This is a genomic window from Pseudomonas sp. HP_12 (assembly GCF_055283955.1).
The window spans coordinates 111,436-226,120 of record NZ_JBTOQG010000023.1; the positions used below are offsets into that span (position 1 = coordinate 111,436).

At 60.3% G+C, this 114,685-nt stretch carries 106 protein-coding genes and 1 pseudogene (1 of these 107 cut by a window edge); 50 read left to right on the plus strand and 57 right to left on the minus strand.

What is annotated here, in order from left to right:
* Positions 1-31 precede the first annotated feature (31 nt).
* A complete protein-coding gene (locus ACYASU_RS15810; RefSeq protein WP_463583345.1) occupies positions 32-1,006 on the minus strand; it encodes a 2-hydroxyacid dehydrogenase in 975 nt (324 codons plus the stop codon).
* 99 nt (positions 1,007-1,105) lie between these two features.
* Positions 1,106-2,053: a LysR family transcriptional regulator gene (locus ACYASU_RS15815; protein ID WP_133772022.1), complete on the minus strand. Its 948-nt coding sequence runs from the start codon at positions 2,051-2,053 to the stop codon at positions 1,106-1,108.
* 181 nt (positions 2,054-2,234) lie between these two features.
* On the opposite strand from ACYASU_RS15815, the gene ACYASU_RS15820 reads away from it, so the two are divergent.
* Genes ACYASU_RS15820 through ACYASU_RS15835 form a run of 4 tightly spaced genes read left to right on the plus strand, consistent with a single transcriptional unit; the run spans position 2,235 to position 7,036 of the window.
* On the plus strand, positions 2,235-3,746 hold the full coding sequence (locus tag ACYASU_RS15820) for an efflux transporter outer membrane subunit (protein WP_463583346.1): 1,512 nt from the start codon (positions 2,235-2,237) through the stop codon (positions 3,744-3,746).
* A gap of 22 nt (positions 3,747-3,768) precedes the next feature.
* Positions 3,769-5,967, plus strand: coding sequence for an FUSC family protein (locus ACYASU_RS15825; protein ID WP_463583347.1), 2,199 nt, complete (start codon positions 3,769-3,771; stop codon positions 5,965-5,967).
* The gene (locus ACYASU_RS15830; protein ID WP_065991906.1) at positions 5,957-6,157 is read left to right on the plus strand and encodes a DUF1656 domain-containing protein; all 201 of its coding nucleotides are present in this window, start codon (positions 5,957-5,959) and stop codon (positions 6,155-6,157) included. The genes ACYASU_RS15825 and ACYASU_RS15830 overlap by 11 nt, the downstream gene beginning before the upstream one ends.
* A gap of 15 nt (positions 6,158-6,172) precedes the next feature.
* Complete coding sequence (locus ACYASU_RS15835) at positions 6,173-7,036, plus strand: efflux RND transporter periplasmic adaptor subunit (protein ID WP_463583348.1); 864 nt, start codon at positions 6,173-6,175, stop codon at positions 7,034-7,036.
* A gap of 173 nt (positions 7,037-7,209) precedes the next feature.
* Here the strand turns inward: ACYASU_RS15835 and ACYASU_RS15840 are convergent, their stop codons facing one another.
* From ACYASU_RS15840 to yaaA, 15 genes are all read right to left on the minus strand, one after another.
* Complete coding sequence (locus ACYASU_RS15840; protein ID WP_463583349.1) at positions 7,210-8,034, minus strand: SDR family oxidoreductase; 825 nt, start codon at positions 8,032-8,034, stop codon at positions 7,210-7,212.
* A 33-nt stretch (positions 8,035-8,067) separates the two neighbouring features.
* Positions 8,068-8,532, minus strand: a complete 465-nt coding sequence (locus ACYASU_RS15845; RefSeq protein ID WP_192171842.1) for a multidrug transporter — start codon at positions 8,530-8,532, stop codon at positions 8,068-8,070.
* A 185-nt stretch (positions 8,533-8,717) separates the two neighbouring features.
* Complete coding sequence (locus ACYASU_RS15850; protein WP_192171841.1) at positions 8,718-10,172, minus strand: mannose-1-phosphate guanylyltransferase/mannose-6-phosphate isomerase; 1,455 nt, start codon at positions 10,170-10,172, stop codon at positions 8,718-8,720.
* Between the two features lie 203 nt (positions 10,173-10,375).
* A complete protein-coding gene (locus ACYASU_RS15855) occupies positions 10,376-11,032 on the minus strand; it encodes an alginate O-acetyltransferase AlgF (RefSeq protein WP_205487279.1) in 657 nt (218 codons plus the stop codon).
* A 33-nt stretch (positions 11,033-11,065) separates the two neighbouring features.
* A complete protein-coding gene (locus ACYASU_RS15860) occupies positions 11,066-12,241 on the minus strand; it encodes an alginate O-acetyltransferase (protein ID WP_463583350.1) in 1,176 nt (391 codons plus the stop codon).
* A 10-nt stretch (positions 12,242-12,251) separates the two neighbouring features.
* The gene (locus tag ACYASU_RS15865; protein WP_192171839.1) at positions 12,252-13,814 is read right to left on the minus strand and encodes an MBOAT family O-acyltransferase; all 1,563 of its coding nucleotides are present in this window, start codon (positions 13,812-13,814) and stop codon (positions 12,252-12,254) included.
* A 189-nt stretch (positions 13,815-14,003) separates the two neighbouring features.
* Complete coding sequence (locus tag ACYASU_RS15870; RefSeq protein WP_463583351.1) at positions 14,004-15,140, minus strand: mannuronate-specific alginate lyase; 1,137 nt, start codon at positions 15,138-15,140, stop codon at positions 14,004-14,006.
* A gap of 7 nt (positions 15,141-15,147) precedes the next feature.
* Complete coding sequence (locus tag ACYASU_RS15875; RefSeq protein ID WP_065991928.1) at positions 15,148-16,587, minus strand: alginate O-acetyltransferase; 1,440 nt, start codon at positions 16,585-16,587, stop codon at positions 15,148-15,150.
* A gap of 13 nt (positions 16,588-16,600) precedes the next feature.
* Positions 16,601-18,235 carry a mannuronan 5-epimerase AlgG gene (algG, locus tag ACYASU_RS15880; RefSeq protein WP_463583352.1) on the minus strand — a complete coding sequence of 545 codons (1,635 nt, stop codon included), beginning with the start codon at positions 18,233-18,235 and terminating at the stop codon, positions 16,601-16,603.
* 27 nt (positions 18,236-18,262) lie between these two features.
* Positions 18,263-19,768, minus strand: coding sequence for an alginate export family protein (locus tag ACYASU_RS15885; RefSeq protein ID WP_346627007.1), 1,506 nt, complete (start codon positions 19,766-19,768; stop codon positions 18,263-18,265).
* Complete coding sequence (gene algK, locus ACYASU_RS15890; RefSeq protein WP_463583353.1) at positions 19,765-21,177, minus strand: alginate biosynthesis TPR repeat lipoprotein AlgK; 1,413 nt, start codon at positions 21,175-21,177, stop codon at positions 19,765-19,767. The genes ACYASU_RS15885 and algK overlap by 4 nt, the downstream gene beginning before the upstream one ends.
* Positions 21,178-21,179: 2 nt before the next feature.
* On the minus strand, positions 21,180-22,352 hold the full coding sequence (locus ACYASU_RS15895) for a PilZ domain-containing protein (protein WP_192171834.1): 1,173 nt from the start codon (positions 22,350-22,352) through the stop codon (positions 21,180-21,182).
* Between the two features lie 53 nt (positions 22,353-22,405).
* Entirely contained in the window at positions 22,406-23,887 is a 1,482-nt protein-coding gene (gene alg8 / locus ACYASU_RS15900) for a mannuronan synthase (protein ID WP_192171833.1), read from the minus strand.
* 129 nt (positions 23,888-24,016) lie between these two features.
* Positions 24,017-25,333: a nucleotide sugar dehydrogenase gene (locus ACYASU_RS15905; RefSeq protein ID WP_192171832.1), complete on the minus strand. Its 1,317-nt coding sequence runs from the start codon at positions 25,331-25,333 to the stop codon at positions 24,017-24,019.
* Between the two features lie 997 nt (positions 25,334-26,330).
* Positions 26,331-27,110 (minus strand): peroxide stress protein YaaA, encoded by a 780-nt coding sequence (yaaA, locus tag ACYASU_RS15910; RefSeq protein WP_282369550.1) that lies wholly within the window; start codon positions 27,108-27,110, stop codon positions 26,331-26,333.
* Positions 27,111-27,293: 183 nt separating this feature from the next.
* Here yaaA and ACYASU_RS15915 point away from each other — a divergent pair.
* The 5 genes and pseudogenes from ACYASU_RS15915 to moaE all read left to right on the plus strand — a co-directional run.
* Positions 27,294-28,484: pseudogene (locus ACYASU_RS15915) on the plus strand (polysaccharide deacetylase family protein); the annotation flags it as partial.
* Between the two features lie 377 nt (positions 28,485-28,861).
* The gene (locus ACYASU_RS15920) at positions 28,862-30,256 is read left to right on the plus strand and encodes a PhoH family protein (protein WP_463583354.1); all 1,395 of its coding nucleotides are present in this window, start codon (positions 28,862-28,864) and stop codon (positions 30,254-30,256) included.
* Positions 30,257-30,383: 127 nt separating this feature from the next.
* Positions 30,384-30,869 carry a cyclic pyranopterin monophosphate synthase MoaC gene (gene moaC / locus ACYASU_RS15925; protein WP_463583355.1) on the plus strand — a complete coding sequence of 162 codons (486 nt, stop codon included), beginning with the start codon at positions 30,384-30,386 and terminating at the stop codon, positions 30,867-30,869.
* Between the two features lie 2 nt (positions 30,870-30,871).
* A complete protein-coding gene (locus tag ACYASU_RS15930; RefSeq protein WP_192171893.1) occupies positions 30,872-31,117 on the plus strand; it encodes a MoaD/ThiS family protein in 246 nt (81 codons plus the stop codon).
* Position 31,118: 1 nt separating this feature from the next.
* A complete protein-coding gene (gene moaE / locus ACYASU_RS15935) occupies positions 31,119-31,568 on the plus strand; it encodes a molybdopterin synthase catalytic subunit MoaE (protein WP_346630851.1) in 450 nt (149 codons plus the stop codon).
* 32 nt (positions 31,569-31,600) lie between these two features.
* Here the strand turns inward: moaE and rhlB are convergent, their stop codons facing one another.
* A complete protein-coding gene (gene rhlB, locus ACYASU_RS15940) occupies positions 31,601-33,067 on the minus strand; it encodes an ATP-dependent RNA helicase RhlB (RefSeq protein WP_282369560.1) in 1,467 nt (488 codons plus the stop codon).
* 114 nt (positions 33,068-33,181) lie between these two features.
* Complete coding sequence (locus tag ACYASU_RS15945) at positions 33,182-33,838, minus strand: alpha/beta hydrolase (protein ID WP_463583356.1); 657 nt, start codon at positions 33,836-33,838, stop codon at positions 33,182-33,184.
* A 490-nt stretch (positions 33,839-34,328) separates the two neighbouring features.
* Here ACYASU_RS15945 and ACYASU_RS15950 point away from each other — a divergent pair, with 490 nt between their 5' ends.
* From ACYASU_RS15950 to ACYASU_RS15990, 9 genes are all read left to right on the plus strand, one after another.
* Positions 34,329-35,360, plus strand: a complete 1,032-nt coding sequence (locus tag ACYASU_RS15950; RefSeq protein ID WP_122535855.1) for an amino acid ABC transporter substrate-binding protein — start codon at positions 34,329-34,331, stop codon at positions 35,358-35,360.
* Between the two features lie 65 nt (positions 35,361-35,425).
* The gene (locus ACYASU_RS15955) at positions 35,426-36,607 is read left to right on the plus strand and encodes an amino acid ABC transporter permease (RefSeq protein ID WP_463583357.1); all 1,182 of its coding nucleotides are present in this window, start codon (positions 35,426-35,428) and stop codon (positions 36,605-36,607) included.
* Between the two features lie 10 nt (positions 36,608-36,617).
* Positions 36,618-37,715, plus strand: coding sequence for an amino acid ABC transporter permease (locus ACYASU_RS15960; protein ID WP_192171824.1), 1,098 nt, complete (start codon positions 36,618-36,620; stop codon positions 37,713-37,715).
* A 10-nt stretch (positions 37,716-37,725) separates the two neighbouring features.
* Positions 37,726-38,490: an amino acid ABC transporter ATP-binding protein gene (locus ACYASU_RS15965; RefSeq protein ID WP_037014923.1), complete on the plus strand. Its 765-nt coding sequence runs from the start codon at positions 37,726-37,728 to the stop codon at positions 38,488-38,490.
* Between the two features lie 223 nt (positions 38,491-38,713).
* Positions 38,714-40,021, plus strand: coding sequence for a CynX/NimT family MFS transporter (locus ACYASU_RS15970; protein ID WP_463583358.1), 1,308 nt, complete (start codon positions 38,714-38,716; stop codon positions 40,019-40,021).
* A gap of 88 nt (positions 40,022-40,109) precedes the next feature.
* Complete coding sequence (locus ACYASU_RS15975) at positions 40,110-40,595, plus strand: nuclear transport factor 2 family protein (RefSeq protein ID WP_463583359.1); 486 nt, start codon at positions 40,110-40,112, stop codon at positions 40,593-40,595.
* Positions 40,596-40,640: 45 nt separating this feature from the next.
* On the plus strand, positions 40,641-40,967 hold the full coding sequence (locus tag ACYASU_RS15980) for a GIY-YIG nuclease family protein (protein WP_192171821.1): 327 nt from the start codon (positions 40,641-40,643) through the stop codon (positions 40,965-40,967).
* A 64-nt stretch (positions 40,968-41,031) separates the two neighbouring features.
* Positions 41,032-41,964, plus strand: coding sequence for a glutathione S-transferase family protein (locus tag ACYASU_RS15985; protein ID WP_463583360.1), 933 nt, complete (start codon positions 41,032-41,034; stop codon positions 41,962-41,964).
* A gap of 278 nt (positions 41,965-42,242) precedes the next feature.
* On the plus strand, positions 42,243-43,457 hold the full coding sequence (locus ACYASU_RS15990) for a DUF2599 domain-containing protein (RefSeq protein WP_463583361.1): 1,215 nt from the start codon (positions 42,243-42,245) through the stop codon (positions 43,455-43,457).
* Positions 43,458-43,481: 24 nt separating this feature from the next.
* Here ACYASU_RS15990 and ACYASU_RS15995 read toward each other — a convergent pair whose 3' ends face one another.
* Both ACYASU_RS15995 and yejK read right to left on the minus strand, forming a co-directional pair.
* Complete coding sequence (locus ACYASU_RS15995) at positions 43,482-43,832, minus strand: glutaredoxin family protein (protein ID WP_463583362.1); 351 nt, start codon at positions 43,830-43,832, stop codon at positions 43,482-43,484.
* Between the two features lie 25 nt (positions 43,833-43,857).
* Positions 43,858-44,859, minus strand: a complete 1,002-nt coding sequence (gene yejK / locus ACYASU_RS16000; RefSeq protein ID WP_074884246.1) for a nucleoid-associated protein YejK — start codon at positions 44,857-44,859, stop codon at positions 43,858-43,860.
* Between the two features lie 354 nt (positions 44,860-45,213).
* On the opposite strand from yejK, the gene ACYASU_RS16005 reads away from it, so the two are divergent.
* Entirely contained in the window at positions 45,214-45,495 is a 282-nt protein-coding gene (locus tag ACYASU_RS16005) for an HU family DNA-binding protein (protein ID WP_037014905.1), read from the plus strand.
* A gap of 67 nt (positions 45,496-45,562) precedes the next feature.
* On the opposite strand, the gene ACYASU_RS16010 is transcribed toward ACYASU_RS16005, so the two are convergent.
* The 6 genes from ACYASU_RS16010 to ACYASU_RS16035 form a co-directional block, all read right to left on the minus strand.
* Positions 45,563-46,897 (minus strand): DUF2599 domain-containing protein, encoded by a 1,335-nt coding sequence (locus tag ACYASU_RS16010; RefSeq protein ID WP_463583363.1) that lies wholly within the window; start codon positions 46,895-46,897, stop codon positions 45,563-45,565.
* 95 nt (positions 46,898-46,992) lie between these two features.
* The gene (gene rlmF, locus ACYASU_RS16015) at positions 46,993-48,033 is read right to left on the minus strand and encodes a 23S rRNA (adenine(1618)-N(6))-methyltransferase RlmF (protein WP_463583364.1); all 1,041 of its coding nucleotides are present in this window, start codon (positions 48,031-48,033) and stop codon (positions 46,993-46,995) included.
* A gap of 173 nt (positions 48,034-48,206) precedes the next feature.
* Positions 48,207-51,053 (minus strand): valine--tRNA ligase, encoded by a 2,847-nt coding sequence (locus tag ACYASU_RS16020; RefSeq protein WP_463583365.1) that lies wholly within the window; start codon positions 51,051-51,053, stop codon positions 48,207-48,209.
* Between the two features lie 175 nt (positions 51,054-51,228).
* Complete coding sequence (locus ACYASU_RS16025) at positions 51,229-51,675, minus strand: DNA polymerase III subunit chi (protein ID WP_463583366.1); 447 nt, start codon at positions 51,673-51,675, stop codon at positions 51,229-51,231.
* A 7-nt stretch (positions 51,676-51,682) separates the two neighbouring features.
* Entirely contained in the window at positions 51,683-52,111 is a 429-nt protein-coding gene (locus ACYASU_RS16030; protein ID WP_074884259.1) for a DNA polymerase III subunit chi, read from the minus strand.
* Positions 52,112-52,168: 57 nt separating this feature from the next.
* On the minus strand, positions 52,169-53,659 hold the full coding sequence (locus ACYASU_RS16035; RefSeq protein ID WP_282369593.1) for a leucyl aminopeptidase: 1,491 nt from the start codon (positions 53,657-53,659) through the stop codon (positions 52,169-52,171).
* A 305-nt stretch (positions 53,660-53,964) separates the two neighbouring features.
* Between ACYASU_RS16035 and lptF the strand changes: the two genes are divergently transcribed.
* On the plus strand, positions 53,965-55,083 hold the full coding sequence (gene lptF / locus ACYASU_RS16040) for an LPS export ABC transporter permease LptF (RefSeq protein WP_192171813.1): 1,119 nt from the start codon (positions 53,965-53,967) through the stop codon (positions 55,081-55,083).
* Entirely contained in the window at positions 55,076-56,137 is a 1,062-nt protein-coding gene (lptG, locus tag ACYASU_RS16045) for an LPS export ABC transporter permease LptG (protein ID WP_192171812.1), read from the plus strand. The genes lptF and lptG overlap by 8 nt, the downstream gene beginning before the upstream one ends.
* A gap of 64 nt (positions 56,138-56,201) precedes the next feature.
* Here the strand turns inward: lptG and ACYASU_RS16050 are convergent, their stop codons facing one another.
* From ACYASU_RS16050 to gap, 14 genes are all read right to left on the minus strand, one after another.
* Complete coding sequence (locus tag ACYASU_RS16050; protein WP_463583367.1) at positions 56,202-56,705, minus strand: RDD family protein; 504 nt, start codon at positions 56,703-56,705, stop codon at positions 56,202-56,204.
* Positions 56,706-56,800: 95 nt separating this feature from the next.
* Positions 56,801-57,013, minus strand: a complete 213-nt coding sequence (locus tag ACYASU_RS16055; RefSeq protein WP_003227496.1) for a cold-shock protein — start codon at positions 57,011-57,013, stop codon at positions 56,801-56,803.
* A 395-nt stretch (positions 57,014-57,408) separates the two neighbouring features.
* Positions 57,409-58,530: a glycine cleavage system aminomethyltransferase GcvT gene (gene gcvT / locus ACYASU_RS16060; RefSeq protein WP_463583368.1), complete on the minus strand. Its 1,122-nt coding sequence runs from the start codon at positions 58,528-58,530 to the stop codon at positions 57,409-57,411.
* A gap of 69 nt (positions 58,531-58,599) precedes the next feature.
* Positions 58,600-59,976 (minus strand): L-serine ammonia-lyase, encoded by a 1,377-nt coding sequence (locus tag ACYASU_RS16065; protein WP_192171809.1) that lies wholly within the window; start codon positions 59,974-59,976, stop codon positions 58,600-58,602.
* Positions 59,977-60,081: 105 nt separating this feature from the next.
* Positions 60,082-62,940, minus strand: coding sequence for an aminomethyl-transferring glycine dehydrogenase (gene gcvP, locus ACYASU_RS16070; protein WP_463583369.1), 2,859 nt, complete (start codon positions 62,938-62,940; stop codon positions 60,082-60,084).
* A 10-nt stretch (positions 62,941-62,950) separates the two neighbouring features.
* The gene (gene gcvH, locus ACYASU_RS16075) at positions 62,951-63,334 is read right to left on the minus strand and encodes a glycine cleavage system protein GcvH (protein WP_192171807.1); all 384 of its coding nucleotides are present in this window, start codon (positions 63,332-63,334) and stop codon (positions 62,951-62,953) included.
* Between the two features lie 454 nt (positions 63,335-63,788).
* Positions 63,789-65,297, minus strand: a complete 1,509-nt coding sequence (locus tag ACYASU_RS16080; RefSeq protein WP_192171806.1) for a sigma-54-dependent transcriptional regulator — start codon at positions 65,295-65,297, stop codon at positions 63,789-63,791.
* 91 nt (positions 65,298-65,388) lie between these two features.
* Positions 65,389-65,739, minus strand: a complete 351-nt coding sequence (locus ACYASU_RS16085; protein ID WP_346627019.1) for a DUF5064 family protein — start codon at positions 65,737-65,739, stop codon at positions 65,389-65,391.
* A gap of 184 nt (positions 65,740-65,923) precedes the next feature.
* Positions 65,924-66,376: a YbaN family protein gene (locus ACYASU_RS16090; RefSeq protein ID WP_463583370.1), complete on the minus strand. Its 453-nt coding sequence runs from the start codon at positions 66,374-66,376 to the stop codon at positions 65,924-65,926.
* A 93-nt stretch (positions 66,377-66,469) separates the two neighbouring features.
* Positions 66,470-67,069, minus strand: a complete 600-nt coding sequence (locus tag ACYASU_RS16095) for a biliverdin-producing heme oxygenase (protein ID WP_463583371.1) — start codon at positions 67,067-67,069, stop codon at positions 66,470-66,472.
* Between the two features lie 89 nt (positions 67,070-67,158).
* On the minus strand, positions 67,159-69,516 hold the full coding sequence (locus ACYASU_RS16100) for a TonB-dependent hemoglobin/transferrin/lactoferrin family receptor (RefSeq protein ID WP_463583372.1): 2,358 nt from the start codon (positions 69,514-69,516) through the stop codon (positions 67,159-67,161).
* Positions 69,517-69,697: 181 nt separating this feature from the next.
* Positions 69,698-69,883: a FecR/PupR family sigma factor regulator gene (locus ACYASU_RS16105; RefSeq protein ID WP_463583373.1), complete on the minus strand. Its 186-nt coding sequence runs from the start codon at positions 69,881-69,883 to the stop codon at positions 69,698-69,700.
* A 141-nt stretch (positions 69,884-70,024) separates the two neighbouring features.
* A complete protein-coding gene (locus tag ACYASU_RS16110) occupies positions 70,025-70,540 on the minus strand; it encodes an RNA polymerase sigma factor (RefSeq protein ID WP_463583374.1) in 516 nt (171 codons plus the stop codon).
* Between the two features lie 224 nt (positions 70,541-70,764).
* A complete protein-coding gene (gene gap / locus ACYASU_RS16115; protein ID WP_122535884.1) occupies positions 70,765-71,766 on the minus strand; it encodes a type I glyceraldehyde-3-phosphate dehydrogenase in 1,002 nt (333 codons plus the stop codon).
* A 234-nt stretch (positions 71,767-72,000) separates the two neighbouring features.
* On the opposite strand from gap, the gene edd reads away from it, so the two are divergent.
* The 10 genes from edd to ACYASU_RS16165 all read left to right on the plus strand — a co-directional run bounded on the left by edd (position 72,001) and on the right by ACYASU_RS16165 (position 84,132).
* The gene (gene edd, locus ACYASU_RS16120; RefSeq protein ID WP_192171800.1) at positions 72,001-73,827 is read left to right on the plus strand and encodes a phosphogluconate dehydratase; all 1,827 of its coding nucleotides are present in this window, start codon (positions 72,001-72,003) and stop codon (positions 73,825-73,827) included.
* Positions 73,824-74,798, plus strand: coding sequence for a glucokinase (locus ACYASU_RS16125; RefSeq protein ID WP_282369618.1), 975 nt, complete (start codon positions 73,824-73,826; stop codon positions 74,796-74,798). The genes edd and ACYASU_RS16125 overlap by 4 nt, the downstream gene beginning before the upstream one ends.
* A gap of 101 nt (positions 74,799-74,899) precedes the next feature.
* On the plus strand, positions 74,900-75,637 hold the full coding sequence (locus tag ACYASU_RS16130) for a response regulator (protein ID WP_122535887.1): 738 nt from the start codon (positions 74,900-74,902) through the stop codon (positions 75,635-75,637).
* 6 nt (positions 75,638-75,643) lie between these two features.
* Positions 75,644-77,104 (plus strand): ATP-binding protein, encoded by a 1,461-nt coding sequence (locus tag ACYASU_RS16135; protein ID WP_282369619.1) that lies wholly within the window; start codon positions 75,644-75,646, stop codon positions 77,102-77,104.
* Positions 77,105-77,242: 138 nt separating this feature from the next.
* Positions 77,243-78,529: an ABC transporter substrate-binding protein gene (locus tag ACYASU_RS16140; RefSeq protein ID WP_463583375.1), complete on the plus strand. Its 1,287-nt coding sequence runs from the start codon at positions 77,243-77,245 to the stop codon at positions 78,527-78,529.
* Between the two features lie 156 nt (positions 78,530-78,685).
* A complete protein-coding gene (locus tag ACYASU_RS16145; protein WP_037014845.1) occupies positions 78,686-79,594 on the plus strand; it encodes a carbohydrate ABC transporter permease in 909 nt (302 codons plus the stop codon).
* Positions 79,587-80,432 (plus strand): carbohydrate ABC transporter permease, encoded by an 846-nt coding sequence (locus ACYASU_RS16150; protein ID WP_133772127.1) that lies wholly within the window; start codon positions 79,587-79,589, stop codon positions 80,430-80,432. Before ACYASU_RS16145 ends, ACYASU_RS16150 begins: the two co-directional genes overlap by 8 nt.
* Before the next feature lie 2 nt (positions 80,433-80,434).
* The gene (locus ACYASU_RS16155; protein ID WP_122535892.1) at positions 80,435-81,595 is read left to right on the plus strand and encodes an ABC transporter ATP-binding protein; all 1,161 of its coding nucleotides are present in this window, start codon (positions 80,435-80,437) and stop codon (positions 81,593-81,595) included.
* A 137-nt stretch (positions 81,596-81,732) separates the two neighbouring features.
* Positions 81,733-83,088: a carbohydrate porin gene (locus tag ACYASU_RS16160; RefSeq protein ID WP_192171796.1), complete on the plus strand. Its 1,356-nt coding sequence runs from the start codon at positions 81,733-81,735 to the stop codon at positions 83,086-83,088.
* 168 nt (positions 83,089-83,256) lie between these two features.
* Positions 83,257-84,132: an aldose epimerase family protein gene (locus ACYASU_RS16165; RefSeq protein ID WP_463583376.1), complete on the plus strand. Its 876-nt coding sequence runs from the start codon at positions 83,257-83,259 to the stop codon at positions 84,130-84,132.
* Between the two features lie 39 nt (positions 84,133-84,171).
* Here the strand turns inward: ACYASU_RS16165 and ACYASU_RS16170 are convergent, their stop codons facing one another.
* Positions 84,172-85,041, minus strand: a complete 870-nt coding sequence (locus tag ACYASU_RS16170; RefSeq protein WP_065992054.1) for a MurR/RpiR family transcriptional regulator — start codon at positions 85,039-85,041, stop codon at positions 84,172-84,174.
* 231 nt (positions 85,042-85,272) lie between these two features.
* Between ACYASU_RS16170 and zwf the strand changes: the two genes are divergently transcribed.
* Genes zwf through ACYASU_RS16185 form a run of 3 tightly spaced genes read left to right on the plus strand, consistent with a single transcriptional unit; the run spans position 85,273 to position 88,140 of the window.
* Positions 85,273-86,742 (plus strand): glucose-6-phosphate dehydrogenase, encoded by a 1,470-nt coding sequence (gene zwf, locus ACYASU_RS16175; protein WP_463583377.1) that lies wholly within the window; start codon positions 85,273-85,275, stop codon positions 86,740-86,742.
* The gene (pgl, locus tag ACYASU_RS16180) at positions 86,729-87,448 is read left to right on the plus strand and encodes a 6-phosphogluconolactonase (protein WP_463583378.1); all 720 of its coding nucleotides are present in this window, start codon (positions 86,729-86,731) and stop codon (positions 87,446-87,448) included. The genes zwf and pgl overlap by 14 nt, the downstream gene beginning before the upstream one ends.
* Positions 87,449-87,465: 17 nt before the next feature.
* Positions 87,466-88,140: a bifunctional 4-hydroxy-2-oxoglutarate aldolase/2-dehydro-3-deoxy-phosphogluconate aldolase gene (locus ACYASU_RS16185; protein WP_122535897.1), complete on the plus strand. Its 675-nt coding sequence runs from the start codon at positions 87,466-87,468 to the stop codon at positions 88,138-88,140.
* A 349-nt stretch (positions 88,141-88,489) separates the two neighbouring features.
* On the opposite strand, the gene ACYASU_RS16190 is transcribed toward ACYASU_RS16185, so the two are convergent.
* Both ACYASU_RS16190 and ACYASU_RS16195 read right to left on the minus strand, forming a co-directional pair.
* Positions 88,490-89,695 carry an aminotransferase class V-fold PLP-dependent enzyme gene (locus tag ACYASU_RS16190; protein ID WP_463583379.1) on the minus strand — a complete coding sequence of 402 codons (1,206 nt, stop codon included), beginning with the start codon at positions 89,693-89,695 and terminating at the stop codon, positions 88,490-88,492.
* Positions 89,696-89,723: 28 nt separating this feature from the next.
* Positions 89,724-89,987, minus strand: a complete 264-nt coding sequence (locus ACYASU_RS16195) for a DUF3820 family protein (RefSeq protein WP_192171792.1) — start codon at positions 89,985-89,987, stop codon at positions 89,724-89,726.
* Between the two features lie 232 nt (positions 89,988-90,219).
* On the opposite strand from ACYASU_RS16195, the gene ACYASU_RS16200 reads away from it, so the two are divergent.
* Positions 90,220-90,693, plus strand: coding sequence for a PA2169 family four-helix-bundle protein (locus ACYASU_RS16200; protein WP_172609605.1), 474 nt, complete (start codon positions 90,220-90,222; stop codon positions 90,691-90,693).
* A gap of 42 nt (positions 90,694-90,735) precedes the next feature.
* On the opposite strand, the gene ACYASU_RS16205 is transcribed toward ACYASU_RS16200, so the two are convergent.
* The 11 genes from ACYASU_RS16205 to ACYASU_RS16255 all read right to left on the minus strand — a co-directional run bounded on the left by ACYASU_RS16205 (position 90,736) and on the right by ACYASU_RS16255 (position 99,348).
* Positions 90,736-92,265 carry a sensor domain-containing diguanylate cyclase gene (locus ACYASU_RS16205; protein WP_463583380.1) on the minus strand — a complete coding sequence of 510 codons (1,530 nt, stop codon included), beginning with the start codon at positions 92,263-92,265 and terminating at the stop codon, positions 90,736-90,738.
* Between the two features lie 44 nt (positions 92,266-92,309).
* Complete coding sequence (locus ACYASU_RS16210; protein WP_065992070.1) at positions 92,310-92,582, minus strand: HPr family phosphocarrier protein; 273 nt, start codon at positions 92,580-92,582, stop codon at positions 92,310-92,312.
* Positions 92,583-92,598: 16 nt separating this feature from the next.
* Positions 92,599-93,456 carry an RNase adapter RapZ gene (rapZ, locus tag ACYASU_RS16215; protein WP_192171789.1) on the minus strand — a complete coding sequence of 286 codons (858 nt, stop codon included), beginning with the start codon at positions 93,454-93,456 and terminating at the stop codon, positions 92,599-92,601.
* A gap of 2 nt (positions 93,457-93,458) precedes the next feature.
* Positions 93,459-93,923, minus strand: coding sequence for a PTS IIA-like nitrogen regulatory protein PtsN (gene ptsN, locus ACYASU_RS16220; RefSeq protein WP_463583381.1), 465 nt, complete (start codon positions 93,921-93,923; stop codon positions 93,459-93,461).
* Between the two features lie 12 nt (positions 93,924-93,935).
* Entirely contained in the window at positions 93,936-94,244 is a 309-nt protein-coding gene (gene hpf, locus ACYASU_RS16225; protein ID WP_037014798.1) for a ribosome hibernation-promoting factor, HPF/YfiA family, read from the minus strand.
* A gap of 76 nt (positions 94,245-94,320) precedes the next feature.
* Positions 94,321-95,814, minus strand: coding sequence for an RNA polymerase factor sigma-54 (locus tag ACYASU_RS16230; RefSeq protein ID WP_192171787.1), 1,494 nt, complete (start codon positions 95,812-95,814; stop codon positions 94,321-94,323).
* Positions 95,815-96,002: 188 nt separating this feature from the next.
* Positions 96,003-96,728 carry an LPS export ABC transporter ATP-binding protein gene (gene lptB, locus ACYASU_RS16235; protein ID WP_074884367.1) on the minus strand — a complete coding sequence of 242 codons (726 nt, stop codon included), beginning with the start codon at positions 96,726-96,728 and terminating at the stop codon, positions 96,003-96,005.
* Positions 96,728-97,270 (minus strand): lipopolysaccharide transport periplasmic protein LptA, encoded by a 543-nt coding sequence (lptA, locus tag ACYASU_RS16240; protein ID WP_037014791.1) that lies wholly within the window; start codon positions 97,268-97,270, stop codon positions 96,728-96,730. The genes lptB and lptA overlap by 1 nt, the downstream gene beginning before the upstream one ends.
* Complete coding sequence (gene lptC, locus ACYASU_RS16245) at positions 97,257-97,829, minus strand: LPS export ABC transporter periplasmic protein LptC (RefSeq protein ID WP_192171786.1); 573 nt, start codon at positions 97,827-97,829, stop codon at positions 97,257-97,259. The genes lptA and lptC overlap by 14 nt, the downstream gene beginning before the upstream one ends.
* A 10-nt stretch (positions 97,830-97,839) precedes the next feature.
* Positions 97,840-98,373, minus strand: a complete 534-nt coding sequence (gene kdsC, locus ACYASU_RS16250) for a 3-deoxy-manno-octulosonate-8-phosphatase KdsC (protein WP_065992081.1) — start codon at positions 98,371-98,373, stop codon at positions 97,840-97,842.
* Positions 98,374-99,348, minus strand: coding sequence for a KpsF/GutQ family sugar-phosphate isomerase (locus ACYASU_RS16255; RefSeq protein WP_282369013.1), 975 nt, complete (start codon positions 99,346-99,348; stop codon positions 98,374-98,376). It lies immediately after the preceding gene.
* A 308-nt stretch (positions 99,349-99,656) separates the two neighbouring features.
* Here ACYASU_RS16255 and ACYASU_RS16260 point away from each other — a divergent pair, with 308 nt between their 5' ends.
* From ACYASU_RS16260 to hisC, 10 genes are all read left to right on the plus strand, one after another.
* Positions 99,657-100,466: an ATP-binding cassette domain-containing protein gene (locus tag ACYASU_RS16260; RefSeq protein WP_463583382.1), complete on the plus strand. Its 810-nt coding sequence runs from the start codon at positions 99,657-99,659 to the stop codon at positions 100,464-100,466.
* Positions 100,466-101,263, plus strand: coding sequence for a lipid asymmetry maintenance ABC transporter permease subunit MlaE (mlaE, locus tag ACYASU_RS16265; RefSeq protein ID WP_192171784.1), 798 nt, complete (start codon positions 100,466-100,468; stop codon positions 101,261-101,263). Before ACYASU_RS16260 ends, mlaE begins: the two co-directional genes overlap by 1 nt.
* The gene (mlaD, locus tag ACYASU_RS16270) at positions 101,263-101,730 is read left to right on the plus strand and encodes an outer membrane lipid asymmetry maintenance protein MlaD (RefSeq protein ID WP_192171783.1); all 468 of its coding nucleotides are present in this window, start codon (positions 101,263-101,265) and stop codon (positions 101,728-101,730) included. The genes mlaE and mlaD overlap by 1 nt, the downstream gene beginning before the upstream one ends.
* 11 nt (positions 101,731-101,741) lie before the next feature.
* A complete protein-coding gene (locus ACYASU_RS16275; RefSeq protein WP_282369007.1) occupies positions 101,742-102,395 on the plus strand; it encodes an MlaC/ttg2D family ABC transporter substrate-binding protein in 654 nt (217 codons plus the stop codon).
* A complete protein-coding gene (locus tag ACYASU_RS16280) occupies positions 102,392-102,697 on the plus strand; it encodes an STAS domain-containing protein (RefSeq protein WP_282369005.1) in 306 nt (101 codons plus the stop codon). Before ACYASU_RS16275 ends, ACYASU_RS16280 begins: the two co-directional genes overlap by 4 nt.
* A 114-nt stretch (positions 102,698-102,811) precedes the next feature.
* A complete protein-coding gene (locus ACYASU_RS16285) occupies positions 102,812-103,051 on the plus strand; it encodes a BolA family protein (RefSeq protein ID WP_065992095.1) in 240 nt (79 codons plus the stop codon).
* Positions 103,052-103,074: 23 nt separating this feature from the next.
* Positions 103,075-104,340 (plus strand): UDP-N-acetylglucosamine 1-carboxyvinyltransferase, encoded by a 1,266-nt coding sequence (gene murA / locus ACYASU_RS16290; protein WP_122536135.1) that lies wholly within the window; start codon positions 103,075-103,077, stop codon positions 104,338-104,340.
* A gap of 166 nt (positions 104,341-104,506) precedes the next feature.
* The gene (hisG, locus tag ACYASU_RS16295) at positions 104,507-105,142 is read left to right on the plus strand and encodes an ATP phosphoribosyltransferase (RefSeq protein WP_463583383.1); all 636 of its coding nucleotides are present in this window, start codon (positions 104,507-104,509) and stop codon (positions 105,140-105,142) included.
* Between the two features lie 145 nt (positions 105,143-105,287).
* Entirely contained in the window at positions 105,288-106,616 is a 1,329-nt protein-coding gene (gene hisD / locus ACYASU_RS16300; protein WP_463583384.1) for a histidinol dehydrogenase, read from the plus strand.
* A gap of 2 nt (positions 106,617-106,618) precedes the next feature.
* Positions 106,619-107,677 (plus strand): histidinol-phosphate transaminase, encoded by a 1,059-nt coding sequence (hisC, locus tag ACYASU_RS16305; RefSeq protein ID WP_463583385.1) that lies wholly within the window; start codon positions 106,619-106,621, stop codon positions 107,675-107,677.
* A gap of 26 nt (positions 107,678-107,703) precedes the next feature.
* Here hisC and algW read toward each other — a convergent pair whose 3' ends face one another.
* A complete protein-coding gene (algW, locus tag ACYASU_RS16310; protein WP_192171777.1) occupies positions 107,704-108,870 on the minus strand; it encodes a Do family serine endopeptidase AlgW in 1,167 nt (388 codons plus the stop codon).
* Between the two features lie 98 nt (positions 108,871-108,968).
* Between algW and ACYASU_RS16315 the strand changes: the two genes are divergently transcribed.
* The 3 genes from ACYASU_RS16315 (at position 108,969) to cysN (ending at position 112,706) form a co-directional block, all read left to right on the plus strand.
* Positions 108,969-109,727 carry a Nif3-like dinuclear metal center hexameric protein gene (locus tag ACYASU_RS16315; protein ID WP_192171776.1) on the plus strand — a complete coding sequence of 253 codons (759 nt, stop codon included), beginning with the start codon at positions 108,969-108,971 and terminating at the stop codon, positions 109,725-109,727.
* A 147-nt stretch (positions 109,728-109,874) separates the two neighbouring features.
* A complete protein-coding gene (gene cysD / locus ACYASU_RS16320; RefSeq protein ID WP_065992104.1) occupies positions 109,875-110,792 on the plus strand; it encodes a sulfate adenylyltransferase subunit CysD in 918 nt (305 codons plus the stop codon).
* Between the two features lie 15 nt (positions 110,793-110,807).
* Positions 110,808-112,706, plus strand: coding sequence for a sulfate adenylyltransferase subunit CysN (gene cysN, locus ACYASU_RS16325; protein WP_282368989.1), 1,899 nt, complete (start codon positions 110,808-110,810; stop codon positions 112,704-112,706).
* 142 nt (positions 112,707-112,848) lie between these two features.
* Here the strand turns inward: cysN and ACYASU_RS16330 are convergent, their stop codons facing one another.
* Positions 112,849-113,286, minus strand: coding sequence for a Z-ring associated ZapG family protein (locus ACYASU_RS16330; protein ID WP_133772171.1), 438 nt, complete (start codon positions 113,284-113,286; stop codon positions 112,849-112,851).
* Between the two features lie 145 nt (positions 113,287-113,431).
* Here ACYASU_RS16330 and ACYASU_RS16335 point away from each other — a divergent pair, with 145 nt between their 5' ends.
* Together ACYASU_RS16335 and ACYASU_RS16340 are read left to right on the plus strand one after the other, a co-directional pair.
* A complete protein-coding gene (locus ACYASU_RS16335) occupies positions 113,432-114,061 on the plus strand; it encodes an alpha/beta hydrolase (protein WP_192171774.1) in 630 nt (209 codons plus the stop codon).
* A gap of 27 nt (positions 114,062-114,088) precedes the next feature.
* Positions 114,089-114,685, plus strand: the beginning of a protein-coding gene (locus tag ACYASU_RS16340) for a tryptophan--tRNA ligase (protein WP_463583386.1). Its footprint extends 753 nt past the window's final position; only the first 597 of its 1,350 coding nucleotides appear in the window; its start codon is at positions 114,089-114,091; its stop codon lies off the right edge, out of view.

Here is a 114,685-nt window from a genome sequence, read left to right on the forward strand (position 1 = left end):
CAAGGGCTCACTCCCACTAGAACTGTGACGCTCAGCCCTTCCAAACCTGCCCATTCACCAGATCCTGCGGCTTCTCGCCCAGCAGCGCGGCGCGCAGGTTTGCGTAGGCGCGGTCGGCCATGGCCTGGCGGGTTTCGTCCGTCGCCGAACCGATGTGGGGCAGCGTTACCGCGTTGCTCAGGGCGAACAGCGGCGATTCAGACAACGGCTCTTTTTCGTACACGTCCAGACCGGCGCCGCGAATGGTGCCGTCCTGCAGCGCCTTGATAAGCGCCGGTTCGTCGACGATCGGACCGCGGGCGATGTTCACCAGAATCGCGCTCTTCTTCATCAGCGACAGCTCGCGGGTGCTGACCAGGTGCTTGGTCTTTTCGCTGAGTGGCACCACCAGACAGACGAAGTCCGACTCGGCCAGCAACTGATCCAGCGTACGGAATTGCGCGCCCAGTTCCTGCTCGAGGGCGGTCTTGCGGCTGTTACCGCTGTAGAGGATGGGCATGTTGAAGCCCAGACGACCGCGTCGTGCGACCGCCGCGCCGATGTTGCCCATGCCCACGATGCCCAAGGTCTTGCCGTAGACGTCGGTGCCGAAATGCGGCGCCTCGATGCTGCGCTTCCAGTTGCCGGCCTTGGTGTAGGCGTCCAGTTCGGCGACGCGGCGGGCGCTGCTCATGATCAACGAGAAGCCCAGATCGGCCGTGCTTTCCGTCAGCACGTCGGGGGTATTGGTCAGCATGATCCCGCGTTCGGTGAGGTAGCCGACGTCGTAGTTGTCGTAACCGACCGAAATGCTCGACACCACTTCCAGCTGCTTCGCGTTCTCCAACTGCTCGCGCCCCAGCTTGCGACCGGCGCCAATCATGCCGTGGCTGTGGGGCAGGGCTTTGTTGAACTGCGCGTTCAGATCACCCTTTTTCGGATCGGGGATGATCACGTTGAAGTCTTGCTGCAGGCGCTCGGCCATTTCCGGGGACACGCGGCTGAAGGCAAGGACGGTCTTTTTCATCGGATAGCTTCTCTCGGCAGGTCAGAAGGGCAATGCGTAGCACGCTAACATTCTTGCCGAGGGATTGGCAGGGTCACTGCCGTTGCGCGTGGGCGATGATTAAACCGTCTCCGGCAACACATGGGTCTGCAGGTCCGCTTCGTGGGCGGCCATGATTTCCGGCAGGGACCCGCGCAGGTACTCGACCCAGGTTTTGATCTTCGCATCCAGGTACTGCCGCGACGGGTAGATCGCGTACAGGTTCAGCTCGTGGGAGCGGTACTGGGGCAGTACTCGCACCAGCGAGCCATTACGCAAACCTTCGATCGCCGAGTAGATCGGCAGAATCCCGATGCCCATGCCGCTGCTGATCGCTGCCTGCATGGCGTCGGCCGAATTCACCAGAAACGGCGAGTTGCCGATGGTCACGGTTTCCTGACCTTCCGGGCCGTCGAACGCCCACTTTTCCAGCGGGAACACTGGGCTGACCAGACGCAGGCAGGCGTGATTGAGCAAGTCGGCCGGTCGATGCGCCATGCCGAACGCCTTGATGTAGGCCGGCGAGGCGCAAACGATGCTGTAAGTGATGCCCAGCCGCTGGGACACGAAGCCCGAATCCGGCAGCTCGCTGGCGAGCACGATGGACACGTCGTAACCCTCTTCGAGCAGGTCCGGGACGCGGTTGGTCATGGTCAGGTCGAACGACACGTCCGGGTGATTACGCCGGTAGCGGGCAATCGCGTCGATGACGTAATGCTGGCCAACGCCGGTCATCGAATGGACTTTCAGCTGCCCGGCCGGCCGCGCATGGGCGTCGCTGGCTTCGGCTTCCGCTTCTTCCACGTAACCGAGGATCTGTTCGCAGCGCAGCAGGTAACGCTTGCCCGCTTCAGTCAGGGCGATGCGTCGCGTGGTGCGGTTGAGGAGTCGGGTTTGCAGGTGGGCTTCGAGGTTGGAGACAGCGCGCGAAACGTTTGCGGTGGTGGTGTCCAGTTGAGCGGCAGCAGCGGTGAAGCTGCCCGCCTGCGCCACGCAAGTGAAGGCGCGCATGTTTTGCAAAGTGTCCATTGGCCGTTCTCAGGTGAGATAGCAAATTGTGACATGAAGTAACTGATCCATGTCAGCCATACCAAAGGATTATCTCCTGTTCGGTAACAAAGATTCGCAGAAGTCCCGGCTTATCGCCGGACTAGACGCCCCCTAGAATCGCCGCATCATTGATTCCCCCTCCATTCAGGTAATTGCAGCAGTGCCGCGTCGTCTCGTCAGAGGGCTCAAGCCCCTCAGTGTGTGGGCTTTAACGTTACTCATCAGCGGCTGCATCGGAACTGGCGGAATCGCCCCACAAGGCACAGCGTTGTCCCCCGACGCGCTGGCCACCGACGACGCCATCAAGGCGGCCGACGCAGACGCCCACTGGCCGGCCGGTCAGTGGTGGCGCGCCTATGGCGACGAACAACTCAATCGCTGGATCGAACTGGCCGCGCTCGGCAGCCCCGGCCTGGCGATTGCTGCCGCGCGGGTGCGTCAGGCCAAGGCCATGGCGGGCATCGCGGAATCGGCGGAATCCCTGCACATCTCCGGCGACAGTACCCTTAAACGTCATAACTGGCCGACGGATCAGTTCTACGGTCCGGGTGAGCTGTCGAACACCAGCACGTGGGACAACAACGCCTCGCTGGGCCTGAGTTATTCCCTTGATCTGTGGGGCCAGGAGAGCAACCACTCCGAACAGGCGCTGGACATGGCGCACATCAGCGCGGCCCAGGAGCGTCAGGCGCAGCTGGAATTGCAGGACAATATCGTCCGCGCGTATATCCAGTTGTCCCTCAACTACGCTCAGCGCGATATCGCCGAAGCGACCCTCGCGCAACAGCAGCAGATCGTTGATCTGGCCCAGCGCCGTCTGAAAGGCGGCATCGGCACCCATTTTGAAGTCAGTCAGGCGGAAACCCCGCTGCCCGAAACCCATCGTCAGATTGACGCGCTGGACGAGGCAATTGCCCTGAGCCGCAATCAGATCGCCGCGCTGGCGGGCAAAGGGCCGGGTGAGGGCGCACGTCTTCAGCGCCCGACGCTGTCGCTGAATGCCGCGTTGAAACTGCCGTCGGCGTTGCCGGCCGAATTGCTGGGGCAACGTCCGGACGTGGTCGCCAGTCGCTGGCGGGTGGCGGCGCAGGCGCGGGGCATTGATGTGGCCCATGCCGGGTTTTATCCGAACGTCGATCTGATGGGCAGCCTCGGTTACATGGCCACCGGCGGCGGCATGCTGGAATTCCTCGCCGGCAAGAAATTCAACTACAGCGTGGGCCCGGCGATCACGTTGCCGATCTTCGACGGCGGGCGTTTGCGTTCGGAGCTGGGCGTAGCCTCAGCGGGCTATGACGAAGCCGTTGCGCAGTACAACCAGACCCTGGTGATGGCGCTGAAGAGCATTTCCGATCAATTGATTCGCCGCGAGTCGATGGAAAAGCAGCAACAGTTCGCCGATCAATCGGTAGCCGCCGCGCAGAAAACCTACGACATCGCGATGGTCGCCTATAAACGCGGCCTGACCGATTACCTCAATGTGCTCAACGCGCAGACGCTGTTGTTTCATCAGCAGCAGGTGCAGCAACACGTCCAGGCCGAACGCCTGACGGTGCACGCGGAGTTGGTGGTGGCGCTGGGGGGAGGGTTGATGGCGGGCAATGATTCGCCTGCGCCGGAAAGGACCGCTGCGCCGAAAACGCCGGTGTCGCTGGCGGTGTTCGATAAATGACGCGCTTTGGCAGGGCCTGGCGATGAACGCCGCTTTTGACTGGCTCAAATCCCTCGAATGGCGGCGCGGCCTGAACGATTGGGCGCGCAGCGATGGCGTGACGTGGATCTACATCGGCAAGGTGCTGACCGCGGCCTTCCTCACCTACTGGATCGCCATGCGCCTGGAACTGCCGCAGCCGCGCACGGCCATGATCACCGTGTTCATCGTCATGCAGCCCCAGAGCGGTCAGGTGTTTGCCAAGAGTTTCTACCGCTTGCTCGGCACGCTCGCCGGGTCAGTAGTGATGGTCACGTTGATGGCGCTGTTCGCGCAAAACAGCGAGCTGTTCCTCGGCAGTCTGGCGATCTGGGTCGGCTTCTGCTGCGCCGGGGCCGCGCGCTATCGCAACTTCCGCGCCTATGGTTTTGTGCTGGCCGGCTACACCGCCGCAATGACTGGGCTGCCCGCGCTCGCTCACCCCGATACCTCATTTATGGCGGCCATGTGGCGGGTGCTGGAAATCTCCCTCGGCATCGTCTGCTCCACTTTGGTCAGCGCTGCAATCCTGCCGCAAAGCGCCGGCGCGGCGATGCGCAACACCATGTATCAGCGCTTTGGCACCTTCGCCCAGTTCGTCATCACCGGCCTGCGCGGCGAGAGCGATCCGGCGTCCTTCGAGGCCAGCAACGTGCGCTTCATCGCCGATGCCGTGGGACTCGAAGGCCTGCGCGCGGTCACGGTGTTCGAAGACCCGCACATGCGCCGCCGCAACGGTCGATTGAATCGCCTGAACAGTGAATTCATGACCATCACCACGCGCTTCAACGCCCTGCATCAATTGCTGGAACGCTTGCGTCGACGCGGTGTGACACCGGCCGTTCAGGCCATCGAGCCCGGCCTGACTGCGCTGACTGGATTGCTGGAGCCTTTCGCCGGGCGCGCGCTGACCAACGCCGACGCCGCGCTGCTCGCCAATCGGTTGAGCGTGTACAAGGCCGACTTGCCCGAGCACGTGCGCAGCCTGCGCGCCCAGTTCGCCAAGACCGAGCCCGGCGACGATGACCTGCTGGATTTCCATACCGCTTACGAATTGCTGTATCGCTTCGTCGATGACATGCACGACTACGCCCAGACCCACGCTTCCCTGGCCGATCACCGCCATGCGCGGGAGAAGTGGGTCGAGCCGTTCGTCTCCACCACCAGTTGGCTGTCTTCGCTGGCCTCCGGCGTGCGTGCGACCTTTATTCTCGCGGTCATGTCGGTGTATTGGGTGGCGACGGCCTGGCCGAGCGGTGCCTCCATGACCCTGGTGTCCGCCGCGACGGTGGCGCTTTCCGCGACGACACCGAACCCGAGGCGCATGTCGTTTCAGATGGCGTGCGGGACCTTTTTGGGGGCGGTGCTGGGGTTTTTCATCACCTTTTTCGTGCTGCCGCGCATCGACGGTTTCCCCCTGTTGTGCATGGTGCTGGCGCCGGTGTTCGTGCTCGGCACGTTCCTGACCACACGGCCGCAATGGGTGGGATACGGACTGGGGCTGCTGATTTTCTTCAGCATCGGTTCGGCGCCGGACAACCTCACGGTCTACAACCCGTATGCGTTCATCAACGACTACATCGCCATGGTCCTCGGCATGCTGCTGTGCGCGGCGGCGGGGGCGATTATTCTGCCGCCGAACAGTCGCTGGCTGTGGCAGCGGCTGGAAGGCAATCTGCGTCAGCAAGTCAGTTTCGCCATCAGCGCGCCGCTGCGCGGGATCCGTTCCAGCTTCGAAAGCCGCACCCGTGACCTGATGCATCAGGCCTATGGCCTGGCCGCCGGCAAACCGGAAGTGCAACGCAACCTGCTGCGCTGGATGTTCGTGGTGCTGGAGATCGGCCACGCGATCATCGAGTTGCGCCGCGAGCAGGACATTCTGCCGGTGCACCCGAGTTACGCCGAATCCCAACCGTGGCGGCAGGCGATTCGCGCCATGGGCCGCTCGCTGATTCGCCTGTTCATCCAGCCTGATCGCCACAACCTGGCGCGCAGCCTGTCGGCCGTCGATCACGCCATCGTCTGCGTGCAGAACACCGACGAGCCCTTCGCACCGCACTTCGACACCTCGGCGTTGCGCCGGGTGAAAAGCTACCTGCACTTCATCCGCACCTGCCTGCTGGACCCGCAATCGCCGCTGGCAGGCGCTGCGTCAGAGCCGGCGTCTGTGGCCTCGCCCCAAGGACAACTCAATGCCTCGTGAACTCGCCTTCCACGGCGTGTACATGCCGACCGTGACCGTCATGTTTCTGGTCGCGATGGTGCTTTCCTGGGCACTGGACCGCTTCATGTCCGGGCTCGACCTGTACCGTTTTTTCTGGCATCCGGCGCTGCTGCGTCTGAGCCTGTTCAGCTGCATTTTCGGCGCCATGGCGCTCACTGTTTACCGTTGAGGCACGTTGGTTGAGATGAAAAAGCTCTTCAGTCTGATCGCGACTTTGTTGATTCTGGCCCTGGCCATCTGGATCGGCCGGCTGCTGTGGATTCATTACATGGACACGCCGTGGACCCGCGACGGCCGGGTGCGCGCCGACGTGATCAACGTCGCCGCCGACGTCAGCGGCGTGGTGATTGATGTGCCGGTGAAGGACAACCAGCCGGTGAAGAAAGGCGACCTGTTGATGCAGATCGACCCTGAGCATTATCAGCTGGCGGTGAAGCAGGCCGAGGCCATGGTGGCGTCGCGCAAGGCGACGTGGGAGATGCGCAAGGTCAACGCCAATCGGCGCAAGGACATGGACGCCCTGGTGATCTCCGCCGAAAGCCGCGAAGACGCCAGCAACGTTGCCACCTCTGCCCAGGCGGATTATCAGCTGGCGGTCGCCCAGCTCGAAGCCGCGCAACTGAACCTGCAACGCACCAAGGTGCTGGCGGCGGTGGACGGCTACGTCACCAACCTCAACGTGCATCGCGGCGACTACGCGCGCATCGGCGAAGCGAAGATGGCCGTCGTCGACAGGAATTCGTTCTGGGTCTACGGCTTCTTCGAAGAGACCAAGCTGCCCCACGTCAGGATCGGCGATCCGGCGGACATGCAATTGATGAGCGGTGAAGTCATGGAGGGCCACGTCGAGAGCATCGCCCGCGCCATCTACGACCGCGACAATCCGGAGAGCCGCGAGCTGATCGCCGACGTCAACCCGACGTTCAACTGGGTACGACTGGCCCAGCGCGTGCCCGTGCGCATTCACCTGGATCACGTGCCGGAAGGGGTGGTGCTGGCGGCGGGGATCACCTGCACGGTGATTGTGAATCCCGTAGTCGAGCCGTAACGCAGAGGGCAAGGTATGACGGGTATCTCCCTGAATGATTGAGCTCCTGTGGGAGTGAGCTTGCTCACGAAGACGGCGTTTCAGGCGCTAAAGATGTAGCGGATGTTCCGCCCTCTTCGCGAGCAAGCTCGCTCCCACGAGTTCCATGACCGCAGGTTCATCTGCGGTGGCCGTCAATGGCGCTTATCCAGCTTGAAGCGCTTGCTCAGAATCCATTCGAGCAGTGCCTTGGGCAGCAGCCGTTCCATGAGTGGCAGCGCGCGGCTGCCATTGCCGGATCGCAGCAGACGCGGTGGATGGCTGCGTTGCACGGCGGTGAACACGTCGCGGGCGAAATCGGCGGCGGGTGTCGGATTGCCTTGGGACGCATTGGCCCTCGCGCGGATGCCTTCACGCCACGGCCACCACGGCGAATCCTGATGAATCACTTGCTCGGCCTCATGGCTGGCGTTTTGCGCGAAATGAGTGTCGATGGCGCCCGGCTGGACTTCCATCACCCGGATCCCGAATGGCGCCAGCTCCATGCGCAGTGCGTCGGTCATGGCATGGACGGCGGCCTTCGACGCGCAATACGCGCCCGCGAATGGCGTCACCAGCACGCCCGAAACGCTGCCGATATTGACCACCAATCCCTTGTTGCGGCGCAGCATTGGAAACAGCGCGCGCGTCACCCCGACCACGGAAAACACGTTGGTTTCGAACTGCCTGCGCATGGCCTCGACACCGCCATCCAGCAGCGGACCAATGCCGCCGTAGCCTGCGTTGTTGATCAGCACGTCGAGCCCTTTGCCGCGTTGATCAAACTCGGCGACCAGGCGATCAATCGCTGCGCTGTCATTGACGTCCAACGCCACGGCACGAAAACCTGCAGCGGTCAGTGCTTCCACATCGGCCGGCTTGCGTGCCGTCGTCCAGACCTCATGGCCTGCCGCTTTGAAGGCATCCGCCATGGCGCGGCCGATGCCGCTGGAACAACCGGTGATCAACACCACAGACATGGTTCAATCCTTGAAAAAAGAGAAGGGCGGCGCTCAGCCGGAGAACGTGCCTTGCAGGCGTTCGGCACGAAACTCCAGGGTCTGCGGCCGATAACCCGGACGCAGCGGCGGCATCGGCAAGCAATCTTGCCACTGACTGCCGGGCAACAAATCGCCCGGCCCGCGATAACGCGGTGCGGTGTAGGTGTCTTCGGCCAGATTCACGGTATCGCCCGGCGCGTAGGCCGCGATCTTCCAGCGCAGTTCGGTAAGCGAGACCTTATTACCGTTATCGATCAGCACCAGCAACGGGCGGCCCGTCGGGCACTGTTGCGGCGCATAGTTCACGCGCATTTGCAGGCGCTCAAGGCGCTGCTCATCGCGGCGGTCCTCCCAGACCACAAACGCCGCCACGACACCCAGCCCGACTGCCGCCGCCAGAGAAACAGGCAGGGCTTTGGAGGGATAGCGCAGGAGCAGGACCAGCCAGGTGAACAGGAGTACGGCGCCGAAAATCATCGTGTCGATCTCGCGATTGCAGATGCGGGCATCGTACCGAAAGGGGAGGGGATTGGGCTAATGGTGGTTCGTCTGATTCAAGGTCGCACAGGTATGAAAGCCCACAAAAAAGCCCCCGAAAACCCTCTGCGGATGGGGAATACGCAGTGGATTGACGGGGGCTAGTACTACTCGGTGAAGCGGTATTAACGCGCGATGGTCTGGGTCTTCACGCCGGCTTCGATGCCAGGGGTGGAGCGGCCGTAGACGTCTTCGAAACGCTCGATGTCGTCTTCGCCCAGGTAGCTGCCCGATTGGACTTCGATGATTTCCAACGGGATTTTGCCCGGGTTGCGCAGGCGGTGAACCGAGGCGATCGGGATGTAGGTCGACTGGTTCTCGGTCAGCAGGAACACGTTGTCGTCGCAGGTGACCTGAGCGGTACCCGATACAACGATCCAGTGTTCAGCGCGGTGGTGATGCATCTGCAGCGACAGGCTGGCGCCCGGCTTGACGGAAATGCGCTTGACCTGGAAACGGCCGCCCATGTCCACGGAGTCGTACGAGCCCCACGGGCGATAGACTTCGAGGTGGTTCTGGGTTTCGCTGCGGCCTTGCTCGTTCAGCGTGTTGACCAGTTGCTTGACGCCCTGAACCTTGTCTTTGTGGACGATCATCATGGCGTCTTTGGTTTCGACGACAACGACGTTGTCCAGGCCGATCACGGTCACCAGTTTGCCGTTGCCCTGAATCATGCAGTTGCGGCTGTCCTGAATAACGACATCGCCTTTGGCAACGTTGCCGTTTTCATCTTTGGCGCTCACGTCCCACAGGGACGACCAGCAGCCGACATCGCTCCAGCCCGCATCCAGTGGAACCACGCAGGCGCGCTGGGTTTTTTCCATGACGGCGTAGTCGATGGAGTTGTCCGGGCAGCAGGCGAAGCTCGCCTCGTCCAGGGAGATGCTGTCGCCGTCCTGCTTGCTGCGCTCGAGGGTCAGCAGGCAGTTGTCGTAGATATCCGGATCGTGCTTTTTCAGCTCTTCGAGATAACGGCTGGCGCGGAACAGGAACATGCCGCTGTTCCAGTAGTAACCACCGGCCTGGACGAATTCCTGGGCGCGTTGTTCATCAGGCTTCTCAACGAAGTGCTGCACGCGGCTGACGCCTTCCGGCAGCAGTGCGTCGGCGGTGGACTTGATGTAGCCGTAGCCGGTTTCAGGCTTGGTCGCCGGGATACCAAACAGCACCATTTCGCCACGCTCTGCAGCAACGGTGGCCAGGGCCAGCGCACGTTGCAGGGCTTTCTGATCGTCGATCACGTGGTCGGCTGGCAGCACCAGCATCAACTCGTCACGACCTTCGTTGGCCAGCATCATCGCGGTGATGGCAACGGCAGGCGCAGTGTTGCGACCAAACGGTTCCATGATCACGGCCTGAGTTTCCAGACCCAGTGCATTGAGCTGCTCGGTGACGATGAAGCGGTGATCCTTGTTGCACACCACGACAGGGTGCTGCATGCCGTCGAATTGCAGGCGCTCGACGGTCTGTTGGAACAGAGTGTGTTCGCCGGTCAGCGCCAGGAACTGTTTAGGAAACTGTTTACGCGAAAGAGGCCAGAGTCGGGAACCGCTACCACCTGACAAGATCACTGGAATCATTTTGTTTCTCCGTTAAGCAAAAATCGTTCGAATGGGCTGTAGGTCTTTTCGGTCTTTCTGGTTTTTGTCTTGCATCGCTCGGCATCCTCTTGGCTGTCTGCTTGCTCCGCAGTGCCTGAAGCCGAACGCTTAATTCCGTAAATCCGTGGCTGCGCGCGGTTGATCACGCGCGCTGCCGGCGGCCTCTCGGCCAGATTCAACGCTTACTGAGTGCCCGTCGGGCGTTTGACCCAGACTGGCGACAGGCTGCTGCCGCTGCCGGTGACGTAGAGAACGGCGGCTTCACCGCGCTCCAGTGCAACCGGCTTCAGGTCAGCCACTTTCTTGTCGCCGTCGAACAGCGCGAAGCTGACTTTGACCGGGTTGATTTCACGCTCGCCGGTGCCCTTGGCAGACACAGCCTTGACCACGTCGGTCTTGCCGTCAGCGGTTTTCAGGGTCAGCGACTTGTCACTCAGGTTCTGTACGCGAACCAGGGACTTCTGCTTGTTCTTGAACGGAGGCTCTTCAACCAGTTGCGGCGCGCCCGATGTGTTGTTGACGATGGTGTAGTAGTGATCGCTGGCCAGTTTCACCGGCAGGGACTGGCTGCCGACTTTGGCGGTGTAGTCGCCCTGAGGCATGAAGCCGAAATCACTGCTGGCCAATGGGCCGATTTCGTTGAGGCTGGTGTTGCCGACGCTGGCGGAGATTTCGCTGCTGCTGGCGTTGTACACACGCACGAAGGTCGAGCCTTTTGGTGCGGTCGGGCCATACAGCGCGGCGTCGCCACCGGCGAATGCGGAAAGGGATACGAAGCCCAGGCTCGCGGCCAGCACGCAGGTTTTCAGCAGGTTGGTTTTGCTCGAACGAACTGGCATTGGGTTCTGCGAAGTCATAGTCAAAGAGTCCTCTCAGTTTTGCGCCCGGGTGGGCGACTTGGAGTTGTTGGCGTTGTCCGCCAGATTCTGTTGGGGGTCACGGGCCTTTTTGAGTTCAGCGATCCACTGTGGGTCGAACTCGGTCAGGTCGTTGTGAGCGGGCAGGTAGCGTTCCGGGAATTCCCAGATCAGCACCTGCGGGGGGCTGCTTTTGAAGGCGTCGGTCTGCAGGTACTTGAGCATCGGCAGGATCGGGCCATGGCCGTCTTCGGCGTAATTCACGACGTCTGCGTGCAGGGCCTGTTTGAGCGCACCGGCGAAGTTCCAGTTGGGGTTGGCGCTGTAGCTGGTGCCAACCAGGCCGACCGCAACCGAATTGTCAGCGAACAGGGCGTCATCACTTTCGGTGCCAGCTTCAGCCGGGTTGGTGCTGCGCTGTTGCAGGTCGTCCGGCTTGGGCAGCAGGTTGCTGAACAGCGGATCCAGCGGCAGGAAGTTGGTCAGATCGCCCTTGTAGGGTTCGGTCGTCTTGGCTTCAGTGACGAAGTTCTGCGGTTCAACGTTCAGCGGCAGCTGCTTGCTGATCACGTCACACAACTGCTGGGCAACGATTTCCGCGCCCATCGGCGTCCAGTGAGTGTCGGTGCGCAGGAACACCTGGCCCTTCTCTTTGGCGCTTTGCAGCGGCGTGAGCAGATCAGGGGCGAGGATGCCGGCCTGATTAACCTGAGCGTGGAACTGCTGATACAGATCGGTGTGCAGCGTGGCCGGTTTGTTGTCACCGACGTGCTCCGGATACAGACGCGTCTTGGCCGGAATGATCGCCAGCACCAGTTGCGTGCCTTGCTTTTTCAGGGTGTCACGCACGCCCTTAATGATCGCCAGGTTGTCTGCTTCGTTCTGCTCGCCGTTGGCAACGGCGTCGAATTCTTCGTCGGTGTACAGCCACTGGTCCTTGCCCAGGATCACGCCCGGACGACCTTCGTTGAACACCTTGTAGTCCAGCGCTGCCCAGAGGTTGGTGCCCAGACGCTTGATCGGGAATTCTTCGTCGTAGTGGGTTTCCACCGCTTTGGTCCAGTGACCATTGAGCACGGTGGTTTCTTTCGACGTCGAGAAACCGATGAAGCTGCGCAGCGACCACAGGCCCAGCACCAGCAGAATCGCCAGGAACAGGAAGATGTAGAGGAAACGTAATGAACGGGTCATGTCAGGCTCCTCAGAACTGGAAGTAAAGGAACGGCGAGAAACTGGCCGCCGAGAGTTTCAGGATCGATGCAACGAACATCAGCAGGATCAGGGCGCGCATGACATAGCGCGACCAGTCGACGGTCCAGTAGGCAGGCTGAACCTGCGCTTCGGTGCCGACGATGTAACCCGGTTGATGGATGCTGCCCGGCTTGTCGCCCGGCACGGCCTTGATCAGGCCGGGCTCGGCAGCGGCAGGGCCATCGGCCTGCACGGGTTTGTCGGTCGGCTTGCCCGGTGCACGGTTGCGGTAGAAATCACGCAGGCCGAAGAAGGCGAGGGTGATGTACGCCACAACCAGGGTCGCTACTTGCAGGCCGGTGAGGCTGGCGCGGTTGAGTTCCGACAGGCCGAGATCGCTGAAGCTGAACATGGCGCCATACATACGAGCGGCAACGTGCAGGTTTTCCGAGCGGAAGATGACCCAGCCCATGACCACCAGCAGGAAGGTGAACGCCCAGCGAACGACGTTGAAGGTGCGCGGCGCGGTGTTCAGGCCGATGGCTTTTTCGATCGCCAGCCACACACCGTGCCAGGCACCCCAGACGATGTACGTGATGTTGGCGCCGTGCCACAGACCGCCCAGCAGCATGGTCAGAAACAGGTTGCGGTAGGTCGCGACCTTGCCGCCACGGTTGCCGCCCAGCGTGATGTACAGATAGTCACGCAGCCAGGTCGACAGGCTGATATGCCAGCGGCGCCAGAACTCGGTGATCGACTGGCTGATGTAGGGCTGTTTGAAGTTTTCCATGAAGCGGAAACCCATCATCAGGCCCAGGCCGATGGCCATGTCGCTGTAGCCGGAGAAGTCGAAGTACAGCTGCGCGGTATACGCCAGCGCGCCGAGCCATGCGTCACCCGTGGTCGGGTTCTGCAGGGCGAAGCAATGATCGGCGACCACTGCCAGCGTGTCGGCAATGAATACCTTCTTGATGAAACCCTGCATGAACCGCGTGCAGCCCTCGGAGAACTTGTCGAGGGTGTGCGTGCGGTTGTTGAACTGATCGACCAGGTCGCGGAACCGCAGAACCGGCCCTGCGATCAGGTGCGGGAAGATCGCCACGAACGCTGCAAAGTCGATGAGATTTCGCGTCGCCGGTGTGTCGCCACGGTAGACGTCAATGATGTAGCTGATGGACTCGAAGATGTAGAACGAGATACCGATCGGCAGCAACACGTGGGTCAGGATGAAGGGCTCAAGGCCGATCGACGTCATCATCGCGTTAATGCTGTCCACGCCGAAGTTGGCGTACTTGAAATAGCCAAGGATGCCCAGGTCGACCACCACGCCGAGCAGCAGCCAACGCTGAGCCGGTTTGGTTCTGACCCCGGCAGCGCCTACGCGCAGGCCGATCCAGTAGTTCCACAGCGTCACACCTGCGAACAGCGCCAGAAAGTCCACTCGCCACCACGCGTAAAACACGTAGCTGGCGACCAGCAGCAGCAGGTTGCGATAGCGTTGCCCGCTCAGGTAGTACAAGCCGAGAAACACCGGCAAGAACAGGAACAGGAACACGTTGGATGAGAAAACCATCCTTTATCTCTCCATTTGTCCAACATCAAAGGCCGAAGCCCCCCCAAACCCCCCACGAAAAATGGAGGGGTGAAACATGTTCGGTTTAACCCGGAACTACCCTGTGGGAGCGAGCTTGCTCGCGAATAATCGGTGCCGCTAATGGCCCCTTCGCGAGCAAGCTCGCTCCCACTTCAGCCCCTGCTGCTCTTACGAACCGCCCTTGTCACCCTTTTCATGCGTCGGGTCATAAGTGCGGGTCAGGTCGCCGCCGAGGCGGAAGTTCTTGAACGGCTGCATCTTGTGTTTCTGTTCAAGCACGTCCGGGCCGCAGTCATACAGCGAGCAGTACGGTTCCAGCCAAGCGAATTTCATGTCGGTCTTCAGGTCCGTCATGTCCTGCTTTTCGCCATCGCGGGCGGCGAATTCGCTGCCGGAGTTCTTCACGCCAGCCAGCACGCGATCACCCAGACGCTTGAGCGCACCGTTGTTTTCCTGACGCAAATCGACACCGTTGGCCTGGGCGAAACTCGCGATCATGGCCAGAGGCGGAAGTGCGTAGTTGTGGTACGCCAGCGCACGCTGTTTGCGCTTGAGCTCGTTCGGCAGGAAACCTTGCGGGTCAACCTGATTGGCGCCGATCTTGAATTCCTTCACTGCCCAGTCAAACAGGTCTTGGCGATTGGTCGCGACTGCCGTGGACATCACGGCCCAGGCGGCCCAGTAGGAGTGGTTGTTAGTCTTGTCGAGCGGCAGATTGTTCCAGTCGCTGACGACGTGATCCGCCAGTTTGCTGAACCAGGCCTCAATCAGCTGCGATTCCTGCTGGCGGGTGGCCAGAGGATGCGACTCGGAGAACTTCAGGCGCAGATAGGCGGATGACATGCTGCCCAATGCCCATTTGCGCATCGACTTGCCGGTGTGGTTGAAGTCGGTGGACTCCAGCGCATCGGCCTTGGCCCAGGTGGTCAGCATGTTCAGCGCGCAATCGAGCTGTTCCGGGCGACCGTCACGCATGTACTGCATCACCACCTTGCTGGTGGCGCGCTCCATGGTGGTGATGTCTTTGGTCGCATCACGAAAAGCCTGATCGGAGACCATATTCAGCGTCGCGCGGGCTTTGTCCGAGCCTTCGTATTTGCTGCGAAACTGCAGCGGACCGGTGTAGGGCTGCGGAATGGAGTCACAGCTGAACTTGCCCTGGCCCGTCTTGAATTTCTCGACACCTTCGTAGTAACCCTGCGGCGGGACGAGTGTCGACGCAGCGCTGGCGCCGGTGGCGAACAGTGCCGAGGACATCATTGCCAGCGACAGAAGGGTAGGGAGCATCAGTTTTGGAGTGTGCATAAGAGCCTCATAACCCGGCTTGCGCGGTTTGATGCGCGACATTCGGGAACACGTTGCGTTTGCATACTTTCGCTTCGACCTGCTGTGGCGCAGTGCCCGCTTCCGGACCCTGCACTTCCAGTGCGAGCAATTGCTGGTCAGCCCAGTCTTTGTCATCGCGCAGTTCGAAGGAGAAGCGCCCGTCGGTTTCAGATGTTTCAGGTTTCTCGATCTTCAAGTCTTCGTGGCGACCGTTCATGTACCAGAGGCGCGCCTGAAGGGTCTTCACCGAGTTGTCGGCGAACTTGATGTCGATCTGATTACTGCCGTTGCGCACATCCTTGATGCCGTTTTTGCCGTTGACCAGCAACTCGTTGATCCCTGGTTTGAGGGTGGTGCTGGTGCTCATGATTGCCGGTTTGCCTTCACAGCCGTTGTCCAGCAGCGACATCATCTGGCGATAGATGGTCTCCTGATCCAGGCGGTAAAGCGGCGAGAATTCCCAGATGAGAATTTTCGGTGGGTGTTTCTGGAAGTCTTCGCTGCCCAGGTACTGCAGCATCGAACCTTCAAGGCCGCCGCCCGGGAAGGCGACGTTCAGCACATCAGCACCAATGTATTCCTGCAAAAAGCCGGCAAAGTTGTAGTTCTTGCCGCTGTGACTGGTACCGACCAGCGTGATCTCCGGATTGCCGGAGTCACCAAACAGGTCGCCGTCGGCTGCTTCGCCTTTGGGTTCCGTCTCGAACTGGTCCATGTACTGGATGGCGTAACTTGTGCCGCACAATTGACCGGCCATGTTGTGAAGAGTGCCCTTCTTGCCCATGCGACCTGACAGGTGGGTCTCGAACTCACGGCGTGGAACACCGGCGAAGGCCTGCATTTTCTTCACGGAATCAGCGACGATTTTTGCTGTGCGCTGAGCGCCATACGGCGTCCAGTGCTGGTCACCGCGGAAATAGAAATCGTGGGCCTGTTGCTCGTTGGTCAACGGCGACAGGTCCGGCACGGTGTAGCCCATCTTCGCGAAACGACCGAGCATGGCCTGGTAGTTACGCAGCGCGGTGTTGTAGTCGAACTTGTCGCGCTCGGCCGGGAACAGCTTGTTGCGATCCACCAGCCCGCGGGTTGGCTGATACACGACAACCAGCTCTACACCCTTGCTCTTGAAGGCGTCGTGCAGCATTTGCATGCGGCGATAACCTTCAGGCGTGGTGTCGAATTCGGTGCGCAGATCTTCACGGGTCCGGAACAACCAGTCGCCCTGGGCCTGAACCAGTGTGGTGAAGTTCTGCTGGTAGCGGCTGACGTAGTTTTTTTCGTCGTGCGCTTCAGGGCACAGACTGCAGCAAGGCTCGGCCGTGAAGGTCGGGGCTGTAGTGTCCGCTGCATACGCGCCATTGCTGGCGGCGAACAGTGCAGCGGTCAGGCCCGAGAGGCTGAGCAGTTTGATCAAATGTGCGTGCATAGAAATATCTTCCTCAGTCCCGGAGTTGTTTCTGGCTTTCGACCGGGTCGATCAACACGGCTTTCTGTTGGCGCACCAGCAGATCGAGGATTTCGTCCTGACGGTCGCCCAGTACACCGTTGAAGCTGATCCCGCTGGCTTTGGTCGGTGCGAGCATCGAGACTTTGTACAGCTCGACGCTCAGAGGCGAGTCGATGGACAGCGGGCCTGAACCGTTGGAGGTCAGTTCGCCGCCGACCATGATCAGCGAGACTTCGGCATCGAACGGGTCGAGCTTGATGTCGCGGTCAGTGTCCGACAGGTCTTTGATGTGGCCGTAGACGCCCATCAAACCGTTACCGATGGCCAGGTTTTCGTACAGCTTGATGTTGGTGCTGTTGCGAACCCGGATGCCGTGACGCTTGTTGGCGAACACACGATTGCCCCACAGCAGGTTGTCGGCACTCTCATACAAGGTGATGCCGTCGGTGTGGTTGCGGTAGATCTCGTTGTACGCCACCAGGTTGTTCACGCTGTTACGGTCAAGGACGATGCCGGACAGGTGGTTGTCGTAGCTTTTGTTGTTGATGATGAAGCTGTCGTTCACCTCACGGGAGACGATGATCCCGTGCTTCTTCTTGGTCCCGTACACCGTGTTCTCGGCAATGATCAGACCGTGGGAACGGTCATGGGGGTCGATGCCGTAGATGATGTTGTCGTGGTAGGTGCTGCCCTTGACCACGAAGTCGCGGGTTTCATAGCAGTAGAAGCCGTACCACATGTCCGAGAAGTCAGAATTGACGATCCAGCCGGTTGGCTCGGCGCGGTTCATCTGCGCCTTCATGTTCGGTGTGTACTGGGAAATACTGATGCCGTACGACTTGCTGTTGTTGTAACCCAGGCTCGCCACTTTGGTGTTGAACATGTAGGTCTGGGTGCCACCCCAGGACAGCAGGAACGGGCGGAATTCCTTCGGCGCCTTGAACGTCGACGGGCCGTTGGACTTCTCGCTCCAGCCGGTCAGCTTGGTGTCGGACATGAACAGCAGGTTGTCGTTGACCAGAAACGCACCGGCATCCTGAGACAGGCGCAGCTCGGTGGTTTTCTTGTCGACTTCAAAGATGCCGTTCTTGCCGACAACGATCGGCAGACGCGCCAGAAAAACGCCCGGCGAGGTTTCGCTCAGGTACTGTTTAGGCACCTTCTTCGCCAGTTCCTGCAGGGTCATGTAGCCATCTTCGATGAAGATCGCCTTGGGGATGCCGTGCTGACGGGCCACCCATTCGGCCATCTTGTTGTCACCGCCGATGAATTCCTTCAGCGAGTCTTCCTGCATCATGCGTTTGATCGCAACCTTGCCCGGCTTGCTGCGCACGATCTTCTTCTGCATGGCCTGCTGGGTGTAACCCGAGAGGTCAGGCAGTTTTGGTTTGTCCATCAACAGCGGCTCAATGGGCGGACTGCTGATGGAGTAGGTCTTGGCCTGATGCAGGCCTTTGACCAGCACATCCTTGCCATCCGCCGGATGCGCCGCAGGGGCGGGAACCGGCAGCGGGCTGTTGGCCATGGCCGCAGTGCTGGCGAGCAGCAAGGCGCTGCTCAGCACAGCGCTTTCCAGCAGGGCATAGGGCCATGCCCGGTGACGCAATCTGCTTGCTTGACTGTTCATCTCATTGCACTCCTATCGCGGCTTGCATCAGAAGCGCCAGATGACGTCGACGATGGCGCGGTGCATGTAATCGTCTACACCGCTGTGGTACGCATCGCCCGGTTTGAACACGCCTGCACGCAGACGAATCAGCGCCGACGGTTCGTCGAACGACTGGCTTACCGCAGCAGGCAGCAGGCCTTGCTTGAAGTACTTGGTGACGACGAGGTCCATTTCCTGGCCCAGGTCCTTGCGGCCGTCTTCGAGGGGCAGCGAGGCAAATGTGCTGACGCCATCGTCATCGACGTTTTCCTGAGCTGGGTTGATGCCCGCGCCGCCGATGCCCGAATGACCGTCGACACGACGGAACTTGTGGTAGATCAGCGAGGCGTCGTACTCGTCCTGCATCTGCCAGGACGCGAACAGCGAGCCCGACTCTACGTTGGCCATTTCGCCCTGGAACGCTTCACCGAAGCGATGCACGCGCGAGCGGGTACCGGTCCAGTTCGAGCGGTTGCTTTCCAGACCGTTCTGCTCGTAGTTCTTGCTGGCGCGGGAGTAGGCGCCGCCCACTTGCCACATCGGGTCCAGACGGAAACGCAGGCCCAGGTCAGTCGCCCAGCCGTTGACGTTTTCGTTGTTCTTCTCACCGGCCACGTACTGATCTTCGGCCGCGTTGTAGGTGGTGCCGATGCGGTCACGATCGCCGGTCAGCCAGGTCAGGCTGCCCCAATAGTTGACGGTGTTCAGGTTGCGGTAGTTGTACGCGTCGCTGTTGGCCTGCAGACCCAGCCAGGTCAGGTCGCCACGCGAAGTCTTGTCCAGGTCGTCGATGGCTGAGCCCTGTTGTTTCAGGCTGCCGCCGTCATGACTGTGGTGCGCACGAACGCCCGCCCATTGGCCTGGCGTCCACTGGTATTCCACGTCGCCATAAAGGTGCGAGCGATCCTTGTCCTGTGCCGACAGCTCGGTCAGGTCGGTACGGTATTCGCTGAAGCGCTGGGCGGCGCCCACTTCTGCCTTGAGCAGAGTGGTGTCGAAGGTCCAGTTCACCGCTTCGATGTTGGTGTCGTGCCACTGACCGTCGTCATTGCGCAGACGCTGACGACCGACTTTCAGGATCTCGCCAGGGTAAGGCGTGAAACCGCTGTAGCCGATCCAGAATTCGCGCAGGGCAGCGTAGCTGTCATCCACTTTGCGGCTGTTCGACGTGCTGCGCGAACGCTGGGCGCTCTGACCGTTTGCGTCAGTGACCTGCTGATCCAGCGGGTCGGTCTGAATGGTGTCGGTAGCGGTGACTACCTGGCCCATCGCGTAACCGCTCCAGTTGCCCCACTCGCCATAGGCCCACGGACGCAGATCCAGACCGACACCGTTGACGTCGCCACCGCTGCGGGTGCCGAGGTCACGGTCGTCTTCCATCTGGCCGGTCGCTTTGACTTCGATGCCGAAATTCTGAGTGTCGGTCAGGGCTGCCAGTGTCGGCGTGGCCCAGATCAGGGAGAAGCCCAGACCGAATCCGGCCGCCATCAGAGGGTTCAACTTAAGCTTCATAGAGGTGCGTCCCCGCCGTCTTTTTCTTCTTGCAGTGTCTGCAAGGCCAACGCGTTTTGCGCGGTTGTGCCGCGGACCTGCTGTTCTCGCTGGAGAAGGCTCTGCGCCTGGGCGCGCTTCTCAGGCGGCAATTGTTCGTTCAGTTGTTGCGCAAGATCCGTCGCTTGCGGCGTGCCCTGAGCCAGTGCGAGCTGGCCAAAGACCCATGCGTTGACCGGATCAGGCTTGATACCTTTGCCTTGCGAGAACAACTGCGCGAGGGCGAAGTCGGCACTGTTCTGGCCACCGCGTGCGGAGGTCAGCAACTGGTCGACAGCTTTCTGCGGGTCTGGATGGCCCAGATAACCCCGGCGATACAGCTGACCCAGGTAGTAATGCGCGGAGATTTGCGTCGCAGCGGCCTTGGTCAGGTGCTCTTCGGCTTTCTTCGCATCCGGCAAGACCAGCTTGCCTTCGTAATACAGCTTGCCCAACAACAGTTCGGCGCGCGGTTGATCCGCAGCACGGCCGTTGTCCAGGTATTCCATCATCTTGTTGACGTCGCCCAGTTCGGGGAAGTCGTACAGCAACTGCGCCAGGCTGACCCACGAAGCGGGGTAACCGGGGGCGACTTTCTCCAGCAGCGATTGCGCGGTCTTTTCGTCCGGCTTGCCGATTGTCGAATCCGCCAGCACGCGAGCGACGCTGTCGACACGCATGGCAGGTACGCTGCCCATGGCGTAGCCGCTTTGCATCTGCTCGATCAGCGCAGCCTGTTTGTCGGCTTCGCCACGCTTCTGGTAGACCGTCGCCAGCTCGGTGTAGCAAACGTCGGTGGTGCGCAGGGCTTGCTTGCAGATGCTTTCGACTTCAGCCAGATGCTGGTCGTAGGTGCCCTGGGTGCGATACAGCAGCACCTGGGCCAGACCCGCTTCCGGGTAACCGCCAGCGCGCCATTCGTTGATCTTCTGCTGCGCGTTCACGTTCGGGAACGTGTGCGGGTACTGCAGATAGAGCATCGCCAGCGGAATCAGCGTACCGGCTTCGCCATTGGCGAAGGCCTTCTTCAGCAGACCTTCGGCTTCACGTTGCTCGGCTTCGGTGGAGTTCGGCTTGACCGCCAGCAACTTGCCCAGGCGCGATTGAGCCCGGGGCGAAGTGGCGGCTGCAGCGCGATACGTTGCCTCGGCCTGCTTGATCAGCTCCGGGTCGCGGGTACCCACCTGGATATCCGCGAGGCCGACCTGTGCATCGCTATAGCCCAGGTCCGCCAGTTGCCGATAGTTTTGCTCCGCCAGCGTGGTGTCGCCGCGTTTCAGGGCTTCGTTGGCCAGGCGCTGATCGGGCAAGCCGGCACAGCCGCCCAAACCGATAGCGATCGCCAGGCTCAACAATGTAGGGGCTGACAAGCTTCGTAGTGGGCTAGCCATGTTTAGAAACCTGCCGCCGTGGCTTTATCGATCAACCAGTTCAGCGACGGGCCACGAGTGCTCACCACTTCAACCGGGCGACCTGCCAGATTGCTGTTGATGGCTTCGTCAGGCTGGATCTGAACGCGGATGTCAGAAGACAGGTCAGCAGGGCTCAGAGCCGTTGCGCTGACGATCTTGCCGCTGTGGTCGCCGTCTTCGCCAGCGACCTGGAAGGTCACGCGAGCGCCCGGCTGTACATCGGCGAACTGACGGTAGGTGAAGCGAGCATCGACATTGGCGGCGACGTTGCGCGGGACCATCTGGAAGATCACTTGACCTTTGCTTGCGTATTGACCGTCGGCGACCAGTTGCTTGGCCACGACGCAATCGCAAGGGCTGGTCATGGTGCCGGCCAGTTGACGACCGAACAGTTCTTCGATTTTGGCCGGCTGCATTTCGTCCGGGTCCAGGTTGCCTTTCAACATGTCCAGCATGCTGGTGTTGAAGGTCGCCAGCGGAGCGCCTTTGGCGACGTTGCCATTCGGAGCAACCAGGCTGGTCACGGTGCCTTCACGTGGCATGGTGACATCCAGGCTCGGCACGCTGACCAGGCCCGACGTGGAGTGGCTGACGAAGTACATGCCGTAGACCGATTTGGCGACGAAGCCGAACGCAATCACACCGACGGCGAAGATGCCGATGCTGAAGGTCACGGCACGCAGACGACCGAATGCGCTCAGGCCGCTGCCGCCGTCCTTGGATTTGCGTGCCTTGGTGAAGTTATCGCGCTGCAGGGTCGCCAGCACTTCGCCCATGCTGATGAGATCGCCCGACAGGTGCGAAGTGATCAGGTGACGCAAGGTCGAGATGTCCTGCGATTCCAGATTCTGGAACTGGCAGCCGACACGGCCGGTGCTCGAATCGATGGTGCGCACCTGCAGGTCGACGTCCATGGCCAGACCGAGGTTGTCGATCAGGAACTGCAGACGACCCTTGATGACCTCACCGACGGCTGGACGCAGGTTGGCAGGCGCTACAAAGCTCAGACCGCCTGCGGAAAGGTCCTCGACACGCACCAGCGGAGCGTTCGGCTGACCATTGAGCAGTCGCAGTTTGGCCGGGATCTTGACCCGTGCGTGCTGACGCTGGGCTTCGGATTCATGTACGACATTGGCATTCACGGCTGTATTCATGGTGGTAATTCCTGATTAATCGAGTTGATCCATTGTTTCGGTCAGAGGCCCGGTCAGACCATTGTCAGCAGCACGGCAACGAAGATGCTGCCAGCCGAGAAAGTCATGGTCCGCGACGACCAGGTGTTGAACCAACCCTGGAAGCTGGCCATGTCGCGGCTCAGTTTTGTGTCCTGGCGGGTCCAGGACTGTCGGTCGAGACGGAAGAAGACGTAGATCTTCATCAGTGCGCCAACGATCTGGTTGTAATAGAGAATCATCGGATAGGCCGGCCCGATCTTGTGGCCGCTGCACGACAGCAGCAGCGTCAGGATCAGGCGGGTGATGCCAATCCAGAGCAGGTACGCCAGCAGGTATTCGATACCGAACTTCAGGCTCGCCAGCATCGCCACGGTCAGGCCAAGGATCGATGTCCACATCGACACGCGCTGGTCGAACAGCACGATGCTGGTGAAGACCCCGAGACGACCAACGCCCAGACCCAATGCACGGGAGTTCTGCCGAAGGTTGTTGCCATACCAGCGGTACATCAGCTTGCGGCTGGCCTTCAGGAAGCTTTTTTCCGGCGGGTGCTCAACGGTGTTGATCGCGGCATCCGGCACGTAGAACGTGTCGTAGCCCAGGCGCATCAGGCTGAACCAGCTGGACTTGTCGTCGCCGGTCAGGAACTTGAAGCGGCCCAGACGCCAGTGCTGCAGCGAGTCGCTTTCCACGTCGGCGATGAACGCCGGGTCCGTCACCACGGTGGCGCGGAACACCGACATACGGCCGGTCATGGTCAGCACGCGCTTGGACAGCGCCATCGAGCACATGTTGATGTGACGCTGAGCGAAACGCAGCTTGTGCCACTCGCTCATGATGTAGCCGCCGCGGACTTCACAGAACTCGTTGGTGGTCAGGCCGCCGACGTTGCCGAACAGCTGGAACCACGGCACGGTTTTCTGCACCACGCCTTCAGCCAGAACGGTGTCACCGTCGATCACCGCAACCACGGCGCGGTCGTCGGGCATGTGGCGGGAGATGGCGCGGAAACCGAACGCCAGGCCGTCACGCTTGCCGGTACCGGCGATGCGCACGAAGTCGAGCTTCACGTGCTCCGGCGGGTTGTACTTGGCCCACAGTGCCTTGACCAGCAGCTCGTCGGACATTTCCACCAGGGAGCACACGATGGTGGTCGGGAAGCCGCATTTGATGGCTTCGCGAATCACCGAGCTGTACACCTGAGCGGTGGTCAGCGCATCGATACGAAAGCTGGTGACCATCAGGAACACGTGGGATGGATCGGCTGCCTTGCCCAGCTTGCGCACTTTACGGCGCAGGTGCGGGTAGACGATGTACAGGAAAATCATGCCGCGCACGAAGTGCGTTGCGCCCATCGAGTAACGCCAGATGCCGACGATACCGATCAGGAAAATAAAATCTTTGGAGTGCGAGTCAAACAGCGATGCAGGCAGCGCCATGGCTATGGCCGCCAGCAACGTCAGATAAAACAGCCAACCTGCGGCCTGGAGGAAGCCGTGCTTCAGCCTTTGCATAGTGTGTATCCCTAAGTCAGTTGCAACCTCAAGCCGCAAGCTTCAAACCTCCAGTCGCTGGCGCTGACGCCCGGGACTGGAGGGATGAAGCCTGAAACTTGCAGCTCGTGGCTTGCAGCTCGCTGTGTGTTACCAGCAGATACCTTCGATTTGACCGTTTTCGGTGGTGGTGCCTTTCATGAAGCCCACCAGGTCAATCACACGCTTGCCGGCTGGCGCGTTGTTGGCGAGTGCACGGAAGCGCTCGTCGCGGTTACCCAGGATGATCACGTCGGAGTTGTTGATGACCGCGTCGAAGTCCGAGTTCAGCAGGGACGAAACGTGCGGGATCTTGGACTCGATGTAGTCTTTGTTGGCGCCGTGAACGCGAGCGTATTCGACGTTGCTGTCGAAGATGCTCAGGTCGTAGCCTTTACCAATCAGCATTTCTGCCAGCTCGACCAGTGGGCTTTCGCGCAGGTCATCGGTACCGGCCTTGAAGCTCAGACCCAGCAGGGCGACTTTGCGAGTGTCGCTGGCGGCGACGATGTCGAAAGCGTTCTGAACCTGGGAAACGTTGCTGCGCATCAGGGAGTTGAGCAGGGGGGCTTCAACGTCCAGAGAGCTGGCGCGGTAGGTCAGGGCACGGACGTCTTTCGGCAGGCAGGAACCGCCGAACGCGAAGCCTGGGCGCATGTAGTACTGCGACAGGTTCAGAGCCTTGTCCTGGCAGACCACGTCCATCACTTCACGGCCGTCGACGCCGACTGCCTTGGCGATGTTGCCGATTTCGTTGGCGAAGGTGACCTTGGTCGCGTGCCATACGTTGCAGGTGTACTTGATCATTTCGGCAACGGCGATGTCCTTGCGGATGATCGGTGCGTCGAGTTCTTCGTACAGGGACTGCAGAACGTCACCGGACGCCTTATCGAATTCGCCGATAACGGTCATTGGAGGATGGTCGTAGTCGGCAATCGCGGTGCTTTCACGCAGGAATTCAGGGTTGACCGCGACACCGAAGTCGACGCCGGCTTTCTTGCCCGAGCAGTCTTCGAGGATCGGGATGACAACGTTTGCGACGGTGCCCGGCAGAACGGTGCTGCGCACGACGATGGTGTGACGGGTGCTCTTGTCACGCAGTACGAAGCCGATTTCGCGGCAGACCGATTCAATGAAGTCCAGCTCCAGATCGCCGTTCTTTTTGCTTGGCGTGCCGACGCAGATCATCGACAGGTCAGTGTCGCGAATGGCGGCGGAGAAGTCTGTGGTGCCGCGCAGTTTGCCGGTCTTGATGCCGGTTTCCAGCAACTCGCCCAGACCTGGCTCAACGATTGGCGACTTGCCTTTGTTGATCAGATCGATCTTGGCGGCGGAGATGTCCACGCCAACAACATCATGACCACGCGCCGAGAGGCAGCCTGCGCAGACTGCACCGACATAGCCCAAACCAAAGATGCTGATACGCATAGTAATCTCCTCGATGTTTACGCCATTAGTTGGCCGAATATAAAAACTGTCTTACAACTTTTGCGCACTCGTACGCACGGCAATGAATGTCGCGTGACAAGCACAGGCAGAATTAAGGGGTGAGTTACCTATATGAAAGGCAAACCCGAATGTTACAGATCAAAAGTGTCGAGTAGCCCATACATATTTATATAGGTTCCCGATCTGGGATGTGGCAGGCACTCCAGCGGATGGTTTGCGCGTCGTGCTCAGGCGGTCAAGGACAAGGCTTTTAGCCGTCTCCCGATGAATCAGCCCCGATTCACGACTGCGGGCACCCGAATGGTGCTAGCTCAATTCACTTCAACTAGTTTGGTGCGTGACTCCTTGTACGTACCACTTGACCGACGGGTCTAACTTCGTTGAGAAGCAACTTCCAGATCTGTCCATGTGCCATGTAAGAGATGTCCTACATGGGGGACGAGAATTGTTACGGGATGTAGGAGCGTGGGCATTCCCCATAAGTTCCGGGCCGCTCGTCCTCTTTTTGAGATTTTTCGTAACACTAGGCGGTTTTCAGCAGGATCCAACGTGGGGCCAACCAAGGTTTGAGCCTTAGTTTGTAAGGCTTTGGCCGACGTGCAGACTGGAGTGCCACTCGTTCAAATCAACGTGCCGAAATCTGCAAAAAAAGTTGTTAAATTTTTGAGAAAAAAAAGAACACTTAGTTTCTGACTGTTAGTTGGCGCCAATTAGTCGGCAGCACTACCGTTCGTCCGCGCAAACTGCAGGTTATGAACTAAGTAAGTGTGGGAATTTGCGAACAGAGTCACTGTTAATCTTTACTTTCGGTTGGATGGATAGACGCATTCGAATGATGGGACCGCCCGACGCGCACTAAAAATGCAAGGCAGGTGTCCTGAGAAGTGCACCGAATCGGGGATTGAATGACGTCGCAGCGCCCGTCAACGATTGAAAACGGGCGATGCTTGCAAGCGAAAGGACGGGTAGGTGCAGGTCAGGCGTCTTGCTCATCGCGCAGGAAGATGAGCTTGTCCGGGGAGGACAGCTCTTTGCTGTATCGATAGCCGTGAGCATCGAACTGCGTCAGGTCTTTGGGCTTGCTGATACGCTCGGAAATCACGAAGCGAGTCATCATGCCCCGGGCTTTCTTGGCGTAGAAACTGATGATCTTGTACTGACCGTTTTTCTGGTCGCGGAACTCGGTTTCGATCACGCGGGCATTAAGTGCCGGACGCTTGACCGCTGAAAAGTACTCGTTCGACGCCAGGTTGAGCAGCACATCGTCGCCTTGTTCTTTCAGCGCTTCGTTCAGCCACTCGCTGATGCGGTCGCCCCAGAATGCGTAAAGGTCCTTGCCCCTGGCATTGGCCAGCTTGGTGCCCATTTCCAGGCGATAGGGTTGCATCAGGTCCAGAGGACGAAGCAATCCATAGAGCCCGGACAACATACGCAGGTGCTTTTGGGCGTACGTCAGATCGGGTCCGCTCAGGGTGTCGGCGTCGAGACCGGTGTACACGTCACCCTTGAATGCAAGCAGCGCCTGTTTGGCGTTTTTTGGGGTGAACGCCGGATTCCAGCTGCCAAAGCGGGCGGCATTGAGGCCGGAGAGCTTGTCGGACAGATGCATCAGCTCACCGATCTGCGCCGGGGTCATGTCGCGCAGCTGGTTGATGAGCTCCTGAGAGTGATCCAGAAATTCCGGCTGGGTGTAGCGCTTGGTGGTGGGCGGTGTTTCAAAATCGAGGGTTTTGGCTGGGGAAATCACCATCAGCATGGGCAGGTCTCCTTTGATCGTCGGGCGATTCTAGGGGTTGCGTGCGGATCACTCCAGCTATGGTGTCGATAGGCGCGCTCCTGCAGCAGCGGTGCCGGAATCCGGCATTCTGGCCCAAGGCAAATCCGCTATAGTGCCTCGCCGGTTTTCGGCCTCTTTATCAAGGATTGGGAGCACGTCGTGTTGCGCATGCTGTTATTGATCGGAGCCTGTTTGCTGGGGCTCAACGCACAGGCGGCCACGGGCGATATTGCGATGCTGGATCGCGCAGTCTGGCCGGAGGCTCTGGAAACGCCGCAGCTGTTCGACGTGGCGTCTCGTGCGCAAATTCTCAGCTTCGCCCATCAGTTGCTGGAAAGCGAAAACCTCAGCGACGCCCAGCTGAGTGCGCGTCTGGGCCTGCGGCAGATCAACCTGCCGACGGTGAACCTGATCCGCACACGGCTATGGACGCGGCTGTTCGAGAATTGGACATTCGCCGAAAAAACCTGTGAAGCCGACGCATCATTCTGTGTGCTGGTTGACGACGTGCCGATGCTGCGTCAACGCGCCGCCGAATACAAAGTGGCCGATGATTCCTTCTATGCCAAGTGGGCTGCGCCGGCCGATGCCTTCAACCAGCGTTATCTCAACGAACTGTTGCGCATGGCCGCCTTGTTCCCGCAGACCAGCAGCGAGATCGAGCGCTACAACTCCGACGAACTCAGCGGCGAAGAAATGCCCGACAGGACCTTCCTGCTCAATTTCGAGAGCGGTCCGACCGTTGCTGACGGGGCGACTGACTGGCTGGCCGACTTCATGCGCCAACAGAAGATCACCGCCACGTTCTTTGTGCTGGGCAAGGCCCTGCAAAGTCGTCTGGACACCACCTCGCCCCACGCGCTTCAAACGCTCTACCGCCAGCAATGCGTCGGCCTGCAGGGCTGGGAGTTCAGGTCCCACGCCCACTGGCGCGACTGGCAAGACTCCATCGAGCGTACGGCCGCGCTGGTTCAGCAGCTGCTGCCGGACAATTTCGTGCCGCTGTTCCGCCCGCCTTACGGCCATCGTCGTGCCGACAGCGCGCCATTCTTCCGCGACCAGCAGCTGCGAGTCTCTCTGTGGAACATCGATTCCCAGGACAGCACCGGACGCATCAGCGCCGAGCAGGCTGCCAACCGGGTGCTCACGCTGATGCTGCTCTGGCGGCGCGGCAATGTGGTGTTCCATGACAGCACAGACAAACCGCAGCAGGCGGTGCCATGGCTGATGGCCAATACCGCGCAAAGCGGCGTGATGTGGGAAGACTGCCATATCTATCCGCAGCAGCTGGCGGACGAAGAAGATGCACCGGATGAGGAGGATGATACGCCCGACGATGACGCCGCAGACGAACCAGCCGAGCAGCCGGGCGCAGCGGTTGAGCAGACGGTGCCGCCAGTGAAAGAAGGGGAACAATGAAAGGGTAGGTGGGAAATTTCTGAGGATTTGTCCCGGACCGGACTTCCGACTTTAAACGCGGCTGACCCATCCGCCAAGGGCTAATTGTCCCCCGGAGAAATAAACTTCAAAAAGCGCCGAAACGCGTTTTTATGTCATCGGTTTTGCGGTATTACGACAACAGACCGCCGAACCCTGCAACACAGGTGGCGTCATTCCAGACCCCACTTTGCGCAATTTTCTCCTGCCTCAAGGGGAAAGCCTCGGCGGCCTTTTCGTGGCGCAGCATCGCTGTGTGTTGCGTCACTTGGCTACTACAAAGGTGAGCGAGTATGGATGACCACGGACGCACCCCTTCCTCTAACCAGCCAATCCTTTACGTGCTCGATACCAACGTATTGATCCATGATCCAAACGCGCTTCTGAATTTCGAAGAACATCACGTTGCACTCCCCATGACAGTCCTGGAAGAACTGGACAAGCTCAAGGCGGGCAAGCACTCGGTGGCTGCTGAATGTCGGCAGGCGATCCGGTTGATTGACAAGACACTCGGCGAAGCGACCCCGGAGGAGGTTGAAAAAGGCGTACCGATCGATCGCGGTACAGGCGTATTCAAGGGTTATCTGTCCATCCTCATGAACAAGCGGCAAGAACCCAACCGGGTGCTGCCTGACAACCTCAATGACAACATCATTATCAACCAGCTGATTGACCTGCATGCGCGGAAAAAGGACACGCGCATCGTACTGGTCACCAAAGACATCAACATGCGCCTGAAGGCGCGGGCCTGTGGCATCGAGGCCGAGGACTACAGCACCGACCAACTGGTCGACGACGTGTCGATGCTGTCCCGCGGTTACCACACCATGACCGGCTCTTTTTGGGACCGGGTGAGCAAAGTCGATACCCGCCAGGATCATGGCCGTACCTGGCACAAAGTGCAGATGATCGAGCAGATTCCGTCTGTGCATATCAACGAGTTCATCATCGATGAGCAAGGCTTCGTCGGTTGGGTCAAAGGCGTCAAGCCTGACGAGCTGCTGTTGCTGGACATGCACCAGGAGCCGCTGCTGCACCAGGAAGTGTGGGGACTGAAGCCGCGTGACATCTATCAGGGCCTGGCGCTGTTTGCGCTGCTCGATCCGGACATTCATCTGGTCAACCTGTCCGGCGCGGCCGGTTCGGGCAAGACCATTCTTGCCCTGGCCGCTGCCATCGAGCAGACCATGGTCAGCAAGCGTTATCGCCGCATCATCGCCACCCGAAGCGTGCAGGGGCTCGACCAGGAGATCGGCTTTTTGCCCGGCACCGAAGCAGAAAAAATGGAGCCATGGCTCGGCGCGATCACCGACAACCTGGAAGCCTTGCACATGGATGACGAAAACACCCATGGCAGCGTCGATTACATCCTGAGCAAGGTGCCGCTGCAGTTCAAATCCCTCAACTACATTCGCGGCCGAAGCTTCCAGCAGAGCCTGATCCTGATCGACGAATGCCAGAACCTCACGCCGCACCAGATGAAAACCATCATCACCCGTGCCGGCGCGGGCTCTAAAGTGGTCTGCCTGGGCAACCTGGCGCAGATCGACACCCCTTATTTGTCGGCAACCAGTTCGGGGCTGACCTACCTGACGGAGCGTTTCAAAGACTTTCCCAACGGCGTGCACATCAGTCTGCAAGGTGTTCCACGCTCGATCCTGGCGGAGTACGCGGAGAGCCATTTGTAAAGTGACAGCAGCTTCAAGCCTCTAACCTCAAGCTGCAAGCCGACGTCCGCTCAGGGTCGTTAGCTTGCAGCTTGTGGCTTCTAGCCCTAACTCCCTACAATCCCCGCTCCTGTTCAGGAGTCATCCCGTGCTCACTCATCTCGATTCCCAAGGTCGCGCCCACATGGTCGACGTCACTGAAAAAGCCGTGACGTTCCGTGAAGCGGTGGCCGAAGCGCGCGTGCGCATGCTGCCCGAAACCCTGCAAATGATCGTCGCAGGCGGGCATCCCAAAGGGGACGTATTTGCCGTCGCGCGCATCGCCGGCATCCAGGCCGCGAAGAAAACCAGCGATCTGATTCCCCTCTGTCATCCGTTGATGCTTACCGGCGTGAAGGTCGAACTCACCGCTGAAAGCCCTGACACCGTGCACATCGTTGCGCGCTGCAAACTCTCCGGCCAGACCGGGGTGGAAATGGAAGCGTTGACCGCCGCCAGCATCGCCGCCCTGACCATCTACGACATGTGCAAGGCGGTTGACCGCGGCATGACCATCGAACACGTGCGGTTGCTCGAAAAGCTCGGTGGCAAGAGCGGACACTTCATCGCCGACGACCAGGTGATCGCCCAATGACCATTCACGTACAAGTCCAATATTTCGCGCGTTTTCGCGAAACCCTCGGCACCGAGAGCGAGAACCTCGAAGGCTCATTCGCCACCATCGACGCCGTGCGCCAGCATTTACTCGAGCGCGGCGGTGTGTGGGAAGTGCTGAGTGAGAAAGGCATCATGTGCGCCCGCAACCAGGAGCTGTGCTCGCTGGACACGGCCGTCGAACCGGGCGATGAGGTGGCGTTCTTTCCGACCGTCACCGGAGGTTGATATGGCCGTTCGAGTACAAGCCGCCGCGTTCGATCCGGGCGCGGAAGTCAATGCCATGCACGACGCCAACGTCGGCGTGGGTGCGGTGGTCAGCTTTGTGGGCTATGTGCGGGATTTCAACGACGGCCGTGAGGTGGCGGGGATGTTTCTCGAGCATTACCCCGGCATGACCGAGAAGGCGCTGGTTAAAATCGCTGATGAGGCGCAGCAGCGCTGGCCGTTGCTCAAGCTGGAAGTGATTCATCGCGTGGGCGAGTTGGAACCGGGCGAGCCAATCGTGTTCGTCGCGGCGGCCAGCGCCCATCGCCAGGCCGCGTTCGAGGCCTGTGATTTCGTCATGGACTACCTGAAAACCCGCGCGCCGTTCTGGAAAAAGGAAAACACTTCAGAAGGGCCGCGCTGGGTTGAGGGCCGCGACAGCGATCACATGGCTGCAGATCGCTGGAAATAGGCTGCGGGCTCAGCATTCGCAGGCGCGTGGCGTCATTCCGCCGCAGGAATCGCTCGCTGCACGCGCACCACCGGCCGTAGCAACACGGTCGGCGGCGTTTCGCAGCTGATCTTGCGGCCCAGCTTCTCTTCGATCGACGGCAGCTGATACGAATCGTCTTCCCCGGCGAAGCTGATCGACACGCCGTCTGCGCCGGCACGACCGGTCCTGCCGATGCGGTGCACGTAGTCGTCCGGGACTTCCGGCAGGGTGAAGTTGATCACGTGGCTGATGCCGTCGATGTGAATCCCGCGACCGGCGACATCGGTGGCCACCAGCACGCGAATCTTGCCTTCGCGAAACCCTTCCAGCGTCTTGATGCGCTTGTGCTGCGGCACGTCGCCTGACAACTGCGCGGCATTGATGCCGTCACGCACCAGACGCTCTTCGATGCGTCGCACTTCATCCTTGCGGTTGGCGAACACCATCACCCGTTCCCAACCGTGGTCGTTGATCAGGTTGAACAACAGCTTGTACTTGTCAGCGCCGGCCACGGCATAGATGTGCTGCTCGACCGTGTCGCTGGCGACGTTCAGGGATTCGATCTCGACGATCGCAGGGTCCGTCGTCCACTGCTTGGCCAGGTTCATCACGTCTTCGGTGAAGGTGGCGGAGAACAGCAGCGTCTGACGCTCGCCCTTGTGTGGGGTCTGGCGAATGATCGAGCGGACCTGAGGGATGAAGCCCATGTCGAGCATGCGGTCGGCTTCGTCCAGGACCATGACCTCAACCATGTCCAGGTGCACTTCGCCGCGCTGGGCGAAGTCCAGCAGACGGCCTGGCGTGGCAACCAGAATGTCGCAGTGGCGGGCTTCGAGGTGTTTAAGCTGCTTGTCGAAATCCATGCCGCCCACGAACGTCATCACGTTGAGGTCGGTGTACTTGGTCAGCGCCTCGGCGTCCTTGGCGATCTGCACCACCAGTTCGCGGGTCGGCGCAATGATCAGCGCCCGGGGTTCACCCATGTAGCGCTCTTTCGGCGGAGGCGTCTGGGTCAGCTGAGTGATGATAGAAATCAGGAAGGCGGCGGTCTTGCCGGTGCCGGTCTGGGCGCGGCCGATGGCATCGCGGCCTTTGAGGGTGTAACCCAGAACGCCCGCCTGGATCGGCGTGCAGTACGGGAAGCCCAGGTCCTGGATCGCGTGCATCAGTTCGGGAGCGAGGGGGAAATCGTGGAAACGGGTTTTGCCTTCCTGGGGTTCGACGACGAAGTCTTCGGGTTTCCAGGGAATGACGACGGGCTTGGGCGCACGTTCTCGGCGCGGGCGTTCAGCCCTAACGGGCGATGTAACGGCCGGTGCGGTGGCTGCCAAATGCTCGGGCGCAGGCACGTGCACTTCTGCTGCTGACGGTTCCCGGGAGACGCTTTCGGTCTGGCGCTGGGGGACGGGGAGGGGAGCAGCAGGCGCGAGCGGCTCAGCCTCGCTTTTTCCGAACATCTTTTTAAGTGCTTTGAGCACGGTGATCTCATCGATAGATTTAGGAATGTACGCCGGGGAGTGTAAAGCAAGAACCCGGCGCGGCGTAGTGTCCTAGCAAATCCGCAACGTAATTGGAAGGATCAAATGAGTGGACTAGCGAAGCTTATCCGCGAGCCAGACACCTATGTCGGAAATTTCCTGCGGTAACACTTCGTGCTCCATTGGGTATTCCTGCCATGTCACGGTGACGCCCTGGGCCTTCAACTGCTCGTAAGCCGCTCGCCCCATGGCGTGCAACACCACCGGGTCATTGCTGCCGTGCAAGCAATAGGCCGGGATGCGTTGCTGGCTGGCGGACAAGCTCATTTCGTCGCTGAAAGTCGGTGCGTACGTGGACAGCGCAACTACGCCGCCGAGGGGGCCTTCCCAGCGCAGGAAGGCGGTGTGCAACACCACGGCGCCGCCCTGGGAAAAGCCTGCCAGGAAGATTCGGGCCGGGTCGATGCCGCTGTCCCGTTGCTGTTCGATCAGCTTGATGACGTCTTGTGCCGAGCCTTCCAGCTCGCCGCTGTCGATGGCGCGGGCCGGGCTCATGGCCTTGATGTCGTACCAGCTGGGCATCGCGTAGCCACCGTTGATGGTGACGGCCCGGGTCGGCGCCTGGGGCAGAATGAACCGCGTGGTCTTCAGCGTCTTCTGCAGCATCTCGGCCACCGGCAGGAAATCGTAGCGATCAGCCCCCAGGCCGTGCAGCCAGATGACGCAGGCGTCGACTGCCAATTCCGGGTCGATGATCAGCGGTTCAGTCATGTGTGCTCCATTAGTGTGCGGCACCTCTGGCACAGCGCTTTAAGGTGGTGCGTCAGCTCGTGTGCGGATGAATGAAAGATGTCGCAAGGTTACAAGTTTTGATCTTGACCTGTCGCTAATTCGACATTGCCAGCATGGTGGTACGGGCTTTGCTACACAACCCGCGGAGTGAAGGCGCTCACCTCGGGCGGTAACACTAATGGGCTATCAAGCAGACAGCCGCGTGTTGCGTCTGAGGCAGCATGGAATCATCGAGCAGGATTCCCGGCACGATTCGCTTTGAACCTCGGGGTTCAAGGACATCATGGGGCTTCAGTCTGCTGGACTCGCAACATGCTGAACACGCGATGACCAGATGCCTGGCGTCGGTGGCGGTAAACGGGTTCAACGTCGCATGACCCAAAAACAAGCCAGCACGGGTCATGAATGCCTCACAAGGGTGCGACGGGGCTAAGGCTCCCACACAACAAAGAGCAAACTGGAGGTTTGAATGAAGATGTTGAAATCCACCCTGGCTGTAGTGGCCGCCGCTGCAGCGCTCGGTCTGACCGGGTTCGCTCAAGCGGGTGCCAAGCTGGACGCCATTCAGAAGAAGGGCTTTATTCAGTGCGGCGTCAGTGACGGTCTGCCAGGCTTCTCGGTTCCAGATGCAAGCGGCAAGATCCAGGGCATCGACGCCGACTTCTGCCGCGCTGTTGCTGCCGCGGTGTTTGGCGACGCGACCAAGGTCAAGTTCAGCCAGCTGAACGCCAAAGAGCGTTTCACTGCGCTGCAGTCCGGCGAAATCGACATCCTGTCGCGTAACACCACCTGGACCAGCTCCCGTGACGCGAGCATGGGCCTGGTCTTCCCGGGCTTCGTGACCTATTACGACGGCGTTGGCTTCCTGGCCAACAGCAAGCTGGGCGTGAAAAGTGCCAAGGAACTGGACGGCGCGACCATCTGTATTCAGGCCGGTACCACCACTGAGCTGAACGTGTCGGACTACTTCCGCGCCAACAATCTCAAGTACACCCCGATCACCTTCGACACCTCCGACGAAAGCGCCAAGTCGCTGGAATCCGGTCGTTGCGACGTACTGACCTCCGACAAATCCCAGCTCTACGCACAGCGCTCCAAGCTGGCCTCGCCGAAGGACTACGTCGTTCTGCCTGAAACCATCTCCAAAGAACCGCTGGGTCCTGTTGTCGCACGTGGCGATGAAGACTTCAGCACCATCGTTCGCTGGGTGGGCTACGCGCTGCTGAACGCGGAAGAAGCAGGCGTGACGTCGAAAAACGTTGAAGCCGAAGCCAAATCCACCAAGAACCCGGACGTAGCCCGCTTGCTGGGTGCCGATGGCGATTACGGTCCGCAGCTCAAGCTGAAGAAAGACTGGGTCGTGCAGATCGTCAAGCAAGTCGGTAACTACGGCGAAATCTTCGAGAAGAACCTGGGCGCAGCCACTCCTCTGGAGATCGCTCGCGGTCAGAACGCTCTGTGGAACGCTGGCGGCATTCAATACGCACCACCAGTGCGTTGATTGACCTGCACCCGGCTGCGTGAATCGCAGCCGGGCGCTTTGTTGCATTTCTTCCGGGGCACTCCATGCAAAATCAAATCAGCGCACCCAAGCAGAGGCTCAGCCTCAGCGACCCTAAAGTGCGTGCGTGGCTATTTCAGATAATTACGGTTGTCGCCGTAGTCGCGATGGGTTGGTATCTGTTCGATAACACCCAGACCAACTTGCAACACCGGGGTATCACCTCAGGTTTCGGTTTCCTTGAAAACAGTGCCGGCTTCGGCATCGCGCAGCACCTGATTCCGTTCACGGAGTCGGACACCTACGCGCGGGTTTTCCTGATCGGTTTGCTCAACACGCTGCTGGTGACGTTCATCGGCGTGATCCTCGCGACCCTGCTGGGCTTCATCGTCGGCGTCGCGCGCCTGTCCAACAACTGGATCATCAACAAGCTGGCGACGGTTTACGTTGAAGTCTTCCGTAACATTCCGCCGCTGCTGCAGATCCTGTTCTGGTACTTCGCCGTGTTCCTGACCCTGCCGGGGCCGCGGGCTGCACACGGGTTTCTCGGCTCGTTCTTCGTCAGCAGCCGTGGCCTGAACATGCCGGCCGCGATTGCCACCGATGGGGCGTGGCCGTTCGTGATCAGCGTGGTGCTGGCCATTGTCGCCATCGTGCTCATGGCGCGCTGGGCGAACAAGCGCTTCGAAGCCACGGGCGTACCGTTCCACAAGTTCTGGGCAGGCCTTGCGCTGTTCATCGTGATCCCGGCGCTCTGCGCGTTGATCTTCGGTGCGCCGGTGCATTGGGAAGTGCCCGAGCTCAAAGGCTTCAACTTCGTTGGCGGCTGGGTATTGATCCCTGAACTGCTGGCCCTGACCCTCGCCCTGACGGTCTACACGGCGGCATTCATCGCCGAAATCGTGCGTTCGGGCATCAAGTCGGTGAGCCACGGCCAGACCGAAGCGGCGCGTTCTCTGGGCCTGCGCCCAGGGCCGACGCTGCGCAAGGTCATCATTCCGCAGGCGCTGCGGGTGATCATCCCGCCATTGACCAGCCAATACCTGAACCTGGCGAAGAACTCGTCGCTGGCCGCCGGTATCGGTTACCCGGAAATGGTTTCGCTGTTCGCCGGTACCGTGCTCAACCAGACCGGTCAGGCCATCGAAGTCATTGCCATCACCATGAGCGTGTACCTGGCGATCAGTATCAGCATTTCCCTGCTGATGAACTGGTACAACAAGCGCATTGCGCTGATCGAGCGGTGAGGAAACGCGCATGACATCCCATACTTTCAAACCCGACATGCCACCGCCGAGCAAAGTCTTCGGCCCGGTGGCATGGATGCGCCAGAACCTGTTCTCGAGCTGGATCAACACGCTGTTGACCCTGTTCGCGATCTACTTGATCTGGTTGGTTGTTCCACCGCTGCTGAGTTGGGCCATCTTCGATGCCAACTGGGTCGGTACCACGCGCGAAGACTGCACCAAGGCCGGCGCCTGCTGGGTGTTCATCGAACAGCGCTTCGGCCAGTTCATGTACGGCTACTACCCGCAGGCACTGCGCTGGAGGGTTGATCTGACCGTCTGGCTGGCGATCATCGGCGTCGCGCCGCTGTTCATCAAAGTGATGCCGCGCAAGGCGATCTACGGCCTGTCGTTCCTGTTCATCTACCCGATCGTTGCGTACTTCCTGCTGCACGGCGGTGTGTTCGGCCTCGACCTCGTTGCGACCAGTCAGTGGGGCGGCCTGATGCTGACCCTGGTGATCGCCACAGTGGGTATCGCCGGCGCGTTGCCACTGGGTGTAGTGCTGGCTTTGGGGCGTCGCTCCGAAATGCCGGCCATCCGCGTGATGTGCGTGACGTTCATCGAGTTCTGGCGGGGCGTTCCGTTAATCACCGTGCTGTTCATGTCGTCGGTAATGCTGCCGTTGTTCCTGCCTGAAGGCATGAACTTCGACAAACTGCTGCGCGCACTGATCGGCGTGATTCTGTTCCAGTCGGCGTATGTGGCCGAGGTGGTTCGGGGCGGCATGCAGGCCATTCCGAAAGGTCAGTACGAAGCGGCTGCGGCCATGGGCCTCGGCTACTGGCGGCGAATGGGGCTGGTGATTCTGCCGCAGGCCCTGAAGCTGGTCATTCCCGGTCTGGTCAACACCGTGATCGCGTTGTTCAAGGACACCAGTCTGGTGATCATCATCGGCCTGTTCGACCTGCTCAACAGCGTCAAACAAGCTGCCGCCGATCCCAAGTGGCTCGGCATGGCGACCGAGGGTTACGTGTTCGCGGCCCTGGTGTTCTGGATCTTCTGTTTCGGCATGTCCCGCTACTCCATGCACTTGGAGCGTAAGTTGGACACAGGCCACAAGCGTTAGGAGTTTTGTGATGAGTGAAGCTATCAGTAAGCCTCTGGGCGCCGAAGGCATGATCCGGATGGAAGGCGTACACAAGTGGTACGGCCAGTTCCACGTGTTGAAAGACATCAACCTGAACGTGCGTCAGGGCGAGCGCATCGTCTTGTGCGGCCCGTCGGGTTCGGGCAAGTCGACCACCATTCGCTGCCTCAACCGTCTGGAAGAACACCAGCAGGGTCGCATCGTGGTCGATGGCACCGAACTGACGTCGGACCTGAAGCAGATCGAGACGATTCGTCGCGAAGTCGGCATGGTGTTCCAGCACTTCAACCTGTTCCCGCACCTGACCATCCTGCAGAACTGCACGCTAGCGCCGATGTGGGTGCGCAAGATGCCCAAGCGCAAGGCCGAAGAAATCGCCATGCACTATCTGGAGCGCGTGCGCATTCCGGAGCAGGCGCACAAGTATCCGGGCCAGCTGTCCGGTGGTCAGCAACAGCGTGTGGCGATTGCCCGCGCGCTGTGCATGAAGCCGAAGATCATGCTGTTCGACGAGCCGACCTCGGCCCTCGATCCGGAAATGGTGAAAGAGGTGCTCGACACCATGGTCGGCCTGGCGGAAGAAGGCATGACCATGCTCTGCGTGACCCACGAAATGGGCTTTGCCCGCACCGTGGCCAACCGCGTGATCTTCATGGACAAGGGCGAGATCGTCGAACAAGCCGCGCCGAACGACTTCTTCGATAATCCGCAAAGCGACCGTACTCGCCTGTTCCTCAGCCAGATCCTGCACTGAGTCAGCAGCCGCAACACAAAGAGCCCGGGCCTAATGCCCGGGTTTTTTCTTTGTGGGAGCGAGCTTGCTCGCGAAGACGGACGTCATCAAATGAGGAGTGGACACGTACTCCACCGCAAAACTGTACCCAATCCTCGTAAAACTTGTGTTCTCTGCCGATCTCCAACAGGATTACTCCTTTGCGCAATGCGCTGTTACATCCTCCTGCCCCCACGAGAATCCCATGACGACCAAGGCGCCGACGGCGAGCAGTTCCCGTTCCAATGCTTCGACTCCCCATGAAATTGACAAGCTGCTGATCGACGCGGAAGCGGATGACGAGCAAGTTCAGCAGCAACATCCTGTGCTCAAGCGCCCATGGTTCCTGTTGTTGGGCCTGGTGCTGGTGGCGCTGAACCTGCGTCCGGCGTTGTCGAGCATGGCGCCGTTGTTGAGCGAGGTGTCACGAAGCCTGGGGCTTTCTGCGGCCACGGCCGGCTTGCTGACCACGCTGCCGGTACTATGTCTGGGCCTGTTCGCGCCCCTTGCGCCGATCCTTGCGCGGCGTTTCGGCAGTGAGCGCGTGGTGCTTGGCATTCTTCTGACGCTGGCCTGCGGCATCATTCTGCGCAGCTCGCTCGGCGAGTTCGGTCTGTTTGCTGGCAGCATCATGGCCGGGGCCAGCATCGGCATCATCGGGGTGCTGCTGCCCGGCATCGTCAAACGCGATTTCGCGAAACAGGCCGGCGCCATGACGGGCGTTTACACCATGGCGCTGTGCCTGGGTGCTGCCGTTGCGGCGGGCTCAACGGTGCCGTTGAGCGAAGTGCTGGGTAGCGGCAACGGCAGCGACTGGACGCTTGGCCTCGGCTTCTGGATCGTCCCGGCGATTCTCGCCGCGATCTTCTGGTGGCCGCAGACGCGTCAGCGTCATGGTCAGCATCAGGTGGCTTATCGGGTGCGTGGTTTGCGCCGGGATCCTCTGGCCTGGCAAGTCACCCTTTATATGGGGCTGCAATCGTCGCTGGCCTACATCGTGTTCGGCTGGCTGCCGTCGATCCTCATCGGGCGAGGACTGACTGCCGTTGACGCCGGCCTGCTGTTGTCCGGTTCGATCATGGTGCAACTGGTCAGCTCGCTGACCGCGCCATGGCTCGCCACGCGGGGCAAGGATCAGCGCATCGCCATTGTGCTGGTGATGCTGCTCACACTGGCCGGTCTGTTCGGCTGTCTGTATGCACCGCTTGAGCAATTGTGGGCCTGGGCCATCGTGCTTGGGCTGGGCCAGGGCGGCACGTTCAGCCTGGCACTGACCCTGATCGTGTTGCGCTCGCGGGACTCCCACGTCGCCGCGAACCTGTCGAGCATGGCCCAGGGCTTCGGCTACACCCTGGCGTCGCTCGGGCCTTTCGCGGTGGGCGTCGTGCATGACTGGACCGGCAACTGGGACTCGGTCGGCTGGATCTTCGGCATCATCGGCGTCGCCGCGATCATCGCCGGTCTCGGCGCCGGGCGCGCGCTTTACGTGGGTGTCACGAGCGAGAAAGTCTGAGGGCTGACATTTAGCCTGCGAATGCCCGTGCAAACCACGGTGCGGCCGCTTATCGTGCAGGCATCCTATTTCCATGGACGGCGTTCCCATGAGCGAGACCTTTACCAGCGAACATAACAGCGCGCTGATCACGCGTTTCTACGAGGCGTTCAGCCGTCTGGATGCCGAGGCGATGGCCGCGTGCTACAGCGAAGACGTGGTGTTTTCCGACCCGGTGTTTGGCGAGTTGCACGGGCAGGACGCCAGCGATATGTGGCGCATGCTGACCTCCCGCGCCCGTGACTTCTCGGTGGTTTTCGATCAGGTCCGTGCCGATGCGACGACCGGCGCTGCACACTGGGTCGCGACCTACCTGTTCAGCCAGACCGGTCGTACGGTGGTCAACGACATTCAGGCGCGGTTTGTTTTTCGCGACGGCAAGATCTGCGAACACCACGATCAGTTCGATCTGTGGCGCTGGTCGCGTCAGGCGCTCGGCACAAAGGGCGTATTACTGGGCTGGACGCCGCTTGTGCAAAACGCCATCCGTGCGCAGGGCCAGAAAGGGCTGAAGGCTTTTCAGGCCAGTCGCTGACGCTTGATAGAATCCGTTCCCCTCGCTACTGGTCCACGGTCCCGCATGTCTGAAGCCGAAATCGCCACCGCACCTGTGCCCGAAGCCGTGCCGGTCAAATCCTGGTTCGTCTATCTGGTGCGCGCGGCCAACGGTTCGTTGTACTGCGGCATCAGCAATGACCCGCAGCGCCGATTCGCCCAGCACCAAAGCGGTAAAGGTGCGCGCTTCTTCAGCTCGAGCCCGGCGATGGCGCTGGTGTATGTGGAGGCCTGCCGCGACAAAGGCGACGCATTGCGGCAGGAGCGGTTGATCAAAAAGCTGCGCAAAAGCGCCAAGGAGTGCCTGGCCGCCGGCTACATCCAGCCGAGTGATGCCGCGCCATCACCCTGAGCGGGTATGCCGTGGGGCTTCGGGGGGATAAGCTGGTGGTTTCTCCCTGCGGATGGCCCGAAGCATGTCTGAGTTGATTCTTCACCACTATCCAACGTCCCTGTTCGCCGAAAAAGCCCGCCTGATGCTGGGCTTCAAAGGCCTGTCATGGCGCTCGGTCAACATCCCGTCGATCATGCCCAAGCCCGACCTCATGCCCCTTACCGGCGGCTATCGCAAAACCCCCGTCCTGCAAGCAGGCGCCGACATTTATTGCGACACCGCCTTGATCGCCCGGCGCCTGGAGCAGGAAAAATCGTCACCCACGTTTTATCCCGAAGGCCAGGAGTTCACAGCGGCGAGTCTCGCGGCGTGGGCGGATTCGGTGCTGTTCCTGCACGCGGTCAGCCTGGTGTTTCAACCGGCCTCCCTCGCTGTGCGGTTCGCCAAGGTTCCGCCTGAGGCTGTTAAGGCATTCGTTGCCGACCGCGCCACGTTCTTCGAGGGCGGCAGCGCCAATCGTGTGCCACTGGAAGTGGCGCAGCATCAATGGCCGACGCTGATGGCGCGTCTGGAAACCCAGCTTGAGCGCAACGGTGATTTCCTGTTGGGCGCGCCCTCGATTGCCGATTTCTCGGTGGCTCATACCCTGTGGTTCCTCAAACAAACCCCTGTCACGTCCCCGCTGGTCGATGCCTATCCGGCGGTGTTGAGCTGGTACGAGCGCGTTATTGCATTCGGTCATGGGGCACCAAGTGAATTGAGTTCGGGCGACGCGGTTGAAATCGCGCGTGCGGCTACCCCGAGGCCGGTGCCCGATGAAGATTTCACCGATCCCAATGGTTTTACCGTCGGCCAGCAGGTCACGGTGTCTGCCGTGGATTACGGCGTTAACGCAGTGGCGGGAGAGTTGGTATTCAGCGGCCGTGAAGAGATTATCCTGCGCCGCGAAGACGACCGCGCCGGCACAGTGCATGTGCACTTCCCGCGCTTCGGTTTTCAAATCAAGGCTGTTTAAACACCTCATGCGCAAATAAGCCCGGTGCAATGCCGGGCTTATCGCGATGCCTAATAATCGCTTTGTTTTAATTGCCTATTGATCTGGCTGGCCAGCGCGAAGTTGTCGTAACTGTCAGTTGTGACAGTTGTTAAAAAAGCCACGCGGTTTACTCTCCTCTTTCATCTAAATAACAAAGCTGTCCGGTCACGGAGAACGTTGGAGTCCCTGCGTGGCGCCAATTTTCTTCAATACCCGTGACATTGGACGCTTTATTTCCAGGGACAGGAGAAGACGTCATGGCCAACGCCAATGCGTTCGGGTTATCGCTACTTGTTGTTGCAATGCAATGCGCTGAGGTTTATGGGGCCAGTTGTGCTGATACGGCCAACGCGCTGAGACGTCAATATGACGATACGAGGGAAAACTGCGGCAAAGCCTCGTCATCTGCTTTTTTGTGCAACGGCGTTATCTTCAGAGCCACTATCCCATCGGACGACTACAACTCTTGGGATCCGAGCCCGGCTTCGGTCAAAAGCGGCGGTACGTCGTTCTCTTATCTGCGTAAGGACGCCAAGTTTTCCCGCCTCGTCCGCTATGAAAACAATGGCTACGTGCTCTTCCCGATCCAGGCTCTGCCGACGGGTAAAAGTCCCTATAACGTACTGTGTTCGTTCCCGATGGACGGCGGCACTGACTCGCGCATCGACAAAGGCTGCGGCACCTCCCCGGCAGCGACCGCTCAGGGCAAAGGCGCAGAGTGCTTTTCTCAAAAGATCGAGACCGGTCGCCAATGGGCAGAGCAGTACAAGACGCAGACCAAGGGTGATAACCGTAACGAGTGCGGGTTTGATGTGCGCGATCCGCTGGATCGTCACGCAACTGACAACTTCAATGCCAGTTTGAGCGCCATGCGCGAGATGGGGAAGACGTCATTCAATAAGCAGAATGAACTCAGGCTGGATACCTGGAGTGCCGAAACCCCTGATAAAAACTTGCCGATCCAGGCCTTTTTCTATTTGCCCGAACCTGCGGGCGGCAAAGATGATGCCCGATTCGATCAGCAGCGGTATTACTCGCAAACCGGTGTATGGGTGCCCATTATTGCAATGACACTCCCGGACTCTCCTTCAAAAGATGCATCGTTTGCCTGCAATGCCGATGATCAAGCTGTCTCCGAATCGGGCAAGACAATCAATCGCTATATCCAGTCCGCCACATGGGCGTTACGCCCTGACCCGGGCACGGGAGAAGAGGAGTGGTCACTGTCGGTCGTGCTAACCGAGTTGGGTAAGAAACAAACAGGCTCTTCAGGCTCTGACGCGGTGTATGCCGAACTGGTCCGGAAGTATAAAAACGATTTTCAGTGGAAACAAAATGATGGCGGTGGCATGCGTCGCCAGTTGGTGTGCCACTTCAGCATTGCGCGCAATAAGGATGAATTCAATCTGGAGCCGTTCCGCCCCGATCTCTCTGAAGAGAAGGCCGAGGCAGCGGGTTGCAATCCGGTTTGACCCTGTGCAGCCAAGTGTTTGGTATTACTTGAGTGCAGCGAGAATCTGCTCTTCGCTGAAGCCTCTGATCAGCGTGCCGTTTACGTCGATCAGAGGAATGCCGCGACCGCCGAGCGCTTCATAGGCCTTGCGGCCTGCAGCGTCTTTTTCGATATCGAACTCGGTGTAGCGAATGCCCTGGCTGTCGAGAAAACGCCGTGTCTGTTTGCAGTAGCCGCACCAGTCGGTGGCGTACAACGTCACCTTGGCGTTGGCCTGCGCGTGCTCCGATAAAGCTGAGGAGGGTTGAACCAGATTTTCGATCTTGCCCCAGTTCTGGTACACGACCACCACCAGCATGATGAGCAAGAACTTCTTCAGGGTACGAACGAACATTTGGGTCTCGGCTCCTCGGCAAGGCTTAGCGGCGTTTAAGCTGATCGGTCAACTGGGTCGGCAGTCCCTTGATGATCAGCGTGCCTTTCTCTTCGTCGTACTCGATCTTGTCGCCCAGCAGGTGCGCTTCAAAGCTGATCGACAGCCCTTCCGCACGGCCAGTGAACCGACGGAACTGACTCAGCGTGCGCTTATCCGCAGGAATCTCGGGCGACAGGCCGTAATCCTTGTTGCGGATGTGATCGTAGAAGGCCCGCGGGCGGTCCTCGTCGATCAGGCCGGACAGCTCTTCCAGAGCGATGGGCTCGCCCATTTTGCTCTGGCTGCTGGCGTAGTCGACCAGCGCCTTGGTCTTCTCGCGGGTCGATTCTTCTGGCAGGTCTTCGCTCTCGACGAAATCACTGAAGGCCTTGAGCAGGGTGCGGGTCTCGCCCGGTCCGTCGACGCCCTCCTGGCAGCCGATGAAGTCGCGGAAGTACTCGGAAACCTTCTTGCCGTTCTTGCCCTTGATGAATGAGATGTACTGCTTGGACGCCTTGTTGTTCTGCCACTCGGAAATGTTGATCCGGGCTGCAAGGTGCAGCTGACCCAGATCCAGATGCCGGGAGGGCGTCACGTCCAGCGCTTCGTTCACCGCCACGCCTTCGCTGTGGTGCAGCAGCGCGATCGCCAGGTATTCGGTCATGCCCTGCTGGTAGTGCGCAAACAGCACGTGGCCACCGACCGACAGGTTCGACTCTTCCATCAGCTTCTGCAGATGCTCGACCGCGATGCGGCTGAACTGGGTGAAATCCTTGCCCTGATCCAGGTATTCCTTCAGCCAGCCACTGAACGGGTGCGCGCCGGACTCGGCATGAAACAGCCCCCACGCTTTGCCTTGTTTGGCGTTATAGCTCTCGTTGAGGTCTGCCAGCATGTTCTCGATGGCTTGGGATTCGGCGAGTTCCGAGTCCCGGGCGTGGAGCACGGCGGGCGTGCCGTCAGGTTTTTTGTCGATCAGGTGGACGATGGCGTGACGGATCGGCATGGATTTCTCGGCTGCTGAAGGGTAACTGAACGGGACCAGACCAGGCCCGTGCGAAAGTCGGCAAGTGTACCGCAGACGGGGGGCGAAACGCTCTGGAAGGGCCGAAAACGCTGACCTCGGTCCATTAATATGACTTTTTTACGCCTCATGGGCGATAAAGCTGACCAAATGGGTAGGTAGGGGCGGATATTTGCGTTGCGCTGTGCTAGTTTTGCCCGGTCCTGAGCGCCCAAGCGCGCCAGGCGTGCAGTTTGTGGGCGTTCGGCCGAACCAAAGGCCGTTTACAGTATCTACATTTCGCGTCTGTACCACACTCTGCAAACCATTCGAATTTGATAGGGAAGGAACACCACCATGGCTCTGACTAAAGACCAATTGATCGCCGATATCGCAGAAGCTATCGACGCGCCTAAAACCACCGCGCGCAACGCTCTCGACCAATTGGGTCAAATCGTCGCTGACCAACTGGAAAACGGTAGTGAAATCACTCTGCCAGGCATCGGCAAACTGAAAGTCACCGAGCGTCCAGCACGCACCGGCCGCAACCCTTCGACTGGCGCAGCCATCGAAATCGCTGCCAAGAAAGTCGTCAAGTTCGTACCTGCCAAAGTGCTGACTGACTCGGTCAACAAGTAAGCGAAAACGCTGCTTGGTTGAGGAAACCGTGTGACGGAGCGATCCGGACACGGTTTTTTTGTGCCCGCTATTTCTTGAAGGGATTGCACCCGGCTGCTTTCGCCGCCGCTTCTGATACCACCGGACGAAAGGGTTCCAGGTTCCAGTCGGTGCGCTGCGGATAATTGCGCACGATGCAGGCGATCTGCTGCTTCATGCTGCCGATGTCTCTTTCTTCATTGCGCCACTGCGGGTCTGATCCGCGCAAGTCGTACAGCTCCTGATAAACCTCTTGCTGCTGACTGGCCTGTACTTTTTTGCCCAGTTCAGTCAGGACGACATTCAGCGTCCACTCCATTTTTCCCGTGCCTGGGTCCAGGCGCTGCTCCCAGTTGCTTCGTGCGATGTATTTCGCGGTCACGTTGCGGCTGAGGTTTAACGAAATCCCTTGATCAGCCGCGCTGTAAGTGAAGCGTTGCTCTGGCGGCCGGGTGAAATCGACGTTCAGAATGGGCACCGCGTAGCCCTGATCATAGAGTTTGCGCTGGAAGGTGCGCGCGTTGGCCAGGCCGTCCTGCTGTACCGCCGCTTTACCGTTGTCGCCTCGGACGGGGTAATTGAACGTGTTCTTGCCCTGGTAAATAAACGCATCGATGTCATCCATGATGTCGCTGCCGCCGGCGGCATTCTTGAGCATGAATTCGTTGAAGAAGTCCTTGCGCGAATAAGGGTCGGCGTTGGTGGTGGTCACTCGGGCTTCGTGGGCCTGAATCATCGCGTCCCACTGCGCAGGCACTTCGGCGTTCCATGAGCACTGTGTCGTCTGAATCGGTTGTCGGGCACCGCCCTGATATTTCTGTTTCCACTGCTCGGCCGTGTTGACGTTCTGATCGGCGCAGGTGCCGTAGGCCCATTGAGCGTTCTTGTTCGCCGTAGTGGGCCGGGAAGGGGGAACGAACGTCGCGTCGTTGAAGGGCCCGCAGCCGTACCACTTGCGATCCGGTCCGGTGTAACCGTCGAAGGTGTAAATGCAGGTCCAGCCCTCCTGCTTGACCGGGAGCTGCAGCGCGAGCCCGTCCGTTGGCGTCCTGAGGATGAAACCAGCGGGGTGAACAAGCACTGTTGTGCTTAGGTCCCGGCGTATCCAGGTGTAGGACGTTGCCCCGGTTTGCAGGGCGTAGGGACTGTAATCCCAGGGATTGAAGTTGCCGTCATTGACCATGCGCAACGTGATGCCGCTGCAGTAGTAATGGCCCCGGGCGGCGCCGGTGTCCGGCTCTTTGCACTGGTTGTCGATGCGGTTGTAACTGGCGTTGATGCGCCTGACCGTTTCGACCGGATCAAGGTTTGCCTTCAACCCAACTGCCAACGACGGGCAGCTCCAGACCATCAACAGGCAGATAACGCAGGCTAAGACGCGCATGGCTGACCTCCTTGTGCCGGGGCACGCAACGAGGATTCAGCTTATGAACGCGGGCGTTTGCCGTCTACTGACAGAAATGACACTTCCGTTGAGGCTCAGGGCTTGCGCGCGGTCCAGCGCTGTTCCCGCCAGGCTTGCTGACGAGCGCTGTCGTGGAACGTCCAGGCGACGAAGCGGCTCTGTTTCTGACCCTGGCCCATCTCCACCGTATGGCTCTCAACGGCACCGGCTTTTTTCAACGCGCTCTGGATCAGCGGCAGATTCGAAGCCTTGGACACCAGCGTGCTGAACCACAACACCTGCGCCGCCACCTGAGCACTTTCACTGATCAACTGCGTCACAAAGCGCGCCTCGCCACCTTCGCACCACAGCTCCGCAGCCTGGCCGCCGAAATTCAGTACCGGCAACTTGCGCTTGGGGTCGGCCTTGCCCAGGGCTCGCCATTTGCGCTGGCTGCCGCTTAACGCTTCCTCAGCCGAGGCGTGGAAGGGCGGGTTACATACGCTGATGTCGAAGCGCTCATCGGGCTGCAGCAGGTGGGTCAGGATGTGTTTAGGGTTGGTCTGCTCCCGGAAGCTGATGCTCTTGCTCAAGCCGTTGGCTTTGACGATGGTCGTCGCCGAGGCCAGGGCGATCTTGTCGATGTCCGAGCCCATGAACGACCAGCCGTATTCGCCCTGACCGATCAGCGGATAGATGCAGTTGGCGCCGGTGCCGATGTCCAGCGCTGTGACAGACGCGCCGCGCGGGATGACGCCGTCGTTGCGCTCTGCCAGCAGGTCGGCCAGAAAGTGCAGGTAGTCCGCACGCCCCGGGATTGGCGGGCAGAGGTAGTCCGCCGGAATATCCCAATGGGCGATGCCGTAGAACGCTTTGAGCAAGGCGCGGTTGAACACCCGCACCGCGGCCGGATTGGCGAAGTCGATGCTTTCCTTTCCATAGGGATTGAGGATCACGAACTTGCCCAGTTCGGGGCTGCTTTTGATCAGGCGCGGAAAGTCGTAATGGCCCTGATGGCGGTTGCGCGGGTGCAGGGTGGCTTTCTCACGCGGCGCGGCAGGCTTGGCCTGTTGAGCAGGTTTGGCTTTCTTGCGTGGGGTGTTGCGTTGGGGCTTGGGTGCGTCGGGGCTGATCATCGGTGATGCGATTCTCGTGAAAGCACAACCCCTGTAGACGTGAGCTTGCTCGCGATAACCGTGTGTCAGTCAACGGTTAGGTTGCTGATTTACCGCTATCGCGAGCACGCTCACGCCTACAGGGGTCATGGTCGTCAACCGGCCTGCGGTTCAGGCCGGCTGATTTGGTCGGATTACAAACTCGCGATCCGCGCGTGCTGCTCGGCCAGTTTCCCCAGCGCCTGTTCGGCTTCGGCCATCTTCGCGCGTTCCTTGGCGATCACCTCAGGCGGCGCCTTGTCGACGAACGCGGCATTGGACAGCTTGCCGCCAACCCGCTGCACTTCGCCCTGCAGACGCTGGATTTCCTTGTCCAGACGCGCCAGTTCGGCGTCCTTGTCGATCAGGCCGGCCATCGGCACCAGCACTTCCATCTCACCGACCAGCGCGGTCGCGGACAGCGGTGCTTCGGCGCCGGCTTCCAGCACGGTGAACGATTCAAGCTTGGCCAGCTTCTTCAGCAGGTGCTCGTTCTCGTTCAGGCGGCGCTGGTCTTCGGCGCTGACGTTTTTGAGGAACAACTGCAGCGGCTTGCCCGGGCCGATGTTCATTTCGCCACGGATGTTGCGCACGCCGAGCATCAGGCTTTTGAGCCATTCGATGTCGCCTTCGGCCGCGACGTCGATGCGCGCATCGTTCGCCACCGGCCACGGTTGCAGCATGATGGTCTTGCCTTCGATGCCGGCCAGCGGCGCAAGACGCTGCCAGATTTCTTCGGTGATGAAGGGCATGAACGGATGGGCCAGACGCAGTGCGACTTCCAGCACGCGCACCAGCGTGCGACGAGTGCCACGCTGACGTTCGATCGGCGCCGTCTCGTCCCACAGAACCGGCTTGGACAGCTCCAGGTACCAGTCGCAATACTGGTTCCAGATGAACTCGTACAGCGCCTGGGCCGCGAGGTCGAAACGGAATTGATCCAGCTGACGGGTCACTTCGGCTTCAGTGCGTTGCAGCTGCGAGATGATCCAGCGATCCGGCAGCGAGAGTTCGAACGCTTCGCCGTTCTGACCGCAGTCTTCGCCCTTGTCGAGCACGTACCGCGCGGCGTTCCAGATCTTGTTGCAGAAGTTGCGATAGCCTTCGACGCGACCCATGTCGAACTTGATGTCACGGCCGGTGGAGGCCAGCGAGCAGAAGGTGAAACGCAGGGCATCAGTACCGTAGCTGGCGATGCCGTCGGCGAACTCGTCGCGGGTCTGCTTCTCGATCTTTTTGGCCAACTTGGGCTGCATCATGCCGGAGGTGCGTTTCTGCACCAGGGCTTCAAGCTCGATGCCGTCGATGATGTCCAGCGGATCAAGGACGTTGCCCTTGGACTTGGACATCTTCTGGCCCTGACCATCACGCACAAGGCCGTGGACATAAACGGTCTTGAAGGGCACCTGCGCCGTACCGTCTTCGTTCTTCACCAGATGCATGGTGAGCATGATCATCCGGGCAACCCAGAAGAAAATGATGTCGAAGCCGGTGACCAGCACGTCGGTCGGGTGGAAGGTTTTCAGGAAGTCGGTCTGCTCCGGCCAGCCCAGGGTGGAGAAGGTCCACAGGCCGGAACTGAACCAGGTGTCGAGCACGTCGTTGTCTTGCTGCAGGGCAACGTCAGCACCCAGATTGTGCTTGGCGCGGACTTCGGCCTCGTCGCGGCCGACGTAAACCTTGCCGGACTCGTCGTACCAGGCCGGAATGCGGTGGCCCCACCAGAGTTGGCGGCTGATGCACCAGTCCTGAATGTCACGCATCCAGGAGAAGTACATGTTCTCGTACTGCTTGGGCACGAAGGCGATGCGGCCGTCTTCAACGGCGGCGATGGCCGGTTCAGCCAGCGGCTTGGTCGACACGTACCACTGATCCGTCAGCCACGGCTCGATGATGGTCCCGGAGCGGTCGCCCTTCGGTACTTTCAAACCGTGGTCGTCGACGCTGACCAGCAGCCCGGCGGCGTCGAACGCAGCCACGATCTGCTTGCGCGCTTCGAAGCGGTCGAGGCCGGCGTATTCGGCGGGGAGGGTGCCGTCTACGGTGTCGTTCAGCGTGCCGTCGAGGTTGAACACCTGGGCAGCGGGCAGCACGGCAGCGTTCTTGTCGAAGATGTTCAGCAGCGGCAGGTTGTGGCGCTTGCCGACGTCGTAGTCGTTGAAGTCGTGGGCCGGGGTGATCTTCACGCAGCCGGTGCCGAATTCAGGGTCGCAGTAGTCGTCCGCGATGATCGGGATGCGACGGCCTACCAGCGGCAGCTCGACGAATTTGCCGATCAGCGCCTTGTAGCGCTCGTCGTTCGGGTTCACAGCGACGGCGGCGTCGCCGAGCATGGTTTCCGGACGGGTCGTGGCGACGATCAGATAGTCCAGACCTTCAGCGGTCTTCGCGCCATCGGCCAGTGGGTAGCGCAGGTTCCACAGATGCCCCTTCTCGTCGTGGTTTTCCACTTCGAGGTCGGAGATCGCGGTGTGCAGCTTGGTGTCCCAGTTGACCAGACGTTTGCCACGGTAAATCAGGCCGTCTTCATGCAGTCGCACGAACGCCTCTTTAACCGCTTCGGACAAACCGTCGTCCATCGTGAAGCGCTCACGGTTCCAGTCGACCGACGAGCCCAGGCGACGGATCTGGCGGCTGATGTTGCCACCGGACAGATCCTTCCATTCCCAGACTTTTTCGAGAAATTTGTCGCGACCCAGATCGTGACGGCTCTGACCCAAGGCTTCGAGTTGGCGCTCCACCAGCATCTGCGTGGCGATACCGGCGTGGTCGGTGCCTGGCTGCCACAGGGTGTTGCGACCCTGCATGCGGCGGAAGCGGATCAGGGCGTCCATGATCGCGTTATTGAAACCGTGCCCCATGTGGAGGCTGCCGGTGACGTTCGGCGGCGGAATCATGATGGTGTACGAGTCGCCCGCGCCTTGCGGAGCGAAATAGTTTTCGGACTCCCAGGTCTGGTACCAGGAAGATTCGATGGCGTGCGGCTGGTAGGTCTTGTCCATGCGAGGCGGGAACCTGATCTGCTTTGAGTCGGAAAAGCCGACGAGTATAGCTTTTCAACGCGGCGTCAAGCTACAAGCGGTAGGTCGGGTGCTACGAGCGGTGATGCCCGGAATCATCGCGGGCATCTGTAGGACTGTGCTTGCGCACGTTCCCGGGTCGGGGCAGAAGACAGCTTTAGTTGTTGTATTGACTCAGCAGCCGTTCCATTCGCGCATCAAGGCGGCGTTTGATCTCGTTCTCGATGTGCGGGGCGAAATCGTCGATCACGTCTTGCATGATCAACTGCGCGGCGGCACGCAGCTCGGCGTCCAGATGCAGCAGCGCCTCTGCATTCGGTGCTTTGGCGCTCGACGCGCTCGATGCGTTGGCAGCTGGCGCGGGAGGTGTCGCCGCAACCGGCTCGGGGGTGAGCAGGGGAATATTGTCGATGTCGGCTTCGTGCTCATCGAGGGTCACGACCTGGCCGGTGACCACGTCGAACAGCAGCGGGATCTGCTCGTCGCTGTGCACGGACTCGGTCAGCAGAGGCGGCTGGGCCGGATCATCGCCCAACAGCTGGCGAATCGACTCGAGGTCATCCAGCAGGTGCGCTGAATCTTTCAGGTGTTTTGAATTATCCATCGTGTGCTCAAAGACGCTGCAGCCGGTGATCTTGCAGAGGATAGCCCTGTTCGCGGTAGAAGCGAAAACTCTCGCGCGCCGCGAGGCGGATGGCGGGATCCTCGACAACGATCTCGGCAACACGCGCGAATCGTTTGAAGAATTCCGGGATGCGCAGGTCAAGATTGACCAGCAAATCCTGATGTTGGCCGGGGTCGCTGCCGATACCCAGCGCCACGGGTGCGTCCTGGTCGTCTTCAACCGCGCCATGGGGAACGAACGCTTCCCCCCGGAAGCGCCACAGTCGGGCGTCCAGTTCCTCGCGTTGCCCGGCATCGCTGCAATGCAGGTACACCCGATGGCCGAGGCGCCAGGCCTTGTCCGTGAGTTTGCAGGCGAAGTCCAGGCGCGCGACGGGGTCGGCACTCGGCAGAATGTAGAAATCGACTTGGGTCATGGGTGATTCCAGGACGCTGGACGCGCCGACCGGGGAGGCGGGCGCGTTTGCAGCGGCTTAAACGCCAGCGCGGTCGATCAGGTACTGGGTCAGCAGCGGAACCGGACGGCCCGTGGCGCCTTTGTCCTTGCCGCCGCTCAGCCACGCCGTACCGGCGATGTCCAGGTGCGCCCACTCATAGGCCTTGGCAAAGCGCGAGAGGAAGCACGCTGCGGTGATGGTGCCGGCTTTCGGACCGCCGATGTTGGCGATGTCGGCAAATGGGCTGTCCAGTTGCTCCTGATACTCATCGAACAGCGGCAACTGCCAGGCGCGGTCGTCGGCGCGTTTGCCGGCTTCCAGCACTTGAGTGATCAACGCATCGCTGTTGCCCAGCAGGCCGGAGGTGTGACCGCCCAGCGCAACGACGCAAGCGCCGGTCAGCGTAGCGATGTCGATAACGGCCTGTGGCTTGAAGCGTTCGGCGTAGGTCAGCGCATCGCACAGCACCAAACGGCCTTCGGCGTCGGTGTTGAGGATCTCGACGGTCTGGCCGCTCATGGTCTTGACGATGTCACCCGGGCGCGTGGCGTTGCCGCTCGGCATGTTTTCAGCCGCCGCGACGATGCACACCAAGTTGATCGGCAGTTGCAGTTCAAGCACGGCGTTCAACGTGCCGAACACACTTGCGGCGCCGCACATGTCGAATTTCATTTCGTCCATGCCCAGGCCCGGCTTGAGGCTGATACCGCCGGTGTCGAAGGTGATGCCCTTGCCCACCAGCACGAATGGCTTTTCGCTTTTCTTGCCGTTGGAGTACTGCATGACGATCAGGCGTGGCGGCTGAGCGCTGCCTTGACCGACCGCCAGGAACGAACCCATGCCCAGCTTTTCGATATCTTTCTCATCGAAGACTTCGACTTTGAGGCCCTTGTTGGCTTTGCCCATCGCCTTGGCTTGCTCGCCCAGGTAGGTCGGGTGGCAGATGTTCGGCGGCATGTTGCCCAGGTCGCGGGTCACGGCCATGCCGGCAGCGATGGCCTGTGCGTGCTTGGCCGCGCGCTCGACGTCGGCGACGTTGGCCTTGGCGGTCAGCAGGGTGACTTTTTTCAGGGCGCGGGGATCGACTTTCTGGCTCTTGAAGCGATCAAAAACGTATTCGCCGTCGGCCAGGGATTCGACCAGCAGGCGATTCTTGCCATACACGTCGCGATTTTTGACGTTCAGTTGATCGAGGGCGAAGGCGGCATCAACGCCACCCAGGCTTTTCAGGGTGCTGAGCGCGCCGCTGATGATTTTGCGGAATTGGCGATCGTTCAGTTCCGGCTCTTTGCCCGAACCGACCAGCAACACGCGTTCGGCTTTCAGGTTGGGCAGGCTGTGCAGCAACAGGCTCTGGCCGATCTTGCCCGACAGGTCGCCGCGCTTGAGAACAGCGCTGATGGCGCCGCCGCTCAGGGTGTCGAGGGTGTTCGCGGTGTCGCTCAGCGTGCGGCCTTCACCGACGGCGACCACCAGTGTGGCGGTCTTCAAGGTTTCTGCACTGACGCTTTTAACAACCAATTCCATGTCGGGGTCCCCGAATAAACTGTGAGTTATCGCACTTGAGCACACGGCTCGGCAGCGGCGCAGAGGTATTTACACCGGCATGCCTGCGGCAAGGCCCGCAGTTTGACCCTGCGAGCCAATGGATGACAACCCCGTCCGGGTGCGCGCGTGTGCCGGTTGCAGAAGTATCCCGCGCGCGCAGTGACAGACACACCCAATCACAGGATAATGCCGCATATTTTTTTGGTGGTACGCCGTCGCGCGCATCATGGCTGATTCATTTCATTGTCATGCCGCCTTAGCGTGACAACCCTGGAGTGTCTGGTTTGATTGTCTTCCGTTACCTGTCCCGAGAAGTGCTGGTTACCCTGAGCGCTGTCAGTGCCGTGCTGCTGGTAATCATCATGAGTGGCCGCTTCATCAAATACCTGGCCCAGGCTGCATCGGGCGCACTCGATCCGGGTGTCCTGTTTCTGATCATGGGCTTCCGTCTGCCGGGCTTCCTGCAACTGATCCTTCCTCTGGGGTTGTTCCTCGGGATTCTCCTGGCCTATGGCCGGTTGTACCTCGAAAGCGAAATGACCGTGCTCGCCGCCACCGGTATGAGCCAGCAACGCCTGCTGCTGATTACCCTCGCGCCGGCTGCGCTGGTTTCATTGCTGGTGGCCTGGCTCAGCTTCAGCCTCGCCCCCCAGGGCGCGACCCAGTTCCAGTTGCTGATCAACAAGCAGGACGCGATGACCGAATTCGACACCCTGGTGCCGGGTCGTTTCCAGCTTCTGCGTGACGGCAGCCGGGTGACCTACACCGAGACCATGAGCGACGATCGCATCAACCTGGGCGGCGTGTTCATTTCCGAGAAGAAGCTCGACGAGAAGAAAGACCACGGCATCACCGTGCTGGTCGCGGAAAAAGGCCGGCAGGAAATCAAACCTGACGGCACGCGCTACCTGATTCTCGATAACGGCTATCGCTACGACGGCAACCCCGGCCAGGCCGATTACCGCGCGATCAAATACGACACCTACGGCGCTTTGCTGCCCAAGCCGGACATCAGCGATGAGGTCACTGACCGCGATGCCATCTCCACCAGCGAATTGCTGACCGGCGAAGACAGCCTGCGCAACCGGGCCGAGCTGCAGTGGCGGGTCTCGCTGCCGATTCTGGTGTTCATCGTGACGCTGATGGCGGTGCCGCTGGCACGGGTCAACCCGCGTCAGGGCCGCTTCCTCAAGCTCCTTCCGGCGATTCTTCTTTATATGGCCTATCTCACCATCCTCATCGCCGCGCGCGGTGCGCTGGAGAAGGGCAAGATCCCGATGGGCCTCGGCCTGTGGTGGGTGCATGCGCTGTTTCTGTCCATCGGACTGGGGTTGCTCTACTGGGAGCCTCTGCGTCTGAAGATCGCGAGTCGCCGCAGCGTGTCGGGGGTGGCTCATGGTTAAGCTCGATCGTTACATCGGCAAAAGCGTGTTCATGGCGATCCTCGCCGTATTGGGGATCATCCTCGGGCTCGCATCGCTGTTTGCCTTCATCGATGAAATGGCCGACATCAGCGATACCTACACCTTCTGGGACGCTGGCAGTTTTGTCGTGATGACGGCGCCGCGTCGCCTCTACGACATGCTGCCGATGGCCGCGCTGATCGGTTGCCTGATCGGTCTCGGCGCGCTGGCGAGCAGCAGCGAACTGACGATCATGCGTGCCGCCGGTGTGTCGATCGGCCGTATCGTCTGGGCGGTCATGAAACCCATGCTGGTGTTGATGGTGGCCGGGCTGTTGATCGGCGAGTACGTCGCGCCGGTGACCGAAGCCTCAGCCCAGGCCGCGCGCTCGCTGGCTCAAGGCACCGGCGACGCCCAGAGCGCCAAACACGGTCTGTGGCACCGTCAGGGTGAGGAGTTCATCCACATCAACACGGTGCAACCGAACGGCCTCCTGTATGGCGTGACCCGTTACCATTTCGACGACCAGCGCCACATGCTGACGTCGAGTTTTGCCAAGCAAGCCAACTTCAAGACCGATTACTGGTTGCTGAAGGACGTCACCACAACGGTCTTCCACGACGGTCGCACCGAAGTGGTCACCGCACCCGAAGAGCGCTGGAACGTCGCGTTGAGCCCGCAGTTGCTGAGCACGGTGGTGCTGCCGCCGGAGTCGCTGTCGATGACGGGCCTTTATGGTTACGCGCGTTATCTGGCCGATCAGGGGTTGAACAACGGTCGTTACTGGCTGGCGTTCTACACCAAGATTCTGCAGCCGCTGGTGACCGTGGCGCTGGTGCTGATGGCGATTTCCTTCATCTTCGGTCCGTTGCGCTCGGTGACGCTGGGGCAACGGGTGTTCACGGGCGTGCTCGTGGGCTTCACCTTCCGCATCGCTCAGGATCTGCTGGGCCCGTCGAGCCTTGTATTCGGCTTTTCGCCACTCTTCGCCGTGCTGGTGCCGGCGGGTGTGTGCGCACTGGCGGGGATCTGGTTGCTGCGCCGCGCGGGCTGATACTCACCGCGTTATAAAAAGCCGACCCCTGGGTCGGCTTTTTTGTGGGCGAGATGCAGAGGGTTCACTTCCTGGTGCGGGGCGCCCGCACCAGTTGCGTCTCGGAATACAGGTCATGCCAGCAGCGTTTCTGTTTGTCCAACAGGCTCCAGAAGAAACCCAGCCCGACACACAGCCATGATGCGATGGCGACGACGAAGCGCAGCAGCGCTTGCCACAGGCTGATGGCCGTTCCGTCGGCGTTCTGCACGCGTATTCCCCAGACCTGCATGCCCAGCGTCTGGCCCCCATGGGTCCAGAATTTGGCGAAGAAGCCGAACAGCGTCACCAGCAGAATCGAGGACAGCAGCGGGTCGGCGTCGAGCGCACCGGACTCGGAGAGCTGGCGCAGTCTGGCTTCGCCGATAAGGCCCATCCAGCCCAGCTTGTAGATAAACGTAGTGACCATCAGCAATGCCACGCACAGCAGCGCGTCGTAGCTGATCGCAGCCATGCGCCGGCCCAATCCAGCGGGGGGAAAGTCGCCCCGAGGGCGTAACATCTGCGCATCATCGTTAACTGAGGTCATGGCGGCGCTCATTCACACGGGAGCGGCAGTTTACGGAATCGCAGGCATAAAAAAGCCCCTGATGTTGGCCATCAGGGGCTTTTTGCGTCGGCTGATCAGGCTTCAGCTTGTACTTCGTCAGCCTGCATGCCTTTTTGGCCCTGCACTGCGACGAACGTCACTTTCTGGCCTTCTTTCAGGCTTTTGAAGCCGTTGCCCTGAATAGCGCGGAAGTGGACGAACAGATCCGGACCGCTTTCAGGAGTGATAAAACCAAAACCTTTTTCATCGTTAAACCACTTAACGGTGCCGCTCTGACGTGTAGACATTTTCTTATTCCTTGACGCATTAAATTAATGACAGCCTCTTTCACGGGAAAGAGTACTGGGCTGGTTGCAGGAAGAAGAAACGTAGAGCGGGATGTAGCATTGCTTTTGGCGCTACTGCCCGGGTCACGATCCCAGCGACCCATGCAAACACAGTCCGGGAAACTCTACGCTAACTCTCGTTGAAAAAACAAGCCCCGGCTGGGCCAGTGTTCATGGGGGTTTTCGGCTTTTTTGAAAACATTAACCACGTTCGCAAGATCGATAGTTTTTAATGTTTAGAGGCGTATCTAAGTTCAATATTTTGACAGTTTAACGGTTGTAAACATTGGCGCCCGACTGCGGCACTCGCACAGTTTTATGCACTGTTGCGGTGCCGCATTTTTTGACGATGTTACTTAGCCGCGGAAGTAACGTGGCGGAACGAAAGGAGTTTTCGTCACCTGCATCGGGACTTTCTTGCCGCGGACGATTGCCCACACCGGTGTTTCCAGCGCGGTGAAACTGGCGTCGACATAGCCCATCGCCAATGGCGCGCTCAGCGTCGGGCCAAAACCGCCGCTGCAGACAGTCCCGATGGTCTTTCCATCGGCATCGACGATTTCAGCGCCTTCTCGCACGGGTGTGCGTTCCTGTGGCAGCAGGCCGACACGTTTGCGCGCCGCACCGCTTTGGTGCTGGGCGAAGATCTTGTCAGCACCGGGGAAGCCGCCTGCACGTGCACCATCGGCACGACGAACCTTGGAAATCGCCCACAGCAGGCTGGCTTCGATCGGCGTGGTGTCGGTGTCCATATCATGGCCGTAGAGGCACAGCCCGGCTTCCAGTCGCAGCGAGTCGCGCGCGCCCAGGCCGATCGGCGCCACTTCTGGCTCCGCGAGCAGTCGACGTGCCACGGCTTCGGCCTGATCTGCCGGCACTGAAATCTCGTAGCCGTCTTCACCTGTGTAGCCCGAGCGGCTGACGTAGCAGTCGATGCCGTCGATCTTCGCCGAGGTGTACTGCATGAAGGTCATTTTTGCGACTTCCGGCGCCAGCCGCGCCAGTGCGGTGACGGCGTGCGGGCCTTGCAGCGCGAGCAATGCGCGTTCGTTGAACAGCGGCGTGATCTCGCACTGGCTACCGATGTGTTGCTGCAGGTGCGCCAGGTCTTGGTTCTTGCAGGCGGCGTTGACCACCAGCATGAGCTGATCGTTACCCAGATTGGCAACCATCAGGTCGTCGAGAATGCCGCCGTTCTCGTTGGTGAACATCGCGTAGCGCTGCATGCCGACCGGCAGATCGATGATGTCCACGGGCACCAGGGTTTCCAGCGCTTTCGCTGCGTTCGCGCCGGTCAACAGGATCTGACCCATGTGCGAAACGTCGAACAGGCCGGCCTGATCGCGGGTGTGCAGGTGTTCTTTCATGACGCCAGCGGGGTACTGAACGGGCATGTCGTAGCCGGCGAACTCGACCATCTTCGCGCCGAGTTCACGGTGCAGGGCATTGAGCGGGGTCTTCAGCAATTCGGTGGTCATGGGTCACTCCTTGAAAGCGGTTCCGGGTTCCCCGCGCAGGGCAGGGGACCCTATGAATTCGGGCTGATGTCAGCACTCGATGATGTTCACGGCCAGCCCGCCACGGGCTGTTTCCTTGTATTTGCTTTTCATGTCGGCGCCGGTCTGGCGCATGGTGCGGATCACTTTATCCAGCGAGACAAAGTGCTGGCCGTCGCCGCGCAAGGCCATGCGCACCGCGTTGATGGCCTTCACCGAGCCCATGGCGTTGCGCTCGATGCATGGCACTTGAACGAGGCCGCCAATCGGGTCGCAGGTCAGGCCGAGGTTGTGTTCCATGCCGATTTCAGCGGCGTTTTCCACCTGTTGAACGTTGCCGCCCAAGACTTCGCACAGGGCGCCAGCCGCCATGGAACAGGCCACGCCGACTTCGCCCTGACAGCCGACTTCGGCGCCGGAGATCGACGCGTTCTCTTTGTAGAGAATGCCGATGGCCGCAGCCGTGAGCAGGAAACGCACGACGCCGTCCTCGTTCGCCCCGGTGATGAAACGCATGTAGTAATGCAGCACCGCCGGGATGATCCCGGCCGCGCCGTTGGTGGGCGCGGTGACTACACGGCCGCCGTTGGCGTTTTCTTCGTTGACCGCCAGCGCGTACAGGTTGACCCAGTCGAGCACCGACAACGCATCGCGCAGCGCGGCTTCCGGGTTTTTGCACAGCTGGCGATGCAGCGCCGCCGCACGCCGTTTGACCTTCAGGCCACCCGGCAAAATGCCTTCGTTGCGGCAACCCGCCTCGACGCAGTCCTGCATGACCTGCCAGATGTGCAACAGGCCCTGACGGGTTTCGGCTTCGGGGCGCCACGCGGCTTCATTCGCCAGCATGATCTGGCTGATGGAAAGACCGCTGGCAGTGCAATGCACCATCAGGTCACGTGCAGTTTTGAAGGGATACACCAGCGGCGTCTGGTCTTCCACGATGCGATCCGCGCCAGCCGCGTCCTCATCCACCACGAAGCCGCCGCCGACGGAGTAATACTCGCGGCTGCGGACCTGTATGCCGGAGGCATCGAAGGCACGGAAAATCATGCCATTGGGGTGGTAGGCCAAGGGCTTGCGAATCATCGCCAAGTGATGCTTTTCGATGAATTCGATACTGTGCTGGCCGAGCAGGTTCAGGCGCTCGCTGCTGCGAATCTGCTGCAGGCGCGCCGCAACGGTTTCGGTATCGACGGTGTCCGGGTGCTCACCTTCAAGGCCCAGTAACACGGCCTTGTCGCTGCCGTGGCCTTTGCCGGTGGCACCGAGTGAGCCGTAAAGCTCGACTTTGACGCAGATGATGGTTTCCAGCAGGCCATCGCGCTGCAAGCCTTCGGCAAAACGCGCCGCGGCTCGCATCGGGCCCACCGTATGAGAGCTGGAGGGACCAATGCCGATCTTGAACAGGTCAAATACGCTCAGCGACATGATGGGATTCCGAAAGGTGAAGCAATAGCAAGCAGCAGGCTACAAGCCGCAAGCGAAACCTCATCGGCTTTCACGTGCGGCTCGCGGCCAGGCTCTTGTGGTTTTTTAAGCGTAGTCTTCGATCGACGGGCAGGCGCAGACCAGGTTGCGGTCGCCGAACACGTTGTCGACGCGACCGACCGGCGGCCAGTATTTGCCTTCGATCAACGACGCCACAGGGTAGACGGCCTGCTCGCGGCTGTACGGATGGCTCCATTCGCCCACCAGTTCAGCGGCGGTGTGCGGCGCGTTTTTCAGTGGGTTGTCGTCCTTGTCCAGCACGCCGCTTTCGACCGCGCGGATTTCTTCGCGGATCTTGATCATCGCGTCGCAGAAGCGGTCCAGCTCCTCTTTCGATTCGCTTTCGGTCGGCTCGATCATCAACGTACCCGCGACCGGGAAGGACATGGTCGGGGCGTGGAAACCGAAGTCGATCAGGCGCTTGGCAACGTCATCAACGCTGATGCCGCTGGTTTCCTTCAGTGGGCGCAGGTCGAGAATGCATTCGTGGGCGACCAGGCCGTTGCTGCCGGTGTAGAGCACGGGGTAGTGCTCTTCCAGACGACGGGAAATGTAGTTGGCGTTGAGGATCGCCAGTTGCGAAGCGCGCTTGAGGCCTTCGCCGCCCATCATGCGGATGTACATCCAGGTGATCGGCAAGATACTCGCGCTGCCGAACGGCGCCGCGCAGACCGCGCCTTCCTTGCGCTCCATCTTCGCGTGACCCGGCATGAACGCCGCCAGGTGCGATTTCACGCCGATCGGGCCAACGCCCGGGCCGCCGCCGCCATGGGGGATGCAGAAGGTTTTGTGCAGATTCAGGTGAGACACGTCGCCGCCGAACTTGCCCGGTGCGCAGAGGCCGACCATGGCGTTCATGTTGGCGCCGTCGATGTACACCTGGCCGCCGTTGTCATGAACGATGCCGCAGATTTCGCGGATGCCTTCTTCGAACACGCCGTGGGTCGACGGGTAGGTGATCATCAGTGCCGCGAGGTGTTCGCGGTGCTCGATAGCCTTGGCGCGCAGGTCTTCGATGTCGACGTTGCCGCGGGCGTCGCAAGCGGTCACGACCACGCGCATGCCGGCCATGTTGGCGGTTGCCGGGTTGGTGCCGTGGGCCGAGGACGGAATCAGGCAGATGTCGCGACGCTCATCGCCACGGCTCTGGTGGTAAGCACGGATCGCCAGCAGACCGGCGTACTCGCCCTGGGAGCCAGCGTTTGGCTGCAGAGAGATCGCGTCATAACCGGTGGCGGCGCAGAGCATCGCTTCCAGTTCGTCGGTCAGTTGCTGATAACCGGCGCTTTGCTCGGCCGGGGCGAAGGGGTGCAGGTTGCCGAATTCGGCCCAGGTCACCGGGATCATTTCGCTGGCGGCGTTGAGCTTCATGGTGCACGAGCCCAGCGGGATCATCGTGCGGTCCAGTGCCAGATCCTTGTCCGCCAGACGACGCAGGTAGCGCATCAGCTCGGTTTCGGAGTGGTAGCGATTGAACACAGGATGGCTGAGGATCGCCGACTGGCGCTTAAGCTCTGCAGGCAGGCGCGCTTCCACGCTGTCTGCCAGCGCGGCGAAGTCAGGCAGGGCCCGGCCTTCAGCAGCGAAGAGAGACCACAGCACTTCGACGTCGGCTGGCTTGGTGGTTTCGTCGAGCGAAACGCCCAGACGCTCGGCGTCTACTTCACGCAGGTTGATTTCGTGGGCGCGTGCCTTGGCGTGCAGATCGGCCGTTTTCGCGCCGGTGTTCAGGGTGATGCTGTCGAAGAAGAACGACTGCTCGGCCTTCAAGCCCAGCTGATTCAAGCCCTCGGCGAAAATCGCGGTCAGGTGATGCACGCGGTTGGCGATGCGGGTCAGGCCGCGCGGGCCGTGGTAAACGGCGTACATGCTGGCGATGTTGGCGAGCAGCACCTGCGCGGTGCAGATGTTGCTGGTGGCCTTCTCGCGACGAATGTGTTGCTCGCGGGTTTGCATGGCCAGACGCAGGGCGGTCTTGCCGAAGCGGTCAATGGACACACCGACCAGCCGGCCGGGCATGTCGCGCTTGTAGGCGTCACGGGTAGAGAAATAGGCCGCGTGCGGGCCGCCGAAACCCAGTGGCACGCCGAAGCGCTGCGCACTGCCGATGGCCACGTCAGCGCCAAATTCGCCGGGCGGGGTGAGCAGGGTCAGGGCCAGCAGATCCGCTGCCACGGCGACCAGGGCATTGGCGGCATGAAAGCGCTCGACCAGTTCGCGGTAGTCGAACACGTCGCCATTGCTGGCCGGGTATTGCAGCAGCGCGCCGAAGAACTCGCTGACGTCGGTGAGTTGAGCTTCGTCCGCGACAACCACTTCAATGCCCAGCGGCTCGGCGCGGGTTTGCAGCACGTCGAGGGTCTGCGGGTGGCAGTGGGCGGAGGCGAAGAACTTGTTGCTGCTCTTGTTCTTGCTCAGGCGTTTGCAGAAGGTCATGGCTTCGGCAGCGGCGGTGGCTTCGTCGAGCAGAGAGGCATTGGCGATCGGCAGGCCGGTCAGGTCACTGATCAGGGTCTGGAAGTTCAGCAGCGACTCCAGACGGCCTTGGGAAATCTCCGGCTGATACGGCGTGTAAGCGGTGTACCAGGCCGGGTTTTCCAGCAGATTGCGCAGGATCGGCGCTGGCGTGTGGGTGTTGTAGTAACCCTGGCCGATGTACGTTTTGAACAGCTGATTCTTGCCGGCGATGGCTTTGATGTCGGCCAGCGCATCGGCTTCGCTTTGCCCGGCGGACAAGCCGAGAACGCTGGTGCCTTTGATGGATTCAGGGATGACGCTGGCGGTCAGCGCGTCGAGGGAGTCATAGCCCAAGGTGGTGAGCATGGCTTTTTCATCAGCGGCACGCGGGCCGATGTGGCGGGCGATGAACTCGTTGGCGGTGCTCAGTTCAATACGGTCAGTCATTGCGCGCTCCTCAGGCTTCGGCGTTGGCTTTGATCAGACGATCATAGGCGTCTTGGGTCAGCAGTTGGCCGACAGCATCGGGATTGGAGGGAATAAAGCGAAAGAACCAGCCCTGGCCCAGCGGGTCTTTGTTGACCAACTCCGGGTTGGCATCCAGCGCGGAGTTGGTTTCGACGACTTCGCCATCAAGGGGCATGTACACGCCGCTGGCGGCTTTGACCGATTCGACGGTGGCGGCTTCGTTGCCTTTGTCGTAGGACTGCAGCTCCGGCAGTTGCACGAAAACCACGTCACCCAGTGCGTCCTGCGCAAAGGCGGTGATGCCGACTGTGACGCTGCCGTCAGCTTCGGCGCGCAGCCACTCGTGGTCTTCGGTAAAGCGCAACTCGCTCATGAAATCTCCCCAGATGATAAATCGCCCGTTATGCCCGGGCGTGATGGGGTGAGTGCATAGCAAGTTTGCGGCCAAAGTGGGGAAGGGGGCGTAAACGTTGGGCTCGGGCCTTGGCTATGGTTTTTCGAGGGGCAGGTGCTGGAACGAAATCGATACGGAGTATAGGAGCTTTGGTCGAGTTTCAACGTCCGGACGCCAAAGAAGTTGTGTTTGGATGGATGGAACGATTTCAATACGGTGTTTCGATTCCGTTCCGGGCGCCGCAGGTGCGTGACATGTCTCGGACTTGTGGGAGCGACCGGGGTGGCGCTCCACTTTGCTCGCGAAGGGGCAGGTACAGTCGCCGAATATGCAGCGGCAGGGGTAATGTCTTCGCGAGCAAGCTCGCTCCCACCCGACCGGGGATTGATCCGAGATGGCGGCGCTTGAGTGACCGTGAATCTCCGTCGAGCTTTTAGCTTTTTCCGGGAATGCCGTATTTGCGCAGCCGATGGGCGATCGCCGTGTGGGATGTCTGTAGCCGCGCGGCCAGTTGCCGGGTCGAGGGATACTGGCTGTAGAGCTTCTCCAGCAGCGACTTTTCAAAATCTTCGACCGCCGCTTCAAGGCTTTCGATTTCCCCATCACTGCCCCTCGCCACCGACGTGCCGGCGATGTCGAGGTCGCCGATGTCGACCAGCGAGCTGTCGCAAATGGCCGCCGCGCGGAAGATCACGTTCTGCAACTGGCGAACGTTGCCCGGCCAGCGATTGCCAAGGAGAGCAGGGTAGGTGGTCGGGGCGAGGCGGCAGACCGGTCGCTGGATCTGCGTGCAGGCCTGCTCCATGAAATAGCGCGCCAGCATCAGGATGTCCTGACCGCGTTCACGCAGCGGCGGCACGTCCAGATTGAGCACGTTCAGGCGATAGAACAGGTCTTCGCGAAAGGTGCCCTCGGCGACCATTTTTTCCAGGTCGCGGTGGGTGGCGCTCAGGATGCGCACGTTGACCTGCACTTCCTTGTCGCCGCCGACCCGCCGAAAACTGCCGTCATTCAGGAAGCGAAGAAGTTTTGCTTGCAGATACGGCGACATCTCGCCGATCTCGTCAAGAAACACGGTGCCCTTGTTGGCGAGCTCCATCAGCCCGGGTTTGCCGCCCCGCTGTGCACCGGTAAAGGCACCGGGGGCGTAGCCGAACAGTTCGCTCTCCGCGAGGTTCTCCGGCAGCGCCGCGCAGTTGAGCGCGAGAAAAGGCGCGCCATTGCGCGCGCTCACGGCATGACACGCCCGCGCCACCAGCTCCTTGCCCGTCCCGGTTTCGCCCTGAATCAGCAGCGGCGCATCCAGTGCCGCGACCCGCTGGGCGCGGGCTTTAAGTGTACGGATTGGCGCGGAGTCGCCCAACAGCGCGTCGAACCCTTCGGCGTGATCGTGGTGCAACGCCGACAGGCGTTCTCCGATTCGGCTCGGTTGGTAAAGGGTCAGCAATGCGCCCGCGTCGGTGATTGGTGTGGCATCGAGCAGCAAGGCCTCGCCGTTGAGCGTGACCTCGCGCAGTGGCAGACGAAAGCCGTTTTCCAGCAGCGCCGATTGCAGGCCATCATCGGAGAACAGTTCGCCGATCGATTCTCCCGTCGGTTCCCGGCCATACAACGCGACCAGGGCAGGGTTCGCCAGCAGCACATGGCCGGCGCTGTCGAGGGCAAGCACCGGGTCGGTCATCGCTGCCAGCAGGGCATCCAACTGCAAGTGGCGGCGCTGGCCGGGAAGGATGTCGACCACTGTGATCGCTTCCACGCCGCGCACGCGAAACAGCCGGTCCTTGAGTTCTTCAAGCACGTCATGGCTCAGCGTCGGCGCGTCGATGTAGACGTTGGGCGGTACCATTTCCACGGCATCGAGGTTCAGGTTGCGCGCGCCGAGGATGGCAAGCACTTCCTGAGTGATGCCGACGCGGTCGATGAACGTGACGTGAATGCGCATGGGGAGAGAAAGGACCCGCGGGAGTGAGGGAGGCGATTATGCCAGTAATCTCATCACCCATCGCGGTCCCGAGACGGGTCAGCGTGCTGGTCTATTCCAGATGCTCCGGCTTCACCGGATCACCGGATTTCATATCGAGCGTGTGGCGGATGTCTTCGAACATTCGGTCGTACTCGCCGTGCATCGCATGCAGGTCAGTGGTTCTCGGCAGGCCATGCTTTTCGAGTCTGCGCGAGGCATCACTGGCGAAGTTGTAGGCCTTGTCCTTCGGCAGCTCGAATGTTTCGCTGACCGCCTGGCCATTGATGTCGCCTTCCAGGGTGAACTGCATGCCCGGTCCCGAATCGGTCTGGCTGACTTCGTAACGAATGTGAAGGTCGTAGCCGACATCGTGTGGTTGCAGAGCGGGGTGGACGATGTGCAGATGACCTGGCTCGAACATGGCAATGGCTCCGGGGAAAGGTGATGGACCTAAGAGGACAGACCGCCGGGGGCTGCCTCGGGTTCAGGTTCATATGCGGCGCGCTGTTGGTGGGACGGCTTTAGCCGGGAAAGCGTCAGGTGCAGCAGCGCTTGACCAGCGGCGTTCAAACCGGCCTCTTCCCGGCTGAAGCCGGTCTTGCATTTCAGTGTCCGGGATTGTCGTGACGATTGGGCGACGGCGACGGCGACGGCGGCTGTGCGGGCGAAAGGCGCGAAGGCTCAGGCCGTGACCAGATCCACAGATTGACCAGCACCATGCCGGCTACCGCGAAGTAGATCCACCAATTGTGTTTCAGCAGCACCAGCATCATGACCGCGCAGATCAGCATGGTGACCGTGGCGCTGATCTTGGCCTTGCGCGCAATCATCTTGCCGTTTCGCCAGTTGCTCAGCATCGGTCCGAACACCCGATGATTCTCGAGCCAGGCGCTCAAGCGCGGCGAGCTACGCGTCGCCGCCCACGCCGCCAGCAGAATGAATTCGGTGGTGGGCAGGCCCGGAATGAAAATCGCGATGATGCCGATGGTCAGGCTCACGTAGGCGAGAATGCCAAACAGGATGCGGGACAGTTTACTGCCGGGTGGAGTACGGGTCATGGTCTCGGTAATGCAGAGTGAACAGGTGTTGCGGGATTTTCAGGTCCCGCAAAGGCGCTCAGCTTATCAGTGCCGGGCGCAAAAGGCCCGGCGTCAGGCGGGTTCCGCTTCAGACGCTGGAGCGTAGGCGTGCTGCAGCAGCACGTTGAAACGTTCGAAGGCCGCCACTGCGCCACGGTCTATCTCGCGCTCCTGTTCGGCGTTGAACGGCAGATCGTCAATGATCCGGACGAAGCGTTTCCAGCCTTCGGCGCGACCGCCTGACGGTTCACCCAGATGGCGCGCGCCGAACGTCTCGCTGAGGTTCAAGGCCACGGCGCGTTTGATCAGAAAGGCGGCGCCCAGCTTCGAACCCTCCGACACGAACAGCCAGCCCAGCGCCTCGGCAAGGCTGGGCCCATCGACCGCGCCGGCGACCGGGGCAGGCATGTCAGCCTGAAGATCAAGCAGATCGGCTTTTGCCTGTTCGGCGCGGCATCGATCGGGCAGGTCGGCAATCAGCTCAATCAACTGCGGGTGCGTGTACAGCGTTTTCAGCTCTTCCTGGAACAGGTATTGGGCGCTGAGGAATCGGCGGTAGCTGGCCAGTGTCTCGAACGGCGCGTTGGCTTTCACCGCCTTGTCCAGTTGTTCATGGGGGGCATGGGTGATCTGGTTCAGTCGTTGCGAGCGACGAATGGCGTTGTCGGTCATAGGGTCTTCCCTGTAAATGAGGCGTTTGTTAACAAGACGAACGAGCGTTGCAGGCGCGTAAAAAATCACGCACCTGCAATGGGGATCGGTCAGATATCCCACACCACGTTCACGGCAAAATTGCGGCCTGGCTGGGTCAGCCGGTCGAGGTTGGCGGGGGCGGTGGCGCCGGCTTCGCCGACACTGTCGTAGCCGCGCACGTCATCCCACAGCCAGTATTTTTTGTCCGCGAGGTTGTACAGGCCACCGCTGACCGTGACGTCGTTGGTGACTTTGTAATAGCCCGTCAGATCGACGAGGCCAAAGCCCGGCGTCTTGAACCGGGTGGCACCGTCGGGGGCGTAGTAGTTACTGGTGTCGACCCGCGTCTTGCGCTTGACCAGCGTCCAGTTCAGCAAGCCGCCGTAGTTGCTCTGGTCATAACCCAGCCCGACTACGCCGGTGAGCGGATTGATGCTATTGAGGGGCTGGCCGGTGTCGTTGTTGCGACCGTACAGATAGGCCAGCGAGCCTCGGGTGTAGAGGCCTTCGGGTGCGCCGAAGCTGTCCAGGTCCAAACGGGCCTTGAGCTCAACGCCCTTGATCGTGGCGTGCCTGATGTTGTTGGACTGGAAGGTCGTGGTGGTGGAGTTGGCTGGAATCACTGCGTCCTCATTAATGAAGTCGCGATACGTGTTGTAGAACAGTGACAGATCAAACGTGCCCTCGTCGAAGTGACCGCGCAGCCCGGTTTCGTAGCTCTTGCTGGTCTCCGGTTTCAGGTCGGGATTGGGCTCGACGACGTAATTGCCCCGGGTGTTTTCGAAGCGGCCATACAAGGCTTTGGCGCTCGGCGTGCGGAAGCCCTCGGCGTACTGGCCGTACCAGGTGTAGGCGTCGTTGAACGCATACGTCAGCCCCAGCTTGGGTGACAGGCGATGCCATTTTTTGGTGCTGTCGTCGAACTCGCTCTTGCTTTTCAGGTTGACGCTTTTGAGGAATGAATCTGTGGCGTCTGGTTCGAGCGTGGTGTAGTCGTAGCGGGCGCCGGGCATGAAGGTCCAGTCGCCCCACTTGATCTGATCCTGGGCGAACAGCGCGTAGGTGGTGATCGTCGGATTCGGGAAGTCGTGGGTGGGTGCCACGATGTCGGAGGCAGTGGTGCTGACTGCACCGAGGGTGCGGCAGGTTCCGACGACCGACGCACAGGTGGCTGATCCTGTCCGAAGCCCTGTCACCTTCTGTTGCTTGAGGGTCGTGCCGTACGTCAGCAAGTGCTGGGTGTCGCCAAGGTCGAACGCTTTATCCAGCTGTGCGTCGAGGATCCATTGGCGTTCCTTGTAGTGGGTGTCGCGGGTGCGCCAGACATCTCGCGAAACCGCCCCGCTTCTGGGGTTGGAGGGTAGATACCTTTCAACGGTATTTTGATCGGTCTTGGCAATCTGATAGTTCAAGCTCCACTTGGCGTTGTCAGCCAGCACGCTGTCCAGCGCAAAGCTGTTTTCCAGGCCAAACCGCTCTCGGGTGATAACGTCGTTTCCTTCGCGTGAACCGTAGTAGCCGAAGCCAACACCGGCATTGAAAGGCCCACCCACCACACTCTTCTGATTCGTATGGGTATCGTCCTTGTACTTCTCGTAAGTGAACGCCAGACGATCATTGTCGCCATAGTTCCAGCCCAGCTTGGCCAGCACATTGGTTGCGCGGGCGTCTTCCGGGTTGGCTGCCGTACGGGACAGCCCGGTCCCGCCATGCTCACCGTAGGACTCGAGCTCGTGGCCGTTGCGCTGGCTGACGTGCAGCAAACCGTCGACATCCCCCGCGCGGCCGGCAACCGTAGATGAATTCAACCAGCTGTTGTCCGCCGAGCTGTAGCCGGTTTTCAGGCGGGCACCGACATCTTTGCCCGGCTTGATGATGTCCCCGGGGTCGAGGGTGTAATAACTCACCGCCCCGCCAATGGCGCTGCTCCCATACAGTGCCGACGCAGGCCCGCGCAGGATCTCGACGCGCTTGATGATCTCCGGATCCACGTAATTGCGATGGGTGTTGGCGAAAGGGCCCTGGAAGAAGTTGTCCGGCACTTCGACGCCATCCACCTGCGTCAGGATCCGGTCGCCATCGATGCCGCGGATGTTGTAGCCGCTGGTGCCCGCACGCTGGCCGGCCCCGCCCACGGACACGCCAGGCTCGTCGCGTACCAGGTCGCGAACGCTGTTGACGTTGCGACGATCCAGCGACGCTCGGTCCTGCACGGTCACCGTGCCGGGTACTGAACCCACCGACTGCGCCTGACGTGTGGCGCTGACTGTGATCTGCTCCAGTTCCAGCTCGCTGGTTTGCTCGGCGGCAGCGACGGCGGGGCTGTGCACCGCGGCAGCCAAAACGGCGATGGTCAGCAGGGAAAGCCCGAGGTGGTGAGTGGTGTTCGGCGAGCTGGGTGAGGCGGGGTTGAAGCTGGACAGCATGGATAGCGCTCCCTGTCGTGCGGGTCGTCATAGTTGTTGCGAGATGATTCAAATAGGAATCAGTTGCATTGGCTATGACTAGACGTACGGGTCGCGGCTATCGCGTAAAAATAATTTCGGTCAGTGTCAGATCATCAGGTTTGAAGCCATGGCGCCGCAGCTTGGCGAGCGCAGTCCGGCGTCAGGTTTTTTTCCGCACAGCCAGCACCGCTGCTGCATCGAATACCGTTTGCGAGTGCCACACGGCCTCGGCGCTGGCAAACGCTTCACGGTGGGCGGGATCGGCTCCGAGCCATTCTAGAAAGCGCGCGTGGGTTGCGGCATCTGCGAGTTCCAGCTCGATCAGCCAGGTCAGGGCCTGATCCATCGTCTCGGCAGCGCCCGATGCATCGGCTTGAGCGCGGCGGGGTGATTGGGAGTCCGTCAAGGAGCGTCCTCAGGTCCACGGTTTGGCCGGCATTGTAGCGTCACTCAGAAGCACCCACTGACGAATTCTTGCGGATGAAACTCAGTGATCCAGGCGCGCCGCGACACTCAGGCAGAGCGTCATGATCAGCTTCAATTCTTTTTGCACGGTACTGGTGGACACGCCCAGTTGCTCGGCGATTTCCAGATAACTTGCGCCGTGAAGCCGACTGAGGGTGAAGATTTTCTGCTGCCGGGGCGACAGGGTTTCCAGGCTCGTGCTCAGGCTTTCCAGCAGACGGTTGGCGTGGGCTGCATCCTCCAGCGCGGAGTGGGGGGCGACGACATTATGGATATCGCTGATCGGCGCATCGTCATTGATGGTGCGCGCGTGAACGCGGCGGGCGCGCAGATGATCCAGGGCCAGATTGCGCGCGGTCTGGAAGACGAAGGGTTCGAGGTGCTCGATGGCTCTTTCGGTGAGCGCGCGGGTGACACGGAGGTAGGTTTCCTGGAGCAGGTCTTCGGCGGCGGTGTGACTGCGGACCATGCGCTGAAGCGTGCGCAACAGCATGGTTCGCCGGGCGAGGAAGACGGTATTGAAGTGCGACTGAGTCACGGGGACACCCGACGAGAATTCAGTAGATGATAATGCTTATCATCTAGACATCAGGTCAAGGCAGGGATTTGCACAGATTGTAAGGGCCGTTCGCCGGGACGGCAGTCATTACCGGGGAGGGAGTTGATCGCGAAGAGCCTGGTAAATCCGCTGACTGTCCAGCGGCTTGAATTCCGTCTTCGCGAGCAAGCTCGCTCCTACATTGAGGGGATCCTATTACTTGCTTACTCGGCGTTCATCAACGCTAGGCAGTTATCCAGCATGCGGTTGGAGAAGCCCCATTCGTTGTCGTACCACGCCAGCACCTTCAGCAGGCGACCGCTGACTTTGGTGTGGTTCGCATCGAAGATCGACGACAGCGGGTTGTGATTGAAGTCGTGGGAAACCAGCGGCAGGGTGTTGTAGCCGAGGATTTTCGAATGCTGGGCCGCTTCTTTCATGATCGCGTTGACTTCTTCGGCCGTCGCGTCGCGCTTGAGCTGAATGGTCAGGTCGACCAGCGACACGTTGATCACCGGCACACGCACGGCCATGCCGGTCAGCTTGCCTGCCAGTTCCGGCAGTACCAGGCCGACCGCTTCGGCAGCGCCGGTCTTGCTCGGGATCATCGACTGGGTAGCCGAACGCGCGCGGTACGGGTCGGTGTGGTAGACGTCGATCAGGTTCTGGTCGTTGGTATAGGCGTGGATGGTGGTCATCAGACCGCTCTCGATGCCCAGCTCACGGTTCAGCACCTGGGCGACCGGCGCCAGGCAGTTGGTGGTGCAGGATGCGTTGGAGATGACCTGATGGGATTGGCGCAGTACATCATGGTTAACGCCGTAGACGATCGTCGCATCGGCGCCTTTGGCCGGTGCAGAAATAATCACTTTCTTGGCGCCGGCGGTGATGTGGGCAGCGGCTTTGGTGCGGTCGGTGAACAGGCCGGTGCATTCGAACACAACGTCGATGTCCAGGGATTTCCACGGCAGCTCGGCCGGGTTGCGGATCGCGCTGACCGCAATTCGGTCACCATTGACGGTCAGGCTTTCCTGATCGTGTTCAACGGAACCGTCGAATTGCCCGTGAACCGTATCGAATTTCAGCAGGTGGGCGTTGATCTCGCTGTCGCCCAAGTCGTTGATGGCGACGACTTGCAGGTCCTGACGGTAGCCTTGGGTATAGAGTGCGCGTAGGACGTTGCGGCCGATTCGGCCAAAGCCATTGATTGCGATGCGGAGAGTCATACACCCGTCCTCAAGAATTTGTTGTTGGAATTACAAGATTATTCTCATAAAAATAGAAAACAACCCCTTTTAGTGGCAGTATTTTGTTTTATCTACAAATAGAAACCCGTCTGGCCGTCACAACTGGCTGAAAATCAAGTGCTTGCCGTCGCTCTCGTCTGAGCCCCGGATTTGATCGCAGCCTGGTGAAAGCGCCTGAACGAGTGACCACATCGCTAGCCTGGAGTCCATGACATGCATCCCCGCGTCCTTGAGGTAACCGAACGGCTGATTGCTCGCAGCCGTGAAACCCGTCAACGCTACCTGCAATTGATCCGGGGTGCGGCGAGCGACGGGCCGATGCGCGGCAAGTTGCAATGTGCCAACTTCGCCCACGGCGTCGCGGCATGTGGTCCCGAAGACAAGAACAGCCTGCGCATGATGAATGCGGCCAACATTGCCATCGTCTCTTCCTACAACGACATGCTCTCGGCGCATCAGCCGTACGAACACTTCCCCGAACAGATCAAAAAAGCGCTGCGCGAAATCGGCTCGGTGGGGCAGTTTGCCGGTGGCGTTCCGGCCATGTGTGACGGTGTCACCCAGGGCGAGCCGGGCATGGAATTGAGTATCGCAAGCCGAGAAGTCATTGCGATGGCAACGGCGGTGGCGTTGTCCCACAACATGTTCGACGGCGCGCTGATGCTGGGCATCTGCGACAAGATCGTTCCGGGCCTGCTGATGGGCTCGCTGCGTTTCGGTCATCTGCCGACGATTTTTGTACCGGGCGGGCCAATGGTCTCGGGCATCTCCAACAAAGAGAAAGCCGACGTGCGGCAGCGCTACGCCGAAGGCAAGGCGACTCGCGAAGAGCTGCTGGACTCGGAGATGAAGTCCTACCACGGCCCGGGCACCTGCACGTTCTACGGCACGGCGAACACCAACCAGTTGCTCATGGAAGTCATGGGTCTGCATCTTCCGGGCGCCTCTTTCGTCAATCCCTACACACCGCTGCGCGATGCCCTGACACGCGAGGCGGCGTTCCAGGTCACGCGTCTGACCAAACAAAGCGGCGACTTCATCCCTCTCGGAGAGATTGTGGACGAACGTTCGCTGGTCAACTCGATTGTTGCCCTGCACGCGACGGGCGGTTCCACCAACCACACGCTGCACATGCCGGCGATTGCCCAGTGCGCGGGCATTCAGCTGACGTGGCAGGACATGGCCGATCTGTCGGAAGTCGTGCCGACCCTGTCCCACGTCTACCCGAACGGCAAAGCCGACATCAACCACTTCCAGGCTGCCGGCGGCATGTCGTTCCTGATCCGCGAGCTGCTCGATGCGGGCCTGATGCACGAAGACGTCAACACGGTCATGGGCCGTGGTCTGCGTCGCTACACCCAGGAGCCGTTCCTGGAAGAAGGCACACTGGTGTGGCGAGATGGCCCGATCGAAAGCCTGGACGAAAACGTCCTGCGTCCGATTGCCCGTCCGTTCTCGGCCGAGGGTGGCCTGCGGGTGATGGAAGGCAACCTGGGCCGTGGCGTGATGAAGGTCTCTGCCGTTGCGCTGGAGCATCAGATCGTCGAAGCGCCCGCCAAAGTATTCGAAGACCAGCAGGACCTCGCCGACGCCTTCAAGGCGGGCGAACTGGAGTGCGATTTCGTGGCGGTGATGCGCTTCCAGGGGCCGCGCTCCAACGGCATGCCGGAGCTGCACAAGATGACGCCGTTCCTGGGCGTGCTGCAGGACCGTGGGTTCAAAGTAGCGCTGATTACTGACGGGCGCATGTCCGGCGCGTCCGGGAAAATCCCGGCGGCGATTCACGTTTGCCCGGAAGCCTCCGACGGCGGACCGCTGGCGTTGGTACGTGATGGGGATCTCATTCGTGTCGATGGCGTGAAAGGAACGTTGCAAGTTCTGGTCGAACCGGCAGAATTGGCCGCCAGAGAGCCGGCCATCGGTCGCTTGTCCCATAACGTGGGCAGCGGGCGCGAATTGTTCGGCTTCATGCGCATGGCCTTCAGCTCGGCAGAGAAGGGCGCCAGCGCCTTTACTTCGAATCTGGAGACGCTCAAGTGACATTGGCGATGGTGGGTGATATCGGCGGCACAAATGCGCGGTTTGCCATTTGGGAAGACGATCAGTTGCATTCGATTCGCGTATTCGCGACGGTCGATTACGCCAGTCCTGAAAAGGCCCTGACGGTCTATTTGCAGGACCTGGAATTGCAGCGCGGTGATGTCACCTCCATTTGCCTGGCCGTGGCCGGGCCGGTGACCGGCGATGATTTCCACTTCACCAACAGCCACTGGAAGATCAACCGGCAGGCGTTCTGCGCCGAGCTGAAGATCGACCATCTGATCCTGGTCAACGACTTCACCGCCATGGCGCTGGGCATGACCCGCCTGAAGGACGACGAGTACCTGACCGTGCGTCATGGCAAGGGCGATCCTCGTGGTGCGCGGGTGGTGATCGGGCCAGGCACCGGCCTTGGCGTCGGCACGTTGATCCGCAGCGGCGAAGCGCGATGGACTGCGGTGCCGGGGGAGGGCGGTCACGTTGATTTGCCGATCGGCACGCCTCGCGAAGCCCTGCTGTGGATGCGGTTGATGGCGACCCACGAGCATGTCAGCGCCGAGACGATTCTGAGTGGCGCCGGGCTGTTGCTGCTGTATCAAGTCAGCTGCGGGCTGGACGAGATCGAGCCTGAACTCAAATCCCCGGCGGCCATTACCTCGGCGGCGCTCAAGGGCGATCCGGTCGCCAGCGCGGTGCTCGAGCAGTTCTGTGTATTCCTCGGCCGGGTGGCGGGCAATAACGTACTGACTGTCGGCGGACGCGGCGGCGTGTATATTGCCGGTGGCGTGATCCCGCGGTTCGTTGATTTCTTCATGCAGAGCGGCTTCAACAAGGCGTTCGCCGAGAAGGGACTGATGAAGGATTACTTCAATGACGTGCCGGTCTGGCTGGTCACGGCCGAGTACCCCGGCCTGATGGGCGCAGGCGTGGCGCTGGATCAATATGCGGCGAGCGCTAGCGGCAAGCTATAAGCTGCAAGTCAAGGCCGCGCATGGCTGGCTTGCGGCTTAAAGCTTGAAGCTCGCAACTGCTCCACCTATAACAACAATCCATTGCTCACAAGGACGACCATGTGAACGCTGTCAGTAAATCGATTCTGGTGGTTGACGATGACCAGGAGATTTGCGAGTTGCTGCAAGCCTACCTGAGCCGATCCGGTTTTCAGGTGCGCACGGTCGGCGATGGGGCCGAGTTTCGCCAGGCGTTCAACGAAGAGGCCAGCGACCTGCTGATTCTCGACGTCATGCTCCCCGACGAAGATGGCTTCAGCCTGTGTCGTTGGGTCAGGCAGCATCCGCGTCAACCGCATATTCCCATCATCATGCTCACCGCCAGCTCCGACGAGGCCGACCGTGTCATCGGGCTGGAACTCGGCGCCGATGACTACATGGCCAAACCCTTCAGCCCCCGTGAACTTCAGGCCCGGATCAAGGCACTGTTGCGTCGCGCCCAGTTCGGCCAGGAGCGCAGCGGCGGTGAGGTGCTGGTGTTCGATGAATGGCGGCTGGACATGGTCAGTCATCGGCTGTTTCACAACGACGGTGAAGAAGTGATTTTGTCCGGCGCCGATTTCGCGCTGCTCAAATTGTTTCTCGACAATCCCCAACAGATTCTTGATCGCGACACCATCGGCAACGCCACCCGTGGCCGTGAGCTGATGCCGCTGGAGCGCATCGTCGACATGGCGGTCAGCCGCCTGCGTCAGCGTTTGCGTGACACTGGCAAGGCTCCGCGTTTGATCCGCACCGTGCGAGGCAGTGGTTATCTGCTGGCAGCCAATGTGCTCCCCCAAGCCGGCAACGGTTACTGATACTCAATGGTGACTGACAGGAAACGCCGCTTGCCGGTGCCGCGTTCGCTGCTCGGACGCATGCTGCTGCTGACCTTGCTCGCCGTGTTGCTGGCGCAAACCCTGTCCAGCCTGATCTGGCTCTCTCAACTGCGCGCCACGCAGATGGAAGGCCTGGTCACCAGCGCCCGCAGTCTGGGTTTTTCCATGGCGGCGAGTGTGAGTTACTTCCGCTCGCTCCCCGTTGCGTTTCGGCCGCTGGTGCTCGATCAATTGCGCAGCATGGGCGGCACGCGTTTCTTCGTGTCGCTCAACGATCGACCGCTGGAAATGCAGGTGCTTGAGCCCACCGTGCGCAAGACAGCGGTCATCGATGTGGTCGGTCAGGTGCTGCGGCAGAACCTCGGCGCTGATCCCGACATCCTCGTCCGCTTCGTGCGTCCCGAAGACCTGCGCATTTTCAACAGCGGTCTCAGACTCGACGAACTTCCGCGCTCATGGGCCCATTACGCGCTGACCCTTGAACCGGTCAATCCGCCCGTGCTGGTCACGCAGATCGAGCTGTCGCCCGGCGAATGGCTGTACATCGCCTCGCTGCTGCCTGAGCCCTACACCATGCTCGAAGCGGAAGGCCTGCCCTCGCAGCAAGTCTGGTTCATTGCTTTGACCAGTATTTTTCTGTTGGTCTTCATCGGTCTGCTGGTGCACTGGCAGAGTGGGCCGCTCAAGCGTCTGGCCCATGCCGCGCGGGATCTGTCGTTGGGCGCTGACGTCGAGCCGGTGGTGGAGGGCGGCGGCAGTGAAGTGGTGGAAGTGACCCGCGCGTTCAACACCATGCGCGATCGCATCAGCCGTTACCTGACCGAGCGCGGCCAGCTCTTCAGCGCGATTTCCCACGACCTGCGCACCCCGATCACTCGCTTGCGGCTGCGCGTCGAGCTGCTCGAAGACGAACAGATGCAGGCCAAATTCACCCGTGACCTGGATGAGCTGGAGTTGCTGGTCAAAGGCGCGTTGCAGTGCGTGAAGGACACCGACATTCACGAAAACATCGAGCCGGTCGACCTCAATCACGCGCTGGATTGCCTGATCGAGCCCTATCTCTCGGCTGACGGTGCAGGCCGTGTCACGTTGCACGGCAAGGCGATGTCGATGTACTACGGCAAGCCCTTGGCGCTGCGCCGGTGCATGGGCAACCTGATCGATAACGCCATCAAATACGGCGACCGTGCGCACCTGTTCGTTGAAGACGACGCCGACGCGTTCATTCTTCACGTCGAAGATGAAGGCCCGGGCGTGCCTGAACAGCGAATGGAACAAGTCTTCGAACCGCACTTCCGGCTGGCCGGCAAACACCAGCAGGGCTATGGGTTAGGGCTCGGAATCGCCCGCAATATTGCCCACAGCCACGGCGGCGAAGTGACATTGCAGAACATGCGCGAGGGCGGGTTGCGGGTCACGCTCTATCTGCCGCGTGGTGTGGAGTAATCTGGTTCCTTTCCTCAATGTCACAGCCCTGTGACATTTGCGCATCCCTTCGTTACCGTCCGCTCTAACCCCTTGGTTAGAATCCACGCAGCGCAAGCGCCACGACTTGCTCATGCATAACAACAAGAAAGGTCAGATATGAATTCGATTTCCCGTCTCGCTGCACTTATTTCCCTCGCCTCGTTGTTCCCTCTGAGCGCTATGGCAGCTGATGCCAAAGGCACCGTCGAAGTTGTGCACTGGTGGACGTCCGGTGGCGAAAAAGCCGCTGTCGATGTGCTCCGCGCGCAAGTTGAAAAAGACGGTTTCACCTGGAAAGACGGCGCTGTCGCAGGCGGCGGCGGTGCAACTGCAATGACCGTGCTCAAAAGCCGCGCCGTTGCTGGCAACCCGCCTGGCGTTGCCCAGATCAAGGGCCTGGACATCCAGGAATGGGCCTCTACCGGCCTGCTTGATACCGACGTGCTGAAAAACGTCTCCAAAGAGGAGAAGTGGGACAGCCTGCTGGACAAGAAAGTCTCCGACACCGTGAAGTACGACGGTGACTACGTCGCCGTGCCGGTGAACATCCACCGCGTCAACTGGCTGTGGATCAACCCGGAAGTCTTCAAGAAAGCCGGTATCGAAAAAGCCCCTACCACCCTCGAAGAATTCTACGCAGCGGGCGACAAGCTCAAAGCGGCAGGCTTCATCCCTCTGGCCCACGGTGGCCAGCCTTGGCAGGACAGCACTGTTTTTGAAGCCGTCGTTCTCTCTGTCATGGGCGCTGACGGTTACAAAAAGGCACTGGTCGACCTCGACAACGCTGCGCTGACCGGCCCTGAAATGGTCAAGTCGCTCACCGAGCTGAAGAAAGTCGCCACCTACATGGATGCCGACGGCAAAGGCCAGGACTGGAACCTGGAAGCCGCCAAAGTCATCAACGGCAAGGCCGGCATGCAGATCATGGGTGACTGGGCCAAGAGTGAATGGACCGCTGCCAAGAAAGTCGCCGGCAAGGACTACGAGTGCGTAGCGTTCCCGGGCACCGACAAGGCCTTCACCTACAACATCGACTCCCTGGCTGTGTTCAAGCAGAAGGATGCAGGTACTGCTGCTGGTCAGCAGGACATCGCCAAGGTCGTGTTGGGTGAAAACTTCCAGAAAGTCTTCAGCATCAACAAAGGCTCGATTCCTGTTCGCAACGACATGCTGGCTGACATGGGCAAGTACGGTTTCGACTCGTGCGCCCAGACCGCTGCCAAGGACTTCCTGGCTGACGCCAAAACCGGCGGCCTGCAACCAAGCATGGCGCACAACATGGCCACCACACTGGCCGTGCAGGGCGCTTTCTTTGACGTCGTGACCAACTTCATCAACGACCCGAAAGCCGATCCGGCCGACGCGGCGAAGAAGCTGGGCGCTGCGATCAAGTCTGCCAAGTAAGCCGTAACACCGCTTGCTCCATGTAGGAGTGAGCTTGCTCGCGATGGCGTCATGTCAGCCAATACAGACGGCACTGACACGCCGCCTCGCGAGCAAGCTCACTCCTGCAGAAGGCGGCGTGTTTGCACTCTTCATTCTTCTGTACTGGATTTCACCATGAGTTCTGTTGCTGTGTTCAGCAAAGCCTCGCCGTTCGATGCACTGCAGCGCTGGCTACCCAAACTGGTGCTGGCGCCCAGCATGTTCATCGTATTGGTGGGCTTCTACGGCTATATCCTGTGGACGTTCGTTCTGTCGTTCACCAACTCGACTTTCCTGCCGACCTACAAATTCGTGGGTCTGGCGCAATACGCGCGGTTGTTCGACAACGATCGCTGGTGGGTAGCCAGCAAAAACCTCGCGGTGTTCGGTGGCATGTTCATCGGCATCAGCATGGTGGTTGGCGTGCTGCTGGCGGTCTTTCTGGATCAGCGCATCCGCCGCGAAGGCTTCATCCGTACCATTTATCTGTACCCGATGGCGCTCTCGATGATCGTCACCGGTACGGCCTGGAAATGGCTGCTCAACCCGGGCATGGGTCTGGACAAACTGCTGCGTGACTGGGGCTGGGAAGGCTTTCGCCTGGACTGGCTGATCGATCCGGACCGCGTCGTTTACTGTCTGGTGATCGCTGCGGTATGGCAGGCGTCGGGCTTCATCATGGCGATGTTCCTGGCCGGCCTTCGTGGCGTTGATCAGTCGATCATCCGCGCTGCGCAGATCGACGGCGCGAGCATGCCGAAAATTTACTGGAAGGTCGTGCTGCCAAGCCTGCGTCCGGTGTTCTTCAGCGCGGTCATGATTCTGGCGCACATCGCCATCAAGAGTTTCGACCTGGTCGCGGCCATGACGGCCGGTGGCCCGGGCTACTCGTCTGACCTGCCCGCGATGTTCATGTACTCGTTCACCTTCAGCCGTGGCCAGATGGGCATGGGTTCCGCCAGTGCGATCCTGATGCTCGGCGCGATTCTCGCCATCCTCGTGCCTTATCTGTATTCCGAGCTGAGGGCCAAGCGCAATGACTAGTCTCGCCAACAAGCCCGCCCTCAGCCTGAGCCGCGTCGCCATCTATGCGGTGCTGATCGTTGCGGTATTCATTTATCTGGTGCCGCTGGTGGTGATGCTGCTGACCAGCTTCAAGTCGCCGGAAGACATTGGCAGCGGCAACCTGCTCAGCTGGCCGACCGAAGTGACGGCCATCGGCTGGATCAAAGCCTGGGCGACGGTGAAGGGCTACTTCTGGAACTCGTTCCTGATCACCGTTCCGGCGGTGCTGATCTCCACCACCATTGGTGCGCTGAACGGCTACGTGCTGTCGATGTGGCGCTTTCGCGGTTCGCAGTTGTTCTTCGGCCTGCTGCTGTTCGGTTGCTTCCTGCCGTTCCAGACCGTCCTGCTGCCGGCGTCTTTCACACTGGGCAAAATGGGCCTGGCGAGCACCACCACAGGTCTCGTGTTCGTCCACGTCGTTTACGGTCTGGCGTTCACCACGCTGTTCTTCCGCAACTACTACGTCAGTATTCCGGACGCACTGGTGAAAGCGGCACGTCTGGATGGCGCCGGCTTCTTCACCATCTTCCGTCGGATCATTCTGCCGATGTCGACGCCGATCATCATGGTCTGCCTGATCTGGCAGTTCACCCAGATCTGGAACGACTTCCTGTTCGGCGTGGTGTTCTCCAGCGGTGATTCTCAGCCGATCACGGTCGCGCTGAACAACCTGGTCAACACCAGCACAGGCGTCAAGGAATACAACGTTGATATGGCGGCGGCGATGATCGCCGGTCTGCCGACCCTGCTGGTCTACGTGGTCGCAGGCAAGTATTTCGTGCGCGGGCTCACGGCCGGCGCAGTCAAGGGGTAATCATGGCAACGCTTGAACTACGCAATGTAAACAAGACTTACGGGGCCGGTTTGCCGGACACCCTGAAGAACATCGAACTCTCCATCAAAGAAGGCGAGTTCCTGATTCTGGTCGGCCCTTCGGGCTGCGGTAAGTCGACCCTGATGAACTGCATCGCCGGGCTGGAAAACATTACCGGCGGCGCGATCATGATCGGTGATCAGGACGTCAGCGGCATGAGCCCGAAGGATCGCGACATCGCGATGGTCTTCCAGTCCTACGCGCTGTACCCGACCATGAGCGTGCGCGAGAACATCGAGTTCGGGCTGAAGATTCGCAAGATGAATCAGGCCGACATCGACGCCGAAGTGGCTCGGGTCGCCAAGCTGCTGCAGATCGAACACCTGCTCAATCGCAAGCCGGGGCAGCTCTCCGGTGGTCAGCAACAGCGCGTGGCCATGGGCCGGGCGCTGGCCCGTCGGCCGAAGATTTACCTGTTCGACGAGCCGCTTTCGAACCTCGATGCCAAGCTGCGCGTCGAGATGCGTACCGAAATGAAGCTGATGCACCAGCGCCTGAAGACCACCACGGTCTACGTGACCCACGACCAGATCGAAGCGATGACACTGGGCGACAAAGTGGCGGTCATGAAGGACGGCATCATTCAGCAGTTCGGCACGCCAAAGCAGATCTACAACGATCCGGCCAACCTGTTCGTGGCCAGCTTCATCGGCTCGCCGCCGATGAACTTCATCCCGCTGCGTCTGCAACGCAAGGACGGTCGCCTCGTCGCGCTGCTCGACAGCGGTCAGGCCCGTTGCGAGCTGCCGATGAGCATGAACGACGCCGGTCTTGAGGACCGTGAGGTGATTCTGGGCCTGCGTCCTGAGCAAATCGTGCTAGCGTCCGGTGATGCTGCCGGTCTGCCGACCATTCGCGCGGAAGTCCAGGTGACCGAGCCGACTGGCCCGGATACGCTGGTATTCGTTACCCTCAACGAGAGCAAGGTCTGCTGCCGTCTGGCGCCGGATATTGCACCCGCTGTGGGCGAGACCTTGACGTTGCAGTTCGATCCGGCGAAGGTTCTGCTGTTCGACGCCAAAACCGGCGAGCGCCTTGGCGTCCTGGCACCGAGTCAGTCGGTGGAGAACATGGGGAATGTCACGCGGCTCAACCGCAACTGATCCCGACGTGCAGGAGCACTGCACAAACGAGCACCTGTGACGGGTGGATGTCTGCCGTACAAAACCCGTCATGCACACGATGTACGTGGTTACAACGCTGTTCAAAAGCTAATAACAATAAAACGAGGATCCAAGGGATGAAAAAGGTACGTAACAAGTCGCTTAACCAGTTTCAGCTGATCGGTGGGTTGTCTGTCCTGAGCGCGTTGACGATTTCCGGAACGGCGTCTGCAATGGAGCCTTTCAAAGCCAGCGAGCACATGACCGGCGATTGGGGTGGTCTGCGTCAAGAGCTGTACGACAAGGGTTACGACTTCCCGATCGAGTACGTAGGCGAAGCCGCCTCCAACCTCAACGGTGGTTATAACGACGACAGAACCGGCCGCTACAGCGACCAGTTTGCGTTCGGCGTACAAATGGACCTGCAAAAAATCCTCGGCTGGCACGACGCAGAGTTCAAGCTCGCGATCACCGAGCGTAGCGGCAACAACATCTCCAACGACCGTATCGGCGATCCGCGTGCCGGCACGCTCAGCTCCTCCCAGGAAGTCTGGGGCCGTGGCCAGACCTGGCGTCTGACCCAGATGTGGGTCAAGCAGAAGTACTTCGACGGCAAGCTGGACATCAAGGTTGGTCGTTTTGGTGAAGGCGAAGACTTCAACAGCTTCCCTTGCGACTTCCAGAACCTTTCGTTCTGCGGCTCGCAAGTCGGTAACTACGTCAACACCTGGTACAACTGGCCCGTCAGCCAGTGGGCTGCCCGCGTGAAGTACAACATCACGCCTGAGTTGTTCGCCCAGATCGGCGTCTACGAGCAGAACCCTTCGTACCTCGAAACCGGCAACAGCTTCAAACTCAGCGGCAGCGGCTCCAAAGGCACCGTGGTACCGGTTGAAGTGGTGTGGTCGCCGAACGTCAACTCGCTGCCAGGCGAATACCGTCTGGGCTACTACGTGAGTAACCCAAGCGCCGATGATCTCTACGAGAACGAAAACGGTCAGCCTCAGGCAATCGCCGGCGGTGACTTCAAGTCCCACAAAGACAAGCACGGCTGGTGGGTCGTGGCTCAGCAACAGCTGACCGCGCACAACGGCGACGCATCCCGTGGTCTGAGCATTTTCGCCAACGCGACCGTGCACGACAAAGCCACCAACTTCGTCGACAACTACCAGCAGGTCGGCTTCGTCTACAAAGGCCCGTTCGATGCACGTCCGAAGGATGACATCGGTATCGGCGTCGCGCGTATCCACGTGAACGATGATGCCCAGGACAACCGTCGTCTGGTCAACGCCGTCAACGGCATCGAAGACTACGACAACCCAGGCTACCTGCCGATCCAGAAGACCGAATACAACTCGGAAATCTACTACGGCGTGCACGTAACCGACTGGCTGACCGTGCGTCCCAACCTGCAGTACGTGAAGAGCCCGGGCGGTGTGGACGACGTTCAGAACGCACTGGTTGCCGGTATCAAGATTCAGTCGAAGTTCTAAGTTAAGCGGACGCTCCTCCGCGCTCCACAAACGATCAAGGGTCGTGTGTGCTTTACGGGCAGCCAAGCTGCCCGTTTTTTTTCGCGCTATTTATTCCGTAGCAATGGCTCCGCGTTCGGGGCATTTTTTCTCGCGTGACGAGTGACCGCCATCTGGAGTGCGACAACGATGCCCTTCAGGGACCTCGGCTCAACCGAGCACCCTCTTCAGCGTTTCTTCACCGCGGTGCGACCGCAACCGACCTTTCAGTGGGAACGCTACCAACAGCGTGATGTGCTGGTGATCAATCACGCGCAGTGCCAGGCCGTGTTCAGTCGGCAGGGCGCTCAGCTGTTGCATTTTGAACCTGCCGGGCAGAAGCCGTGGTTGTGGTGTGCTGCCCATTGGCCCCTGGTCGGCGCGATCCGCGGTGGCGTGCCGGTCAGTTGGCCCTGGGTCGGACGTCATCCGGGGGAGAGTGGTTGGCCGGCCAACGGCTGGGGCCGACTCCTCGACTGGAAACTGGTCGAAAGCCACGAGCACGAGGCGGGCGTCACATTGCGCTGGCAACTCAAGCTGTGGGACTGGCAGGCCGATCTTTATGCCGAGCTCGGGCATTCGATGGACCTGCGCCTGGAGACGCGTCACGACGACAGCGAGCCTTGTCACTTCGGCCATGGCTTGCACGCCTACTGGCGCATCAGTGATGTGGCGGACGTCGCGTTGCAGGGGCTCGACGGTGCCCACGGCTATGACGAACTCAGTCGCAGCGCTTGCGAGCAGCGGGGCGAGCTTCGGGTTCATGGCAGTTGTCAGCGGGTGTTCGAGCATGCAGGCCTGCTGGAACTACAAGACGACGCCTGGCAGCGGCGGTTGAGCATCGACACCGGCGACAGCGACAGCACCGTCGTCTGGCACCCCGGCAGTCGACCCTTGCTCGGCGTGGGTGGCGATGAAGCGATGGGTTTCTTGCGCGTCGAGGCGGCGTCGGGTGTGGATGATTGCTTGAGCCTGGCGCCCGGGCAGCACGCCAGCTTAAGCCTGCAGGCAAGCCTGGTTCATTGAGTGTGGGAGCGGGGGATCGCCTGCAAATGAGGCGTTCCCTTAATTCAGCTCATCGTCCGCCGGGTACCGGCTCGCATTCAGGCTTTCCTTGATCTTGCGCAGGTGCGGCTGGAAGTCGACGCCCCGACGCAGGGTCATGCCGGTCGCCAGCACATCCAGCACTGTCAGCTGGACGATCCTGGACGTCATGGGCATATAGATGTCGGTGTCTTCCGGCAGCGGAATGTTCAGGCTCAACGTGCTGGCCTTCGCCAGCGGCGAGTCGGCAGCGGTCAGGCCCAGCACCGACGCGCCATTTTCACGGGCGATGCGCGCCACTTCCACCAGCTCGCGGGTGCGCCCGGTGTAGGAAATGATCACAAACAGCTCGCCGGTGTGCGCCACCGAGGCCAGCATGCGCTGCACCAGCACGTCGGCGTGGGCCGTGACGGCGAGATTGAAGCGGAAGAATTTATGCTGCGCGTCCAGTGCCACCGGCGCCGAAGCCCCGAGGCCGAAGAAGTGAATCTGCCGCGCCTGAATCAGCAGGTCGACCGCTTTGCTGATCAGGTTGGGGTCAAGCACCTGACACACACTGTCGAGGGACGCGATGGCGCTGCCGAAGATCTTGCGGGTGTAGGCTTCCGGGTTGTCATCGGCCTCCACGGCGCGGCTGACGTAGGCGGCGCCGCTGGCCAGGCTCTGGGCCAGTTGCAGCTTCAGCTCGGGATAGCCGCTGACATCGAACGAGCGGCAGAAACGGTTGACCGTCGGTTCACTGACCTTCGCGGCCTGGGCCAGCGCAGCGATGCTGAACCGGGTGGCCTGCTGCGGGTTGCTCAGAATCGCCTCGGCGACCTTGCGCTCGGCCTTGTTCAGCTCTTCCAGACGACTCTGGATCTGCTCCAGAAGATTGCGTACGCGGTCCATTGTTTGTCCTTCTGATGAAACGGCGACAGGCCGGTCGACAGGCCTTTATTTGCAGTGAGGGAATTTCGGCCTTTAGCCTGTCGCAAAGGTGGCCTATCGTACTGAGGGCCTGTGGTGATCACCACTCTAATGTGGTTAAGGTGGGAATGTTGTGGTTATTACTACATTCGGCCTTGAGTAACGCCTTTAAAAAAGGTATTTGTAGCTTAACTTGATAAAAGAACCAACATTATGCTCTCGATTACGGTTGAACCGTGCACTTTTGCGTTGTTTGGCGCCTTGGGTGACCTGGCGGTACGCAAACTGTTTCCTGCGTTGTACCAGCTTGATCGAGCTGGACTGCTGCATGCCGAGACCCGAATTATTGCGTTGGCCCGTGAGCCCGGTACTCCTGAGGAGCACTTGACTTACATTGATAAAAGCCTGCGTCGCTTCGTCCCCGAGGCGCAGCTTGAGACCGAACACGTGGAGCGTTTTCAGGCCCGCCTGAGTTACCTGCATGTGGACTTCCTCAAGGGCGAGGACTACGTCGCGCTTGCCGAAGCCGTGGGCGACGCGCCGACCATGATTGCCTACTTCGCGACCCCGGCGTCGGTCTATGGCGCCATCTGCGAAAACCTCGCGCTGGTGGGCCTGACCGATCGCACCCGCGCTGTGCTGGAAAAACCCATCGGCCACGACCTCGCGTCGTCCCGTCGCGTCAACGATGCCGTCGCCAAGTTCCTGCCTGAAACCCGCATTTACCGAATCGACCACTATCTGGGCAAGGACACGGTGCAAAACCTCATTGCCCTGCGGTTTGCCAACAGCCTGTTCGAGACACAGTGGAACCAGAACCATATCTCCCACGTGGAAATCACCGTGGCGGAGAAGGTCGGCATCGAAGGGCGCTGGGGCTATTTCGACCAGGCCGGTCAGCTGCGTGACATGATCCAGAACCACCTGTTGCAGCTGCTGTGCCTGATCGCGATGGACCCGCCCAGCGACCTGTCCGCCGACAGTATTCGTGACGAGAAGGTGAAAGTGCTCAAGGCACTGGCGCCTTTCACGCCGGAGCGTCTGGCTACCCAAGTGGTGCGCGGTCAGTACATCGCCGGCTACAGCGAGGGCAAGCCGGTGCCGGGTTATCTGGAGGAGGAAAACTCCAACACCCAGAGCGACACGGAAACCTTCGTCGCCATTCGTGCCGATATCCGTAACTGGCGCTGGTCGGGCGTGCCGTTCTATCTGCGTACCGGCAAGCGCATGCCGCAGAAGCTGTCGCAGATCGTGATCCACTTCAAAGAGCCGCCGCATTACATCTTCGCTCCTGAGCAGCGCTTGCAGATCAGCAACCGCCTGATCATCCGCTTGCAGCCCGATGAAGGCATCTCGCTGCAAGTGATGACCAAGGATCAGGGCCTGGACAAAGGCATGCAGCTGCGCAGCAATCCTTTGCAACTGAGTTTCTCCGATGCCTATCGCAGCGCCCGCGTTCCGGACGCCTACGAGCGGTTGTTGCTGGAAGTCATGCGGGGCAATCAGAACCTGTTTGTCCGCAAAGACGAAATCGAATACGCCTGGCAATGGTGCGACCAGTTGATCGCCGGCTGGAAAAAGGCGGGCGATGCGCCCAAGCCTTACCCCGCCGGTTCCTGGGGGCCGATGAGCTCCATTGCTTTGATTACGCGTGACGGGAGATCCTGGTATGGCGATATGTGAACTTGAATTTCCGGCGGGCCTGAAGGCCCACGAATTCGATAACCCCGAAGTGCTGGCGAACGCGCTGGCCGATCACGTGGCCGAGCGACTCACAGCTGCGATTTCCAGCAACCCCCAGGGCACGGCCACGTTGGTGGTGTCCGGCGGCAAAAGCCCGGTGGCGTTTTTCAAGGCGCTGGCGCAGAAGCCACTCGAGTGGTCGAAAGTCTGCGTGAGTCTGGCCGACGAGCGTTGGGTGCCCGTCGAACACGCCGACAGCAACGAAGGCCTGCTCAAGCGTTTCCTGCTTCAGGGGCCAGCGGCGGAAGCGGAGTTCTTCAGCCTCTATCGTCCGACCACGACGGTGGACGAAGCTGCAGCGGCGACTGACGAGGCGCTCAAGGCGCTGCCTAAGATTGACGTGCTGATTCTGGGCATGGGCGATGACGGGCATACCGCGTCGCTGTTCCCCAACAGCCCGCATCTGCAAGAAGCGCTGGACCTCCACAGCGATCGTCGTTGCCTGCCCATGCTCGCACCGACCGTCCCCCATCAGCGCCTGACCCTGACGCGTCCGGTCCTGGCGTCGGCAGCGACCACCATCCTGTCCGTCTCCGGTCAGGCCAAGCTCGACACATTGCGCGCAGCACTGGCAGGCGATGACCTCGCCGAAATGCCAGTGCGCGCGTTCCTCAACCCGTCTCTAGAGATCTACTGGTGCCCATAAGCAAAGGATCAGCCGCCATGGAAAATACCCAAGTGAAACAGCCGTTGAATAGCATGGCGAGCAAGATTGCCCAGATCGACGCACTCTGCGCGAAAGCGAAGATTCTGCCGGTCATTACCATTGCCCGCGAACAGGATGTCCTGCCGCTGGCTGATGCCCTGGCCGCTGGCGGCCTGAATGCGCTGGAAATCACTCTGCGTTCCGAGTTCGGGCTCAAAGCCATTCGCATGCTGCGTGATGCGCGTCCTGAGCTGAGCGTCGGCGCCGGCACCATTCTCGACCGCCACATGCTCAAGGCGGCCGAGGAGGCGGGTTCACAGTTCATCGTCACCCCCGGCAGCACGCAGGATCTGCTGGAAGCCGCCGCGCTGAGCGAATTGCCGCTGCTGCCAGGCATCAGCAGCGCTTCGGAAATCATGATCGGTTACGCGCTGGGTTATCGCCGCTTCAAGCTGTTCCCGGCGGAAATCAGTGGCGGGGTTGGTGCGATCAAGGCGCTGGGCGGTCCATTCCCGGAAGTGCGCTTCTGCCCAACCGGCGGCGTCAGTGCGGCCAACCTGAAAAGCTACATGGCGCTGCCTAACGTGATGTGCGTCGGCGGCACCTGGATGATCGATAACGCGTGGGTGAAGAACGGCGACTGGCAGCGGATTACCGACGCCACGGCCGAAGCCATCGCGTTGTTCGACTGAGTCTGAATTTGCCGGTCAGGCTCCGCTTTCGACAGCTTCCGTTCAAGTGGAGGCTGGTTAACTGCTGAGCATGATCCGTTTATGGCGCCCTGTCGGGGCGTTGCTGCAGAAGTCGTTGTTGCATGGCTTTTTTACGGTGTTCCTTGGTCGGGAACGCCGTTTTTTTTTTGCGCTTTTCATACGCAATAGATATGTACCGCACAGGCAGCGGCAGGAGCGCTTATCTTTGCCGCTCCTTTGTAGTTCGTTTCTCGATGGATTTACGGCGCCTTCGTCATGAAGGCGCCGTCTTTTTTTCTACGGGCTCACCGAAGGCTTTGATCCCGGCGCGGCCACTCGGGAGCAGACCCTACGCCAGCGCACGAAGTGCTGCCACCAACTGCTCGACATCCCTTGCCGATGTGGTGAATCCCGGTGTAATGCGGATGCACGTCCCGCAGGCCGAGCCTTCCCGCGTGACCGCAAAAATGCCGTGCTCATCCAGCAGGCGCTTGACCATGAGTTCCTGATCCGCGTGACGGCTGAAGCGGAATGACGTGATGCCGCAATAGAGCCGAGGGTCGTCCGACGTCAGCACGTCGATGCCTTCGATGGTCCGCGCCTGAGTGACCCACAGGTCTCGCAGATAGGCCAAACGTGCGCCTTTGGCGGGGGCGCCGCCCATGGCACGATGGTCGGCGAAGACTTTGGGCAGGGTCATCAAGGCCGGAATGTTTGGCGTCCCGTAAGGTACGCGCCCGAGGATATCGTCCGCACTGTAGCGCTCGTCGGCCATGTCGGGGTCGATGGCGCTCAGGCGTTCCTGCTTCACATAAATGAAGCCCAGGCTCAGCGGCGCGCCAATCCATTTCTGCAGGTTGAATCCGGCGAACGACACGCCAAGGTCAGCCAGTTCGAAATCCAGCAGGCCTAGCGCGTGGGCACCATCCAGAATGACCTCGATGCCGTGGGCCTTGGCCAGCTCGGCGATCGCTTTCACCGGCATTACCAGACCCGTGCGATGAGTGACGTAGGTCAGCGCCACCAACTTAAGCCGCGGATGTGCGGCAAAGGCGTCGCGGTAAGTCTGCAGCAGCCCGTCATGGCTGGCGGGGTGTTGGTGAGTGACCTCAATGACCTCCACGCCGCGATTCTTCGCCAGCCAACGCATGCCGGTCTGCACGCTGTTGTAATCCAGGTCGCTGACCAATACCTGGTCGCCTGCCACGAGGCCGTTGTAGTTGCGAATCAGCGCTTGCACCGACTCGGACGCGGAGCGGGTGATGGCCACTTCGCGGGCTGGCACGTTCAGCAGATCGGCCAAGTCGGCGCGAATGGTCTCGCTGTCCTCGGTATCGAACTTCTGCCGCACGTAGACCGAGTTGCTGCGATTGACGTAAGCGAGGTTCTGCTCGTAATCCTTGAGTGCTGCGCGGGTCATGCGGCCGAAATAGCCGTATTCGAAATTGACCGGCCCGGGCTCGACGTCGTACTGCGCCGCAACCTGCTGCCAGAACGCTTCGTCCCGAGCCTGTTCATCCGCCAATTCCGTTATTGCGTATGCAGTGCTGTTCATCAAGCGGCTCGCTTTTATCTATGGGCGTTTAGTTGAAGCGTATGGGGGCTTTCGGCGGGCCCTGGCGCAGCGGCTCGCGGGGTCGCGTGCGCAGCGGGTCCAGCAATGCCGAGAGGCCGTTGTGATCGATTTCATGCATCAGGGCCAACAGGCTGCCCAACTCTCCAGCCGGAAAACCTTGTCGGGCGAACCAGTTCAGGTAATCACCTGGCAAGTCTGCCAGCAACCTTCCCTGATACTTGCCGAACGGCATTTCGCGTGTGACTAACAACTTCAATTTCTCTGGATTCATCCAATAACCGTTTATCCGTTCGAGTGAACTTGAACGATACGTGCATTCTGCAATTGCTCAAACACACAGATCATGCATAAAGCGCGGCGCAGCTGTCGCTTGATATTGTTAACTAATTGAAAAATATAGATTTTATTTATCAGCTAAAGCTGGCATGCACAGTGCAATATCCCCTCTATCGAGTGTTTCGTTAACCAGACCTTTGATAAACCTGCCAGAAAGGAACCGCAAAATGTCGGATATCAACAAAGAAGCCATCTCTATTCTGAATGACTTGATCGAAACCAGCATTGACGGTGAGAAAGGTTTTCACACTGCTGCTGAAGACGCCAAGAACCCGGAAATCAAGGCTTACCTGCTTTCCCGTTCTTCTGGCTGCAAAACTTCCGTTGCCGAGCTGCAAGCTGAAGTGCGTGCACTGGGCGGCAATCCAGAAGACTCCTCCAGCATTGCTGGCGGCGCACACCGTCTTTGGGTCAACCTGAAAAGCGCTTTGAGTGGCAAGAACGACGAAGCAGTCCTGAATGAAGTCGAAAGTGGTGAAGATCACGCGCTGAAGGCTTACAAAAAGGCCGCACAGGAAGCGACTGAGAAGAACCTCCCAGTCAACGTCACTACCCTGATCCAGCGTCAGCTGCAGGGCGTGCAAGCGAACCACGACAAGGTCAAAGCCCTGCGTGATACCGTTCGTGCTGCCAACAAGTAATTTGTAGCCGCTCGAAAAAACGCCAGCCAGTCTGGCGTTTTTTTATGCATGCAGTTCGGTGGAGGGCGCGACATAAGGTTCGAATTCCACGCAATTCCTGCCATTTTTCTTGGCGCGGTAAAGGGCCCGGTCCGCGGCCTGAAACAGTAGCTCGGGCACGTCATGGTTCACCGGCAGATGCGTGGCGACACCAATGCTGACAGTGATGGGCACTGTGTCGTCAGCGAATGGCGGCAGCGCTTCAATTGCCAGGCGCAGCTTGTCTGCGATGACACAGGCACCTGCCTTGTCGGTTTCCGGAAGCACCACCATGAATTCCTCACCGCCGTAGCGCGCGGCCAGGTCACCGGGCCTGCGGATACTGGCGGCCAGTGTCTGGGCAACGCTGCGCAAGGCAACGTCGCCGCCATGATGCCCATGCCGGTCATTGAACGCCTTGAAGTGATCCACGTCGATCATCAGCAGCGCCAGGGGCCTTCCCGAACGCATCCCGCGAGCCCACTCCTGCTTGAGCACTTGGTCCAGCCTGCGCCGATTGGCCAGACCGGTCAGCCCGTCCGTTGACGCCAGCGCGGCCAGCTCGCGCTCGGCATTCTGGCGCAGGCGCAGCTGGCGGCCCAATAGCCACGACAGCCAGAGAATCCCGATGCACAGCAAACCGGTGGCGCCCGCCACCAGCAACGCGTTGCGTTTCCACAAGGCGTAGACATCGTCCCGCGATTGAGCGACCACGACGATCAACGGCAAGTCTCCAACCCGTGAGAAGGTGTAAAGCCGCTGTGCGCCGTCGAGCTCGGACACCGCCGCAAAGCTGCCGTTTACCTCTCTCAGAATGCGTTTGAAGTTGGGCCGCATGCTGAAGTTCTGGCCGATGAAGGTCCGGTTGTTGTCATCGGGTTGCCGGGCCAGCATCACGCCATCCGCGCTGAGCAGGTTGACGGTGCTCGTGGGGCCGATGTCCAGGGTGCGAAACAGTTGATCGAAGTACGACAGGCGCATTGATGCACTGGCAATACCGACGAACTGGCCGTTGTCGGAGGGGAGGCGGCGACTGAAACTGATGCACAGGTCCTTGAAGCCCCAGCGTGACAGGAAGGGCCCGTCGACCACCAGCGCCAGCGAACCGCTGTCCCGGTGTTTCTGAAAGCCCGGCCGGTCGGAAAAGTTGTCCAGTCGAGGCGTCAGCGAGGTGGAGTCGGCGACGATGCGCCCGGTTTCATCCAGCAGCACCACATCGCCCTTAAAGGGCGCCGCCGTGGCCCGGTCGAAGAGCACCAGTTGCCGTAACTCCGGCGAGATCGTCATCACGTCGGGTCGTCGCCATGCAGTGATCAGGCCCTGAAGTGAGGTGTCGTACAGCTCGGCGTTACGCTGCACATCTGCGTCGATCAACTGCACCACGTTGTTTGCGGAGCGCACGGCGGCTTCGTTGGCCGTGCCCAGCTCCCGAAACAGCAACGAAGTCACGATGGCTAAGATGGCTGCCACCGCCAGGGTGCTCCCCAGCATCAGCATCTTCTCGGACCTTGATCTGACCCCTCGCGCTAATGGAGGCATGGCTGTCAGTGGCATCGCTCATCTCTGACGGTAATGGACGCGTCGGGCAGCGGTAAGGCTTATTCGCCTTCGTCGAACTTGTTATTGATCAGTTCGACCAGTCCCGCCAGCGCGGCATCGGCTTCTTCACCTTCGGTGGCCAAGTGAATCAGGGTGCCCTTGCCGGCCGCGAGCATCATGACGGCCATAATGCTTTTGCCGTCGACCATCGTCTCCGGCGTGCGACCGACCCTGATCTGGCAAGGGTACTTGCCGGCGACGCCCACGAATTTGGCGGCGGCCCGGGCGTGCAGACCCAGCTTGTTGATGATGGTGATTTCTAGAGCGGGCATCGCGATGGAGGTCCTTTCAGCTTAGGTCGCGGTGGCGGACCTGAACATTCTTGAGCGATTGCTGCAGCACCTGACCCAGACGTTCGGTCAGGTAGACGGAGCGGTGGTGTCCGCCGGTGCAGCCAATGGCAATAGTAACGTAGGCGCGGTTGCTGGCGGCGAAGCGCGGCAACCACTTATTGAGGTACGAAAAGATGTCCTGGAACATTTCTTCGACGTCCGGTTGAGCCGCGAGGTAATCGGCAACCGGCTTGTCGAGGCCGGACTGCTCGCGCAGCTCGGGCTTCCAGTACGGATTCGGCAGGCAGCGCACGTCGAACACCAGGTCGGCGTCCACGGGCATGCCGCGCTTGAAGCCGAAGGATTCGATGAGGAAGGCAGTGCCCGGCTCGGGTTTGTTCAGCAGGCGCAGTTTGAGAATGTCGCGCAGCTGGTAGAGATTCAGGTGCGTGGTGTCGACCGTCAGATCAGCCAAGTCGATGATCGGACCGAGCAGGGTTTTTTCGTCACGAATCGCTTCGGCCAGCGAGCGGGTTGCCGTGCTCAGCGGGTGACGACGGCGGGTCTCTGAAAAGCGCTTTAGCAGGGTGGCTTCATCGGCGTCGAGAAACAGCACGTCGCACTGGATGTGCCGGGCCCGAACTTCGGCGAGCATGCGCGGGAATCGCGTCAGGTGACTGGGCAGATTGCGCGCGTCGATCGAGACCGCCAGCAGGGGCTCAGCCAGTTCGGTGTTGATCAGCGCGCGCTCCGCCAGCTCTGGAAGCAGGCCGGCGGGCAGATTGTCGACGCAGTAGAAACCGCTGTCTTCAAGGACATCGAGGGCCGTGCTCTTGCCGGAGCCGGAGCGGCCGCTGACGATGATCATCCGCATGATCAGTGACCGTTCTGGACGTCGAGCACGACGCTGTAGAGCTCTTCGTCGGTTTTGGCACCGCGCAGGCGCTTACGCACATCATCACGGTCGAGCATGCTGGCGATCTGGCGCAGCAATTCAAGGTGAGCATCGGTGGCCGCTTCCGGGACCAGCAGCACAAACAGCAGGTCAACCGGTGCGCCGTCGATGGCGTCGAAATCGATGGGTTTTTCCAGATGCAGTACGGCGCTGACAGGCGTTGAGCAGCCCTTCAGGCGGCAGTGAGGAATGGCGATGCCATTGCCGAATCCGGTGGAGCCGAGCTTTTCACGGGCAATCAGGCTCTCAAACACGACCTGCTCATCCAGATCGGGCACTTGCTTCCCGATCATGCTGGCGATGTATTGGAGTACGGCTTTTTTGCTGCCGCCTGGCACGTTCACGAGTGAACGGCCAGGGGTCAGGATATTTTCAAGTCGGATCATGGGTGGGGAGTGTCAGCGAGCAGTCGCGCCTTGCAGCAGACTTTGCTGTTTTTCCTTATGTTTTTTGAGTTGGCGGTCAAGCTTGTCGGCAAGCAGGTCAATGGCTGCGTACATGTCGTCGTGTTCGGCGTTGGCAACCACTTCAGCGCCAGGAACGTGCAAGGTGGCTTCGATTTTCTGCTTGAGCTTCTCGACCTCCATGGTGACCTGCACATTCGTGATCTTGTCAAAGTGGCGTTCCAATCGGGCGAGTTTCTCGCCGATGTAGGTACGCAGAGGTTCAGTCACTTCCAGCTGGTGTCCACTGATGTTGACTTGCATACAGCTTCTCCTTCGTTGCCAGTGCATTAAGAGGCAGGCGTAATGCCTGCCACTGGAACGCTTTGACGTGTGACCTTTACATCAGTCGCTTGCGTTCGCTGGACGGCGAGATCCCAAGGGATTCGCGGTACTTGGCGACTGTGCGACGGGCCACTTGAATGCCTTGTGCTTCCAGTAAACCAGCGATCTTGCTGTCACTCAACGGCTTTTTCTGATTTTCCGCAGCGACCAGTTTTTTGATGATCGCGCGAATCGCCGTGGACGAGCATTCGCCGCCTTCGGAGGTGCTGACGTGGCTGGAAAAGAAATATTTGAGTTCGTAGATCCCGCGCGGGGTGTGCATGAACTTCTGCGTGGTCACCCGGGAGATCGTCGATTCGTGCATGCCGACCGCTTCCGCGATGTCATGCAGAACGAGGGGCTTCATGGCCTCGTCACCGTACTCGAGGAAGCCTCGCTGGTGTTCGACGATTTGCGTGGCCACCTTCATCAGCGTCTCGTTGCGGCTCTGCAGGCTCTTGATGAACCAGCGAGCTTCCTGCAGCTGATTGCGCATGAACGTGTTGTCGGCACTGGTATCGGCGCGACGCACAAAACCGGCGTACTGCGGATTGACCCGCAGACGCGGCACGGATTCCTGGTTCAGCTCCACCAGCCAGCGCTCGTTGTCCTTGCGCACGATGACGTCAGGCACGACGTATTCGGCTTCGCTGGACTCGATCTGCGAGCCGGGGCGCGGATTGAGGCTCTGGACCAGTTCGATGACCTGACGCAGGTCGTCTTCCTTGAGCTTCATGCGGCGCATCAGTTGCGCGTAGTCGCGGCTGCCGAGCAGATCGATGTAGTCACTGACCAGCTTCTGCGCTTCCGCCAGCCACTTGGTTTTGGCGGGCAGCTGGCGAAGCTGCAGCAGCAGGCATTCACTCAGGTTGCGAGCGCCGATGCCGGCAGGCTCGAACTGCTGAATGCGGTGCAGAACGGCTTCGATTTCGTCCAGCTCGATATCGAGCTCAGGGTCGAAGGCGTCGAGCATTTCTTCGAGTGTTTCGTCGAGGTAGCCCTGATTGTTGATGCAGTCGATCAGCGTCACGGCGATCAGGCGATCGGTGTCCGACATTGGCGCCAGGTTGAGTTGCCACAGCAGGTGGCTTTGCAGGCTCTCGCCAACGGAGGTGCGGGTGGTGAAATCCCACTCGTCATCGTCGTTGCTGGGCAGGCTGCTGGCACTGGTCTGATAGACGTCTTCCCACGCGGTGTCGACGGGCAGCTCGTTGGGAATGCGCTCGTTCCAGTCGCCGTCCTCCAGATTGTCGACGGTAGGCGCCGATTCCTGGTAGGTGGGTTCCTGAACATCAGCGTTGGGCTTTTGCTCTACGTTATCCGCCAAGGGGTCGGCGTTGTCGAAATCGTCGCCTTCCTCCTGCCGTTCCAGCATCGGGTTCGACTCCAGCGCTTCCTGAATCTCCTGTTGGAGATCCAGCGTCGACAACTGAAGCAATCGGATTGCCTGTTGCAGCTGAGGTGTCATCGTCAGCTGCTGGCCCATTCTCAAGACTAGCGAAGGTTTCATGGCAGGGCTTAACACCTTATTCGCCGGCGCACTGCGCGCCATTTACTAGCAGGGCGCCGAGGGCGCCAACTTAAGCAAATTATATGCCTGAAGCTGGAGGGTTTGCCTAGAGTGTGATGACAATTAAAAAACGAGGTTGGCGATGGCGCACATTGCGGGAGCCGCACAACCTCATGTCATCACTGCGGTTACAGGCGGAACTCGTGACCCAGATACACTTCCTTGACCAACTGGTTGGCCAGGATGGATTCGGCGTCGCCTTCGGCAATCAGCTGTCCATCGTTGACGATGTAAGCGGTTTCGCAGATATCCAGCGTCTCACGCACATTGTGGTCGGTGATCAGCACGCCGATCCCTTTGGCCTTGAGGTGGTGAATGATCTGCTTGATGTCGCCTACGGAAATAGGGTCAACACCGGCGAAGGGTTCGTCGAGGAGAATGAATTTCGGCGAAGTGGCGAGGGCGCGTGCGATTTCCACACGGCGACGTTCACCGCCCGACAGGCTCATGCCCAGATTGTCGCGAATGTGGGTGATGTGAAATTCCTGCAGCAGGCTTTCCAGCTCCTTGCGGCGGGCAGCGCGATCGAGCTCCTTGCGGGTCTCCAGGATCGCCATGATGTTGTCCGAGACGGAGAGCTTGCGGAAGATCGACGCTTCCTGTGGCAGGTAGCCAATACCGGCGCGTGCACGGCCGTGCATCGGCTGATGGCTGACGTCCTGGTCGTCGATCAGGACGCGACCCTGATCCGCTTGAACCAGGCCGACGATCATGTAGAAACAGGTGGTCTTGCCGGCGCCGTTGGGGCCAAGCAGGCCGACGATCTGGCCACTCTCGATGGACAGGCTGACGTCACGTACGACCTGGCGGCTTTTATAGGCCTTGGCCAGGTGCTGGGCTTTCAGCGTCGCCATTACTGGGCCTTCTGCTGGTCGGTTTTCTTTTTCGGCTGGATGACCATGTCGATACGAGGGCGTGGTGCGGTGACCTTGGTGCCATTGGCACGACCGGCGTTCACGACCTGCTTGACGGTGTCATAGACGATTTTCTCGCCTTCGGACGTGTTGCCGTCGTTGACCACTTTGGCCTTGTCGATCAGCACGATGCGGTTCTGGGCCGCGAAGTACTGGATAGTGACGCCCCAGGCCTGAACGATCGGCTTGTCCACCGATGGCTTCTGCTCGTAGTAGGCCAGGTTGCCCACGGACGTGAACACGTCCACGTCGCCTTGCGGTGTACGGGTGATGGTCACGGTGTTGCCGGTGATCTTCATCGTGCCCTGGGTGATGATGACATTGCCTTTGTAGGTGGCGATGCCTTGCTTGTCGTCCAGCTGCGCGTCATCCGACTGGATGTGGATGGGTTGATCGCGATCCGTCGGCAGAGACCAGGCGCTCGCGCTTCCCAGTGCTGCGCCCAGGCCGAGCAAAAAAGGAAGGGTTTTAACGAGCCTCATACTGTCCTCTTACGTTGGATAGCAGGTTCATCCTGCTTTCTTTCAGATACGCTTTCATACCCGTGCCGGTCGTTACACCGCCAAGGCCGTCGATTCTAACGGGTTGGGCAGTCTCCGCATATTGCTTCTGCGGGAATACAGTCATGCGGCTGCTGGTGATGATGGTGGTGCGGTCTTTTTCGTCGGTGCGGTTGATGCGCACCGAGTCGATCAGCTCGACGTGATCGCCCCCCGGCGACACTTCGGCGCGAACGCTCTGTACGTGCCACGGGAAGGTAGAGCCTCGATACATCTGCAGCACCGGCGTGGTCATCAGGGTGACGTCGGTGGCTTTCAAGTGCTCGACCTTGTCCGCGGTCATGTCGTACTGCATGGTCCCGTCGGGCAGGTACTGAATGCTGTGGGCGTTGGTCGCGTAGTAATCGACGGCGCTCTCATCCACGGCAGCCTTGGGTTGATCGAGGAAACTTTCCGGACTGATGTTCCAGTAGCCGACCGCTGCCAGCAGCAGTGCCAGCACACCGAACAGCAGAAACGTTCGAAACTTTTTGCTCAGCATAAATGCACTTCTATAGGTAGGCGGCGTGAGCCGCTTCGAGGTTGCCCTGAGCCTTCAGGATCAACTCGCAGAATTCGCGGGCAGCGCCTTCGCCGCCACGTGCCTGGGTAATGCCGTCGGCATGCTCGCGGACAAAGCTGGCGGCATTGGCAACAGCCATGCCCAGGCCCACCCGGCGAATGACCGGCAGATCAGGCAAATCGTCGCCCAGATACGCGACCTGCTCGTAGCTTAGATTCAGTTGCTGCAAAAGCTCGTCGAGGACCACAAGTTTGTCTTCGCGGCCCTGATAAAGGTGCGCGATGCCGAGGTTCTTCGCGCGCCGCTCAACCACGGGGGTCTTGCGTCCGCTGATGATGGCAGTCGTCACACCCGAGTTGATGAGCATCTTGATGCCCTGGCCGTCGAGGGTGTTGAAGGTCTTGAATTCACTGCCGTCTTCGAGGAAGTACAGGCGTCCGTCGGTGAGTACGCCATCGACGTCGAAGATCGCCAGTTTGATGTTCTTGCCGCGTTGCATCAGGTCATTCATATCGGCGCTCATTTACATGACTCCTGCGCGGAGCAGGTCTTGAAGATTGAACGCGCCAACCGGGCGATCGTTCTCGTCGACCACGATGAGTGCGCCGATCTTGTTGTCTTCCATGATTTTCAAGGCTTCGGCCGCGAGCATTTCCGGGCGCACGGTCTTGCCGTGGACGGTCATGACTTCATCGATGGTCGCCTGGCGTATGTCGATCGGGCGATCCAGGGTGCGACGCAGGTCGCCGTCCGTGAAGATACCGGCAAGGCGGCCGTCGCTCTCAAGGATGGCGGTCATGCCAAGCCCCTTGCGGGTCATTTCCATCAGCGAATCGCGAAGCGGCGTACCGCGCGCAACCTGCGGCAGGTTGGCGCCAGTGTGCATGACATGCTCGACCTTCAGCAGCAGCCGACGACCCAGTGCACCGCCCGGATGGGAAAAAGCGAAGTCTTCGGCGGTGAAGCCTCTGGCGTCCAGCAGCGCAACGGCCAGGGCGTCGCCCATGACCAGCGCCGCGGTGGTGGAGGAGGTGGGCGCCAGATTCAACGGGCAGGCTTCTTTTTCGACCCGCGCATTGAGGTTGACGTCAGCGGCCTTGGCCAGTGTTGATTCCGGGTTGCCGGTGAGGCTGATCATCTTGATGCCCAGCCGCTTGATCAGCGGCAGCAACGTGACGATTTCGGCCGTCGTGCCCGAATTGGACAGGGCCAGAATAATGTCGGCGCTGGTGATCATGCCCATGTCGCCGTGGCTGGCCTCGGCGGGGTGCACGAAAAAGGACGGGGTGCCGGTGCTGGCCAGCGTAGCGGCGATCTTCTTGCCGATATGCCCCGACTTGCCCATGCCTACCACGACCACGCGGCCCTGACTGCCCAGAATCATGTCGCACGCGTTGACGAAATCGGCATCTATATGCGCAAGCAAACCTTCCACGGCTTCTATTTCAAGGCGGATGGTGCTCTGTGCCGATTCAATCAAGTTGCGCGCATTGGACATATCGGAAGGGGTCGCATGGTGAAAGGCCGGGGATTATAGCGGCAATGTTCAAAAGCCTCACGCTTCATCGTTGCTGTTTGTTTAATGAACGGAGACGTCCTTCAGCAACAGCGTGATAAAGGCTGGCGGTGGGTACGAAAATTCCACACCGTCCTTAATACCCTTCTTTGTTTGCGACTCGACACGTTGGAGCTTGGGCGGCGTGCGACAGCGGTGGTATAGTCCGCCGCTTGTTCGGCCCCTCCAAAAGTGTGTCGTTCGTCAAGAACGCGGCATCTGAGAGACAGGTTGCATCGCAAGGAGTTTAGATGAGTGCCGATAACGCCTACGCGGTCGAGCTGAAGGGCGTTTCCTTCAAGCGCGGTGCGCGCAGCATCTTCAATAATGTGGACATCCGCATCCCCCGGGGCAAAGTCACCGGCATCATGGGGCCGTCGGGCAGTGGCAAAACCACTCTGCTGCGATTGATGGGAGCACAACTGCGTCCGAGCGCAGGTGAAGTCTGGGTCAATGGCCAGAATTTGCCGAAACTCTCGCGCAGCGATCTTTTCGATGCGCGCAAGCAGATGGGCGTGCTCTTTCAGAGCGGCGCGCTGTTCACCGATCTCGACGTTTTCGAAAACGTGGCCTTCCCGCTGCGGGTTCACACCAATCTGCCTGAAGACATGATCCGCGACATCGTCCTGCTGAAACTGCAGGCGGTCGGACTTCGTGGCGCAGTCGATCTGATGCCCGACGAACTCTCAGGTGGCATGAAGCGCCGTGTTGCACTGGCGCGCGCCATCGCGCTGGATCCCCAGATCCTCATGTACGACGAACCCTTCGTGGGCCAGGACCCTATCGCCATGGGCGTGCTGGTTCGGCTGATCCGGCTGCTCAATGATGCGCTGGGTATCACCAGTATCGTGGTGTCCCACGACCTCGCCGAGACCGCCAGCATCGCCGACTATTTATATGTCGTCGGTGACGGTCAGGTGCTGGGGCAGGGCACGCCGCAGGAACTGATGGAGTCGGATAACCCTCGTATACGTCAGTTCATGACGGGCGATCCCGACGGGCCGGTGCCTTTCCATTATCCGGCGCCGGATTATCGCGACGATCTTTTGGGGAAGCGCTGATGCGCAGAAAGTCTTTAATGGATCGCGTACGCCTGATGGGGCGTTCGACGATCGATATGGTTGCAGTCCTGGGTCGTTCAGGGATTTTTCTGGTTCATGCGTTGCTTGGGCGCGGCGGAATCGGTGGCGGTTTTCAGCTGCTGGTTCGTCAGTTGCACTCGGTGGGCGTCATGTCCCTGGCCATCATCGTCGTGTCCGGGGTGTTCATCGGCATGGTGCTGGCGCTGCAAGGTTTCAGCATTCTCGCCAAGTACGGCTCCGAGCAGGCTGTGGGGCAGATGGTTGCCCTGACGTTGCTGCGTGAACTCGGTCCGGTGGTCACTGCTCTATTGTTCGCCGGTCGTGCAGGCTCTGCGCTTACCGCTGAAATCGGCAACATGAAATCCACCGAGCAGCTGTCCAGTCTTGAGATGATTGGCGTTGACCCGCTCAAGTACATCGTTGCACCGCGTCTGTGGGCAGGCTTCATCTCGCTGCCAGTGCTGGCGCTGATTTTCAGCGTGGTCGGCATCTGGGGTGGTTCGTGGGTGGCGGTCGACTGGCTGGGCGTCTATGAAGGCTCCTTCTGGGCCAACATGCAGAACAGCGTTTCGTTTTCCGATGATGTACTCAACGGTGTCATCAAGAGCGTCGTGTTCGCTTTTGTCGTCACCTGGATTGCCGTGTTCCAGGGCTATGACTGCGAGCCCACGTCCGAAGGGATCAGTCGCGCCACGACCAAGACCGTGGTCTACGCCTCATTGGCCGTACTGGGCCTGGACTTTATTATGACCGCCTTGATGTTTGGAGACTTCTGATGCAAAACCGCACCCTCGAAACCGGTGTAGGCCTGTTTCTGCTGGCCGGGATCCTGGCTTTGCTCCTGCTCGCCCTGCGCGTCAGCGGTCTGAGCGCCAGCGCCAACACCGACACTTATAAACTTTACGCAAATTTCGACAATATCGCCGGTTTGACTGTCAGAGCGAAAGTGACCATGGCCGGTGTGAACATTGGCAAGGTCACTGCAATCGATCTGGATCACGATACCTTCACGGGGCGTGTGACGATGGAAGTGAACAAGCGGGTCAACAACCTGCCTTCGGATTCCACCGCTTCCATCCTGACCGCAGGCCTGCTGGGTGAAAAATACATCGGCATCAGTGTCGGTGGCGATGACCAACTGTTGAAAGACGGCGGCGTCATCCATGACACCCAGTCCTCGTTGGTACTCGAAGACCTGATCGGTAAATTCCTGCTCAATTCAGTGGGCAAAGACGCCAAATGAGGAGTTTTTTCATGATCTCGATTCTGCGCCGTGGCCTTCTGGTGCTACTGGCCGCCCTGCCTTTGTTTGCTAACGCAGCCGCGTCCGATTCCGCTCACGATCTGGTTGATCGCACCACCAAGCAGTTGCTGGCTGACCTGTCCGCCAACAAGGAAACCTACAAGTCCAATCCGCAAGCCTTCTACGATGCACTTAACGGCATCGTTGGCCCGGTCATCGACGCTGACGGCATCTCCAAAAGCATCATGACCGTGAAGTATTCGCGCAACGCCACCCCGGCGCAGATGCAGCGCTTCCAGGAAAACTTCAAGCGCAGCCTGATCCAGTTCTATGGCAACGCGCTGCTCGAGTACAACAACCAGGGCATCACCGTTTCCCCGGCCAAGCAGGAAGCGGCCGATCGCACGTCCGTCGACATGTCGGTCAAGGGCAACAACGGCGCGGTCTACCCTGTTTCCTACACCCTCGTCAAAATCGGCGGTGAGTGGAAAGTGCGTAACGTGATCATCAACGGCATCAACATCGGCAAGCTGTTCCGCGATCAGTTCGCTGACGCCATGCAGCGCAACGGTAACAACCTGGACAAAACCATCGACGGCTGGGCTGGCGAAGTCGCCAAAGCCAAGCAGACCTCGGAAAGCTCCAGCGACAAGGTCGTCAAATGAGTCAAGCGTCCGTAACTGCCGCTGGCGGCGGAGAGCTGATGCTCTCCGGCGTGATCGACTATCGGACCGGCCCGGCCTTGCGTGAACAGGGCGCGGCGCTGATCAAGTCAAATACCGCTGCAGCCCTGACGCTCGATTGCTCCGGCGTCGAGAAGTCCAGCAGTGTCGGCCTGGCTTTGCTCCTTGCGTTCATGCGTGATGCGCAGGCCGCAGGCAAGTCGGTCACCGTCCGCGCGTTGCCTGAGGACATGCAGGAAATCGCCCAGGTCTCCGGCCTGACCGAGCTGTTGCAGCATCATTAATTGCTTTCATTGATCAAGCCCCTCGTCCGGCCCCTGCAAAGTAGGGTTCGCAACGAGAGGGCTTTTTTGTATGATGGCCGACCCGCGCGCGTAGGGCGCCGATTGAGGTTAAGCATGCAGGCCGTAGAAGTTAAAAGCTTCCTGGAAGCTAAGTTGCCAGATATCCAGGTCGAAGTTGAAGGCGAAGGCTGTAATTTCCAGCTGAACGTGATCAGCGACGAACTGGCCGCACTGAGCCCGGTCAAGCGCCAGCAGCAGATTTACACGCATTTGAACCCATGGATCGCCGATGGCAGCATCCATGCGGTCACCATGAAATTTTTCAGCCGCGCTGCGTGGGCCGAGCGCACCTGAGCCAACACGGCGTCGAGATTCCAATGGACAAACTGATTATTACTGGCGGCATTCGTCTTGATGGCGAAATCCGCATCTCCGGGGCGAAAAACTCTGCCCTGCCGATTCTCGCAGCCACGCTGCTGGCTGATGGTCCTGTGACCGTCGCCAACCTGCCGCACCTGCACGACATCACCACCATGATCGAGCTGTTCGGTCGCATGGGCATCGAGCCGATCATCGACGAGAAGCTCAGCGTCGAAATCGACCCGCGCACCATCAAGACCCTGGTCGCTCCGTACGAGCTGGTGAAAACCATGCGTGCGTCGATCCTCGTTCTGGGTCCGATGGTTGCCCGCTTCGGTGAAGCCGAAGTGGCACTGCCTGGCGGTTGCGCCATTGGTTCGCGTCCGGTCGATCTGCACATCCGTGGTCTTGAAGCCATGGGCGCGGTCATCGACGTCGAAGGCGGTTACATCAAGGCCAAGGCGCCGGAAGGCGGGCTGCGTGGCGCCAACTTCTTCTTCGATACCGTCAGCGTGACGGGCACCGAGAACATCATGATGGCCGCTGCCCTGGCAAACGGCCGCAGCGTCCTGCAAAACGCCGCGCGTGAGCCTGAAGTCGTCGACCTGGCGAACTTCATCAACGCCATGGGCGGTAAAGTCTCTGGCGCTGGCACCGACACCATCACCATCGATGGCGTCAAACGCCTGGGTTCTGCGACCTATCGCGTCATGCCCGACCGTATCGAAACCGGCACCTACCTGGTGGCGGCGGCGGCAACCGGCGGCCGTGTGAAACTCAAGGACACCGATCCGACGATTCTCGAAGCGGTACTCGAGAAGCTGCGTGAATCCGGCGCCGAGATCACCACCGGCAAGGACTGGATCGAGCTGAACATGCACGGCAAGCGTCCGAAAGCGGTCAACGTGCGCACTGCACCGTATCCAGCTTTCCCGACCGACATGCAGGCGCAGTTCATCTCGCTCAACGCCATCGCCGAAGGCACGGGTGCGGTCATCGAGACCATCTTCGAAAACCGCTTCATGCATGTGTATGAAATGCACCGCATGGGCGCGCAGATCCAGGTCGAAGGCAACACCGCGATCGTCACCGGCTGCACCAAGCTCAAGGGCGCGCCAGTGATGGCGACCGACCTGCGTGCTTCGGCGAGCCTGGTCATTTCGGCACTGGTGGCCGAAGGCGACACGCTGATCGACCGCATTTACCACATCGACCGTGGTTATGAGTGCATCGAAGAAAAACTGCAGATGCTGGGCGCGAAGATCCGTCGCGTTCCGGGCTAGTCAGCAGCTGCGCGCGTTCGCCCGTGTCGATCTGATCGACGCGGGCGACGTGTCTGGCCATAGCGCCAGGATTTTCTGATTCGTTCCACTCTGGCTTCTTGAGCCGGAGGCAGTCGGGCGCCAGTTGCGACCCGGCACGCGCTGCTGATAAGGACTGACGTTTCCCATGTTGACCATCGCATTGTCCAAGGGCCGCATCCTCGACGACACCTTGCCGCTGCTCGCTGCGGCGGGCATTATGCCGACCGAGAATCCGGACAAGAGCCGCAAGCTGATCATCCCGACGACCCAGGCCGACGTGCGCCTGCTGATCGTGCGTGCCACTGACGTGCCGACCTACGTTGAGCACGGTGCTGCAGATCTCGGCGTCGCGGGCAAGGACGTGCTGATGGAATACGGCGGCCAAGGGCTGTATGAGCCGCTCGACCTGCAAATCGCCCAGTGCAAGCTGATGACTGCAGGTGCAGTCGGCGCCGTCGAACCCAAGGGTCGGCTGCGTGTGGCGACCAAGTTCGTCAATGTTGCCAAGCGCTACTACGCCGAACAGGGCCGTCAGGTCGACATCATCAAGCTGTACGGTTCCATGGAGCTCGCGCCGCTGGTAGGCCTGGCCGACAAGATCATCGACGTCGTCGACACCGGCAACACGCTGCGTGCCAACGGCCTCGAACCCCAGGACATGATTGCCCACATCAGCTCACGGCTGGTGGTGAACAAGGCATCCATGAAAATGCAACACGCCCGCATTCAGTCGCTGATCGACACCCTGCGCACTGCCGTGGAGTCGCGACACCGCGGTTGACTGCATCGCGTGACCCTCATCAGGATCACGCCCAGCTATCCGTGTCATAGCCAAATTTCTCAGGTGCCCGCGCGGATGGCTTGCTAGCTTAGGCATCTGCCTATACGCGGCATCTGAGAAATCGCCATTCATTGAGGCCCACGCTATGACCACTCCTAACGCTATTCGCCGACTCAACGCTGCCGATCCGGACTTCGCCCGTCATCTGGATCATCTGCTGAGCTGGGAAAGTGTGTCTGACGACTCGGTCAATGAGCGTGTGCTCGACATCATCAAGAACGTGCGCGAGCGCGGCGATGCGGCGCTGGTGGAATACACCCGTCGCTTCGACGGCCTGGACGTTGCGTCGATGGCCGACCTGATTCTGCCGCGCGAGCGTCTTGAGCTGGCACTGACCCGCATCACGCCGGCCCAGCGTCAGGCCCTCGAAAAAGCGGCTGACCGTGTGCGCAGTTACCACGAGCGGCAGAAGCAGGATTCCTGGAGCTACACCGAGGCCGACGGCACCGTGCTGGGCCAGAAGGTCACCCCGCTGGATCGCGCCGGGCTGTATGTGCCGGGCGGTAAAGCGTCTTACCCGTCTTCGGTGTTGATGAACGCCATTCCGGCCAAGGTCGCCGGCGTTAGCGAGGTGGTCATGGTCGTGCCGACCCCGCGCGGTGAGCTCAACGAGCTGGTACTGGCGGCGGCTTGCATCGCTGGCGTCGATCGCGTGTTTACCATCGGCGGCGCCCAGGCGGTTGCGGCGCTGGCGTATGGCACCGAAAGCGTCCCGCAGGTGGACAAGGTCGTCGGGCCGGGCAACATCTATGTGGCCACCGCCAAGCGCCACGTCTTCGGCCAGGTGGGCATCGACATGATCGCCGGCCCGTCGGAGATTCTGGTGGTGTGCGACGGCCAGACCGACCCCGACTGGATCGCCATGGACCTTTTCTCCCAGGCCGAGCACGATGAAGACGCCCAGGCGATTCTGGTCAGTCCGGATGCCGAGTTCCTTGATCGCGTCGCCGCCAGCATCGCCAAACTGATGCCGACGATGGAGCGCGCGGAAATCATCCAGACCTCGATCAATGGCCGCGGCGCCTTGATCAAGGTAGCCGACATGACCCAGGCCATTGAAGTCGCCAACCGGATTGCGCCGGAGCACCTGGAGTTGTCGGTGGCTGATCCTGAGGCCTGGCTGCCGCAGATTCGCCACGCCGGCGCGATCTTCATGGGCCGCCACACGTCCGAAGCGCTGGGCGACTACTGCGCCGGTCCCAACCACGTGCTGCCTACGTCGGGCACCGCACGGTTCTCGTCGCCGTTGGGCGTGTACGATTTCCAGAAACGCTCATCAATTATTTTCTGCTCGGAGCAGGGTGCGTCCGAACTGGGCAAAACGGCCTCGGTACTGGCACGCGGCGAGTCATTGACTGCCCACGCCCGCAGCGCCGAATACCGCATCGTCGACACCGAACAAGAGGGCAACTGAACATGAGCAAATTCTGGAGTCCCTTCGTCAACGACCTGGTGCCGTATGTGCCGGGCGAGCAGCCCAAGCTGACCAAACTGGTGAAGCTCAACACCAACGAAAACCCCTATGGCCCGTCGCCCAAAGCGATCGACGCCATGCGTGCTGCGGTCAGTGACGACCTGCGCCTGTATCCCGATCCCAACAGTGACGTGCTGAAGCAAGCCGTAGCGAGTTACTACGGCGTCGACGCCAATCGCGTGTTTCTCGGCAACGGCTCGGACGAGGTGCTGGCTCACGCGTATAACGCCTTTTTCCGGCAGGACAAACCGCTGTTGTTCCCGGACATCAGTTACAGCTTCTATCCGGTGTACTGCGGCCTGTATGGCGTCGACTACGAAGCCGTGCCGCTGGACGAGCAGTTTCAGATTCGCGTCGAAGATTACGCGCGTCCCAATGGCGGCATCATTTTCCCGAACCCGAATGCACCCACGGGCTGTCTGCTGGCCCTTGATGCCGTCGAGCAGATCCTCAAGAACAGCCCGGATTCAGTGGTGATCGTCGACGAGGCGTATATCGACTTCGGTGGCGAAACCGCGATCAGTCTGGTGGACCGCTATCCGAACCTGCTGGTCACTCAAACGCTGTCCAAATCGCGCTCCCTCGCCGGGTTGCGAGTGGGCCTCGCGGTGGGGCATCCGGACCTGATTGAAGCGCTGGAGCGGGTCAAGAACAGCTTTAACTCGTATCCGCTGGACCGCATGGCCATTGTCGGCGCAGCAGCGGCATTCGATGACCGCGAGTATTTCGAGCACACCTGCCAGCGCGTCATTGCCAGCCGTGAAGCGCTTGTCGAGCAGTTGGAGGGCAAGGGATTCGAAGTGCTGCCCTCGGCCGCGAACTTCATCTTCGCCCGCCACCCTCAGCATGACGCTGCGGGTCTGGCGGCGAAGGTGCGGGAGCAGGGCGTGATCGTCCGCCACTTCAAACAGGCGCGCATCGCGCAATTCCTGCGCATCACAATCGGCACGCCTGAACAGAATCAGGCGCTGGTGGATGCGTTGGGGGACTTGTCGAACTGAGTTGACGGTTGCCTAACGGCAACCGATCAATTCTCCGCCGCAGGCGCCGTTGTCTGCGGTGGGCGCACGCCCACTTCGGCGGTCAGTTTCAATTCCTTGCCGTTGCGCATGACCTGAATGGCAATCTTGTCAGTCGGTTTGGTGCGGGCCACCTGATTCATTGAGCGACGGCCGTCGCCCGCCGGCTCGCCGTTGATGCTCAAGATCACATCACCCAATTGCAAGCCTGCCTTCTGCGCCGGGCCGTCGCGGAAGATCCCGGCGACCACGATGCCCGGACGATCCTTCAGCCCGAACGATTCCGACAACTCCTGAGTCAGCGGCTGTACCTCGATGCCCAGCCAGCCGCGAATCACTTGGCCGTGTTCGATGATCGACTTCATCACCTCCAGGGCCAGCTTGGTCGGAATCGCAAAACCGATGCCTTGGGAGCCGCCGGATTTGGAGAAGATCGCCGTGTTGATCCCGGTCAGGTTGCCGTTGGCGTCCACCAGCGCGCCGCCCGAGTTACCGGGGTTGATCGCCGCGTCGGTCTGAATGAAGTCTTCGTAGGTGTTGAGGCCCAGTTGGTTGCGGCCGGTGGCACTGATGATGCCCATGGTCACGGTCTGGCCAACGCCGAACGGGTTACCGATGGCCAAGGCAACGTCGCCGATGCGGATAGCGTCGGAACGGCCAAGGGTAATGGAGGGCAGGTTCTTGAGGTCGATCTTCAGCACCGCAAGGTCGGTCTCGGGGTCGCTGCCGACGACTTTGGCTATCGTCTCGCGGCCGTCTTTAAGCGCTACGACAATCTGGTCGGCGCCGGAGGTCACGTGGTTGTTGGTCAACAGGTAGCCTTCCGGGCTCATGATCACCGCCGAACCCAGGCTCGACTGCATGCGCTTTTGTTTAGGCAGGTTGTCGCCGAAGAAACGACGAAACTGCGGGTCGTCGAACAGCGGATGGTTGGGTTTGTTGTTGTTATTGACCATCTTGGTCGTGTACAGATTGGCCACGGCCGGGGCGGCGTTGCTGACAGCGTCCGCGTAGGAGACCGGACCCTGTTGCACGAAGGTCTGTTGTGGCGCTTGCTGCAGGTTCACGTCCTGGCTTGGCAGCCCAACCCATTGGGGATAGCGCTGGATAATCAATAAAGCGATAAGCACACCAGCGAGCAAGGGCCAGCCGAGAAAACGCAGCGCTTTGAACATTGAGCGGAGTCCTGAAGGTAGAAGCGCCTAGCTGCGCCATAATGGCCGGCATTATACGAGGACCGACACGGTCTGGACTGCATATTTAGGAGACTTTTATGGCGGTTGCCTTGAGCACCCTGGTGGAAGAAGCGGACCGCTATCTCGGTAGCGCACGCATTCAGGATTATTGCCCCAACGGCCTGCAGGTCGAGGGCCGGCCGCAGGTCAGCCGAATCGTCTCCGGCGTCACCGCGAGTCAGGCGTTGCTCGACGCAGCCGTGGAGGCCAATGCCGATCTGGTGCTGGTGCATCACGGCTATTTCTGGAAAGGCGAAAACCCCTGCATCACCGGCATGAAGCAGCGTCGGCTGAAGACGCTGCTCAAACACGACATCAGCCTGCTGTCCTATCACCTGCCTCTCGATTTGCATGCTGAGGTAGGCAATAACGTTCAACTCGCCCAGCAACTGGAGATCACCGTCGAAGGCCCGCTGGACCCGGACAACCCGCGCATCGTCGGGCTGGTCGGCTCACTCAGCGAAGCGATGACGCCGCGGGATTTCGCCCACCGCGTCCAAACCGCGCTGGGGCGCGAGCCGCTGTTGATTGAAGGCGACGGCATGATTCGCCGGGTCGGCTGGTGCACCGGAGGCGGGCAGGGCTACATCGATCAAGCCGTGCTGGCCGGCGTGGACCTGTATTTGAGCGGCGAAGCGTCCGAGCAGACCTTTCACAGCGCCCGGGAGAACGGCATCAGTTTCATCGCCGCCGGCCATCACGCCACCGAGCGTTATGGTGTGCAGGCCCTGGGTGATTATCTGGCGCGGCGCTTTGCCCTGGAGCATCTGTTCATCGACTGTCCGAACCCGATTTAAAGCGTCCGAGGGTCCAAAGCATGAGGTATATGGTTAGATCGTTTCGATCTATCCCCGCCGCTGAATAGAATCAGGCCCCATGATAAAGTGCCTCGCTCGATAGAGCCCGCAGGCTCTCCATACACGTACGTTATCCCGTGAGTAACCATGGTCGACAAACTGACGCATCTGAAACAGCTGGAGGCGGAAAGCATCCACATCATCCGCGAGGTCGCTGCCGAGTTCGATAACCCGGTGATGCTGTACTCCGTCGGTAAAGACTCTGCCGTGATGCTGCATCTGGCCCGCAAGGCCTTCTTCCCGGGCAAGCTGCCGTTCCCGGTGATGCACGTCGACACCCGCTGGAAATTCCAGGAGATGTACCGCTTCCGCGACAAGATGGTCGAGGAAATGGGCCTGGACCTGATCGTGCACGTGAACCCGGACGGCGTCGCGCAGGGTATCAACCCGCTGACCCACGGCAGCTCGAAGCACACCGATATCATGAAAACCCAGGGCCTCAAGCAGGCCCTCGACAAGCACGGTTTCGATGCCGCGTTTGGCGGCGCCCGTCGTGACGAAGAGAAATCCCGCGCCAAAGAGCGCGTGTATTCCTTCCGTGACACCAAGCACCGCTGGGACCCGAAAAATCAGCGTCCCGAGCTGTGGAACGTGTACAACGGCAACGTCAACAAAGGCGAGTCGATCCGCGTGTTCCCGCTCTCCAACTGGACCGAGCTGGACATCTGGCAGTACATCTACCTCGAAGGTATCCCGATCGTCCCGCTGTATTTCGCCGCCGAGCGCGAAGTCATCGAGATGAATGGCACCTGGATCATGATCGATGACGACCGCCTGCGTAATCACCTGTCCGACGAGGACAAGAAGCGCATCGTCAAGAAGAAGGTCCGCTTCCGCACACTGGGCGACTACCCGTTGACGGGCGCTGTCGAGTCCGAGGCCACCAGCCTCACCGACATCATTCAGGAAATGCTCCTGACGCGAACTTCCGAGCGCCAGGGCCGGGTCATCGACCACGATGGCGCAGGCTCCATGGAAGAAAAGAAACGTCAGGGTTATTTCTAATTAGGGTGTCTGAACATGTCGCATCAATCTGAATTGATCAGCGAGGACATCCTCGCCTATCTGGGCCAGCACGAACGCAAGGAAATGCTGCGTTTCCTGACCTGTGGCAACGTCGACGACGGCAAGAGCACGTTGATCGGGCGTCTGCTGCACGATTCCAAGATGATCTACGAAGATCACCTGGAAGCCATCACCCGCGATTCGAAAAAATCCGGCACCACCGGCGACGAAGTCGATCTGGCGCTGCTGGTCGACGGCCTGCAGGCCGAGCGGGAGCAGGGCATCACCATCGATGTCGCTTACCGTTACTTCTCCACCGCCAAGCGCAAATTCATCATCGCCGACACCCCCGGCCATGAGCAGTACACCCGCAACATGGCCACCGGTGCGTCCACCTGTGACCTGGCGATCATTCTGGTCGACGCCCGCTACGGCGTGCAGACCCAGACCAAACGCCACAGCTACATCGCCTCGTTGCTGGGCATCAAGCACATCGTGGTCGCCATCAACAAGATGGACCTCAACGGCTTCGACGAGAACATCTTCGAGCAGATCAAGGCCGATTACCTGGCGTTCGCCGACCGCATTGCGCTGAAGCCGACCACGATGGAATTCGTGCCGATGTCAGCCCTCAAGGGCGACAACGTGGTCAACCGGAGCGAGCGTTCGCCGTGGTACACCGGCAAGTCGCTGATGGAAATTCTCGAAACCGTCGAGATCGCCAACGACCGCAATTTCACCGACCTGCGTTTCCCGGTGCAGTACGTCAACCGTCCGAACCTGAACTTCCGCGGTTTCGCCGGCACCCTGGCGAGCGGCATTGTGCACAAGGGCGACGAAGTCGTTGTGCTGCCGTCCGGCAAGAGCAGCCGCGTGAAATCCATCGTCACTTTCGAAGGCGAGCTGGAGCACGCGGGGCCGGGGCAGGCCGTGACGCTGACCATGGAAGACGAGATCGACATCTCCCGTGGCGACCTGTTGGTGCATGCCGACAACGTCCCGCAAGTGGCCGACGCCTTCGACGCCATGCTGGTGTGGATGGCCGAAGAGCCGATGCTGCCGGGCAAGAAATACGACATCAAACGCGCCACGTCCTACGTGCCGGGTTCAATTGCCAGCATCACCCATCGTGTGGACGTGAACACGCTGGAAGAAGGCCCTGCCAGCTCGCTGCAGCTGAATGAAATCGGCCGCGTGAAGATCGCATTGGACGCGCCGATCGCCCTCGACGGTTACGACAGCAACCGCACGACAGGCGCATTCATCGTCATCGACCGTTTGACCAACGGCACCGTGGCGGCCGGCATGATCATCGCCAAACCGGTGGTTGCGGGTGGCGGGAGTCATCACGGCGCGCTGGCCCATGTGTCGGCAGAAGAGCGCGCTCAGCGCTTCGGCCAGAAGCCGGCGACCGTGCTGTTCAGCGGTCTGTCGGGTGCGGGCAAGAGCACGCTGGCGTATGCCGTGGAGCGCAAGCTGTTCGATATGGGCCGTGCGGTGTTCGTCCTCGATGGCCAGAACCTGCGTCACGACCTCAACAAGGGCTTGCCGCAGGATCGCGCCGGTCGCACCGAGAACTGGCGTCGTGCCGCCCACGTTGCGCGTCAGTTCAACGAAGCGGGCCTGCTGACCCTCGCAGCGTTCGTCGCGCCGGACGCGGGCGGTCGGCAGAATGCCAAGGCCCTGATCGGGGATGATCGACTGATCACCGTGTACGTTCAGGCGTCGCCGCAGGCCTGTCGTGAGCGTGATCCGCAAGGGCTCTACGCTGCCGACAAGGACAACATCCCGGGTGAATCCTTCCCGTATGACGTCCCGCTGGACGCCGACCTGGTCATCGACACGCAGTCGCTGAACGTCGAAGAAAGCGTCAAACAGGTGTTGGACCTGCTGCGGACCCGCGGCGTGATCTAAGCGCCGTTTGCCGAACAAGAAACCCGCCAGTGATGGCGGGTTTTTTGTTTGTCTTGCCATTGCTGATCGGGCCAATCCGCCGCCCACAAAAAAGCCCGCCCCTGATCACCCCAGGGGCGGGCTTTTTGCGAAACGTGTGTTCTTACTTCTTCAAACCGTAATGCTCATCCAGCATGCCGGGGGAGTCTGGCGACTTGGGCGCGTAGTCCTTCGGTGGTTCAGCGGCCGTGCGCGGCGGCGTCAGGCGATCGCGGTGCGGATGGAGCGCCTCCGGGTGCAGCGCGGCCAGCAGGCGTTGACGGGTGATGTCGTCGGTGGCCAGGCGGTTGGCGCCTTCGGCCAGATGCTCCTGAACATCGTGGTAGCTTTGCGACAGCTTCTGCACCAGATTGGCCGTGCTGTTGAAGTGAGTGATCACTTCGTTCTGATAGGTATCGAAACGCTCCTGAACGTCATCCAGCTGGCGCTGAGTCCCGTTAGGCACGGCATTGGGCAGCGCGCGCGCCACGAAGAAACCGATGATCACACCGACCACCAGGGCGATGGTCGGCAGCAACCAAACTAAGAGCGAGTAATCCACGAGTCCTTCCTCTATAAACGGCTTTGCTTTACGTTAACGGCTCGAACCTGCGCTGTATAGCGGCGACGCGTCGCCAGCCTGACAGCCACAGACAATCAGCTAGACGAGTCGACCCAATTGAAGGTCACGGAGTTCATTCTTGCTCATGCGTGAGACCCCTGTATTCATCGACGGCCCGGTGGGCCAACTCGAAGCGTTGTACCTCGATCTGGACGAGCCCAAGGGCATCGCGCTGATATGCCATCCTAACCCGGTTCAGGGCGGCACCATGCTCAATAAAGTAATCTCGACGCTGCAGCGCACTGCGCGTGATGCCGGTCTGATTACGCTGCGCTTCAACTATCGCGGCGTCGGCGCCAGCGCTGGCAGCTCGGACATGGGCGAAGGCGAAGTCGACGATGCACAGGCTGCCGCGAAGTGGCTGCGGGATAAACATCCCGATCTGCCCATGACGTTGTTCGGCTTCTCCTTCGGCGGTTTCGTGGCGGCTACCTTGGGCGGGCGTCTTGAGGCTGAAGGCGAAACCCTGAAGCATGTGTTCATGGTCGCACCCGCCGTAATGCGGATTGCCAACGTAGAGGCGTTGCCGCAGAAGGGCGCGCTGACGCTGATTCAGCCGGAAACCGACGAAGTCGTTGACCCACAACTCGTGTACGCGTGGTCTGACACGCTTCAGCGCCCCCATGAGCTGCTGAAAGTGGCAGAATGCGGGCACTTTTTTCACGGCAAGCTGACCGATCTCAAGGATCTGATTCTGCCGCGCCTTTCGAATTGATCGCAGCACCCAAATAAGCGACTAGCCATGACCACTCGTATCCTGACCGGTATCACCACCACCGGCACGCCGCACTTGGGCAACTACGCCGGCGCCATCCGCCCGGCCATCGTTGCCAGCCGCCAGAGCGACGCCGACTCGTTCTACTTTCTGGCCGACTACCACGCGCTGATCAAATGCGACGACCCGCTGCGCATTCAGCGCTCGCGTCTGGAAATCGCCGCGACCTGGCTCGCGGCAGGGCTGGACGTCGAGCGCGTCACGTTCTATCGCCAGTCCGACATTCCGGAAATTCCCGAGCTGACCTGGCTGCTCACCTGCGTTGCCGGCAAGGGCCTGCTCAATCGCGCTCACGCCTACAAAGCCTCGGTGGACAAGAACGTCGAAGCCGGTGAAGACCCGGACGCTGGCATCACCATGGGCCTGTTCAGCTACCCGGTGTTGATGGCCGCCGACATCCTCATGTTCAACGCCCATCAAGTGCCTGTCGGTCGCGATCAGATCCAGCACGTCGAAATGGCGCGCGATATCGGTCAGCGCTTCAATCACCTGTTCGGCAACGGCAAAGAATTCTTCGTGATGCCGGAAGCGCTGATCGAGGAAAGCGTCGCGACACTCCCTGGC

Bases quoted from the DNA above. Each gene is read 5' to 3' on its own strand.
- gcvT (WP_463583368.1), bottom strand. From the start codon at position 58,530: ATGACCACCGAATTGCTGAAGACCCCGCTCAATGCCCTGCACCGTGAA.
- ACYASU_RS16335 (WP_192171774.1), top strand. From the start codon at position 113,432: ATGCGTGAGACCCCTGTATTCATCGACGGCCCGGTGGGCCAACTCGAA.
- ACYASU_RS16030 (WP_074884259.1), bottom strand. From the start codon at position 52,111: ATGACCCAAGTCGATTTCTACATTCTGCCGAGTGCCGACCCCGTCGCG.
- cysN (WP_282368989.1), top strand. From the start codon at position 110,808: ATGTCGCATCAATCTGAATTGATCAGCGAGGACATCCTCGCCTATCTG.
- ACYASU_RS15810 (WP_463583345.1), bottom strand. From the start codon at position 1,006: ATGAAAAAGACCGTCCTTGCCTTCAGCCGCGTGTCCCCGGAAATGGCC.
- rlmF (WP_463583364.1), bottom strand. From the start codon at position 48,033: ATGATCAGCCCCGACGCACCCAAGCCCCAACGCAACACCCCACGCAAG.
- gcvH (WP_192171807.1), bottom strand. From the start codon at position 63,334: ATGAGCGAGTTGCGCTTTACCGAAGACCACGAGTGGCTGCGCGCCGAA.
- yaaA (WP_282369550.1), bottom strand. From the start codon at position 27,110: ATGCTGATGGTGATTTCCCCAGCCAAAACCCTCGATTTTGAAACACCG.
- algW (WP_192171777.1), bottom strand. From the start codon at position 108,870: ATGTTCAAAGCGCTGCGTTTTCTCGGCTGGCCCTTGCTCGCTGGTGTG.
- hisC (WP_463583385.1), top strand. From the start codon at position 106,619: ATGAGCAAATTCTGGAGTCCCTTCGTCAACGACCTGGTGCCGTATGTG.
- ACYASU_RS16050 (WP_463583367.1), bottom strand. From the start codon at position 56,705: ATGACCTCAGTTAACGATGATGCGCAGATGTTACGCCCTCGGGGCGAC.
- ACYASU_RS15990 (WP_463583361.1), top strand. From the start codon at position 42,243: ATGGCCAACGCCAATGCGTTCGGGTTATCGCTACTTGTTGTTGCAATG.
- ACYASU_RS16085 (WP_346627019.1), bottom strand. From the start codon at position 65,739: ATGTTCGAGCCAGGTCATCTGCACATCGTCCACCCCGCTCTGCAACCA.
- ACYASU_RS16190 (WP_463583379.1), bottom strand. From the start codon at position 89,695: ATGAACAGCACTGCATACGCAATAACGGAATTGGCGGATGAACAGGCT.
- ACYASU_RS15950 (WP_122535855.1), top strand. From the start codon at position 34,329: ATGAAGATGTTGAAATCCACCCTGGCTGTAGTGGCCGCCGCTGCAGCG.
- yejK (WP_074884246.1), bottom strand. From the start codon at position 44,859: ATGCCGATCCGTCACGCCATCGTCCACCTGATCGACAAAAAACCTGAC.
- lptB (WP_074884367.1), bottom strand. From the start codon at position 96,728: ATGGCGACGCTGAAAGCCCAGCACCTGGCCAAGGCCTATAAAAGCCGC.
- zwf (WP_463583377.1), top strand. From the start codon at position 85,273: ATGCTCTCGATTACGGTTGAACCGTGCACTTTTGCGTTGTTTGGCGCC.
- ACYASU_RS16275 (WP_282369007.1), top strand. From the start codon at position 101,742: ATGATCTCGATTCTGCGCCGTGGCCTTCTGGTGCTACTGGCCGCCCTG.
- ACYASU_RS16005 (WP_037014905.1), top strand. From the start codon at position 45,214: ATGGCTCTGACTAAAGACCAATTGATCGCCGATATCGCAGAAGCTATC.
- ACYASU_RS16280 (WP_282369005.1), top strand. From the start codon at position 102,392: ATGAGTCAAGCGTCCGTAACTGCCGCTGGCGGCGGAGAGCTGATGCTC.
- ACYASU_RS16185 (WP_122535897.1), top strand. From the start codon at position 87,466: ATGGAAAATACCCAAGTGAAACAGCCGTTGAATAGCATGGCGAGCAAG.
- ACYASU_RS16025 (WP_463583366.1), bottom strand. From the start codon at position 51,675: ATGGATAATTCAAAACACCTGAAAGATTCAGCGCACCTGCTGGATGAC.
- ACYASU_RS16210 (WP_065992070.1), bottom strand. From the start codon at position 92,582: ATGCCCGCTCTAGAAATCACCATCATCAACAAGCTGGGTCTGCACGCC.
- ACYASU_RS15945 (WP_463583356.1), bottom strand. From the start codon at position 33,838: ATGACTGAACCGCTGATCATCGACCCGGAATTGGCAGTCGACGCCTGC.
- ACYASU_RS15885 (WP_346627007.1), bottom strand. From the start codon at position 19,768: ATGAAGCTTAAGTTGAACCCTCTGATGGCGGCCGGATTCGGTCTGGGC.
- lptA (WP_037014791.1), bottom strand. From the start codon at position 97,270: ATGAGGCTCGTTAAAACCCTTCCTTTTTTGCTCGGCCTGGGCGCAGCA.
- algK (WP_463583353.1), bottom strand. From the start codon at position 21,177: ATGGCTAGCCCACTACGAAGCTTGTCAGCCCCTACATTGTTGAGCCTG.
- ACYASU_RS16165 (WP_463583376.1), top strand. From the start codon at position 83,257: ATGCCCTTCAGGGACCTCGGCTCAACCGAGCACCCTCTTCAGCGTTTC.
- ACYASU_RS16145 (WP_037014845.1), top strand. From the start codon at position 78,686: ATGAGTTCTGTTGCTGTGTTCAGCAAAGCCTCGCCGTTCGATGCACTG.
- alg8 (WP_192171833.1), bottom strand. From the start codon at position 23,887: ATGCAAAGGCTGAAGCACGGCTTCCTCCAGGCCGCAGGTTGGCTGTTT.
- ACYASU_RS15920 (WP_463583354.1), top strand. From the start codon at position 28,862: ATGGATGACCACGGACGCACCCCTTCCTCTAACCAGCCAATCCTTTAC.
- ACYASU_RS16095 (WP_463583371.1), bottom strand. From the start codon at position 67,069: ATGACCGACAACGCCATTCGTCGCTCGCAACGACTGAACCAGATCACC.
- ACYASU_RS16205 (WP_463583380.1), bottom strand. From the start codon at position 92,265: ATGCCACTGACAGCCATGCCTCCATTAGCGCGAGGGGTCAGATCAAGG.
- hpf (WP_037014798.1), bottom strand. From the start codon at position 94,244: ATGCAAGTCAACATCAGTGGACACCAGCTGGAAGTGACTGAACCTCTG.
- gap (WP_122535884.1), bottom strand. From the start codon at position 71,766: ATGACTCTCCGCATCGCAATCAATGGCTTTGGCCGAATCGGCCGCAAC.
- ACYASU_RS15845 (WP_192171842.1), bottom strand. From the start codon at position 8,532: ATGATTTTCGGCGCCGTACTCCTGTTCACCTGGCTGGTCCTGCTCCTG.
- ACYASU_RS16260 (WP_463583382.1), top strand. From the start codon at position 99,657: ATGAGTGCCGATAACGCCTACGCGGTCGAGCTGAAGGGCGTTTCCTTC.
- ACYASU_RS15955 (WP_463583357.1), top strand. From the start codon at position 35,426: ATGCAAAATCAAATCAGCGCACCCAAGCAGAGGCTCAGCCTCAGCGAC.
- ACYASU_RS16055 (WP_003227496.1), bottom strand. From the start codon at position 57,013: ATGTCTACACGTCAGAGCGGCACCGTTAAGTGGTTTAACGATGAAAAA.
- ACYASU_RS16200 (WP_172609605.1), top strand. From the start codon at position 90,220: ATGTCGGATATCAACAAAGAAGCCATCTCTATTCTGAATGACTTGATC.
- pgl (WP_463583378.1), top strand. From the start codon at position 86,729: ATGGCGATATGTGAACTTGAATTTCCGGCGGGCCTGAAGGCCCACGAA.
- cysD (WP_065992104.1), top strand. From the start codon at position 109,875: ATGGTCGACAAACTGACGCATCTGAAACAGCTGGAGGCGGAAAGCATC.
- ACYASU_RS16315 (WP_192171776.1), top strand. From the start codon at position 108,969: ATGGCGGTTGCCTTGAGCACCCTGGTGGAAGAAGCGGACCGCTATCTC.
- ACYASU_RS15835 (WP_463583348.1), top strand. From the start codon at position 6,173: ATGAAAAAGCTCTTCAGTCTGATCGCGACTTTGTTGATTCTGGCCCTG.
- hisD (WP_463583384.1), top strand. From the start codon at position 105,288: ATGACCACTCCTAACGCTATTCGCCGACTCAACGCTGCCGATCCGGAC.
- ACYASU_RS15850 (WP_192171841.1), bottom strand. From the start codon at position 10,172: ATGATTCCAGTGATCTTGTCAGGTGGTAGCGGTTCCCGACTCTGGCCT.
- moaE (WP_346630851.1), top strand. From the start codon at position 31,119: ATGGCCGTTCGAGTACAAGCCGCCGCGTTCGATCCGGGCGCGGAAGTC.
- ptsN (WP_463583381.1), bottom strand. From the start codon at position 93,923: ATGATCCGACTTGAAAATATCCTGACCCCTGGCCGTTCACTCGTGAAC.
- ACYASU_RS15965 (WP_037014923.1), top strand. From the start codon at position 37,726: ATGAGTGAAGCTATCAGTAAGCCTCTGGGCGCCGAAGGCATGATCCGG.
- ACYASU_RS15975 (WP_463583359.1), top strand. From the start codon at position 40,110: ATGAGCGAGACCTTTACCAGCGAACATAACAGCGCGCTGATCACGCGT.
- ACYASU_RS15870 (WP_463583351.1), bottom strand. From the start codon at position 15,140: ATGCACACTCCAAAACTGATGCTCCCTACCCTTCTGTCGCTGGCAATG.
- ACYASU_RS15860 (WP_463583350.1), bottom strand. From the start codon at position 12,241: ATGACCCGTTCATTACGTTTCCTCTACATCTTCCTGTTCCTGGCGATT.
- ACYASU_RS16065 (WP_192171809.1), bottom strand. From the start codon at position 59,976: ATGTCGCTGAGCGTATTTGACCTGTTCAAGATCGGCATTGGTCCCTCC.
- ACYASU_RS16140 (WP_463583375.1), top strand. From the start codon at position 77,243: ATGAATTCGATTTCCCGTCTCGCTGCACTTATTTCCCTCGCCTCGTTG.
- ACYASU_RS16160 (WP_192171796.1), top strand. From the start codon at position 81,733: ATGAAAAAGGTACGTAACAAGTCGCTTAACCAGTTTCAGCTGATCGGT.
- ACYASU_RS16035 (WP_282369593.1), bottom strand. From the start codon at position 53,659: ATGGAATTGGTTGTTAAAAGCGTCAGTGCAGAAACCTTGAAGACCGCC.
- ACYASU_RS16135 (WP_282369619.1), top strand. From the start codon at position 75,644: ATGGTGACTGACAGGAAACGCCGCTTGCCGGTGCCGCGTTCGCTGCTC.
- ACYASU_RS15895 (WP_192171834.1), bottom strand. From the start codon at position 22,352: ATGAATACAGCCGTGAATGCCAATGTCGTACATGAATCCGAAGCCCAG.
- ACYASU_RS15855 (WP_205487279.1), bottom strand. From the start codon at position 11,032: ATGCCAGTTCGTTCGAGCAAAACCAACCTGCTGAAAACCTGCGTGCTG.
- ACYASU_RS16285 (WP_065992095.1), top strand. From the start codon at position 102,812: ATGCAGGCCGTAGAAGTTAAAAGCTTCCTGGAAGCTAAGTTGCCAGAT.
- ACYASU_RS16255 (WP_282369013.1), bottom strand. From the start codon at position 99,348: ATGTCCAATGCGCGCAACTTGATTGAATCGGCACAGAGCACCATCCGC.
- ACYASU_RS15840 (WP_463583349.1), bottom strand. From the start codon at position 8,034: ATGTCTGTGGTGTTGATCACCGGTTGTTCCAGCGGCATCGGCCGCGCC.
- ACYASU_RS15830 (WP_065991906.1), top strand. From the start codon at position 5,957: ATGCCTCGTGAACTCGCCTTCCACGGCGTGTACATGCCGACCGTGACC.
- ACYASU_RS15875 (WP_065991928.1), bottom strand. From the start codon at position 16,587: ATGCACGCACATTTGATCAAACTGCTCAGCCTCTCGGGCCTGACCGCT.
- ACYASU_RS16170 (WP_065992054.1), bottom strand. From the start codon at position 85,041: ATGGACCGCGTACGCAATCTTCTGGAGCAGATCCAGAGTCGTCTGGAA.
- hisG (WP_463583383.1), top strand. From the start codon at position 104,507: ATGTTGACCATCGCATTGTCCAAGGGCCGCATCCTCGACGACACCTTG.
- ACYASU_RS15905 (WP_192171832.1), bottom strand. From the start codon at position 25,333: ATGCGTATCAGCATCTTTGGTTTGGGCTATGTCGGTGCAGTCTGCGCA.
- ACYASU_RS16195 (WP_192171792.1), bottom strand. From the start codon at position 89,987: ATGAATCCAGAGAAATTGAAGTTGTTAGTCACACGCGAAATGCCGTTC.
- mlaD (WP_192171783.1), top strand. From the start codon at position 101,263: ATGCAAAACCGCACCCTCGAAACCGGTGTAGGCCTGTTTCTGCTGGCC.
- ACYASU_RS16100 (WP_463583372.1), bottom strand. From the start codon at position 69,516: ATGCTGTCCAGCTTCAACCCCGCCTCACCCAGCTCGCCGAACACCACT.
- rapZ (WP_192171789.1), bottom strand. From the start codon at position 93,456: ATGCGGATGATCATCGTCAGCGGCCGCTCCGGCTCCGGCAAGAGCACG.
- ACYASU_RS16090 (WP_463583370.1), bottom strand. From the start codon at position 66,376: ATGACCCGTACTCCACCCGGCAGTAAACTGTCCCGCATCCTGTTTGGC.
- ACYASU_RS15970 (WP_463583358.1), top strand. From the start codon at position 38,714: ATGACGACCAAGGCGCCGACGGCGAGCAGTTCCCGTTCCAATGCTTCG.
- ACYASU_RS16155 (WP_122535892.1), top strand. From the start codon at position 80,435: ATGGCAACGCTTGAACTACGCAATGTAAACAAGACTTACGGGGCCGGT.
- ACYASU_RS15815 (WP_133772022.1), bottom strand. From the start codon at position 2,053: ATGGACACTTTGCAAAACATGCGCGCCTTCACTTGCGTGGCGCAGGCG.
- ACYASU_RS15980 (WP_192171821.1), top strand. From the start codon at position 40,641: ATGTCTGAAGCCGAAATCGCCACCGCACCTGTGCCCGAAGCCGTGCCG.
- algG (WP_463583352.1), bottom strand. From the start codon at position 18,235: ATGAACAGTCAAGCAAGCAGATTGCGTCACCGGGCATGGCCCTATGCC.
- ACYASU_RS16230 (WP_192171787.1), bottom strand. From the start codon at position 95,814: ATGAAACCTTCGCTAGTCTTGAGAATGGGCCAGCAGCTGACGATGACA.
- ACYASU_RS15960 (WP_192171824.1), top strand. From the start codon at position 36,618: ATGACATCCCATACTTTCAAACCCGACATGCCACCGCCGAGCAAAGTC.
- ACYASU_RS16105 (WP_463583373.1), bottom strand. From the start codon at position 69,883: ATGGATCAGGCCCTGACCTGGCTGATCGAGCTGGAACTCGCAGATGCC.
- kdsC (WP_065992081.1), bottom strand. From the start codon at position 98,373: ATGAGCGCCGATATGAATGACCTGATGCAACGCGGCAAGAACATCAAA.
- ACYASU_RS15865 (WP_192171839.1), bottom strand. From the start codon at position 13,814: ATGGTTTTCTCATCCAACGTGTTCCTGTTCCTGTTCTTGCCGGTGTTT.
- lptC (WP_192171786.1), bottom strand. From the start codon at position 97,829: ATGCTGAGCAAAAAGTTTCGAACGTTTCTGCTGTTCGGTGTGCTGGCA.
- ACYASU_RS15995 (WP_463583362.1), bottom strand. From the start codon at position 43,832: ATGTTCGTTCGTACCCTGAAGAAGTTCTTGCTCATCATGCTGGTGGTG.
- ACYASU_RS16080 (WP_192171806.1), bottom strand. From the start codon at position 65,297: ATGCGCATTCACGTCACGTTCATCGACCGCGTCGGCATCACTCAGGAA.
- lptG (WP_192171812.1), top strand. From the start codon at position 55,076: ATGGTTAAGCTCGATCGTTACATCGGCAAAAGCGTGTTCATGGCGATC.
- murA (WP_122536135.1), top strand. From the start codon at position 103,075: ATGGACAAACTGATTATTACTGGCGGCATTCGTCTTGATGGCGAAATC.
- ACYASU_RS15825 (WP_463583347.1), top strand. From the start codon at position 3,769: ATGAACGCCGCTTTTGACTGGCTCAAATCCCTCGAATGGCGGCGCGGC.
- ACYASU_RS16150 (WP_133772127.1), top strand. From the start codon at position 79,587: ATGACTAGTCTCGCCAACAAGCCCGCCCTCAGCCTGAGCCGCGTCGCC.
- ACYASU_RS15985 (WP_463583360.1), top strand. From the start codon at position 41,032: ATGTCTGAGTTGATTCTTCACCACTATCCAACGTCCCTGTTCGCCGAA.
- ACYASU_RS16010 (WP_463583363.1), bottom strand. From the start codon at position 46,897: ATGCGCGTCTTAGCCTGCGTTATCTGCCTGTTGATGGTCTGGAGCTGC.
- gcvP (WP_463583369.1), bottom strand. From the start codon at position 62,940: ATGACTGACCGTATTGAACTGAGCACCGCCAACGAGTTCATCGCCCGC.
- edd (WP_192171800.1), top strand. From the start codon at position 72,001: ATGCATCCCCGCGTCCTTGAGGTAACCGAACGGCTGATTGCTCGCAGC.
- ACYASU_RS16020 (WP_463583365.1), bottom strand. From the start codon at position 51,053: ATGGACAAGACCTACCAGCCGCACGCCATCGAATCTTCCTGGTACCAG.
- mlaE (WP_192171784.1), top strand. From the start codon at position 100,466: ATGCGCAGAAAGTCTTTAATGGATCGCGTACGCCTGATGGGGCGTTCG.